The 109,465-nt window shown below is 69.8% G+C and carries 117 protein-coding genes and 4 pseudogenes (1 of these 121 cut by a window edge); 68 read left to right on the forward strand and 53 right to left on the reverse strand.

Annotation, left to right across the window (positions count from 1 at the left end; translation table 11 throughout):
- The first annotated feature begins 222 nt into the window (after window positions 1-222).
- Window positions 223-477, forward strand: a complete 255-nt coding sequence (locus tag ACIBKY_RS04760; RefSeq protein ID WP_397094427.1) for a hypothetical protein — start codon at window positions 223-225, stop codon at window positions 475-477.
- A gap of 289 nt (window positions 478-766) precedes the next feature.
- Window positions 767-1,024 (forward strand): hypothetical protein, encoded by a 258-nt coding sequence (locus ACIBKY_RS04765; RefSeq protein ID WP_397094429.1) that lies wholly within the window; start codon window positions 767-769, stop codon window positions 1,022-1,024.
- A 24-nt stretch (window positions 1,025-1,048) separates the two neighbouring features.
- Here ACIBKY_RS04765 and ACIBKY_RS04770 read toward each other — a convergent pair whose 3' ends face one another.
- On the reverse strand, window positions 1,049-1,429 hold the full coding sequence (locus tag ACIBKY_RS04770; RefSeq protein WP_397094431.1) for an STAS domain-containing protein: 381 nt from the start codon (window positions 1,427-1,429) through the stop codon (window positions 1,049-1,051).
- A gap of 158 nt (window positions 1,430-1,587) precedes the next feature.
- Here ACIBKY_RS04770 and ACIBKY_RS04775 point away from each other — a divergent pair, with 158 nt between their 5' ends.
- Complete coding sequence (locus ACIBKY_RS04775) at window positions 1,588-1,971, forward strand: helix-turn-helix transcriptional regulator (RefSeq protein ID WP_397094433.1); 384 nt, start codon at window positions 1,588-1,590, stop codon at window positions 1,969-1,971.
- A 734-nt stretch (window positions 1,972-2,705) separates the two neighbouring features.
- Here ACIBKY_RS04775 and ACIBKY_RS04780 read toward each other — a convergent pair.
- Window positions 2,706-3,185, reverse strand: a complete 480-nt coding sequence (locus ACIBKY_RS04780; protein ID WP_397094434.1) for a hypothetical protein — start codon at window positions 3,183-3,185, stop codon at window positions 2,706-2,708.
- Window positions 3,186-3,275: 90 nt separating this feature from the next.
- Here ACIBKY_RS04780 and ACIBKY_RS04785 point away from each other — a divergent pair, with 90 nt between their 5' ends.
- The 3 genes from ACIBKY_RS04785 (at window position 3,276) to ACIBKY_RS04795 (ending at window position 7,597) form a co-directional block, all read left to right on the forward strand.
- Entirely contained in the window at window positions 3,276-5,978 is a 2,703-nt protein-coding gene (locus ACIBKY_RS04785; protein ID WP_397094436.1) for an ATP-binding protein, read from the forward strand.
- A 129-nt stretch (window positions 5,979-6,107) separates the two neighbouring features.
- Window positions 6,108-6,689 (forward strand): dihydrofolate reductase family protein, encoded by a 582-nt coding sequence (locus tag ACIBKY_RS04790; RefSeq protein WP_397094437.1) that lies wholly within the window; start codon window positions 6,108-6,110, stop codon window positions 6,687-6,689.
- A 113-nt stretch (window positions 6,690-6,802) separates the two neighbouring features.
- On the forward strand, window positions 6,803-7,597 hold the full coding sequence (locus ACIBKY_RS04795) for a class I SAM-dependent methyltransferase (RefSeq protein WP_397094439.1): 795 nt from the start codon (window positions 6,803-6,805) through the stop codon (window positions 7,595-7,597).
- 17 nt (window positions 7,598-7,614) lie between these two features.
- Here ACIBKY_RS04795 and ACIBKY_RS04800 read toward each other — a convergent pair whose 3' ends face one another.
- Complete coding sequence (locus ACIBKY_RS04800; protein ID WP_397094441.1) at window positions 7,615-7,989, reverse strand: ArsR/SmtB family transcription factor; 375 nt, start codon at window positions 7,987-7,989, stop codon at window positions 7,615-7,617.
- 68 nt (window positions 7,990-8,057) lie between these two features.
- Here ACIBKY_RS04800 and ACIBKY_RS04805 point away from each other — a divergent pair, with 68 nt between their 5' ends.
- Complete coding sequence (locus tag ACIBKY_RS04805) at window positions 8,058-8,825, forward strand: SDR family NAD(P)-dependent oxidoreductase (protein ID WP_397094442.1); 768 nt, start codon at window positions 8,058-8,060, stop codon at window positions 8,823-8,825.
- Between the two features lie 1,154 nt (window positions 8,826-9,979).
- Window positions 9,980-11,746 carry an alpha/beta fold hydrolase gene (locus tag ACIBKY_RS04810; protein ID WP_397094444.1) on the forward strand — a complete coding sequence of 589 codons (1,767 nt, stop codon included), beginning with the start codon at window positions 9,980-9,982 and terminating at the stop codon, window positions 11,744-11,746.
- Between the two features lie 31 nt (window positions 11,747-11,777).
- Here the strand turns inward: ACIBKY_RS04810 and ACIBKY_RS04815 are convergent, their stop codons facing one another.
- The 4 genes from ACIBKY_RS04815 to ACIBKY_RS04830 all read right to left on the reverse strand — a co-directional run bounded on the left by ACIBKY_RS04815 (window position 11,778) and on the right by ACIBKY_RS04830 (window position 14,853).
- A complete protein-coding gene (locus ACIBKY_RS04815; protein WP_397094445.1) occupies window positions 11,778-12,077 on the reverse strand; it encodes a hypothetical protein in 300 nt (99 codons plus the stop codon).
- The gene (locus ACIBKY_RS04820) at window positions 12,074-12,421 is read right to left on the reverse strand and encodes a hypothetical protein (RefSeq protein ID WP_397094446.1); all 348 of its coding nucleotides are present in this window, start codon (window positions 12,419-12,421) and stop codon (window positions 12,074-12,076) included. Before ACIBKY_RS04820 ends, ACIBKY_RS04815 begins: the two co-directional genes overlap by 4 nt.
- A gap of 346 nt (window positions 12,422-12,767) precedes the next feature.
- Window positions 12,768-13,271: a DoxX family protein gene (locus ACIBKY_RS04825; RefSeq protein WP_397094448.1), complete on the reverse strand. Its 504-nt coding sequence runs from the start codon at window positions 13,269-13,271 to the stop codon at window positions 12,768-12,770.
- Between the two features lie 382 nt (window positions 13,272-13,653).
- Window positions 13,654-14,853, reverse strand: coding sequence for a hypothetical protein (locus ACIBKY_RS04830; protein ID WP_397094450.1), 1,200 nt, complete (start codon window positions 14,851-14,853; stop codon window positions 13,654-13,656).
- A 302-nt stretch (window positions 14,854-15,155) separates the two neighbouring features.
- Here ACIBKY_RS04830 and ACIBKY_RS04835 point away from each other — a divergent pair, with 302 nt between their 5' ends.
- Window positions 15,156-16,517, forward strand: coding sequence for a hypothetical protein (locus ACIBKY_RS04835; RefSeq protein ID WP_397094451.1), 1,362 nt, complete (start codon window positions 15,156-15,158; stop codon window positions 16,515-16,517).
- Window positions 16,518-16,992: 475 nt separating this feature from the next.
- Here the strand turns inward: ACIBKY_RS04835 and ACIBKY_RS04840 are convergent, their stop codons facing one another.
- Both ACIBKY_RS04840 and ACIBKY_RS04845 read right to left on the reverse strand, forming a co-directional pair.
- Window positions 16,993-17,574 (reverse strand): hypothetical protein, encoded by a 582-nt coding sequence (locus tag ACIBKY_RS04840; protein ID WP_397094452.1) that lies wholly within the window; start codon window positions 17,572-17,574, stop codon window positions 16,993-16,995.
- A 224-nt stretch (window positions 17,575-17,798) separates the two neighbouring features.
- Complete coding sequence (locus ACIBKY_RS04845; protein WP_397094453.1) at window positions 17,799-18,092, reverse strand: hypothetical protein; 294 nt, start codon at window positions 18,090-18,092, stop codon at window positions 17,799-17,801.
- Between the two features lie 197 nt (window positions 18,093-18,289).
- On the opposite strand from ACIBKY_RS04845, the gene ACIBKY_RS04850 reads away from it, so the two are divergent.
- The gene (locus ACIBKY_RS04850; protein ID WP_397094454.1) at window positions 18,290-19,378 is read left to right on the forward strand and encodes an IS630 family transposase; all 1,089 of its coding nucleotides are present in this window, start codon (window positions 18,290-18,292) and stop codon (window positions 19,376-19,378) included.
- 268 nt (window positions 19,379-19,646) lie between these two features.
- Here ACIBKY_RS04850 and ACIBKY_RS04855 read toward each other — a convergent pair whose 3' ends face one another.
- On the reverse strand, window positions 19,647-20,189 hold the full coding sequence (locus ACIBKY_RS04855) for a GNAT family N-acetyltransferase (protein WP_397094455.1): 543 nt from the start codon (window positions 20,187-20,189) through the stop codon (window positions 19,647-19,649).
- A gap of 741 nt (window positions 20,190-20,930) precedes the next feature.
- On the opposite strand from ACIBKY_RS04855, the gene ACIBKY_RS04860 reads away from it, so the two are divergent.
- From ACIBKY_RS04860 to ACIBKY_RS04890, 7 genes and pseudogenes are all read left to right on the forward strand, one after another.
- Window positions 20,931-21,164 (forward strand): hypothetical protein, encoded by a 234-nt coding sequence (locus tag ACIBKY_RS04860; protein WP_397094456.1) that lies wholly within the window; start codon window positions 20,931-20,933, stop codon window positions 21,162-21,164.
- Window positions 21,161-21,964 (forward strand): hypothetical protein, encoded by an 804-nt coding sequence (locus ACIBKY_RS04865; protein ID WP_397094457.1) that lies wholly within the window; start codon window positions 21,161-21,163, stop codon window positions 21,962-21,964. The genes ACIBKY_RS04860 and ACIBKY_RS04865 overlap by 4 nt, the downstream gene beginning before the upstream one ends.
- Before the next feature lie 662 nt (window positions 21,965-22,626).
- A pseudogene (locus ACIBKY_RS04870) lies at window positions 22,627-23,187 on the forward strand (transposase); the annotation flags it as partial.
- A gap of 45 nt (window positions 23,188-23,232) precedes the next feature.
- Complete coding sequence (locus tag ACIBKY_RS04875; protein ID WP_397095448.1) at window positions 23,233-23,625, forward strand: NUDIX domain-containing protein; 393 nt, start codon at window positions 23,233-23,235, stop codon at window positions 23,623-23,625.
- A 456-nt stretch (window positions 23,626-24,081) separates the two neighbouring features.
- On the forward strand, window positions 24,082-24,372 hold the full coding sequence (locus ACIBKY_RS04880; protein WP_397094459.1) for a hypothetical protein: 291 nt from the start codon (window positions 24,082-24,084) through the stop codon (window positions 24,370-24,372).
- A 576-nt stretch (window positions 24,373-24,948) separates the two neighbouring features.
- Entirely contained in the window at window positions 24,949-25,431 is a 483-nt protein-coding gene (locus tag ACIBKY_RS04885) for a hypothetical protein (protein ID WP_397094461.1), read from the forward strand.
- Between the two features lie 382 nt (window positions 25,432-25,813).
- The gene (locus tag ACIBKY_RS04890) at window positions 25,814-26,959 is read left to right on the forward strand and encodes a hypothetical protein (protein ID WP_397094462.1); all 1,146 of its coding nucleotides are present in this window, start codon (window positions 25,814-25,816) and stop codon (window positions 26,957-26,959) included.
- Between the two features lie 1,331 nt (window positions 26,960-28,290).
- Here ACIBKY_RS04890 and ACIBKY_RS04895 read toward each other — a convergent pair.
- Complete coding sequence (locus tag ACIBKY_RS04895; protein ID WP_397094464.1) at window positions 28,291-28,599, reverse strand: integrase core domain-containing protein; 309 nt, start codon at window positions 28,597-28,599, stop codon at window positions 28,291-28,293.
- 929 nt (window positions 28,600-29,528) lie between these two features.
- Between ACIBKY_RS04895 and ACIBKY_RS04900 the strand changes: the two genes are divergently transcribed.
- From ACIBKY_RS04900 to ACIBKY_RS04950, 11 genes and pseudogenes are all read left to right on the forward strand, one after another.
- A complete protein-coding gene (locus ACIBKY_RS04900) occupies window positions 29,529-30,176 on the forward strand; it encodes a TetR/AcrR family transcriptional regulator (RefSeq protein WP_397094465.1) in 648 nt (215 codons plus the stop codon).
- Window positions 30,173-31,600 carry a serine hydrolase domain-containing protein gene (locus ACIBKY_RS04905; RefSeq protein WP_397094467.1) on the forward strand — a complete coding sequence of 476 codons (1,428 nt, stop codon included), beginning with the start codon at window positions 30,173-30,175 and terminating at the stop codon, window positions 31,598-31,600. The genes ACIBKY_RS04900 and ACIBKY_RS04905 overlap by 4 nt, the downstream gene beginning before the upstream one ends.
- Window positions 31,597-33,618, forward strand: a complete 2,022-nt coding sequence (locus ACIBKY_RS04910; protein ID WP_397094468.1) for a prolyl oligopeptidase family serine peptidase — start codon at window positions 31,597-31,599, stop codon at window positions 33,616-33,618. Before ACIBKY_RS04905 ends, ACIBKY_RS04910 begins: the two co-directional genes overlap by 4 nt.
- Window positions 33,615-34,055, forward strand: a complete 441-nt coding sequence (locus ACIBKY_RS04915) for a serine hydrolase domain-containing protein (RefSeq protein ID WP_397094469.1) — start codon at window positions 33,615-33,617, stop codon at window positions 34,053-34,055. Before ACIBKY_RS04910 ends, ACIBKY_RS04915 begins: the two co-directional genes overlap by 4 nt.
- Window positions 34,039-35,028 (forward strand): serine hydrolase domain-containing protein, encoded by a 990-nt coding sequence (locus ACIBKY_RS04920; protein ID WP_397094470.1) that lies wholly within the window; start codon window positions 34,039-34,041, stop codon window positions 35,026-35,028. The genes ACIBKY_RS04915 and ACIBKY_RS04920 overlap by 17 nt, the downstream gene beginning before the upstream one ends.
- Window positions 35,029-35,687: 659 nt before the next feature.
- Window positions 35,688-36,278, forward strand: a complete 591-nt coding sequence (locus tag ACIBKY_RS04925; protein ID WP_397094472.1) for an RNA polymerase sigma factor — start codon at window positions 35,688-35,690, stop codon at window positions 36,276-36,278.
- Window positions 36,271-37,269, forward strand: coding sequence for a CU044_5270 family protein (locus ACIBKY_RS04930; RefSeq protein ID WP_397094473.1), 999 nt, complete (start codon window positions 36,271-36,273; stop codon window positions 37,267-37,269). Before ACIBKY_RS04925 ends, ACIBKY_RS04930 begins: the two co-directional genes overlap by 8 nt.
- Before the next feature lie 172 nt (window positions 37,270-37,441).
- Window positions 37,442-37,663: pseudogene (locus ACIBKY_RS04935) on the forward strand (hypothetical protein); the annotation flags it as partial.
- A gap of 52 nt (window positions 37,664-37,715) precedes the next feature.
- Entirely contained in the window at window positions 37,716-38,480 is a 765-nt protein-coding gene (locus ACIBKY_RS04940; protein WP_397094475.1) for a hypothetical protein, read from the forward strand.
- Entirely contained in the window at window positions 38,477-38,902 is a 426-nt protein-coding gene (locus ACIBKY_RS04945; RefSeq protein ID WP_397094477.1) for an ATP-binding protein, read from the forward strand. The genes ACIBKY_RS04940 and ACIBKY_RS04945 overlap by 4 nt, the downstream gene beginning before the upstream one ends.
- A 23-nt stretch (window positions 38,903-38,925) precedes the next feature.
- Window positions 38,926-39,111 carry an ATP-binding protein gene (locus ACIBKY_RS04950; RefSeq protein ID WP_397094478.1) on the forward strand — a complete coding sequence of 62 codons (186 nt, stop codon included), beginning with the start codon at window positions 38,926-38,928 and terminating at the stop codon, window positions 39,109-39,111.
- Between the two features lie 366 nt (window positions 39,112-39,477).
- On the opposite strand, the gene ACIBKY_RS04955 is transcribed toward ACIBKY_RS04950, so the two are convergent.
- Entirely contained in the window at window positions 39,478-40,203 is a 726-nt protein-coding gene (locus ACIBKY_RS04955; protein WP_397094479.1) for a DinB family protein, read from the reverse strand.
- 247 nt (window positions 40,204-40,450) lie between these two features.
- Here ACIBKY_RS04955 and ACIBKY_RS04960 point away from each other — a divergent pair, with 247 nt between their 5' ends.
- The 6 genes from ACIBKY_RS04960 to ACIBKY_RS04985 all read left to right on the forward strand — a co-directional run bounded on the left by ACIBKY_RS04960 (window position 40,451) and on the right by ACIBKY_RS04985 (window position 44,313).
- Complete coding sequence (locus ACIBKY_RS04960) at window positions 40,451-40,882, forward strand: MmcQ/YjbR family DNA-binding protein (RefSeq protein ID WP_397094481.1); 432 nt, start codon at window positions 40,451-40,453, stop codon at window positions 40,880-40,882.
- 602 nt (window positions 40,883-41,484) lie between these two features.
- Window positions 41,485-41,679, forward strand: a complete 195-nt coding sequence (locus tag ACIBKY_RS04965; protein WP_397094483.1) for an integrase core domain-containing protein — start codon at window positions 41,485-41,487, stop codon at window positions 41,677-41,679.
- Window positions 41,680-41,818: 139 nt separating this feature from the next.
- The gene (locus ACIBKY_RS04970; RefSeq protein ID WP_397094485.1) at window positions 41,819-42,349 is read left to right on the forward strand and encodes a hypothetical protein; all 531 of its coding nucleotides are present in this window, start codon (window positions 41,819-41,821) and stop codon (window positions 42,347-42,349) included.
- 120 nt (window positions 42,350-42,469) lie between these two features.
- Window positions 42,470-42,661 (forward strand): hypothetical protein, encoded by a 192-nt coding sequence (locus tag ACIBKY_RS04975; RefSeq protein ID WP_397094486.1) that lies wholly within the window; start codon window positions 42,470-42,472, stop codon window positions 42,659-42,661.
- Window positions 42,662-42,952: 291 nt separating this feature from the next.
- Complete coding sequence (locus tag ACIBKY_RS04980; RefSeq protein ID WP_397094487.1) at window positions 42,953-43,489, forward strand: RNA polymerase sigma factor; 537 nt, start codon at window positions 42,953-42,955, stop codon at window positions 43,487-43,489.
- Window positions 43,486-44,313, forward strand: a complete 828-nt coding sequence (locus tag ACIBKY_RS04985) for a hypothetical protein (protein WP_397094488.1) — start codon at window positions 43,486-43,488, stop codon at window positions 44,311-44,313. The genes ACIBKY_RS04980 and ACIBKY_RS04985 overlap by 4 nt, the downstream gene beginning before the upstream one ends.
- A 65-nt stretch (window positions 44,314-44,378) precedes the next feature.
- Here the strand turns inward: ACIBKY_RS04985 and ACIBKY_RS04990 are convergent, their stop codons facing one another.
- Window positions 44,379-44,510, reverse strand: a complete 132-nt coding sequence (locus ACIBKY_RS04990; protein WP_397094489.1) for a hypothetical protein — start codon at window positions 44,508-44,510, stop codon at window positions 44,379-44,381.
- A gap of 197 nt (window positions 44,511-44,707) precedes the next feature.
- Window positions 44,708-45,094, reverse strand: coding sequence for a DUF1761 domain-containing protein (locus ACIBKY_RS04995; protein ID WP_397094490.1), 387 nt, complete (start codon window positions 45,092-45,094; stop codon window positions 44,708-44,710).
- Window positions 45,095-45,167: 73 nt separating this feature from the next.
- On the opposite strand from ACIBKY_RS04995, the gene ACIBKY_RS05000 reads away from it, so the two are divergent.
- From ACIBKY_RS05000 to ACIBKY_RS05015, 4 genes are all read left to right on the forward strand, one after another.
- Entirely contained in the window at window positions 45,168-45,824 is a 657-nt protein-coding gene (locus ACIBKY_RS05000; protein ID WP_397094492.1) for a TetR/AcrR family transcriptional regulator, read from the forward strand.
- 485 nt (window positions 45,825-46,309) lie between these two features.
- Window positions 46,310-46,852, forward strand: coding sequence for a hypothetical protein (locus ACIBKY_RS05005; protein ID WP_397094494.1), 543 nt, complete (start codon window positions 46,310-46,312; stop codon window positions 46,850-46,852).
- 343 nt (window positions 46,853-47,195) lie between these two features.
- Window positions 47,196-47,336, forward strand: a complete 141-nt coding sequence (locus ACIBKY_RS05010; protein ID WP_397094496.1) for a hypothetical protein — start codon at window positions 47,196-47,198, stop codon at window positions 47,334-47,336.
- A 5-nt stretch (window positions 47,337-47,341) separates the two neighbouring features.
- Entirely contained in the window at window positions 47,342-47,521 is a 180-nt protein-coding gene (locus ACIBKY_RS05015; protein ID WP_397094498.1) for a hypothetical protein, read from the forward strand.
- A gap of 163 nt (window positions 47,522-47,684) precedes the next feature.
- On the opposite strand, the gene ACIBKY_RS05020 is transcribed toward ACIBKY_RS05015, so the two are convergent.
- Window positions 47,685-48,584, reverse strand: coding sequence for a hypothetical protein (locus ACIBKY_RS05020; protein WP_397094499.1), 900 nt, complete (start codon window positions 48,582-48,584; stop codon window positions 47,685-47,687).
- Window positions 48,585-48,965: 381 nt separating this feature from the next.
- Entirely contained in the window at window positions 48,966-50,039 is a 1,074-nt protein-coding gene (locus ACIBKY_RS05025; RefSeq protein WP_397094500.1) for a hypothetical protein, read from the reverse strand.
- A 136-nt stretch (window positions 50,040-50,175) separates the two neighbouring features.
- On the opposite strand from ACIBKY_RS05025, the gene ACIBKY_RS05030 reads away from it, so the two are divergent.
- Window positions 50,176-50,571, forward strand: coding sequence for a hypothetical protein (locus ACIBKY_RS05030; protein WP_397094501.1), 396 nt, complete (start codon window positions 50,176-50,178; stop codon window positions 50,569-50,571).
- A 175-nt stretch (window positions 50,572-50,746) separates the two neighbouring features.
- Window positions 50,747-50,983, forward strand: a complete 237-nt coding sequence (locus ACIBKY_RS05035) for a hypothetical protein (protein WP_397094503.1) — start codon at window positions 50,747-50,749, stop codon at window positions 50,981-50,983.
- A 124-nt stretch (window positions 50,984-51,107) separates the two neighbouring features.
- On the opposite strand, the gene ACIBKY_RS05040 is transcribed toward ACIBKY_RS05035, so the two are convergent.
- Complete coding sequence (locus ACIBKY_RS05040; protein ID WP_397094504.1) at window positions 51,108-52,037, reverse strand: hypothetical protein; 930 nt, start codon at window positions 52,035-52,037, stop codon at window positions 51,108-51,110.
- Between the two features lie 186 nt (window positions 52,038-52,223).
- Here ACIBKY_RS05040 and ACIBKY_RS05045 point away from each other — a divergent pair, with 186 nt between their 5' ends.
- Window positions 52,224-53,648, forward strand: coding sequence for an aldehyde dehydrogenase (locus tag ACIBKY_RS05045; protein ID WP_397094505.1), 1,425 nt, complete (start codon window positions 52,224-52,226; stop codon window positions 53,646-53,648).
- A 79-nt stretch (window positions 53,649-53,727) separates the two neighbouring features.
- Window positions 53,728-56,040: a sensor histidine kinase gene (locus tag ACIBKY_RS05050; protein WP_397094507.1), complete on the forward strand. Its 2,313-nt coding sequence runs from the start codon at window positions 53,728-53,730 to the stop codon at window positions 56,038-56,040.
- On the opposite strand, the gene ACIBKY_RS05055 is transcribed toward ACIBKY_RS05050, so the two are convergent.
- The 3 genes from ACIBKY_RS05055 to ACIBKY_RS05065 form a co-directional block, all read right to left on the reverse strand.
- Window positions 55,989-57,050: a hypothetical protein gene (locus ACIBKY_RS05055; protein ID WP_397094509.1), complete on the reverse strand. Its 1,062-nt coding sequence runs from the start codon at window positions 57,048-57,050 to the stop codon at window positions 55,989-55,991. The two genes, ACIBKY_RS05050 and ACIBKY_RS05055, sit on opposite strands and share 52 nt — an antisense overlap.
- A gap of 13 nt (window positions 57,051-57,063) precedes the next feature.
- A complete protein-coding gene (locus tag ACIBKY_RS05060) occupies window positions 57,064-57,507 on the reverse strand; it encodes a hypothetical protein (protein WP_397094510.1) in 444 nt (147 codons plus the stop codon).
- Between the two features lie 77 nt (window positions 57,508-57,584).
- A complete protein-coding gene (locus ACIBKY_RS05065; RefSeq protein ID WP_397094512.1) occupies window positions 57,585-57,836 on the reverse strand; it encodes a hypothetical protein in 252 nt (83 codons plus the stop codon).
- 329 nt (window positions 57,837-58,165) lie between these two features.
- On the opposite strand from ACIBKY_RS05065, the gene ACIBKY_RS05070 reads away from it, so the two are divergent.
- Window positions 58,166-59,494 carry a carotenoid oxygenase family protein gene (locus ACIBKY_RS05070; RefSeq protein ID WP_397094513.1) on the forward strand — a complete coding sequence of 443 codons (1,329 nt, stop codon included), beginning with the start codon at window positions 58,166-58,168 and terminating at the stop codon, window positions 59,492-59,494.
- A gap of 47 nt (window positions 59,495-59,541) precedes the next feature.
- Here the strand turns inward: ACIBKY_RS05070 and ACIBKY_RS05075 are convergent, their stop codons facing one another.
- From ACIBKY_RS05075 to ACIBKY_RS05085, 3 genes are all read right to left on the reverse strand, one after another.
- Window positions 59,542-60,246, reverse strand: a complete 705-nt coding sequence (locus ACIBKY_RS05075; RefSeq protein ID WP_397094515.1) for an RDD family protein — start codon at window positions 60,244-60,246, stop codon at window positions 59,542-59,544.
- The gene (locus ACIBKY_RS05080) at window positions 60,243-60,629 is read right to left on the reverse strand and encodes a PadR family transcriptional regulator (RefSeq protein ID WP_397094517.1); all 387 of its coding nucleotides are present in this window, start codon (window positions 60,627-60,629) and stop codon (window positions 60,243-60,245) included. The genes ACIBKY_RS05075 and ACIBKY_RS05080 overlap by 4 nt, the downstream gene beginning before the upstream one ends.
- 62 nt (window positions 60,630-60,691) lie before the next feature.
- Window positions 60,692-61,138 carry a MarR family winged helix-turn-helix transcriptional regulator gene (locus tag ACIBKY_RS05085; protein ID WP_397094518.1) on the reverse strand — a complete coding sequence of 149 codons (447 nt, stop codon included), beginning with the start codon at window positions 61,136-61,138 and terminating at the stop codon, window positions 60,692-60,694.
- A 43-nt stretch (window positions 61,139-61,181) separates the two neighbouring features.
- Between ACIBKY_RS05085 and ACIBKY_RS05090 the strand changes: the two genes are divergently transcribed.
- Together ACIBKY_RS05090 and ACIBKY_RS05095 are read left to right on the forward strand one after the other, a co-directional pair.
- Window positions 61,182-61,604: a MarR family transcriptional regulator gene (locus ACIBKY_RS05090; protein ID WP_397094519.1), complete on the forward strand. Its 423-nt coding sequence runs from the start codon at window positions 61,182-61,184 to the stop codon at window positions 61,602-61,604.
- A gap of 51 nt (window positions 61,605-61,655) precedes the next feature.
- Window positions 61,656-62,069 carry a hypothetical protein gene (locus tag ACIBKY_RS05095; protein ID WP_397094520.1) on the forward strand — a complete coding sequence of 138 codons (414 nt, stop codon included), beginning with the start codon at window positions 61,656-61,658 and terminating at the stop codon, window positions 62,067-62,069.
- 182 nt (window positions 62,070-62,251) lie between these two features.
- Here ACIBKY_RS05095 and ACIBKY_RS05100 read toward each other — a convergent pair whose 3' ends face one another.
- The 3 genes from ACIBKY_RS05100 to ACIBKY_RS05110 are packed head-to-tail and all read right to left on the reverse strand — an operon-like array spanning window position 62,252 to window position 66,815.
- Window positions 62,252-63,442, reverse strand: a complete 1,191-nt coding sequence (locus ACIBKY_RS05100) for a winged helix DNA-binding domain-containing protein (RefSeq protein WP_397094521.1) — start codon at window positions 63,440-63,442, stop codon at window positions 62,252-62,254.
- 44 nt (window positions 63,443-63,486) lie between these two features.
- Entirely contained in the window at window positions 63,487-64,614 is a 1,128-nt protein-coding gene (locus tag ACIBKY_RS05105; RefSeq protein WP_397094523.1) for a serine hydrolase domain-containing protein, read from the reverse strand.
- Complete coding sequence (locus ACIBKY_RS05110; protein ID WP_397094524.1) at window positions 64,611-66,815, reverse strand: MMPL family transporter; 2,205 nt, start codon at window positions 66,813-66,815, stop codon at window positions 64,611-64,613. Before ACIBKY_RS05110 ends, ACIBKY_RS05105 begins: the two co-directional genes overlap by 4 nt.
- Window positions 66,816-67,024: 209 nt before the next feature.
- Between ACIBKY_RS05110 and ACIBKY_RS05115 the strand changes: the two genes are divergently transcribed.
- The 3 genes from ACIBKY_RS05115 (at window position 67,025) to ACIBKY_RS05125 (ending at window position 69,937) form a co-directional block, all read left to right on the forward strand.
- Entirely contained in the window at window positions 67,025-68,209 is a 1,185-nt protein-coding gene (locus ACIBKY_RS05115; RefSeq protein ID WP_397094526.1) for a sensor histidine kinase, read from the forward strand.
- 8 nt (window positions 68,210-68,217) lie between these two features.
- A complete protein-coding gene (locus ACIBKY_RS05120; protein ID WP_397094527.1) occupies window positions 68,218-68,874 on the forward strand; it encodes a response regulator in 657 nt (218 codons plus the stop codon).
- A 106-nt stretch (window positions 68,875-68,980) separates the two neighbouring features.
- Window positions 68,981-69,937 carry a cupin-like domain-containing protein gene (locus ACIBKY_RS05125; RefSeq protein ID WP_397094528.1) on the forward strand — a complete coding sequence of 319 codons (957 nt, stop codon included), beginning with the start codon at window positions 68,981-68,983 and terminating at the stop codon, window positions 69,935-69,937.
- 15 nt (window positions 69,938-69,952) lie between these two features.
- Here the strand turns inward: ACIBKY_RS05125 and ACIBKY_RS05130 are convergent, their stop codons facing one another.
- Window positions 69,953-70,645, reverse strand: a complete 693-nt coding sequence (locus tag ACIBKY_RS05130) for a helix-turn-helix domain-containing protein (protein WP_397094530.1) — start codon at window positions 70,643-70,645, stop codon at window positions 69,953-69,955.
- 195 nt (window positions 70,646-70,840) lie between these two features.
- On the opposite strand from ACIBKY_RS05130, the gene ACIBKY_RS05135 reads away from it, so the two are divergent.
- Entirely contained in the window at window positions 70,841-72,046 is a 1,206-nt protein-coding gene (locus ACIBKY_RS05135) for a cytochrome P450 (RefSeq protein ID WP_397094531.1), read from the forward strand.
- Window positions 72,047-72,115: 69 nt separating this feature from the next.
- Window positions 72,116-72,364 (forward strand): annotated as a pseudogene (locus tag ACIBKY_RS05140) (RNA polymerase sigma factor); the annotation flags it as partial.
- 23 nt (window positions 72,365-72,387) lie between these two features.
- On the opposite strand, the gene ACIBKY_RS05145 reads toward ACIBKY_RS05140, so the two are convergent.
- On the reverse strand, window positions 72,388-73,314 hold the full coding sequence (locus tag ACIBKY_RS05145) for a LysR family transcriptional regulator (protein WP_397094532.1): 927 nt from the start codon (window positions 73,312-73,314) through the stop codon (window positions 72,388-72,390).
- A 68-nt stretch (window positions 73,315-73,382) separates the two neighbouring features.
- Between ACIBKY_RS05145 and ACIBKY_RS05150 the strand changes: the two genes are divergently transcribed.
- Genes ACIBKY_RS05150 through ACIBKY_RS05160 form a run of 3 tightly spaced genes read left to right on the forward strand, consistent with a single transcriptional unit; the run spans window position 73,383 to window position 76,713 of the window.
- Window positions 73,383-74,948: an APC family permease gene (locus tag ACIBKY_RS05150; RefSeq protein ID WP_397094534.1), complete on the forward strand. Its 1,566-nt coding sequence runs from the start codon at window positions 73,383-73,385 to the stop codon at window positions 74,946-74,948.
- Window positions 74,945-76,072 carry a MalY/PatB family protein gene (locus tag ACIBKY_RS05155; protein WP_397094535.1) on the forward strand — a complete coding sequence of 376 codons (1,128 nt, stop codon included), beginning with the start codon at window positions 74,945-74,947 and terminating at the stop codon, window positions 76,070-76,072. The genes ACIBKY_RS05150 and ACIBKY_RS05155 overlap by 4 nt, the downstream gene beginning before the upstream one ends.
- Before the next feature lie 53 nt (window positions 76,073-76,125).
- The gene (locus ACIBKY_RS05160; RefSeq protein WP_397094537.1) at window positions 76,126-76,713 is read left to right on the forward strand and encodes a histidine phosphatase family protein; all 588 of its coding nucleotides are present in this window, start codon (window positions 76,126-76,128) and stop codon (window positions 76,711-76,713) included.
- Window positions 76,714-76,716: 3 nt separating this feature from the next.
- Here ACIBKY_RS05160 and ACIBKY_RS05165 read toward each other — a convergent pair whose 3' ends face one another.
- The 3 genes from ACIBKY_RS05165 to ACIBKY_RS05175 are packed head-to-tail and all read right to left on the reverse strand — an operon-like array spanning window position 76,717 to window position 79,879.
- Window positions 76,717-78,210 (reverse strand): pyruvate, phosphate dikinase, encoded by a 1,494-nt coding sequence (locus ACIBKY_RS05165; protein WP_397094539.1) that lies wholly within the window; start codon window positions 78,208-78,210, stop codon window positions 76,717-76,719.
- Window positions 78,207-78,806, reverse strand: a complete 600-nt coding sequence (locus ACIBKY_RS05170) for a transcriptional regulator (RefSeq protein WP_397094540.1) — start codon at window positions 78,804-78,806, stop codon at window positions 78,207-78,209. The genes ACIBKY_RS05165 and ACIBKY_RS05170 overlap by 4 nt, the downstream gene beginning before the upstream one ends.
- A complete protein-coding gene (locus ACIBKY_RS05175; RefSeq protein WP_397094541.1) occupies window positions 78,803-79,879 on the reverse strand; it encodes a TetR/AcrR family transcriptional regulator in 1,077 nt (358 codons plus the stop codon). The genes ACIBKY_RS05170 and ACIBKY_RS05175 overlap by 4 nt, the downstream gene beginning before the upstream one ends.
- A gap of 89 nt (window positions 79,880-79,968) precedes the next feature.
- Between ACIBKY_RS05175 and ACIBKY_RS05180 the strand changes: the two genes are divergently transcribed.
- Entirely contained in the window at window positions 79,969-80,514 is a 546-nt protein-coding gene (locus ACIBKY_RS05180) for a YciI family protein (protein WP_397094542.1), read from the forward strand.
- A 3-nt stretch (window positions 80,515-80,517) separates the two neighbouring features.
- Here ACIBKY_RS05180 and ACIBKY_RS05185 read toward each other — a convergent pair whose 3' ends face one another.
- On the reverse strand, window positions 80,518-81,840 hold the full coding sequence (locus tag ACIBKY_RS05185) for an FAD-binding oxidoreductase (protein WP_397094543.1): 1,323 nt from the start codon (window positions 81,838-81,840) through the stop codon (window positions 80,518-80,520).
- A 107-nt stretch (window positions 81,841-81,947) separates the two neighbouring features.
- On the reverse strand, window positions 81,948-82,826 hold the full coding sequence (locus ACIBKY_RS05190) for an RNA polymerase sigma-70 factor (RefSeq protein ID WP_397094544.1): 879 nt from the start codon (window positions 82,824-82,826) through the stop codon (window positions 81,948-81,950).
- A gap of 164 nt (window positions 82,827-82,990) precedes the next feature.
- On the opposite strand from ACIBKY_RS05190, the gene ACIBKY_RS05195 reads away from it, so the two are divergent.
- Window positions 82,991-83,740, forward strand: coding sequence for a glycosyltransferase family 2 protein (locus ACIBKY_RS05195; RefSeq protein ID WP_397094545.1), 750 nt, complete (start codon window positions 82,991-82,993; stop codon window positions 83,738-83,740).
- A gap of 83 nt (window positions 83,741-83,823) precedes the next feature.
- Here ACIBKY_RS05195 and ACIBKY_RS05200 read toward each other — a convergent pair whose 3' ends face one another.
- From ACIBKY_RS05200 to ACIBKY_RS05250, 11 genes are all read right to left on the reverse strand, one after another.
- The gene (locus tag ACIBKY_RS05200; RefSeq protein WP_397094546.1) at window positions 83,824-85,137 is read right to left on the reverse strand and encodes a Dyp-type peroxidase; all 1,314 of its coding nucleotides are present in this window, start codon (window positions 85,135-85,137) and stop codon (window positions 83,824-83,826) included.
- Window positions 85,134-85,673, reverse strand: coding sequence for a hypothetical protein (locus ACIBKY_RS05205; protein WP_397094547.1), 540 nt, complete (start codon window positions 85,671-85,673; stop codon window positions 85,134-85,136). Before ACIBKY_RS05205 ends, ACIBKY_RS05200 begins: the two co-directional genes overlap by 4 nt.
- A 17-nt stretch (window positions 85,674-85,690) precedes the next feature.
- Window positions 85,691-86,824, reverse strand: coding sequence for a catalase family protein (locus ACIBKY_RS05210; RefSeq protein ID WP_397094548.1), 1,134 nt, complete (start codon window positions 86,822-86,824; stop codon window positions 85,691-85,693).
- A gap of 62 nt (window positions 86,825-86,886) precedes the next feature.
- The gene (locus ACIBKY_RS05215; protein ID WP_397094549.1) at window positions 86,887-87,369 is read right to left on the reverse strand and encodes a MerR family transcriptional regulator; all 483 of its coding nucleotides are present in this window, start codon (window positions 87,367-87,369) and stop codon (window positions 86,887-86,889) included.
- A gap of 10 nt (window positions 87,370-87,379) precedes the next feature.
- On the reverse strand, window positions 87,380-88,240 hold the full coding sequence (locus ACIBKY_RS05220) for an SDR family NAD(P)-dependent oxidoreductase (protein WP_397094550.1): 861 nt from the start codon (window positions 88,238-88,240) through the stop codon (window positions 87,380-87,382).
- A 53-nt stretch (window positions 88,241-88,293) separates the two neighbouring features.
- Window positions 88,294-88,623, reverse strand: a complete 330-nt coding sequence (locus tag ACIBKY_RS05225; protein ID WP_397094551.1) for a DMT family transporter — start codon at window positions 88,621-88,623, stop codon at window positions 88,294-88,296.
- Complete coding sequence (locus ACIBKY_RS05230) at window positions 88,620-88,970, reverse strand: DMT family transporter (protein WP_397095450.1); 351 nt, start codon at window positions 88,968-88,970, stop codon at window positions 88,620-88,622. Before ACIBKY_RS05230 ends, ACIBKY_RS05225 begins: the two co-directional genes overlap by 4 nt.
- 11 nt (window positions 88,971-88,981) lie before the next feature.
- Window positions 88,982-89,533 (reverse strand): TetR/AcrR family transcriptional regulator, encoded by a 552-nt coding sequence (locus tag ACIBKY_RS05235; RefSeq protein WP_397094552.1) that lies wholly within the window; start codon window positions 89,531-89,533, stop codon window positions 88,982-88,984.
- A 40-nt stretch (window positions 89,534-89,573) separates the two neighbouring features.
- On the reverse strand, window positions 89,574-89,747 hold the full coding sequence (locus ACIBKY_RS05240) for a hypothetical protein (RefSeq protein WP_397094553.1): 174 nt from the start codon (window positions 89,745-89,747) through the stop codon (window positions 89,574-89,576).
- A 112-nt stretch (window positions 89,748-89,859) separates the two neighbouring features.
- Window positions 89,860-90,342: a cation:proton antiporter regulatory subunit gene (locus ACIBKY_RS05245; RefSeq protein WP_397094554.1), complete on the reverse strand. Its 483-nt coding sequence runs from the start codon at window positions 90,340-90,342 to the stop codon at window positions 89,860-89,862.
- Window positions 90,343-90,456: 114 nt separating this feature from the next.
- Window positions 90,457-91,398 carry an AraC family transcriptional regulator gene (locus ACIBKY_RS05250; RefSeq protein WP_397094555.1) on the reverse strand — a complete coding sequence of 314 codons (942 nt, stop codon included), beginning with the start codon at window positions 91,396-91,398 and terminating at the stop codon, window positions 90,457-90,459.
- Window positions 91,399-91,528: 130 nt separating this feature from the next.
- Between ACIBKY_RS05250 and ACIBKY_RS05255 the strand changes: the two genes are divergently transcribed.
- Both ACIBKY_RS05255 and ACIBKY_RS05260 read left to right on the forward strand, forming a co-directional pair.
- Window positions 91,529-92,365, forward strand: coding sequence for an NAD(P)H-binding protein (locus tag ACIBKY_RS05255; protein WP_397094556.1), 837 nt, complete (start codon window positions 91,529-91,531; stop codon window positions 92,363-92,365).
- A gap of 18 nt (window positions 92,366-92,383) precedes the next feature.
- Window positions 92,384-93,304 (forward strand): SDR family NAD(P)-dependent oxidoreductase, encoded by a 921-nt coding sequence (locus ACIBKY_RS05260; protein ID WP_397095452.1) that lies wholly within the window; start codon window positions 92,384-92,386, stop codon window positions 93,302-93,304.
- A 3-nt stretch (window positions 93,305-93,307) separates the two neighbouring features.
- Here ACIBKY_RS05260 and ACIBKY_RS05265 read toward each other — a convergent pair whose 3' ends face one another.
- The gene (locus ACIBKY_RS05265) at window positions 93,308-94,432 is read right to left on the reverse strand and encodes an SRPBCC family protein (protein WP_397094557.1); all 1,125 of its coding nucleotides are present in this window, start codon (window positions 94,430-94,432) and stop codon (window positions 93,308-93,310) included.
- A 126-nt stretch (window positions 94,433-94,558) separates the two neighbouring features.
- Between ACIBKY_RS05265 and ACIBKY_RS05270 the strand changes: the two genes are divergently transcribed.
- The 4 genes from ACIBKY_RS05270 to ACIBKY_RS05285 all read left to right on the forward strand — a co-directional run bounded on the left by ACIBKY_RS05270 (window position 94,559) and on the right by ACIBKY_RS05285 (window position 99,047).
- Window positions 94,559-95,977, forward strand: coding sequence for a hypothetical protein (locus ACIBKY_RS05270; RefSeq protein ID WP_397094559.1), 1,419 nt, complete (start codon window positions 94,559-94,561; stop codon window positions 95,975-95,977).
- A 64-nt stretch (window positions 95,978-96,041) separates the two neighbouring features.
- A complete protein-coding gene (locus ACIBKY_RS05275) occupies window positions 96,042-97,301 on the forward strand; it encodes a carotenoid oxygenase family protein (RefSeq protein ID WP_397094561.1) in 1,260 nt (419 codons plus the stop codon).
- 19 nt (window positions 97,302-97,320) lie between these two features.
- On the forward strand, window positions 97,321-98,193 hold the full coding sequence (locus ACIBKY_RS05280; RefSeq protein ID WP_397094563.1) for a GntR family transcriptional regulator: 873 nt from the start codon (window positions 97,321-97,323) through the stop codon (window positions 98,191-98,193).
- 26 nt (window positions 98,194-98,219) lie between these two features.
- Window positions 98,220-99,047, forward strand: coding sequence for a DUF4429 domain-containing protein (locus ACIBKY_RS05285; RefSeq protein ID WP_397094565.1), 828 nt, complete (start codon window positions 98,220-98,222; stop codon window positions 99,045-99,047).
- Window position 99,048: 1 nt separating this feature from the next.
- Here ACIBKY_RS05285 and ACIBKY_RS05290 read toward each other — a convergent pair whose 3' ends face one another.
- The 4 genes and pseudogenes from ACIBKY_RS05290 to ACIBKY_RS05305 all read right to left on the reverse strand — a co-directional run bounded on the left by ACIBKY_RS05290 (window position 99,049) and on the right by ACIBKY_RS05305 (window position 101,257).
- The gene (locus ACIBKY_RS05290; RefSeq protein ID WP_397094566.1) at window positions 99,049-99,654 is read right to left on the reverse strand and encodes a hypothetical protein; all 606 of its coding nucleotides are present in this window, start codon (window positions 99,652-99,654) and stop codon (window positions 99,049-99,051) included.
- Window positions 99,651-99,788: a hypothetical protein gene (locus tag ACIBKY_RS05295; RefSeq protein WP_397094568.1), complete on the reverse strand. Its 138-nt coding sequence runs from the start codon at window positions 99,786-99,788 to the stop codon at window positions 99,651-99,653. The genes ACIBKY_RS05290 and ACIBKY_RS05295 overlap by 4 nt, the downstream gene beginning before the upstream one ends.
- A gap of 57 nt (window positions 99,789-99,845) precedes the next feature.
- Entirely contained in the window at window positions 99,846-100,394 is a 549-nt protein-coding gene (locus ACIBKY_RS05300) for a hypothetical protein (RefSeq protein WP_397094570.1), read from the reverse strand.
- 124 nt (window positions 100,395-100,518) lie between these two features.
- Window positions 100,519-101,257: pseudogene (locus tag ACIBKY_RS05305) on the reverse strand (enoyl-CoA hydratase/isomerase family protein).
- Between the two features lie 138 nt (window positions 101,258-101,395).
- On the opposite strand from ACIBKY_RS05305, the gene ACIBKY_RS05310 reads away from it, so the two are divergent.
- The 4 genes from ACIBKY_RS05310 (at window position 101,396) to ACIBKY_RS05325 (ending at window position 104,416) form a co-directional block, all read left to right on the forward strand.
- Window positions 101,396-102,673: a glucose-1-phosphate adenylyltransferase gene (locus ACIBKY_RS05310; protein WP_397094572.1), complete on the forward strand. Its 1,278-nt coding sequence runs from the start codon at window positions 101,396-101,398 to the stop codon at window positions 102,671-102,673.
- Between the two features lie 167 nt (window positions 102,674-102,840).
- On the forward strand, window positions 102,841-103,143 hold the full coding sequence (locus ACIBKY_RS05315; RefSeq protein ID WP_397094574.1) for an isoamylase early set domain-containing protein: 303 nt from the start codon (window positions 102,841-102,843) through the stop codon (window positions 103,141-103,143).
- 135 nt (window positions 103,144-103,278) lie between these two features.
- A complete protein-coding gene (locus ACIBKY_RS05320; RefSeq protein ID WP_397094576.1) occupies window positions 103,279-103,719 on the forward strand; it encodes a hypothetical protein in 441 nt (146 codons plus the stop codon).
- A 166-nt stretch (window positions 103,720-103,885) separates the two neighbouring features.
- Complete coding sequence (locus tag ACIBKY_RS05325) at window positions 103,886-104,416, forward strand: phospholipase (protein WP_397094577.1); 531 nt, start codon at window positions 103,886-103,888, stop codon at window positions 104,414-104,416.
- 39 nt (window positions 104,417-104,455) lie between these two features.
- On the opposite strand, the gene ACIBKY_RS05330 is transcribed toward ACIBKY_RS05325, so the two are convergent.
- Both ACIBKY_RS05330 and ACIBKY_RS05335 read right to left on the reverse strand, forming a co-directional pair.
- On the reverse strand, window positions 104,456-105,214 hold the full coding sequence (locus tag ACIBKY_RS05330) for an ABC transporter permease (RefSeq protein WP_397094579.1): 759 nt from the start codon (window positions 105,212-105,214) through the stop codon (window positions 104,456-104,458).
- Window positions 105,215-105,219: 5 nt separating this feature from the next.
- Window positions 105,220-106,119: an ABC transporter substrate-binding protein gene (locus ACIBKY_RS05335; RefSeq protein ID WP_397094581.1), complete on the reverse strand. Its 900-nt coding sequence runs from the start codon at window positions 106,117-106,119 to the stop codon at window positions 105,220-105,222.
- A 146-nt stretch (window positions 106,120-106,265) separates the two neighbouring features.
- On the opposite strand from ACIBKY_RS05335, the gene ACIBKY_RS05340 reads away from it, so the two are divergent.
- Both ACIBKY_RS05340 and ACIBKY_RS05345 read left to right on the forward strand, forming a co-directional pair.
- Window positions 106,266-107,018 carry an ABC transporter ATP-binding protein gene (locus tag ACIBKY_RS05340; RefSeq protein ID WP_397094582.1) on the forward strand — a complete coding sequence of 251 codons (753 nt, stop codon included), beginning with the start codon at window positions 106,266-106,268 and terminating at the stop codon, window positions 107,016-107,018.
- Window positions 107,015-107,899 (forward strand): LLM class flavin-dependent oxidoreductase, encoded by an 885-nt coding sequence (locus ACIBKY_RS05345; RefSeq protein WP_397094584.1) that lies wholly within the window; start codon window positions 107,015-107,017, stop codon window positions 107,897-107,899. The genes ACIBKY_RS05340 and ACIBKY_RS05345 overlap by 4 nt, the downstream gene beginning before the upstream one ends.
- Here ACIBKY_RS05345 and ACIBKY_RS05350 read toward each other — a convergent pair.
- Both ACIBKY_RS05350 and ACIBKY_RS05355 read right to left on the reverse strand, forming a co-directional pair.
- Window positions 107,894-108,934 (reverse strand): C45 family autoproteolytic acyltransferase/hydolase, encoded by a 1,041-nt coding sequence (locus ACIBKY_RS05350; RefSeq protein ID WP_397094586.1) that lies wholly within the window; start codon window positions 108,932-108,934, stop codon window positions 107,894-107,896. The genes ACIBKY_RS05345 and ACIBKY_RS05350 overlap by 6 nt on opposite strands.
- A gap of 14 nt (window positions 108,935-108,948) precedes the next feature.
- Window positions 108,949-109,371, reverse strand: coding sequence for a hypothetical protein (locus tag ACIBKY_RS05355; RefSeq protein ID WP_397094587.1), 423 nt, complete (start codon window positions 109,369-109,371; stop codon window positions 108,949-108,951).
- A gap of 47 nt (window positions 109,372-109,418) precedes the next feature.
- On the opposite strand from ACIBKY_RS05355, the gene ACIBKY_RS05360 reads away from it, so the two are divergent.
- Window positions 109,419-109,465 carry the start of a saccharopine dehydrogenase family protein gene (locus ACIBKY_RS05360; RefSeq protein WP_397094589.1) on the forward strand. It continues 1,129 nt past the right edge of the window, so the window shows 47 of its 1,176 coding nt (coding positions 1-47); the start codon lies at window positions 109,419-109,421; its stop codon lies beyond the right edge, outside the window.

A 109,465-nucleotide genomic window follows, 5' to 3' on the forward strand; every position in this document is an offset into this window, starting at 1 on the left:
CCCCGCGGGGGGGGGGGGCGCGGCCCGGGGGGGGGGGCGGGGGGGGCCCCCCGGGGGGCGGGGGGGGGGGCCCCCCCCCCCCCGGGGGGGGCCCCCCCCCCCCCCGGCCGAGCCTACGGCCCGCCACAAACCGGCGCCGCAGACTCCGACCTGTAGCGCAACGCCCCATGTCAACGCTCCGGAGTGGCGTTACACGGCAGATGAGACGGGCAGGGTGGGTCTATGCCTGAAAGTGAAGATTGGGAACAGCGCTCCCCGTCCGGCAAGCCGATGGTGCCGGCCACCCCGCGAGATGTCGCTCATGTGCGCGTGGGGTCGTTCATCCTGGTGTTCCTGGCAGCCTTCGGCGCGCTCGGCCTCATCGCCGGCATACCTGCCATCACGGGCGTGGCCGTCGTGCTGGCCATCGTCACGGCTGTCGACATGGCACTGGCCGTACGCAGGCAACGCCGAGGCAAGTCGGAGGAGGCGGGCTGACAGCGGGCGGCGGGCCTATCAGCCGCTCGCAACAGCCCCCGGCCGCCCACCAAAGACGGCCAGTGCAGGCACAGGTCGTCGGCGCGGGTCCGGAGGTCTCCCTTAAAGTGGCAGATGAGCCACTCCTATGGGCACAGGTGTTGAGAAATCGTTTCGACTCCCGACAAGAACCCGCGGAGCCCTCTTCTGTCCATGAACCACTGCCCATGAACAGCGTGAGGCGACTCCTTCACCGTCGCGCGCACGAACCTTGATCGTGGCGGCATCGGGGGTTGTCTACCCTTGGGCGATGACATTGCAGTTCGACAGTGAGTGGATCACCAGCGACAGCTGCAAGCAGATGGCCAAGGCCGAACCCCGCGGCGGCTGGGTCCTGTCCTGGCGTCCCGGCACCTACAGCCGGGACCAGGCGATCGCCGCGATGACCCGCGCCGAGAACGGCGACCTGGCCACCGACCCCGAACAACCGCTCCCGCACCCCGACGGGCCCACCTCATCCCCAAGCTCCACCAAGGAGCGGCAAGAGCCGCAAGCGGGCCCGCAGTAGCCACGAACGGCGTCCTGGGCAGGTTCAGGTCCCGTTGTGGAGCACCGCGTGCGGATCGATCAGGTCGGCGGCCACCACCGCCTGACCCAGCGTGGCATAGGCGTGCAGCAGCCTGCAGACGCCGGTGATCTCCAGAATGCGGGTGACGCGTTCGTGTGGCGCCGCCAGGTGCAGGCCGGCTCCGTGCGCGGTGTGGCGGTGATGCTGTGCGATGAGCAGGTGCAGGCCGGAGCTGTCCATGAAGGTCAGCTCGGACAACTCCAGCACCAGCGGCAGTTCGGGCCGCGGATGCTCAGCTTCGATGTAGGCGGCCAGGTGGTCGGTGTTGGTGGCGTCCAGTTCGCCGGCCACCGCGATGAGGGTGCCACCGATCAGAGCCCTGCTGTTCAGGTGCAACGGTGTCACGTCGGCCTCGTCTCCGGCCAGGTCCTCGTCATGGACGCCTGCCGCGCGCCCGGTTCTTGACGGCGGCCCTGCGTCGGTGGGTGCTGCGGAGGGTTCCTGGCTTCCTCGACCGTAACCCCTAAAGGCTCTTACATGAAAGACATTTCAGGATAAACTTGGTGATAGTCACCATCTCGACACCGCCCGTCACCGCGAGGGCCGATCGTGGGAGCACCATGCAGCCCGGCAGCCAGATCCCCGCCTGGACCTTCCTGACCCACCACGCCCGCGTGCTGCTGGAAATCGCCCGCAACCCCGAAGTACGCCTGCGCGAGATCGCCGTCGAGATCGGCATCACCGAACGCACCGTGCAAACGATCGTCAACGACCTGCACGAAGCCGGCTACCTCACCCGCCAGCGCGTCGGACGCCACAACCGCTACACCCTCAACACCGACCAGCATCTGCGCTACCCCACCGAAGCCGACCTGCCCGTACGCCGCCTGATCGACATGTTCTCCGAACGCGACCTGCCCACCGGCCCGCCACCCCACCAGCCCTGAGGCCAAGATCCCGGCCACATGAACGGCACAACGGGACGAAGCCGCCAGCCGGCGCACGGCCTCTTCCACCGCATATGGTGCCGCGGCCGGTGAACCGGCCGGCCGCCGCCGACGTCTCACCACCGTGCGGGCCGTCTCATGGCGTGCGGCGTCCCGACAGCAAGGGGCTCACCCGCCGATTACCGACGGGCGGGTGAGCCCTCCGGACGCCCGGGCCATAAGCCTTGGCCTCGCTTGGGCAATGAACCGGGTCAAGGCCAATTGCTTTCGCTCCCGTGCCGCTCGGTCAGCAGGGCCACCTGCAAGGCCGGCCCGCCACCACATGCATCCCAGCCGAAACGGCGGACGCCAACTGACAAGTGCGACTATCCACCACCTGGACATCGGCGAGCGGAGCGAAGGTGAAGCCAGCGGCTTCGCCGGGCGAGTGGTCAGGGCTGTCCAGCTCGGTACCCGACGTGCCGGCCGCGAGCCTGGGGGGGGTTGCGTCCACGGGCGGGGGAGTGGGACTCGGTCGGCCCCCACGGCCTGACCCTCGCCGCGGGGGGTCGCCGGTGCCGGGGGTGGGTAAGCAGCCGCCAAGGGTGCGCCTGCCCGATGGGAGAGGTGCGCCCGCGGCGTCCGCTGGGCCGGTTCGACGATTGCGCGACCTGGTGTTCGCCGCCGGGAGGGGGCCTTATGCGCTGGGCCACGCGGCCCTCTCCTGCTGTACAGCCGAGCGCGAGCGGTGGTCGTTATCCGGTGCGGTGTAGTTGTGTGTGCAGCCAGGGGATCCATTGGCCGGGGCCGGCTGGTAGGTCGGTGTGTTGGGTGATGGTGCCGTCGGGGTGAGGACGACTTGTGGTGCGGACCGGTCCGATGAGGACCAGTTCAGGGCCGTCGAAGTGGCCGAGGTATTGGTTGCCGGTCTCGTCGTAGCCGCCGAGGTTGGTGAAGAAGTGTGCGCGATAGGTGTCGGTCTCGGGGATGTAGTCGTAGAACTCGTAGCCGGTGTCTTGCACGAGGGGGCCGTCGAGGTGGAAGGTGCGTGACCAGTGGTGCACGAGAAAGAACCCGCCGGGGAGCCAGTGGAAGGTCGCGGTGCCGTGCAGCTCGCCGCCGGTCTCACCGGTTGAGTCGAACTGGCCGGTGAGCGACCAGGTGCCGACCAGGAAGTCGAGTCGGCGTAGCGCTGGGTCTGGTGTGGGTGGGGTGAACTCATCGTGGGCGTGCACGATCTCAGCGTGGGCCCGCGGGTGTGTGGCTGGTATCCGTGGCGACCACGTGCCCGTCACGCGGTCGCCACCTACTACCGGGGTGGTGGCATGATCGGTGAGGATGTGGCGGTGAAGGTGTCTGTGCCGGTGTCAGCGCGTGAGAGTGAGGTGCTCGCGGCGCTTGGTGCGGGCTTGTCCAATGCTCAGATCGCCCGCCGCATGCGAATCTCGGTGCGCACGGTCGAGGGCCATGTGTCGTCGTTGCTGCGTAAGTACGGGGTCGCCGACCGGCAAGCGCTCGCCGCGCGGGCCGGCGGTGTGGGTGCGGTGACCTTGCCCGGCGACATACCCGGGTTGCCGCGCTCGCGGACCAGCTTCGTCGGGCGTCGGGGCGAGGTCGAGGCGGTGCGGGCGGCGCTGGCGCGGGGTCGGTTGGTGACGCTGGTCGGGCCGGGTGGGGTCGGCAAGACCCGGCTCGCGGAGGTGGTCACGACCGCGGTGGCGGCCGAGTACCGGTACGGCGCGGCGTTCGTGGATCTGGTGCCGGTGCGCGACGGCCGGCTCGGGCATGCGGTGGCGGCGGTGTTGGAGGTGGCCGAGCACGCGGACGGGCAGGAGGCGGTCCTGGCTCGGTTGCGTCGTGGCCCGTCGGTGCTGGTGCTGGACAACTGTGAGCACCTGCCCGACGCGGTCGCCGAGTTCGTCGAGCGCATCCTGGCCGCGACCCCGGCGACGATCCTCGCGACCAGCCGGGAGCGGATCGGGCTGTCCGGTGAGGTGGTTCTCCCGGTCGCGCCGCTGCCGTTGGGCTCGGACGCCGAGGAGTTGTTCCGCGACCGCGCGGAGCTGGCGCACCAGGCCGGCACGTGCGACGCCGCGACCGTTGCCGACCTGTGTGCGCGGCTGGACGGCCTGCCGCTCGCGATCGAGTTGGCCGCGGCGCGCAGCGCGTCGCTCGGAGCTACCGGGCTGTTGACCGGGCTGGGTGACTATCTGCGGCTCTTGGCTGGTGGGCGCGGTTCGGTGGTGCGGCACCGGTCGCTGCGCGGGGTGATCGGGTGGAGCCATGACCTGCTCACCGAGGACGAACGGGCGGTGTTTCGTCGGCTGTCGGTGTTCGTCGGCGACTTCGACCTGCCGGCGGTGGCCGCGGTCATCGGGGTGGGCGCGGCCGAGGCCGCCGACGTGCTGGGGCGGCTGATCGACAAGAGCCTGGTCCAGCACCGGGACGGCAGCTGGCGACTGCTGGACACGATCCGGGCGTTCGCCGCCGAGCGACTCGCGGACGAGCCCGAGCACACCGAGGTGCGGCGGCGCTACCTGCGCTGGGCAGCCGATCTGGCCACTGACCTGGCCGTCGCTCTCGCGGGGCGGGCCGGTACGGCCTGGCATGGCGCGTTCGACGCGGTGGCGGGCGATCTTCGGGCCGCGCTGACCGGCCACGAGCAGCCCGACGCCGAAGCCCACCGGCTCGCGCGTACCCTCGGCCGGCTCACGTTCGCGCGCGGTTACCTGTGGCAGGCGCCCGGCTGGTACGCCCACGCCGCCCGGTGCGCGCCGGATGCGAGCGAGGCAGCTCGGGATCTGGCCAGCGCGGCGGACTGCGCGCAGGTCGGTAACGACGCCGACCGAGCGTTCGAGCTGCGGCTGGCCGCCGCCGACCGGGCGCGGGACGCGGGCGCGGGCAACGCGCGCGCCATCGCGCTGGCGCAGGCCGTCGAGCTGACTGGCCGGTTCCCGATGGCCTTCCGCGACGAGATCCCGTTCGAGCGGCGCCGCGCGCTGCTCGCCGAGGCGACCGCGGCCGGATGTCCGGACGATCCGGTCGTCGCGGCCCGGCTCGCCTGTGCCGCGGTGTGGACCGCCCACCCGGACACCCTGCGGCCCGAGGCCGGACTGACCGCGGCTGCCGTCGCGGCCGCGCACGCGACCGGTGACCCGGTGTTGATCAGCGCCAGCCTGGACGCGCTGCGCGTGGCCGCGATCAACGACGGTCGCGTCGCGCAGTGGCACCGGATCGCCGCCGAGCGGCTCGCGCTGCTCGCCCCGCTCGACGCGCACCACCCGGAACATGCGGTCGAGATCAGCGACGCGCGCGGGCTGTCCTCGCTGACCACGGTGGCCGCCGCCGACCTGCCGGCCGCCAGGTCGACCGCACGGCTGATCTCTGACGCCGAGCTGTCCGGCGACAGCGTGTACCTGGCGGCCGGCAAGACCGTTCCCGTGCTCGTCCTGTCCGGCGACCTCGACGACGCGGTGCAGCTCGCCGAGGACATGTGGGCGGGCTGGCAACGCGCCGGCCGACCCCGGGCGTACTTTGTCTGGCTCACGATGCCGTTCGCCGTGCTGGCGCATGGCCTGCGCGGTGACCGCGAGCGCGTCGCGCAGTGGCGGGCCCGGTCCGCGGCGATGGGTGACCCGGTGAGAATGGGCTGGCCGGAGCTGGACCCGCTGATCACCTTGGTGGACGCCCGGCTCGCGCTGCGGCTCGGTGACCTCGACCAGGCCACCGAGCTGGCCCAGCGCGCCCGGCGACTGCCGGCCAGCTCCTGGTACCGGGTACTCGCCCTCGCCGCCACCGTCGAGCTCGCGGTGGTCGCCGGCGTGCCGTCGGCCGAGGCCGATCTCGCCACGGCACAGGCCGACAGCGCGGGCAACGACTGGGCCACCGCCACCCTGCTGCGGGCCGCCGGCCGGCTCCGTGGCGACGCCGACGCACTCGCCAGATCAGCCGAACTGTGGCAACGGATGGGCGCCCGGTTCGAGCACGAGGTCACGGTAGAGCTGCTCGCTGGTCCGAAGCTGCCATAGGTGGTGCTCGCGTGCCAGGCACGTGGTCACCACGCATGTGGCGATCGCCCCACGACTGCGACGCTGTGCTGCATGGCCGACCAAGCCACCATGCCTGGTCGGGTTCTCGATAGCGAAGGAGACAACGCGATGGGCAAGGTCACCACAGGCGCCACGATGTCGCTCGACGGCTACATCGCCGGACCCGGAGAAAGCGGGTTCGACCTGCTGTTCCAGTGGTACGGCAACGGCGAGGTCGAGATTCCGCCGCGGCTGCGCATCTCCGCGGCCAGCGCCGCGCTGGTCAAGCCCGAATGGGACGACACCGGCGCGCTGATCGTCGGCCGGCACCTCTTCGACATGACCAACGCCTGGGGCGGGCGCCACCCGATGGACGTGACCACAGTGGTGCTCACCCACCAGCGCCCCGACGACCGTCCGGACGACGACGACAACTTCGTCTTCGTCACCGACGGCATCGAGGCGGCGGTGGCCAAGGCCAAGGAATTGGCCGGGGACAAGAACGTCGCCGTCAACGGTGGACAAATGGCCCGTCAGTGCCTGGAGGCCGGTCTGCTCGACGAGGTCGGCATCGAGCTGGTACCGGTCGTGCTGGGCGGCGGCAAGACGCTGTTCGGCGAGCTCGGCACCGCACCGGTGCAGTTCGACGGGCCCATCGCGGTCGTCGAAGGCACCGGCGTCACCCACCTGCGTTACCGGGTCAAGAAATAGGGACCCCGACAGGGCAGCGGCCTCGCACGCACCGCTGCGTATAGGTGTGTTGCGCACCAGTGCCCGTCTGGAGGCCTGTCCGGGCCGGGCACCGAGTGGATTGGAGATGCGCGGTGACCGAGCAGACTGAACGGCTCGCCCGGTTGGCCCGGGCCTGGGACGAGGCCGCCGACGGGTACGAGGCATACTACGTTCCCCGCTTCGCCCCCTGGGTGGCCACCGCGGTGCGGGCGCTCACCCACGGGCCACTGTCCGAAGGGCCGGTCCTGGTCCCGTGCTGTGGGACATTCCCGGAGCTGGACGCGCTAAGCGAGCACCTGCCCGAGCGCGAGATTGTCGGCATCGACCTGTCCGCCGGCATGATCCGCCGGGCTCGCGAGCGCGCCGCACGCCATCGGCAGGCGGCTGTCGTCCAGGGCGACGCCTCGACCCTCGACCCGCGGTGGTCGGGCACGTGCGCGGCCGTGGTGTCGGTGTTCGGGCTTCAGCAGTTGCCCGAACCCGACCTCGCCATACGGTCGTGGGCCGCTGCGCTGCGCCCTGGCGGACGCCTGTCTGTCGTCTTCTGGCCCGACATCACCGAGGACGACGGGCCGTTCGCGCTCCTGGCCAACGTCGTGCGAGCGCGTGTGCCCGCCGGGGACAGCTCCTGGGAACGCCGGCTCCTGCCAGCTTTGACAGCGCATGGCCTCGTGATCGAGCGAGACGAGCATCTGTCCTACCCCATGTCCCACCCGGACGCGGCGACGTTCTTCGACGCCCACACCCGCTCAGGGCCGCTCCGGGCGCTCGCTGCGGCCCGCGGCGATGCCTTCGTCAACCAACTGCGCGAGGAATTCCTCCGTCGCGCCCCGGCCGGTGAATGGCACCACCAACCGCGCGCCCGCCACATCGTCGCCCGCCGCTGATCGACCCCTGTCGGAAATCACCTATTCCCGACACCCCTCGAAGACGAGCCGACCGATATATCAGCTGCCTGGCGGTAGGGCTCGTTCGAGAGCGGAGGATCGTGATGGGGGCCGGAGTCGGTGTTGGCGAGCAGGGTCAGGCTGGCGACGAGGCCGGCGACTTCGGGGGAGGCGAGCCGGTAGCGGACGACGCGTCCGAAACGGTGGGAGGTCACCAGTCCGGCCGAACGCAGTACCGCCAGATGGTTCGACATGTTCGGCTGGGTGACGCCCATGCGGCCGGTCAGCTCGCCCACGGACGCGTCTGCCTCGGCGAGCGACTGCAAAACGGCGAGTCGGACCGTGCAGCTCAACGCGCGCCCGATCGCGGCGAGCCGGTCGTTGCTATCCATCAGTGTCTGATGATACCTTCCGCCACATATCAGCGTTCAGTGATGTATTCGCGCGGGGAAGGCAGATCATGGTCAGGAACGCCGTCGTCACCGGTGCCAGCAAGGGCATCGGGCTGGCCATCGTCACCGCGCTACGCGACGAGGGATACCGGGTCGTGGCGGGAGCACGGACGATCAGCTCCGAACTCAGACAGCTCACCCCCTTAGCCGTCCCTGTGGACCTCCGCGCTCCCGGCGGCCCCCCTCACCTCATCGACACGGCCATGACCGAACTCGGCGGCATCGACCTGCTGGTCAACAACGTCGCCGGCACCACCGGCCCGCACCCGGGCGGGTTTCTGTCCATCTCCGACGACGACTGGCGGCACGCCCTCGACCTGACCCTGTTCAGTGCCGTACGAGCCAGCAGGGCCGCGCTCCCCAGCATCGTCGAGCGCAAGGGCCACATCATCAACATCGGTTCGCTCAACGCCCGCCGCCCGGCGGCCCATCTGATGGACGTCTCCGCTGCCAAAGCGGCCCTGGCCAGCCTGGGTAAGGCCCTCGCCGAGGAGTTCGGCCCCCAAGGCGTCAGAGTCAACACCATCTCGCCCGGACCCGTACGTACCGCCGTGTGGACCGAACCAGGCAGCACCGGGGACGCGCTCGCGAAGAAGGCCGGCGTCTCTCGCGAAGAACTGCTGGACTCCCTGCCCGCCGCCCTCGGGATGTCCACCGGGCACATGACCGAACCGGCGGAGATCGCTGCCCTGGTCGTGTTCCTGGCCTCCGGAAAGGCGCCCAACATCAACGGCTCCGACCTCATCATCGACGGTGGCCTGCGTAAAGAGTGGTAGGAGTAAGGACAGCAGGCCTCGTTCGAGCGTCGGTCATCATCCGCCAACGGGCTGGTCCACTGCGTGACGCGACTTCGTGGACAGCGGCAGGAGCGGCCTGGTGACAGCTTCCTCAGCTGCTGGCCGACGCCGTCGCCGAACTCCCGGTCGCCGCCGAGCAGCGCACCGGCTACCAGCGCTCGCACCGGCGGCACTGGATCGACGCCGACGGCGACGGTTGCTCGACTCGCGCCGAAATCCTCCTCGCAGAGGCCATCACCCCGCCGCACGTCGACGCCGACTGCAAGCTGACCGGCGACTCCTGGCGCTCCTACTACGATGATCAGATGGTCGCCGGCCCGGCCACGCTGGACGGCGATCACGTCGTGCCGCTGGCCGAGGCCCATGACTCCGGCGGCCACAGCTGGCCTGCCCTCAAACCTGACCGCCCCGTGGCACCTGGTCGCCGTCTCCGCCCGCAGCAACCGGCAGAAGGCGGATCAAGATCCCGCCACGTGGATGCCGCCCCATCAGCCCGCCCGCTGCAGGTAAGCCGCCGAATGGGCCGCGATCAAACGCCGCTGGCAGCTGACGATCGACCTTGCCGAGCAGCAGGCCCTGACCGCGCTCGGCACCAAATGCCCCACCTAGCGCCTACCCGAACTCGACAGCGACCCCCGCTAAGCCCCTGCCAGACCCTCCATCACGATGACGTGTGGCGCGGGCCTTCGGCCACCCACGCCTGGGGGCCTTGCGCCACATCGGAGAGTCCATCCCGCACCGCCCCACGTTCCGCAGCTTGGCGATGCCCGCACCGAATCGCCAGCATCGCCGATACCGCGCGCCAAGGGCGGTGTAGCAGCAACCTGCGATCGCGTTTCGTGGGTGCGGTTCAGCGGCCCTTGTCGCTGAACCGACCTCTGAAACGGGTCAACGCCTGGACGCTCGCCCGCGTGGATGCGTGCCGCAACGGCGACCGTTCTTGAAACACTCGTCCAGGCGCCGCCCTGTTCGCCCCGCTGGCCGAGCCGGCCGGCTTCCGGAGCTTGAGGCGCTGCTCGTGTGACAGCGAACGGGCAGGGCTTCCGGTCTACGAGCTCCTGGGAGCAGGCTCCTACCGGGAAATCCTCCCGATGGCGGAGGAAGCCGCAGTCGCCAGGAACGACGCTAGAAGAATGATCATCCATGCCATAGGGCTCCTGCCGGCGGCGGGCATGGTGCCCGGCACACCACCCGTGTCGTCGCCGGAGGGCCTGCACGAGTGCGCTACCGCGACCTCACGCTGCGATGGCACCCTCCAGGTCCCCCTCGACTGGGGCGACCCCGCCTCTGGACGCATTACCGTGGCCTTCGCCTTCCTGCCGGCCGCCCGCGCCGACGGGACGGTGTTCGCCAACCTTGGCGGCCCTGCCGAGTCCCTGCCGGACGTTCCCCTGGTGCAGCAGGCGCTCGGCCCCGTACTGGAGCGGAAGAACCTCCTGCTCATGGACCCGCGCGGACTCGGTAAATCCTCTCCGCTCACGTGCCCGGGAGCCGCTCTGGCCAAGCCGGAAACCATCGCCCCCTGCGCCAGGAGCGTGGGCCCGCGCGGCGCGTACTTCACCGCTGACCAGGCCTCACACGACCTCGACGCCGTCCGGAAGGCGCTCGGCCTCGGCACGATGAGCTACTACGGCAACTCCTACGGCACCGTGTACGCCCAGGCCTACGCCGCCCGCTACCCGGCAGTCCTGAACGCGATCTTCCTCGACAGCACCATGATCGTGGGCCGCGACGGATTCGTGGGCTGGAGCAACTTCGCCATCAGGGTGAGACAGCTCGACATCGTCTGCGCACGGTCGAAGGCCTGCGCCAGACTACCCGGCACGGCGTCCGGAACCTGGACCCGGCTGGTGAACCGGCTCCGCCAGCACCCCGATCCGCACGTTTCGGTGTTCCAGACCTTCGCGGTCGGCCGGGCGGCCGAGCCGGTGTTCGGCCGGGAGGCTACCGCGGCCGCGCACGCCTACCTGCACGGCGACCCCGCCCCGCTGCGCCGCCTGGCCAGGCTCATTCCTGCCACCCGACCGCCAGTCGAAGAGCCGGACTTCGGCGGATACCTGGCTTATCGCTGCGGCGACGGAACCTTCCCCTTCGACCGGCAGGCCACCGCCGCCGACCGTCGGACCCAGGCCGAACGATATTACGACCGGGTGAGGCCACTTGCTCCTTACAAGATCACCGACGTCTTCGCCGGGATCGGTGGCGTGGAGCCGTGCATCGACTGGCCGACTCCGCGGCACAGCCCGCCGCGCCCGCCCGCGACGGCGCTGACGGCCGTGCCCGTCCTGGCGATGACCGGAGAACTCGACATCAACAGTCCCGGCGAGGTGGCACACTCCCTGCGGGCCTTCCCGAACGCGACCGTCGTCGGGGTGCCGTTCGGGCCACACGCTCTGGCTCGATTCCCTTCGCCCATGGGCGATTGCGTCCGTGACATGCTGCGCACCTTCCTGACCACCAAGCAGGTCACCGACCGCGAGTGCACCGCCGAGAACTACCGCGCCCTCGGCGTCTTCCCCGAGACCGTCGCCGACCTGGCGCCGCACCCAGCCCGCAAGCTCACCTCCACCCAGCGGCGGGTGCTGGCCGCCGCCTTCGCCACCGCAGCCGACGCCGCCGCCCGCCGCAACCCGGGCAGCTTCGTCTACCCGAGCGTCAAGAACGAGCCAGGGCTGCGCGGCGGCCGGGTCGCCTTCGGCGACGTCATCGCCCTCGACGACGTGCGCTACGTCCGCGACCTGCCGGTGAACGGCACGGTCACGCTCTCACCGGACGGCCGCGCCACAGCCACCCTCACGGCCGAGGCCAGCGGCCACACCCACGACATACGCATGACCTGGACGGCCTTCTCCACAACCCCGACCCTGACCGGCACTTTCGACGACATCCCCATCAACTGACCCGGCCGCTGCCCGAGCCGCTTCCGCCCGGTCACCGGAGCGGCCCCGGGTCGACCCGCCCGCCCGTCGCCATCGCTGGCCAGGGTGGCGAGGTCGGTGTAGACGTGGGCCAGGTCGGTGGTGAGGGCGGACAGCAGAGCGACGTCGTCGGCCAGGCGCTGCCGTACCCGGTCAGACGCTGGGCGGTCTGGGCGAGGCGGCGGCGGGCGCGGTAGGCGGCCTGGCGGCAGCGCATGGTGCAGAAGCGGGCCGGGCGGCCGGTGGCGGCAGGCTGCAGCGGCGTGTCGCACACCGGGCACCGCACGGCGGCCGGGCTGGTGGTGGGGGTCACGGGTTCTCCTGCTCGCGGGCGCGCTCGGCGAGCAGTTGGACCAGCCGGGCGCGTTCGGCGGCGATCACGGCCGGGTCCTCCGCGGTGTCGCCGGGCTGCGGGCCGCGCGTGAGCGCCTGGCCGTCGCCGCGGCGGCGTGGGCGTAGCCGTCCGCCGTCCGGTTCGGGGGCGCGGCGGCCGGTGCGTGCGTAGGTGACGCGGGCCAGCCAGCGCCGGTCCATTGCCGGCGTCGGCGCGTCCTCCCGGCCACGACCGTCGCGCTCGTCGGGAGTGACGTGTCGGGCGAGTACGTCGCGGTGGAAGACCTCCGCGGGGTCCGGCCCACATAAGCCCAAAACCCACATTCGATCTTGCTGTGCTGTCGATGTACCGGATAACGAACCCGAGACGCGCAGCAGCCGTTCGGGCGAAACCGCAGGTCGGCTCTCTGAGACCAAGGCCGATGTACCGAATAAGGGTCTGCTATCGCGTACATCGACAGACCTCGTATCGTGCCCTCCGACGGAAGCTCTGACCTGCGGGAACGCGGCCACGATGTGGGTTTTGGGCTTATGTGGGCCGGACCCCTGATTGCGCCAGGAACTGACTTCGACGGGCCGGAGCAGTGGCCCTCGTAGCGCTACGGCCGACATCCGTTCCGGACACGACCAGTATGAGACGGCCCGCGAGGCCAGGCGCATCGCCGGCGATCTAGGCCGCCACGCGCTCGCGGATCTCGTGGACCGGCGCCAGGCGCTCGTACGCCGGAATCAGGCGGGCACCCAACGCCCGGGCGCCGATCACCATGGCGGCGGCGGCCAGGACGATGTCCTTGAAGATGTACTGCGCCTCCAGCGTCGGCGCGCCGGGGAACAGATCCGTGAAGAACAGGGCGTACGGTGCGAAGAACCCAGCCATCGCACCGGTCATCACGACCAGCCCGGTCTTCAGCAGCTTGCCGGTGACCAGCGTGAGACCGATGAAGACCTCCATGCTGGCGATCACGAACTGTGCCGCGTAGCCCGACACCATTCCCAGGGACAGCTTCTCCAGTGTGGCCACCGACAAGGCCTCCGCCGGACTGACTCCTGGAAAGTACTTGAGCGTCCCGAAGGCCACGAAGACCAAGCCGAGGCTGACGCGCAGCACGTCAATGCTGTGGCGAGACAGCCAGCCGGTCAGTTTGACGATCATGTTCTCGATGGTTCCGGTCATTACGCACTCCCCAGTGGATGCCGTTTTCGTCTGGGTTCAGACTCGCGAAAACGTCGCCGGATAGCGTCAGGCCGGCGGACGCACTTGGGCTACGCCGTCGCGCGTACGATGAGCCCGCCAGTACCAGCCCTTCGGCGTAAGGGGTTCTCCCAGGGGAGGCCGTCGGCCACGTCGGAGCGCACGAGACCCGTACTCCGCAGAGAGTAGTTCGCCCGAATCCGGCTGCGCTCATCTCATAGCGAAAACAGCGCAGACGTGGTCGAAGTCCTTCTGCCGGACGGGCACGACCGAAGCGCTGACCTGCGGCAGAGGACTACACCTTGGCTCAGATGGGCATTTCGGCCCCACTCGACTCCGGGATGTGATCGTCAGCCCGACCAGCTCAGGGCAGCAGGGCTTGGCCGACGTGCTCGATCGCCTGCTGCAGGGCACTGAGGCGGGCGAGCTCGGCGCGGTGCACCTCCAGCACCTGGGTGATCGCCTCGGGCGGGATCTGATCGCGCAGGGCGACGGCGGCGCCGCGGTAGCTCTCCTGTACGGCATCACGCGCCCGGACGGTGTGCCCGTGCGCGGAGCGGGCCAGCTGCAGCGGGTGGGTGGCGAGCACGGCGCGGTGGGCGCGGTAGCCCGGCGGCATCGCCTCCAGCAGCCAGCCGGTCGCCTTGTCCGGCCAGCCGTCGGCGCCGGGCACCGGCACGTCGGGCGGCCAGCCGTCCGGCAGCCCGCGGCCATCGTCGGCGACCGCCGACACCGCGGCGTCGACGGTGGTGGCCGGTTCGTCCCAGGGCAGGCGGGTGCAGTCGACGCCGTCGATCGGGGCCAGGCCCAGCAGCGGCATCCACTCCTGCCGCTCCACCAGCCCACCGGCGAACCCCTCGCGGACGTCCTCGATCCAGCTGACCAGCCCTTCGCGCTCGCCTTCTGCGTCCAGGCGCAGCCGGTGCAGGCGGCCCGCATCGTCCGGTGGGATCTTCACCGGTTGCGGGTCAGGGTCGGGCGACTGCTCAGGTACAGGCCCGATCGTAGCCCGGACTCGAAAACACCCGGGGGCGGGTCGGCCCGCCCCCTGCACGTCTGCGGTGTCGGCTGGCCAGAGCGGCGGGCCACGCCCAGGGACAGGGGTGAGGGCGATCACCTCGGCCTGCAGTTCGTGGTGCGGGTCGTAGTCCATCTCGCGGTAGCTGGCCCGGCGCAGGCATTCCAGCACGGCGGGCAGGTCGTCGGCGGTCAGGGCCTGGCGCAGCCGGCCGGGCCAGTCCGCGCGGCTGGGCAGCTCGTTGTAGCGGTGCAGGCGCAGGTCGACCGCGCGGTGGATGGCGGCCGCCGCGGCGTCCGCGCGCTGCTGCAGGTCGCCGAGGTCGGCCAGGCGGCGGCCGACGTCGCGGAGCCGGTTGGCGTGCTCGGCGATGAACGCCTGCCCGGCACGCTGGGCGGCGCGGTGGTCGCGGGTGGTGCCGGCGTGCCCGCTCGGGTCGCCGCGCAGCGACAGGTAGCGGCGTTCGGCCGACTGGCGCGAGCGCACCTCCAGCGCGGGGGCGAGCTGGGCCCAGGTGATGCCTTGGGCGCGCAGCGACTCGATCACATACCCTTTGCTGGGCTCTTGGAGTTCAACCTGACGCGTCGAGTTGATCAAGCCTGGCCGTCATCCCGGCCATGTAGGGGTGCCGTTAACCAACATGGCACCAGCCGCCATAGAGGGCCCTGACCTGGTATCTCAGCTCCCCGCTTCCGACCGGGTGTCGTGGGCTTTATTGCAGTTCACCGTTCGTGAGGTTCTGTGGCTTGACGTTGTCAGACGGTCCTCGACCTGGATTACGCAAGATCAGGCAAGAGCCCCTTCGCGGCACGGGGAACTCGCACATGGAAGATCGCGTCAAAGCCTGCATGAGATCCTTTCGCGTGTTCCTGGCGGCTGCTCTCACCATCCTGGGCGCCGGATGTGGCGGCGACGTGGCGGCCTCTGCGGCGCTGCTTCTGCCTGAGCAGCCAGGAGACCTCCATCTGGAGCAGATCGTCACATCGGAGGCCGGGCAGAATCCGATCACGGCGTACGCGGAGGGTGACGCACCCGGTGACAGGACGCTGGCCGTCGTGGTGACAGAGTCGGAGGACTGGGAGCAGCCGTACGACTGGGAGCCGCCGCGCAGGGGAAAGCCCATCAAGCTCGACAAGCACGAGGCGACCATGGGCGGATCGGGGCGGCACCGCTGGATCAGCTGGCCGGCCAAGACGAGCCAGGACTTCGAGTCGTTCGCGGTGCTGGGCCACGGGTTGTCGGAGGCCGAGCTGATCAAGGCGGCCAACGGAGTGGCAGAGGATCTGCGGCGGCCCCGGATCGATGCCGCGCATCTGCCTCAGGGGCTGGACCTTGTCAAGACCGGTTCGCTGCCGATGGGCAGCTGGCAGGCGGAACTCGGCGGAACGGAGCAGGTCTGGACCAACCGGCAGGCGCGCGCCAGAGTCTCCGTCAGCCATTTGCCCGGCGACGCCGGCATGGCGGTTCTCGCCGGTGCCACGGTCAGGGGAGAGCCCCGGGAGATCCGCGGCACCACCGGCCTGGCGGGTGGCGACCTGCTGTCCAGCGGATCGCTCAGCCTGGACTGGGTGCACGAGGATTTGGCCCTCATGATGCCCAAGGTCCGGCTCTGGCGTGAGAACGGCGTGATCGTCAAGGTGTCCGCGCTGGGGCTGGCCGACGAGGTGGTGGACGCGTTCGTACGAGGTCTGCGCCCGGCCGGTCCCGAAGCCGTCGAGCGGGCGCGCAGTCAGATCCTGGAGTACCCTCCCGACCTGCTGTTCCCGCCCGTCGACGATGAGAACCGTCCATTGCGCGTCGTCACGCACGGCAGGAACGCCGAACGGGCCTGGGCCATGAGCGCCGGACTGCAGGACGGAACCTTCACCTCCGAGTTCCGTGTGCTCTCCCGCCGAGCCAAGATCGTGGATGGCGGCGGCGGGACCTTCGAATGGAAGCCGGAGTACGGCCGGGTGCCGCTGACGATCACGCATGACGTGCTGGAGCTCGACCTGCCCAGCGACAACGTGCTCATCGGCTTCGCGGGGACCGGAGTACGTAAGGTGCGCATCAGCTACTCGGACGGTACCTCGGCAGAGCTTCCGCTCGGCCCGGCGCGCGATCCAGGCGGCGTCCGCTGGTTCTCTACCGAGGTAAAGTCCCGCTCGTTCGAGCTCTCCGCCGAGATGAAGGACGGCAAGGTCACCGACACCGTACGGCGCATCCCCTGAGCGGCCTGATCACAGGTATCGGTCAGGGAGTGCCTCTCCGGTATTCGCGGGGGAACATCGTCGCGGTCAAATGGGCGTAGACATGTTCATCCTGGCGCCGCCGCCAGGGTTGTGATTGGGCCGGGGCTCAACCGGTTCTTAGATAATTAACGTTATCTGGCAAGATAGCGATCGTCGGCGTAGCGCGAGCTGGCGTCCTCCTCCCGAACGTGGCCCCTGCCCCAAAGTGGAAGGTTGCCGCAGGTTACGGACGTGCTTGCCGGACAGCACAGCGCCTGGTTTCGGCATCGAACAGGCGGGCCGACGATGCAGCCGAATCTCCGCAGAACGCGCCGCCGTGGCGCTGACCTGCGGCTGAGCAATCTCGGACATCAGACAGAATCGAAGTTCTGAGTGGTCACGGGCTACCTGGCGGCTGGGGCCACGTACGGGAGGAGAACGCCTGAGGGAGCGATACCCGCCGGCTACGCGATGTTCATTCCTGGATCCTTCTGCAGACGCCTCGCGCTCGGTCCGCGGCACTGGTGCCGGCCGCATCGGTCACGGCGATCTGGACATCGAAGGGGCGGCCCACCACGCAGCCAACCCGCAGGGTGGATGAGTTCTTGAAGTAGGTCTGCTCTACTCCGTTCATCGTCCACGTGGTGCTGAACGGTGGCGTCCCGTCGATCTGCGCCGTGCAGACGACCAGAGCGGCGCCGGAGTCGCAGTTGAGGTACCGGATGCTGGCAGTTCTGCGGTCCGGGCACGTGATTCGCGTGTCCCCCATAGTCTCCTCGACGCCAAGCGAGTAGATGATCGTGAGCTCGATCTCGAGCGTCTCGCCGGGTTCGCAACTCACCAGGATGTTCCGGATGTTGTTGAACCTGAGAAGGGGGTCGCCATTGCTCGTCCATCCGATGAAGTCGGTGCTCCTGCCGTCGGCCTTGACCGGGACGATGCAGACGATGTCGGGTGTGTTGGTCAAGGCCGGTCTGCACACGGGGTCGTCGGGCGCCTGGGCGTGGGCGGCGCCTGCTCCCGTCAGCAAACCTCCGAGCACTGCGGTCAGCAGCACGAAGATGGCGACTAGTCGTGGTCGCATCCGATCTCCTCATCAGGTAGACGCTGATCGATGAGTGGCCCGCGCGGACTACTCAGCTACTTCGCGCGCGAAAGGGCCACGGATCACCAGCTCCAGCGTCTGGCTGGCGCAGCGTGGTCAGGACACGCTCGCCTGCACAGTCCAGGCTGCGCCCGAGCCGCCAGGCCACAAGCAAGATCAGCTAGTGGTCGCGCCCGTTAGTTCGTCGGGGGTCGCGGGTGGTGCCAGGCTGTTGTGTCGCCGAGGTAGAGGCCGCAAGCGCAGTCGAGGGCTTCCTGTGGGGTGCCGGTCGGGTAGCCGCTGGGCAGGACAGATTTCTCGTAGTCGTCGTGGCTGGCGCGGTAGATGGCGAACCCCCAGCTGGTGGCGGATCCGGCGTAACGCAGCCGCATGAGGGGGAGGGTGGTGCCGTCAGGAAGCTGGCCGGCGATGTAGGCGAACTCGCCGTGCCAGCGGGACGGTAATGCCAGTGAGCTGGGACCAGCGCTCACGTGCCCGGGCGGTTAGTCGCCGGCTCAGGGACGTCCGGGTGGAGTCGGGGTGCCTGGCCATATGGCCATCATGCCCTGCTCTGGAGAGTGCACCATGAAGTTACATGCCCTGCAGTCCCTATGTCGTAGGCCTCTGCGAGGCCAGCCGCGCTGAGCTGGAGTCGGTGTCCCGGCGCGCTTCAGCACCCTTTCGCCTGGTGCTCCGATCACGGATCGTGCTGCTGGCCGCGGCCGGCACGGCGAACCGGGTGATCGCCGAGCGGCTCGGCATCTGCGAAGACACGGCCCGCAAGTGGCGGCGCCGGTACTGCGAACAGGGCATGGAGGGATTAGCCGATGCCCCGCGACCGGGCAGACCCCGCCTGTTCCCGGCCACGGTGGTCGCCGAGGTGAAAGCCCTGGCGTGCGAGCTGCCCTCCGCGAGCCAAACGCCCCTGGCCCGATGGACCTGCCCCGAACTGGCCCGCCATGCGGCAGCCAGCGGCATCGTTCCAGCACCCTCGTCATCCACCGTGCGCCGCTGGCTCGCCGCCGACGTGCTGAAGCCCTGGCAACACCGGTCGTGGATCTTCCCCCGCGACCCGCACTTCGCCCTCAAGGCATCCCGCGTCCTGGACCTCTACCAGCGGGAATGGGAAGGGGCACCGCTGGGTGAGGATGAGTACGTGCTCAGCGCCGATGAGAAACCTGGTGTTCAGGCCCGGATGCGCATCCACCTCCCGCTCCCGCCGGGGCCGGGGCGGGGGATGCGGATCGAAAGCGAGTACCACCGGCTCGGCACCCTGGCCTACCTAGCCGCCTACGACATCCACCGCGCCCACGTCATGGGCCGGTGCGAGCCGACCACCGGCATCAAACCGTTCACCGCACTCGTGGACCAGGTCATGCAGAGCGAGCCGTACGCCTCCGCCAGACGAGTCTTCTGGGTCGTGGACAACGGCGCCTCCCACCGCAACTGGGCGGCAGCAGCCCGGCTCAACAACGCCTACCCCAACGCCCAGATGGTCCATCTGCCCATCCACGCATCCTGGCTCAACCAGGTCGAGGTCTACTTCTCTGTCATCCAGCGCAAGCTTCTCACCCCTGACGACTTCGAGGACCTCGACGAACTCGCCACCCAGATCCTCGCCTTCGAAAAGCACTACAACGCCGCAGCCAGACCCTACGACTGGAAGTTCACCCGCACCGACCTCAACCTCCTCCTGACGCGCATCAGGAAGCACGACCGACACGCACCACACCCACAAGCCGCACGACCCCGACGAATTAACGGGCGCGACCACTAGGCGCTCGATCCCGCGGCTCCCGGCCCTGGCCGCTGCGCGGCCGGGGGGATGGCGAAGGCCCCGGCGTCTGGCGACGCCGGGGCCTTGTCACGTGTGCGTACCCGGTGTGCGTTTCGCCTCTCGGTGAAAGGCTCAACGCGGCTCCAGCCGAACGGTCGTCCGCGAAGGCGAGAGGTGAGGCCCGGGGACACTGGGCACACCGGCCACGGGACGTGGAACCACCAGCCGCCCGCCGATGTTCCCGCCTCCGGCCGGGGGGCGGGCCGGCTCAGGTTCCGGTCACGACGCTGCGACGCTCGATGAGCAGCCCGTCCCGCCACAGGTCGTGATGACGGCCGACGCGCTCGCGGGTACCCACGACGCGGAAGCCGAGCGCCTGGTGCAGCGACAGGCTCGCGGCGTTGCCGGGGAAGACGCCCGACTGGATCGTCCACACCCCGGCGTCCTCGGCCGCGGCGATGAACGCGGTCAGCAGCGCGCGGCCGATGCCGTGGGCCTGGCAGCCCGGGTGCACGTACACGCTGTGCTCGACCACCCCCGCATACACCGGCCTGCTCGACACCGCGCAGGCCGCGACCCAGCCGACGACCTCGCCCGTCTCGGTGTCGACGGCGACCAAGCGCAGGTGCGGCAGCTTGCCCGCCTCGAAGCCCTCCCACGAGGGAGCCACCGTCTCGAAGCTGGTCTGGCCGGTGTCGAGGCCGGCCTGGTAGATGGCCAGCACCTGCGCCGCGTCGCCGGCGCGCATCGGCCGGATTCCCAAGCCGGGCCCGATGGCGGGCTTGACAGCCTGGACGATGGCCGAGTGCACACCGTCACCGTGGCCGGCCGTGAGGGCGCGACCGGCGCGAGGTCACCGTACAACGGACCGAGGTCGAGCGCCGGGACGTAGAACCCTCCCCAGATGATGGCCAGGACGTCGGCGAGCGTCAGGTGGGTGTCGGCGAGCATGCGTCTGGCGGCACTGTACGAAGATCGTGAAGGGTCCAGTTCGCGCCGAGGACGTCGTTGGCCCACTTGCGAAAGGACCCTTAGCGTTACCGTGAGCGCCTGATCGGTTTAGCGGTCCAGGCCGGTGCCTCTTGTGACAAAGGGGGCCCGCTGCGGCAACAGCGGACCCCAGGAGTCTTTGAGTCTCTGCCTACTCCAGTCAGTGACCTCAAAGCTGCCATCGCCGAGCGATGGCAGCGCGGACAACGACCAAACACAACGTGTGGTCATTCCGCCTCGCTGACATTGTGTGCGCCCACACCCGGTGATTCTGGCTTTCGGGCCTGGATCCGAGCACTTCCGAACGCATCCGAACGCCTACGAACGCGGTTGAACGCTAGCGACCACGGGAGAACAATATGGGCGAGAAGCATGGGGGGATGCCCACGAAATAGCCGCATAGGGGCGTTTTGTCCGGTTTGTAGTTTGGCCCGACTGTGGTCCTTTCCATGAGGCATCATGACTTTCACACGCGAACCCTTGTGGGCGGCAACCCTCATTCGCGCTATCCCATCCTCCTGCCTACTCCAGGCAATCGACCCAGAAATGGGGGCGGTGCGCCATGCATGCCCAGGCTCATCTCGACCCAGCACACCACAGAACCCGTCCGAACTGGCGGACAATCCTCCTCATCATCATCCTGCTGATCTTTGCGATCACTGCGCAGAGCAAGGGCATGGCCACCGAGGTGATCGTCTTGGTGATCACCACAGTCACGACCGCGGTCTCGCACCTGTTCGGCTTCCCCGCCAGCAAGGAGATCCTCTCGCTCGCTACGCCTCAGCGGTCGGCATGACGACCCCGACGCAGCACACCACGACACTGCCCCTGGTCAACGACCCCGCCTCGTCGGCCAATGAACGCGATCTGGCAATCTTCGTGCAGGCCAGAGCCGACTTCCAGTCCGCGGTCAGTTCTCTTGTAGATCTCCAGAACGCTGAGGACGTCCAAGAGCTATGCCGCCGGGCTCGTCTCTCGCCCGCCAACCTGGCCAGGCTCATCGCTGGAGAAATGGTGCCCTCGACCTTCGTCGACAACCTGTCTCAGTGCCTTGACCTCACCCCCGGGCAGCGTCACGACCTCAAGGGGATGTGGTCGCGAATGGCCAAGTTCCGGCGAGCCCTGCCGGGAACCAGCGTCATGGACATCAGCGATCCTTTCGAGGACATCGTGCGCCGGCTCAACCTGGTGAACGGCTCCACCCAGGGGTCCGTCAGTGCGAGTGATGTCTTCCGCCATCGCGAGGATGTCCCGGGCTTCCAGCTCAAGCCCGATCCTCTCGCCGCCCTGAACAAGGAGGAACTACTGCGGATAATGCGAGAATTCCATGTCTGGGCGGGCGAACCGTCCTACCGCGAGATCGCCTTGCGTTCCGGGAAGATGGTGGGAGCCAGCACCCTGTGCGAGGCTCTCAATCCGAGAAAGGCACCGCGCCTGCCCTCTCTGAAGGTCGTGACGGCCTTCATCCACGGTTGCGGTGGCACCGACGACGACCTCACGCTCTGGACTACTGCCTGGCGCCGTGTCCGCATGCAAAAGAACACCAACCGGACCACCGTTCCCCTGTCGGTCATCAGTCGGCGACAGGCGGGGTAGTAGAGCGGCTCGCCCTGGCTCCTGACGCAGACGCCCGCTGCGGGGGGTCTGGTGCTGGCGGCCACCAGGTCCAGCTCTTGGCCAGGTGGGCAAGAGCTGGTCGTTGACCACCTGGCTGCCGAAGGCGGACCCGTCCCAGCGGCTGCCGCCGAGCAATGACCCCATCCCGCGGCGGGGGGCTCAGCGTTCAATGTCAGCCGGGGATCTCAAAACCCTGATTGAGGTCGCCCACGAAGTCCTCCGGGTGTCGTGTCATCGGCGACATGCGGGTGCACCGTATGACACGACATCGCAGCCCGTGGGCGGGACCGCAGATGCAAAGATCGTGCACCGGGGGCGCGGGCCCGCCTCCAGCACGGCGGTGCCCGTAGCCCCTTGCGCGGGGCAGCGTGATGCCGAAAGTCAAGCCGACGGTTCAGGGCAGTAGGGCGCGGCCGACGTGCTCGATCGCCTGCTGCAGCGCGGCCGGGTGGGCGAGCTCGGTGACAACGGCGTGTGGACCTTGACACGGCGGCTTGCGTGCGGAACGCCACCCGTCCATTCCCCGGACGTCAGGCAGCGACCGGCAAGTGCCGGAAACCGCGGATCGACGCCGACGACCGCAGGCATGCATCGCCCGTGCGCCGGAGCCCGGCACGGCGCCGCTGGCGGGGCCGGACACCTCCACCAAGCGGCGCGGGATGCGCGCCCCCGTGCTGGCGGTCGGGGACGGCGCGCTCGGGTTCTGGAGCGCGCTCGCCGAGGTGTTTCCGCAGGCCAAGGCCCAGAGGTGCTGGTTTCACCAGATCGCTAACGTACTCGGGGCGTTGCCGAAGTCGGCGCACCCCGGCGCGAAGAAGCACCTGGCGGAGATCTGGAACGCAGAAGACCTCGACCACGCCCGCCGGGCGGTGAAGGAGTTCAAGAACGCCTACGGCGTCAAGCATCCCAAGGCTGTCGCGAAAGTCATCGATGACCTGGAGGAGCTGCTCGCGTTCTACGACTACCCGGCCGAGCATTGGCAGCATCTGCGGACCACCAACCCCATCGAGTCGACGTTCGCGACCGTCCGGCACCGCACCAAGGTCACCAAGGGGCCCGGCTCCCGGGCGGCCGGCCTGGCGATGGCGTTCAAGCTGATCGAGTCCGCCCAGAGCCGGTGGCGAGCCGTCAACGCACCCCACCTCGTCGCGCTCGTCCGCGCAGGAGCTGTCTTCAAGAACGGCAGACTGCTGGAACGCCCCCCACGAACAGGCAGCCTGAGCACGCCGGACAGGAGAAGAAAGACGATGATCGACAAGATCGCCTGGATCCACCTCGATGAAGGCAAGATCCTCAGCACCCGGTCACGCGGCAAAGGCACCTACTACATCCCCGGCGGCAAACGCGAGCCCGGCGAGACCGACCTCGACACTCTGACCCGCGAGATCGACGAGGAACTCACCGTAACCATCCTCCCCGCGACCGCCACCCACCTGGGCACCTTCCACGCCCAGGCCCACGGCCACCCCGACGGCGTCACCGTCCAGATGACCTGCTACACCGCCGACCACCACGGAACACCAACCCCAGCCAGCGAGATCGAGGAGATCACCTGGCTGACCTACGCCGACCGCCACCGCGTATCCCCCGTCGACCAGATCATCTTCGACCACCTCCACCAGGTCGGCCAACTCCGCTGAAGAACCCGATCCACAGGTCTTGACTATTTCTCCTCGCGACAGGCCGTGCTGTCGAACAGCCAACGGCACGAGCCGAGCTGGAAGCGGGGAGCTGAGTTACCAGGTCAGAGCCTATATGGCGGCTGGTGCCGTGTTGGTTAACGGCAACCCTAACTGGCAGTACCCCAGCAGGTAGCGGGTCTCGCCTACCGTCTGACTCGCGCAACACCGGCTGGCCATCCAACCGGATCAGCTCAACCTCCACGCCACGAGGAGCCCGCCACAACGCCACACATCCACACTACGGAACCCGACGAACCGTCAACTCACGCGCACGCGCAAAGCGGCTCGCGAAAGTCCGGTCAGGCCCCGACGACTGCCGGTTGGAGCCATCGCGACGGTCTTCTTACCTACGCAGAAGTGGACGTAGTCGGCGGCAAGGAAGACGCTTGGCCCACCCGGAAGAAGGGATCGGCCATGAGTGCAGAAACCGCCCAGCAGAGGGCAGCGCGCGAGGCGCTACGTTCGCTGGCCACGCCGGAACGCTTCGGCCCGGCCTTCATCGCCGAAATCCTGCACGTGGCAAGAAACGCGGAGTGGAAGGAGAACGTGGTACGGCTACCGGCGACCATCCAGATCACCTTCCATGGCGAGGGTCAGGTAGCGGACCTCGCGGGGGACATCGGCTGTCTTCCCTTCGAAGTACTCGCCTGCTTCGAGGATGAGGCAACCCAGACCAGCAGGTGCGTGCAAGCGTGGGTCTGCTGAGCGGGACCTTCACAACCTGGCGGCCCACCTCCGCCATCCCGGCTGATCGCTGCCGGGAATAGCGGACCTCACGGCTCTCACGACGAGCTTGCCGTGGCACCCGCGTACGCGGTGAGCCGGTAGCCGTCAGCTTCGTCCATGGGGTGCCTCCCCCAGGGGCGGTGGACGGCTTCGGCGGAGGCGGGCTCCGACGCCGTGATGATGACCGTTCCGGATCCGGCGGCGCGGTGAAGGATTGCCAGACTCTCGTGTATCGACATCGGGGTCCTTGATCGGGTGATCGTACGGCTACGTGGGCGTGGCCCAACAACTGTAGGTGCCTGATTGCGGCCGATAAGAGCGATCGGCTGGATCCGTAGACCTACACAAGTCGATGACGTATTCAATTACGCAGCGTCACGTTCGTGAACCCCAGCGGCCCGAGTGGGCAAGTCCTGACCAGCCCGCAGGCAGCCTCCATCCGCACCAATCCGCGTGGCCTCATAGTCCAGGTGTCGCGGACCACGTAAATCGCTTAGCTAAAGCGCTCGGCAAAGGGTGGGTGACGGCACTATCCGCCCGTGCTGCAGTGGTGAGATGGAAAGCGCGGTTGTGGCCCTCATCGCTGTCGCCGGCACGCTGCTCGGAGCTGCCGTGACACACATCTCTCAGGCCCGGAAGGCAGCCCAAGATCGGCAAGCTGCCCGCAGCGAACGTTTATGGCAGGAGCGTCTCGCCGCCTACAGCGCGTTCGCCGAAGCGCTGACCGACTTCCGGAAGGTCCAGAACGACCGATGGCATCTCGAACAGGAAGACCCTTCAAGCGAGAAGTTCAGTCAGATTCGAGATGGCTCCTACAAGGAGCGTGCGAGGGTAACAGCGGCCTTGTTCCGGCTACGCCTACTGAGCCCTGATGGGCATCTGAACGACCTGGCCGCTGGGGCGCTAGCGGCAGCCGAAGACATCCCCGCAGCAGCCGACGAGGCTGATCGTTCATTGCGAGGCCAAGCGGCGCGCAGGCTTCTCTATGAGTTTGTGGAGGCGGCCTCGGAGCAGGTGGTGCGGTTCGGAAAGAACTGATGCGTCGTAAACGCTCCCGCATACGAGAACACAGCAACTGTAGGCCATCCCCGCCCTCCGCCAATCCACCCGCTCAACTACGCAGCGTTACTTTGAGGCAGGGAAGTCTTCAGGAGGAGGACGCCGTAAGGCGCGCAGTGGCTCATGAGTCGCCGGGGCTGCTCAGATCTCACACCCGCCACGACCGAGCCGGCAGTGGCTCATCGATCACGCGTTGTGCGCCGCGAAGCGCCCGTGACGTCGGCCAACGATGTCCGGTAGTACCCGTGATGCCCGGCGGGATCCCGGCGAGCGGGCACTTTCCGCGGCGCCGATGATCCGCGCACCGGCATGAGGCGAATGGTGGTCATCCCGTCTCCCACGAAGAAAGGGACCGACCCCTATGAAACGTCCACGTCGGCTACGTGCCATCGCGGCGGCCATCCTCGCCTCCGCCGCGGTGACCGCGAGCCTGCTGGGTTCGGCCGCACCCGCCGCTGCGGCGCAGGCGCCTCTTCCCTACGCACCCGACCTGCCCAACCTCGGCACTCCGCAGATCGCCTATGACGTGTCCTTTATGTCCGTGGCGAAGGGTGTCGCCGTCCGTGGCGCCGACGGCTCCCTGCTGTACGGCGTGCGGTCGGGCAACGGTTTCGCACCCTTGCAATCGCTCGGCGGGACGATCGTCGGCGACCCGTCCGTCGTCGTCACGCCCAACGGCACGCAGTTCTTCGTCCGTGGCACCGACGACCAGGTCTACACCACCACGATCACCCCGGCCGGCACCATCACCGGCTTCTCCCACGTGCCCGGTCTCACAGTGACCGGCGACATCGAGTCGATCGTGGCCAGAGGCGAACCCTCCACCAACATCAGGATCTTCGCCCGCGGCACCGACGGCGCGGTGTGGACCAACATCCTGCGCGGAGGCGCCTGGACCGGCTGGAGCAGCCTGGGCGGCTTCGCCACCAGCGAGATCACCACCGGCCGCGTCTTCATCCCCTCCAACCAGATCAGGGTCTACGTCCGGGGCGCCGACCATCGCGTCTACCTCAACCTGGTGACGCCCACCGGCGCCAGCGGCTTCCAGCCGCTCGGCGACCTGCGCGTCACCAGCAACATCGCGCTCGCCGACGACATGTTCTTCAACGGAACGGAGATCTTCGCCCGCGGTGAGGACAACGGGCTGTGGACCCTCCTGACGACCAACGGCGGCTGGCGGTCACTGGGCGGCTTCCTCACCAGCGACCCCGCGGTCAGCTCCCAAGCCAACCTCACCGCCGTCTACACCCGTGGCAGTGACAACGCCCTTTCCATCAACAAGCGCATCAGCTCCGCCGGCTTCCTCGGCTTCACCAGGATCGATGGTCAGGTGAGCAGTAACCCCACGGCTCTCAGCGCTGGCGGCTTCGAGGGCCAGCAGGCCCAGATCCTGCTGGCCCGCGAGCCCGGGGGCGCCCTCGCCAGGAACTTCGCGGGCCCAGGTGCCAATGGGCTGCTCGGCTCCTTCACCGGCTACGTCCCGGTCCCGGGACCGGCCATCGACTGACAACCGGCACCCGGACGTCGGCTGACACCAGCTGCGAACGCCCCCTGTGCCCGCGGGGGCGTTCGCGAGGGCACCGCGTGCAAGAGTGCCCGATGACCTCGGAGTCGATGCTGGTGAGCTCGCGTAATCGTTCGGCGCGGCGAGCTGCCAGCCATCATCTACATCCACGGCGCCGGCTGGGTGTTCGGCAACGCCCACAGCCACGACCGTCTCGTGCGTGAACTCACCCCGCAGCCCGCTCGGATTGCCGATCGGTATACCCAGCACCAAGCACCAGGCGTGAGCCTCCCGGCGGGGCGCACGTGCGCCCTGTCGAAGACGAGCCCCTCCCGAGGGGGCGCTCGGCGGGCCTGTCCCTGGCCGTCTCTGCGTTGGCCGGGGCCAGGCCGGCGCTGCACGTCTGCCGGAGAGCCGGCTGGAGTTGCTGGTCCCGGTCAGCGGCTGGTCGAGCGCGGCCGCGGCGTCGTGTCGGCCTTGATACCTGGATGCGCACGGGACGGAGGCCCGCCATGTCATCACTGACCGTGATGCTCCACGGTTTGTGCACGTTGCCTGACTCTTGCACCGGTGTAGACCCTATGCATACAGGCGCGCGCGAGGCGCCGAGACCAGGAGCCAATGAGACGATCACCGACCGTGACCGTACGGCGGTGGAGAGCGGCAGGTGTCATCCGGCAAATTTGGGCCGATGTGGCCGAACCGGCTGCGGGGATCGGGTCGGCGGTGCGACGGTGGAAGGGCAGGAGCGGCGGGCCTCTGCGCAGCCACCCGGCCCGCTGCCACTCCCACTCCCTTGGCGAAACGGGCGCGATCTTCGGGTGGTCTTCTGACCGCCGACCCGGGGCCGTACAGTGTCCGTTCAACATTCGTGTGCCGCCGGCGCGCCGCAGAGATTCGGTGTCTCTTCGCGCGGGCAGGGTGAACGGCACGCGACGACCCAGGTCGAAACGGCGGTCTTGGTGACAGATGACCTCCGGTCTTGATAAACCGGGCGGACATCCGGCGCTAGAACCATGTTCCAACCTGGGCCGGAGCACGTGCGGGGCCCGGTCAAGCGCCTACTTGACCACGGCCTTCACCTTTCTCTATCAGGAAGGCGACGCACAGGCGGATGGTCCGGGGGGAGCCTGCAACAACTGCATCCCGGACCATCCGGGTCTTCTTCCCCGTCCTCGGGCTTGCGGGGCCGGCGTGGTCGGGGACCGATCTCCATCGCCACCGGCGGCCGCTGCGCGGGGTGGGGCTGACCGGGGGGCGCCAGGAGGGTGAACCTCCCTTGTAGGGCGTCAAAACCTGCGCGTGCGGTTTGAGCTGGAGTTTCTCCAACCGAGCTAAGCGGCTCGGCGGTACTCGTTGATCGCCCCTCCCAGTATCTCGTGGCGCTCAATCCGACCTTCCAGCGGCACCACCACATGCTCATCGTGATCAGGTGGGCGCTGCCCACGAGCCTGATGTGGCCGATGCGCGTTGTAGTGATCGAGATACTCGTTCAAGGCCGAGCGAAGGTGACGCTCGCCGTAGATCAGCATGCGATCGGTGCACTCGGCGCGCACCGTACGGATCCAGCGCTCGGCATAGCAGTTCGCCCTTGGGGTCCGCGGCGGAGTTTTCAGCACCGTGATGCCCACGGCGGCGAACACCTCATCGAAGAAGGCGGTGAACTTGGCGCCCCGATCGCGGATAAGGAAACGAAACGACCCTGTCCGTTCGCCGAGGTCGATCAGGAGATTGCGGGCCTGCTAAATAGTCCATGCGCCGGTCGGATGGCTGGTCACGCCAAGGACGTGCACATGTCGCGTGCGGACCTCCATCACGAACAACACGTACAAGCGCTTGAGAGAGATCGTGTCGATACGGAAGAAGTCGCAGGCTAGGAGCCCTTTGGCCGGTGACCGTAAGAAGACTCGCCAGGAGGTGTTGAGGTCTCGGGGCGCCGGTCGGAAACGGTAGGAGCGCATAACCCGCCGCACGGTCGCCGCGCTGACCTGGAGGCCAAGCCGCACCACCTCGCCGTGTACCCGTCGATGGCCCCACGCCGGGTTCTCCCGCGCCAGGCGGATAATCAGCTCTCGAATCTCTGGAGTCGTTCCTGGACGCCCGGACCGCTGCGAGTAGGTCCAGGCCCGTCGCAACAAGCGACGCTGCCATGCCAGCAACGTTGCCGGAGTGACCAGTCGATGACCGCGCAGCACCGCCGGCAACCACCGGGCCAGCGCCGCGAGAACGGCCCCATCGGCCCAGCCCGGCTTCGGGCGTCGACCTGCCGCCGCAGCACCGCCACCTCATGGCGCAACACCATGAATTCTGCGTCCTTCGACGCCTGGCCGCGGCCCAGCAACATCAGCCAGCCGAACACCCGAAGCATGATCAGATAGAGCAGGCGAATAGGCACAAGACGCGATCTTTCCTACGGGTACGAACCACGTCAAACCACAGGTAAGAGCCGTCGTGGTTGCGTTTTGACGCGGTACACGCCCCGCCCCGATGTTCAGGCCCTCTTGACATCCAACCGGCGTTGGTAACAAGGTGTTATCGGATAATGGAGCGTTATCAAACTGGGAGGGGAGAGATGGAATCCCGTCGTCGCGCCGAGACTCAGCACAAGCTGTTCCGGGCAACACTGGAGGTCGCGGTCGAGCGCGGTCTGGCAGGCGTGTCCACTCACCGGGTGGCCGCGGCCGCAGGGCTGACCACGGGTGCCATCTACCGCAACTTCGAGGGACGCGATCACCTGATCCGCGAGGCCATGTCCTACTACCAGCGGCATGTCTCCGACCTCGACGTCGCAGACGCCACGTCGCTCGGCGAATGGGCGCACGGATATCTCGACGCCTACCTCGACATGATTGTGTCCCGAGATGAGCAGTTGCAGCTCATTCTCAGCCTGCAGCGGCAACTGCTGATGTTGCGGGAGACCGACAGCGCTGTACGCGACGTCGTCGACCACTGGCAGGAATCCCGTTTGACGTCCCTGGAGCAGCGGATCGATGAGTTGGCGAGCCTCAGCGGTGAGCGGCTGACGGTCTCACCCCGGCTCCTGGGACAACAGATGATGATCCTTTCTGTCGGGTTCAGCTTGATGGCGGAGCAGTTCGAGGATGTCATTCCACGCGAAGTGGCGCACGCGGCGGTCGATGCGCTGCTCGCCACCTCATCCGTGCCCGTTGGACAAGTCGACGTACAAGATGATGGCCGGCCGCAGGGCAGGGCCGAGTGAGGAGCCGTACGGGACTCTGGCGCGATGTCGAGACGCTACTGCGCGACTCGATCGCTCGGCACGGCACGGCCGGCTGCGGGCTCGCGATCACGGTCGACGGAGAGCAGCGCGAGTTCGCCGCGGGCGTGGCCGACGTCCGGACCGCGGAGCCCTTCCGGCAGGACGCCTTGTGCCTGGTCGGCTCCACGGCCAAGGTCTACACCGCGACGATGATCATGAAACTGGCCGACGAATGCGGCCTTGATCTCGATGAGCCGATCCGCAGGCACCTGCCCGGCCTTCGCCTGGCCGACGAGGACGCCGCCTCCGCCCTGACGACGCGACACCTTCTCGCACACACCTCGGGTCTCGGGATCGGCCCCTACGCCGATCACGGCCAGGCCGACGACGCGGTCGAACGCTACGTCGACGCCCTGGCCACGCGACCATCCGTCCACGGACCGGGCGAGCGCTGGGGCTACAGCAACGCCGGGTTCGTCATCGCCGGGCGGCTGGTCGAGGTGCTGAGCGGGCGGTGCTGGGACGAGGCCCTGCGCGAACTGCTGCTGGCACCAGCGGGACTCGACGACACGCTGACCATGCCGGAGCAGATCCTCCTGCGGCCGATCGCCCGCCCGCACCTGCGCGAGACGGACGGGACGCTGCGGCCGGCTCCGGGGTGGGGGCTTGTCGGCCGGTCGATGGGGCCGACCGGTTCGACCTTGGCGGCCACCGCCGGAGACCTCGCCCGGTTCGCGCGACTCCACCTCGACGACGGCAGGTCTGGCAACGGCACCCGGATCCTTTCCGCCGACGCGGTCCAGGCCATGCGACAGCGGCAGGCCGAGGTCCCGGCCGGCTGGCCGTACGGGGACGGCTGGTGCCTCGGGTGGTATGCCGCGACGTGGGACGGTCATCAAGTGGTGGCGCACGCCGGTCACAACCTCGGCACAGGTTCACACCTGTGTCTCCTGCCAGGTCTCGGCACGGCGATGGCCATGGTGTTCAACTCGACGCCGGGCGACGCGGCCCTGAACCACGAGGTGTTCGGCCATCTCGCCCGGGAGCTGTTCGGGATCACCAAGCCGGACCCGTGGCTCGCGCTGCCCACCGGCCCGATCCCCGACCTGAGCCCCTACACGGGACGCTATGACAACGACCTCGTGCGCATCGTGGTCGACCTCGACGGCGACGAACTCGTCGTTCGTCGCGAAGCGCAGGACGGGGCGAGCGTCGAGCCGGCGCGGCGGCGTCTGCGGTTCCTCACCAGGACCGCCTTCGGTGCCGGCGACGGGGCCCTGCACGGCGCGAGGGCACCCGGCGGGTATGCGACGCCGGAAGCGTTCTTCAGCGGCTTCGGCGCGACCGGAAGGCCGGAGTTCCTGCACGACTCGGTGTTCGTGCTGCGCCGACACCACGACCAGGCAGAAGGAGCCGGTAGATGAACACGACCACGGTGACCGTCGGAACAGTGACCTTCGACGACGCGTACACGTGGCTGGAGCACGACTCCGAGCGGACCAGTGACTGGCAGCGGCAGCAGAATGAACGCACCGATGGCGTGCTGCGCGGCCTGCCGGGCTTCGCCGCGATCCTGGACGGGGTAGAGGCGGCCGACACCGGGCGCGGGCATCATGACGAGTCTGTCGGCGCCGTGCCGACGGGCGGCCGGAGTTTCCTCATCCGGCATCTCGACGGCGCTCAGGTCGCCTCCCTCTGGGTACAGGAGCGCGACGCTTCCGAGCCGCGGCTGGTGATCGACCCCGCCGTGCGCGGCCGGCACTTCGCGCTCGCCACCGTCAGCCCCTCGCCTACCGGGCGATACGTCGCCTACACCTTCGCCGAAGAGGGCAACACGCGCGGCGCGACGATCCGCGTGCTAGACGTCGACACCGGCCAGGACATCGCGCCGGACGTACCTCTGGCCGCGCACACCGACATCGCCTGGCTGCCCGACGAGAGCGGCCTCTACTGTACGGCGGCGCCAAGCGCCGACGTCGTCGACAGCGTCAAGCGCATCCTGTTCTGGCGGCCGGGCGCGGCCGAGGCCGTCGCCCAGGAGCTCGGAGCCGACCTGACGGTTCACGTGCTGCTGCAGGTGTCCTCCGACGGCCGGTTCGTCGGCGCGCTGGAGATGATCGACGTCGCCCACCGGCGCATGCGGTGGATCCTCGATCGAGCCGAGCCAGACCGAGGGTGGCGGGAGTTCCTGCCCGCGGGTGACGGGGCCTGCAGCGGAGCGTTCGTCGCCGACACCTATGTCGCCGTCGTGACCGGTGGCACCGACCGCGGCCGGATCGTGGCCATCCCGGTGACGACCAGTGGCGACGAGTCGACCTGGGCGGAGCTGCGGTCGGAGTCCGGCTTGACGCTGTCCGATCTATCCCGGGCCGGTGACTGGCTGGTGCTGCAGGCCTACGAACGGGGCGCGTCGGTCGTCGAGATCTTGCGGCTGGACGGTCGTGTGCACGCACGGGTGCCGCTGCCCACCGGTTCGGTGGTGTGGCCCGGCGCGCTGCGCGCCATGGCGCTGTCCGACGAGGTGACGATGACACCGGTCAACGTCCGGTTCGACGGCGGCATCTGGCGCTATTCGATCGGCGAGGGCCGGCTCACGCGACTACGCCCGCCGGCGGCTCAGCTCGATGACGCGGTCGTCACCGAGGTCGTGGCCACCAGCGCGGACGGCACGCAGGTGCACTGTCACCTGCTCGCGCTGAAGAAGTTCGGCGGCGAAGGGCCGCGGCCGATCGTCATCAACGGTTACGGCGGGTTCGGCGCGCCACCGCTGCTGAGGTACGCCGGCTGGTGGCGGCCGTTTCTCGAAGCCGGCGGCATGCTCGCGTGGGCACATCTCCGCGGTGACGGCGCGTTCGGCCGCGACTGGCGAGAACAAGGCCGCTACCTGGCGAAACAGAACACTTACCACGATCTCTACGCGATCGCCGAGGAGCTCATCGCACGGGAGCTCACGACGCCGGACCGGCTCGGCTTCACCGGGCTCAGCAACGGGGGACTCACCGCCGCCGTCGCCATCGTGCAGCGACCGGACCTGTTCCGTGCCGTGGTGCCCGAGGTCCCGATCACGGACCTCATGCGCGGTGTGAACGACCCCTACGCCGAATTCGCCATGTCGATCGAGTACGGCGACCCGCGCAACCCGCGCTTCAGCGACTATCTCTACGCCTATTCACCCGTCCACAACCTCGTCGACGGCACCGCCTACCCCGCGGTTCTCATCATCAGCGGCGACCGCGACGCCAACACCCCGGCCTGGCACGGCCGCAAGTTCGCGGCACGCTTGCAGGAGGCGACAACGTCGCCGCACCCCGTCCTCCTGCGGGTCTGGGAGCACACCGGGCACGGAGCCGGTGAGCGCGACATCCGCCGGCAGTACCGCGCCGAGATCGTCGCCTTCTTCATGGAGCACCTCACAGGACCTCGACGAGAAAGACGATCATGATGGACGCGATCCGGCTCCACCTCGACCAGGCGCTCCAGGACGGACTCGCCGACGGCGGCGTCGCCGGCGGGGTCATCGGCGTGGCGGTGGGCGACGACCAGTTCACCCTCGCCGCAGGCACCGCGAACCTCACCACCGAGCAGCCGTTCACCGAGGACACCGGCTGGCTGCTGGGCTCGGTCACCAAGGTCCTGACCACAACGCTGCTGATGAGGCTGGCCGGACGCGAGAGTCTCGATCTCGACGCGCCGGTGCGGCGCTACGTCCCCGGCTTCACCCTGCGCGACCCGGCAGCGGCAGAGCGGATCACCGTACGGATGCTGGTCAACCACACCAACGGCATCGACGCCGACTCGCTTCTCCCCAGCGCGGGCGCGTGGCAGGGACGCTCACAAGTCCTATCTGGAACATCTGCGGACTATGGACGTCCTCTTTGAACCGGGTACCTGCGTCCACTACTCGAATCCGGGGTTTGTGATCGCCGGGCGCATCATCGAGGAAGTGACCGGGCTGCCGTTCGAACGGGCGATCCAGCGGGAGCTCTTCGAGCCGAGCGGGATGCGAGACGCCACCGCCGTACAGACCCAGGCGTTCCTGCGCCGCACGGCCGTAGGCGCGGTCTTCGACCCCGGCGCCCAGAGGCTGCGCACGCCGGCGGTCTTCACCGTTCCAGAATCCATCGGAGCCGCCGGCGGGACGCCGATCGTGACCGTCGCGGACATGCTCGCCTTCGGCCGCATGCACCTGAACGGCGGCGTCGCACCGAGCGGCCGTCGCGTGATCGAGACGGACGCCGCGAAGGCGATGACGACTCCGACCTTCGACCTCGGAATCCCGCAGGCGCCGCCGATCGGGCTGGGCTGGTGGCTGGTGCCCATCGCCGGAACCACCGTCGCCTTCCACGGCGGCAGCTCGCCGGGCGGACACGCGCTCCTCACGGTCATGCCGGAGCACGACACGGTCATCACCAGTTTCGGCACGGGGCCGGGCAGCCTCCCGCTTCAGGACCGCCTCCACCAGGCGGTGATCGAAGAAGTGACCGGACGCACTGCCACCCCGCCTTTCGATCTCACCGCCGAAGCATCCACGGCCCCGATCGCCGGGGAATACGGCTCGTTTCAGAGCCGGGTCGTGGTCGAGGACAACGACGGCGCGCCGCGCGTCAGCAGTAATTTCGAGCCCTACGACGACGACCACCGCGCCACGTGCAAGGCGCTTGGAATGACGGAAGAAGCCGCCCCGCCGGTTGCCTACCGCAGGCTCGCACCGGGACTGTACGGCCCAGAAAGCTCGGACCCCTCAGCCTTCTCCGGCCTCTTAGGTCGCGCGACCCTGCTGAGTGCACTCCCCGCATGCAGCGGTCGGCCTGCCGGCCTGCACACCCTCCTGCGCTTCACCCCCAGACTGTAAGTTCTGCTGCTAAATGGGTCTGGCGCACTTTCCGGAGAGTGCAGTCCTGGGGGTGGTAGCCCAGCGCTGCATCTCCCTCCCTCCGCCCTCCCGCCACGCCGCGGAGTCATGCCCACGTGCCCGGGGGGTGGCGATCGTGATCTTGGGTCGTTGAGCGTTCTGGCCGGGCAGGCACTTGACGAGTGGTCAGCCATCGCCCCACTTCTCGGCGTTCTCCTGCGCCCAGCCCAGCGGGTCAGCGCCCGCGCTCGTGGCCGCGCTCGCGCTCGGCGTGCCGGGCGCGGTGCCAGCCGCTCCACCGCGCGGAGCTCTGGGGGAAGGTCGGCGCGGCGCTCGGATTCCTCGCGGGTGAAAGCCTGTACCCGGGTACCGGATGCACCCCTCTTCAGACCGCCCATTTCACCGCGAGGTGCGCACTCGCAGGGACACGAAGGCCGAAGACGACGATCAGCTCTGATCACGATGGGGCTTCCTACCCCTCCGCCAGGCTGGCGTCCAGCGCCCTCCACGCAGGCCAGTCGCTGGGCCAGCCGTTCAGTGGTCGTCTTTCGTCGTCGCGGGTTTCGTTCTTGTCCGTGGGTGCGGACCTGATGGTGGGAACCGGTCGGCCGTGGGCGGGCAAGTATGGGTGTCCCATCTGTGAGCCGAGAGGCCAGAGCATGTCAGAAGCGAGCCCCGCCGATTCCGCCATCATCGCGCGGTCCCGGCAGGAGCCCGAGGTGTTCGCGGAGATCTTCCGCAGACACGCGCCCGAAATCAAGAGATTCGTCATCCGCCGCCTCGGACTCGACATCGCCGAGGATGTGGTGGCGGAGACCTTTCTGGCCGCCTTCCGCCAGCGCGGCCGCTACGACCTGGCCAGGCACGACGCTCTGCCCTGGCTGTACGGCATCGCCACCAATCTCATCGGCCGCCACCAACGCACCGAGGCCAGGCAGCTGAACCTGCTGGCCCGTACCGGTGTGGACCCGGTCACCGAACCCTTCACCGCGCGCAGCGACGAGCGTCTGAGCGCCCAGGCCGTACAGCGGAGCCTGGCCGCCGCGCTGGCCGCGTTGCCCGCCGGGCACCGCGACGTGCTGCTCCTGGTGACTTGGGGCCGCCTCAGTTACACCGAGGCTGCCGAGGCGCTCGGCATCCGCGTCGGAACGGTCCGATCGCGCGTAAGCCGGGCCCGCGCCAAGATCCGCGAGGAACTGGGCGGGACCGATCCCACAGCTCTCGACGTCGAAGAGGTTCGCCATGGATGAGCTGGCTCAGCTCAACAACTTCCGCTCCGAGGTGCCCCCGCAGGAGGACCTGCGCGGCGAGGCGGAGCGTCTGATGGCCGTCATGTCGGCCCCGGCCCGCCCCGACTTTCGCCGCATCGGACTGCGCGCCGCCCTGGCGGGGGGTCTGGCGGCCGTGGCAGGGGTGGCGGTGTTCCTTGTCCAGAGCCGGCCCGCTCCGGTGCCGCCCCCGCCGATGATCCGCACGGTCGCGGCCGTGGAGGTGCTGTCGCGAGCGGCCGCGCACGCCGGCAGCCGTCCGGAGCTGCATCCCAGACCGGGCCAGTTCCTCGTCTACGAGTCGCAGAGCATGGACTCGGCCGAGTCGGACGGGCAGATCTGGCTGTCGCGTTCCAAGCGCAAGATCTGGCTGCCGGTCGAGGGCAGTTCGGTCAACGGCGTCCTGCAGGAGGAGGTCCTGACGCCTCTGCCGTACCCGGGGCGCGCACTCCCGCTGCGGGCGCAGGGGGAGCAGGCGCGGGCGGGCAAGCCCGGCCGTCCGCAGCGGGCGGCCGACTTCGACCACGGCGCCGAGTTCCTGCGCGACGACTACGCCTACGTCAGCAGGCTGCCGACCGACACCGAGGGCATGCGCAGGCACCTCTACACGCAGGTGCCCAACGACGGGTTGAAGGACTACGAGGCGTGGAACCGGGTCGGCGGACTGCTCACGGAGTCCTATCTGCCCGCCGCGCAGCGGGCGGCGCTCTTCCGCGCGGCGGCCACGATTCCCGGGGTGGTGACGGTGAAGGAGTCGCAGGACGCCGCGGGACGCGAGGGCATAGCTGCGGCGATGGTCTCGCCCACCGGGGTCAGGGAGGAGCACATCTTCGACCGAAAGACCTACGACTATCTCGGCCGCCGAGGGGTGGTCGTAGACGCGAAGCTGGCCGAGGCTCCGGTCGGGAGCGTGGTGTCGTCGAGCGCGCAGTTGAAGGTGAGCGTCGCCGACAGCGCACCCCTCGTGGAGTAGACGGCGCGACGGGGCTTCGGGGGAGACGGCATGGCAGGACCATCTGCACCGGCGGACCCGAACCTTCGCCCCTTTCGCTTCATGCGACGGTCTCGCGCAGGATGAGCTGCCGCAATACCCGCAATCGTGAGGATTTTCAGCGCCGAGGCCGTAACCGACATCATTCGCCGCCACCGCCCAGGCCGCCGGGTTGACCGGCGCCTGGACCAGCCACTCGCTGCGCCGCGGCTTCGCCACCGCCGCCCGCGGTGCCGGCGCCGACCTCGAACGCATCGGCCGCCACGGCGGCTGGGCCGACAACTCCACCGCCCTGCTCGGCTACATCGAAGACGGCGCGGGCTGCGGCGCAGGATGCGACCGAGGACGCCACATTCGGGCCAGGCGAGCGCGGTGAGGAGACGCCGCGGCGGTTGCAAGGGCGGCGTGATCGGGAGGAGCGGATCAAATTGGCGCTGGCCGAGGTGGTCGCGGAAGAGACCGAGCGAGGCTTGGACGCCGAGTCCGCGGCCGCCAAGGAGCGCGCGTTTCTCGAGGCGACTCGGGCGGGCCGTCATGATGTGGGGTCGCGTCCGGTTGGCGCTGATCCCGTGGCGATCGCCGAAGCTCGGCTGCAAGCGGCCCAGGATCGGCTGGCCGAGCAGGTCGCGGCCAAACGCGAACAGATTGCGGTGATGCGCGAGCGGCTGATCGCCAAATGCGGGTCCCGGCTCGAGCTCGACCACTACCTGGAGGCGCTCGTGCACAAGCCCGGCGCGCTAGCCGGGGCCACCGCGCTGGAACAGGCCCGGCAAGCCGGCACCTTCACCCCTACGCACGAAGCCTGGTGGGCCGCGGCACGCAAAGCCCACGGCGAGGCCGCCGGCACCCGCGAGCTGATCGAGGTTCTGTTGCTGCACCGGCACATGGCCCATCACCACGTGGTCGCGGGCATCGCCGCCGCGCTTACGGTGGGCGCCCTCAGCGCGGACGTCGTCGCGCTGGAGGCCCGCAAGATCGCCCAAGCCGACGAGCCTCCCGCCTCGGACCCGCCCGAGCCGCGCCCCGAGCACCTGGCCTGGCTGGATGAGCCCGCGGTGGTCTCACTGACCAGCAAACGGCTGGCTCAGCTGCCTCCCGACACCCGGCCACTGCCATCAGCGGCCGTCTATGACCAGCTGCTGCGCCGCCGCTCAAGCGGTGCGCAGCCCGCATCCGAGGGAGAACCGCCATGACCACCTTCCACCGCCGCGGGATCACCGAGGAAGCAGCTGAGGCCTCCATCTACCAGGCCTGCCAGAAGCTACGCCTGCCGACCATTCGCGGCCAGTTCGCCGACCTGGCCGCCGCCGCACCACGCGACCAGATGAGCTACCTCGGCTTCCTGGCCGAGCTATTGATGGCCGAGTGCGACTACCGTGCGCGCAAGGCCTCCGAGCGGCGCATCAAAATGGCCGGGTTCCCGCGGCAGAAGTCACTGCGCGAATTCGATTTCGATGCCAACACCAACATCGATCCTGCCGTCATTAATACCCTGGCCACTAGCGACTGGGTGCGCAAGCACCTGCCGTTGTGGCTGATCGGCGACTCCGGGACGGGCAAGTCCCACCTGCTCATACCGCTGGCCACGGAGCCGAACTCCTGTTCTAGGTTCTGACCGAAAGAGAGGAGAGCAACAGTGTGGCGATCGCATCAAACGAGGCGTTTTCGGGATGGACTAAGACATTTACTGAGCCTCGGCTCTGCGCGGCCATTGTCGATCGCCTGACCTACGGCGGAAACATCATCGAGACGGGTACGCACTCCTACCGGTGGGCCAAAACGCAAGCCCAAGCCGCAACCGCCCAGAAAGCCACAGCAGGCTAACCCCCCCATCCCTCCCGCCTCCTTGGACAAGTGCTCACCGGCCGGCCGGAGGATCGGGTCAAGATGGAGCGCCCGCAGGCGAAGCCGAGGACGAACGATCTTTACCTGAGACTACGGTCGGCCATCATCGCGGGGCGCCGAGGAGACTAGCCACGCACCAGGGCCGCAGCGTGCTGGTGGTGCCACGGGGTTGCTGTAGGTGCTGCCTGACGTTCTCGGATACATGACAATCCAGCAAAACGTTTCAGGTTCCTCCGCGATACGCACGAGTCACCGCATGGGTGATCAGCCGGGACACGACGCAGAGGTGCGCTTCCTCACGTCTGTGTTCGGGACTGTGGAGACCGTCGGCTCTCGTAGCCGGTCCTACCCAGCGTCCTGTGCCTCGATCAGGTCGAGATCGCGGACGCAGAAGCCGTGGTGCTCGAAGGTCTCGTTGAGCACCGTGCCGAGGCACTGCCGCACCGAGCGGCCACGGGCGTACGGCGGCCAGACATCGTCGTCGGGCACCGGCGCTCGCCCGGCGAGCTGCTCAGCGGTGACCTTGTCGAGCCAGGCCTCGAGCTCGGCGGCCTGTGCGTCACGCACGCTCACGATCTCGTCGAGGGACGGATCGAGCGAGAGGTCAAGCCCGTGCGCTCCACGGTAGGGCTCGACGGTCGTCCCGATGCCCATCGGCGTGAACAGCTCCGTCGAGCCCAGGCAGCAGCGGCGGAACCACGAGTCGTGGACGAAGACCAGGTGGCGCATCGTCTGCACGGCCGACCACTCGTCGTTCACGCTGCGGCGCTCGATGCCGGGCGTACGACGGATTCGCTCGATCGTGGCGGCCCAGCCGGCATGGAGCTGACGCGCTGCCTCGCGCAGATCGGCAGGGTCCTCGGAACGGATCAGCAGCCGCACCGGATTACGCCGGTCGAGCTCTGCCTCGACGTACTCGGTGACCTCGACCCCGTTCACCACGAGGTTGGTGATAAGCCCGTCGATCACGGCGTCCTGCATGACGACGCCGATCAGGCGTGCCCCGGTCAGATCGCACTCGCGGAACTCTGCACCGTGCAGGTCCTCGTCGACATACCGCTTCATGTTCATGCTCCGCATGCTAGGGCCGAGTACTGACAAACTGGCCTCCCTGACCCCGCGACCTCCATCCCATGATGCGGTCGGCTCTCCCGAACATTGATCATGGTTCCAGCCCTCAAATGCGGTCACTTCTCACGAACGAAACCATCCGCGCTTGACCAATGGTTAGGGCAGGGGTTGCGGTGCCGATGTCGACGTGGTTCAGGCTCTTGGCGGGCATCATGCACGAGAGCACCGACAAATTTGGGAGACGCCGATGCCGGACAGCCCCGACGTGCCGTACGACGTCCTCGACCGCCTCCGCGCGCTGTGCCTCGCACTCCCCGGCGTCTACGAGGAACAGGCCTGGGTCGGCACCCGCTGGCTGGTCCGCAAGAAGACCTTCGCCCACGTCCTCGGCATCAGCGACGAGTACCCGCCCGCCTACACCCGCGACGCGCCGTTCGTCGGGGATGCCACCGTCCTGACCTTCCGCTCCTACGGTGCCGAGCTCGCCGCGCTCGTCGGCACCGGCCACCCGTTCTACAAACCGAGGTGGCACCCGCAGGTCGTGGGCATGGTGATCGAACCGGACGCGGACTGGGACGAGATCGCCGAGCTGCTCATCGAGAGCTACTGCCTGCGGGCGCCGAAGAAGCTGGCGGCACAGGTTCCCCGGCCAGGTCCCGCAGCCGGCGGACCGGGCTGAACCACAGGCGTCAGCGAGCTCGTTGTGAGGGACGTGTCGACGTACTTCCTCGAATGCGTGCTGGGTACGGCAAGACGCACAACTCTTTCCGCGCTACCCCGAAGTCGGTGGATCAGGGTGTCAACACGGGCGCGCCTGCGTAGGCAGCGGCGACTATGCGATCCACACCGACGGGTCGACATCAGTGGCTGGACTTCTGCACCCAGCACCGAGCCCCGTCACGGAGCCGACACAGGCAGACCTGGCCCTCAGCGCTGCTACTTCTCACCGACATTTCTCGACAGCATCGGCCCTCAGCGCTGTCCAAACTGACCCGCAAACGCTGTTGCTAGTCACCGACGAAATCATCAACGACAGCAGCCGCCTAGCAAAGCACTCCTGACGGTCCTGGAGGAAGAGGTTGAACATGGGCCTTTCCCCTTGAACGTCGACACCTTGGAGACTGGATCTTGAGGTCCAGGGGAAGAGATGTCCCTGATGGTGATGAAGAACTATCCGCCCGAGTTCAAGGCCGACGCGGTGGCGTTGGTGCTGTCGAGGCCGGACCGGACGATCACGTCGATCGCGCGGGATCTGGGGGGGTCAGCCGCGAGACGCTGCGGGTGTGGGTACGCGCCGCGCAGGCTCGGGGTGAGAGCGGGCGGCGAGCGGCCGGCTGGTCCGACGCCCACACCGCCCGCCTGGCGGTGTTCTGCTGGATCACCCGCTACAACACGGTCCGACGGCACTCCCGCATCGGCCAGCTCAGCCCGATCGACTACGAGAAGACGGCAGATAACCTGAAGCCCGCCGCCTGAAATCGGTGTTCACGTTCATGGGGGAAGCCCCCCCTTCAATAACGGCGACGGCTGGCGACGCTTCAAGCCCACCAAAGGCGTCATCGGATTCGGCGATGGCAAGGTCGTGGCGACTGACCTGGTGAACCAGCCTCGGAGCGTGCGCGACATCTGCATCGGTAAACATCTGTGGGTGCACGACCCGTCACAGAAGCGGCCCAAGAGCAAGAAGTGGGTGACCCTCTCGGAGATCACCCCGTGGATGTGCAAGCTGCACCTGGAGGCGGGAAGTCTGCAGTTGGACAAGCCGGACGTGCTCGCGGCCGTGCTGGCGACCACGGCTTCAGAGCAGCCTTCCGCGACTTACGACGGCGTATCCACCACCCTCCACCAGGGCGTGATGTCGTTTCGTCAGCTGTGGGCTGTCCGGCCGGAACTACATCCGGAGCCGCGTGATGGCGAGTATGGCGAGTGGCCGATCGAGTGGCGGTTGTGGATCGGCACGGATGGCCTGGTCCGCTGGGTCTGGGTCAAGTGGCGCCAGCCTGAAGGCCGGTTCAAGGGAGGCACTGGCGGTCAAGGATGGTTTGGCTTCATCGACGACGTCCGCTACTCGGACTGGGGCACGAAGCTCACGATCAAACCTCCGCCGCCCTCTCAGACGACGGTCCTCAAACTTCCGAAGGCTTAGGTGCCCGATTCCTGGCCTTGGGAGTGATCGTCGGCCGGGGCTGTGGCCCGTGCGGACATGGTGATCTACGGCAGTCTCAGGCTTTGGTTGAGGCGTGGGCGGTGAGCCGAATCTGCGGGCGTGGGCCGAGTCCTGCTCCGGCATGCGGAGTCGACCTTGTTCGCGCATCATGCAGCCATCCGGCTGGAGAGCTTCGCCGGCAACACCGCGGCCAACTCCTTCTCCGAGGCATGCGGCTGGTCACCTGGCCGACGGCTGGAGGCGGAGGGACCGGCCAAGGTCGAGTACACCAAGCACCGCAGGATGGACTGAGCGGAACCGCGTGCGCTGACGTTGCCCCCGGAAAGTGGCGGTGGTGTCCGCGCGGCACGGCAGGACGAGTTCCCGGCGGGCGAGTCCGTCACCTAACAGGCGTCGCCGGCTGCTCGGTGAAGCGGACCGCCAGGTATGTCCCACGGCGGGCCGGAGTTCGCGGTTGGGTGGGCGGCCTGCTCTGGCCGGTGGATGGCGTACCGGTGAAGGGTCTGGAGGGGTGAAACAGTCGCCACCGGGGCCGGACATGTACTCCTATGTCTGGCACCTTCGGCTTGAGGAGACCCATCCGTGACCCGTCCACTGGGGGCGCGGGATCGTTTCGAGACGATCTACCATGCGTATTACCCGGCCATCCATCAGTACGTCGCCCGCCGTACCGACTCACCTGACGACACCGCGGACGCCATCTCCGAGACGTTCCTCACCGCGTGGCGGCGCATCGGCGATGTGCCCGAGGGCGATGAGGCGCGCCTGTGGCTGTACGGCGTGGCCCGCCGCGTGCTGTCCAACCAGCGCCGCGGCGCCTCCCGCCGGGCCGTACTGGCCGAGCGGCTTCGTGAGGAACTGACAGCCGAGCGCCGCGCGGCCCCCGCGGACCTCGACCACGTGAGGGACGTGTTCGACCGCCTGTCCGCGCGTGACCGTGAAGTGCTCGCGCTGACCTGCTGGGAAGGGCTGACCGGGCAGCAGATCGGCAAGGTCCTCGGCTGTACGGCGACAGCCGTCCGCATCCGCCTGCACCGGGCACGCAAACGGCTGGCCAGAGAGCTGGGCGTGGCCGAAGAGGGAAACCCGACCGCGGAACTGAGGGGAGAGAACCTGTGAGCAAGGTCGACCGCATGCTGAGGACCATCGATCCCGCTCCCATCGCGCCGCAGGAGGGGCGGGGCGCGCGGGAGCTCATGGAGGAGATCGTGGCGACGCCCGCCGAGGTACGCGGGCGGTGGAGCTGGCCCGTCCTGCTGCCCCTGGCCGCGGTCATCGCGTTGGCCGCTGTCGTCGGGGTGGCGTTCCTGCCGAAGAAGGCGCCGATCGCCCCCAGTGCCGCGCTGGCGTTCCAGCGGTCGGGCGACGATTGGATCGTCACCGTCAGCGACCTTTACGTCGATCCTGAACGGTATCGGGAGGAGTTCCGCGTACGAGGATTGGACATCGAGCTGTCTTTTACCCCTGGCTCGCCCAGCGTGGTCGGGTCAGTCGTCTACCTGTCGACCACGGAAATCGTCTCCCTGACGAATGCGTGCGCGACAGACCCGACAGGCTGCACGATCTCGCTGCGCATCCCCGCGAAGCTGTCGGAAAAGGCGGCCATCGTATTGGCGCGGCCTGCCAAGCCGGGCGAGAAGTACGACACGATGGGCTTCGTGAACGCTCCCGGCGAGCTGCTGCACTGTGTCGCCTTCGAGAACGTCACGGTCGGCGAACTGCGGAAGGTGCTGGCCAAGCGCGACGGCTCGATCACCGACTTCAGGATCATGGTCGGCGGGGAGTCCCGGAAGGTCACGGCTATGCAGGTGCCGGACAACTGGTTCGTCCAGGACGTCACGCCGCATGCCGTTGGCGAGGTGCGGATCTGGGCGGGCCCGGAGCCGGCGAAGCGCCCAGGCCGGCGGGAGCCCGCGGAAAGTGAGGCCTGCCGCTCGTCGTGAAACCCCGCAGCGCAGCCGCACCATCCGAAGAGAGCCACGAAGGGTCATGCCGCGACCGGGGACCATCAGGCCATCGCGGCCAGTTCGGCCTTCAGCCGTGCCGCCAGCCCGGTGTGCTCGACCTCTTCCAGAACGCCGTTACGCACGCGGCGGCGCGCCCATCTCGGCCAGCGCTGGCGCACCTCGACCGGCGCCATGTCGGTGGCCTCGGACAGGCGGCCAGCAGGTTCTCGGGGTACGGCATGAGCAGCGGTGCGCAGACCGTGATCAGTGACGCGGACCGGCGGCAGCTCACGGTGGTGGACATATCGCAGCCGCCGCAGGGCGGCTGGCTCCGATCATCGGTCAGAGCCATCCGCTGGCGGCGGACACCACCGCGCATGCCGACATCGAGTCAGTGCAGGAAGCCGAGCACGGCCCCGATGAGCAGCAGTTTCAGGAGCCAGTCTCCGGCGTGCAGGACGGCGGTGACCACCGGCACGCGCTCCCACAGCACCGAGCCGGTGAGCAGGATGAGCGGGAAGCCCAGCCACGCGACGAAGGCCAGCAGCATGGCTGAGGGCCAGTCCAGCAGGTTCGCCTGGGTCGCGATCCAGGCGAACACGCCGGCGAGAACTGCGGTCCGCAGCATCTCCACGGCCGCCTTCCATGGTGCCGGCCGTCCCCGGTCGAGCGCCGCGGCGCCCAACCGGCGTTGCTCGAACGGTGTGGCCACTGCGTAGTAGAGGGAACTGGCGATGAAGGCCGCGACCGCGGCGAGGGCGATTCCCAGTGCGAGCATCTTGTTCTCCTTTAAGTACTGAGAAGTACTATATTTATCAAGTTATAGTACCGTCAAGTACTAAGGGGGACGGATGTCGACAGAGGCGAAAGGGCGGCGACCACGCGGGCGCCCAGGAGGCAGCGCCGGTGCGGACCTGCTGACGATCGCCCGCGACGTGTTCCTCGCCCAGGGGTATCCCGGCGCGACGATGGACCAGGTGGCCGCCCGGGCCCGGATCTCGAAACAGACGCTCTATCGCGAATACCCCTCCAAGGAGCGGCTGTACGCGGCGGTCGTCCGAGACTGGGTCGATCGCGGCTACGACGCCATGCGACCACACACGCAAGCGCTGGCGCAGTCCACGGACATCCGAGCCGGCCTGCTGCGGCTCGCGCACGTCCTGCACATAGGTGTGCTGAGCGAACCGGTTCTGCGCATGCGATCGCTGGTCGCCACCGAGTCCACCCAGTTCCCGGACGTCGCCGCCGACTACGTCGCGCGCAGCTGGACCCGCAATACGCACCTGCTCGCCGACGCGCTGACCACCCTGGCGACGCGGGGCCTGATCAAGGCCGGAGACGCGCTCGTGGCGGCGCAGCAGTTCACCTGGCTGGTTCTCGGCGACCCGCTCAACCGCCTCACGCTCGCGGCGCGCTCCGAACCGGCCGACGTCGGCGAGCTTGCCCAGCTGCGCGAGGAAGCGGTCGCGACGTTCCTCAGCCGCTACGGCCTGCCGGCCGCACACTGAGAGAGAGCGTCGCTTTGCTCAGAAATCCCCGGCATGGCCTGCATGCCCTCGGGCGGCCGGTGTCGCCGCCCAGACGGCGGCAGGGCGGCGCCGGCCCGGCACGGGCGGCCCGGGATAGCCGGGCGCGGTGGGGCCCGGGTCAGCTGTGGGTGGCTACCGCTTCGGGGTCGACTAGGTCGGCGGCCGTCACCGCCTGGTAGAGGGCGAGCGAGCTCATGGCCGCGTGGGAGGACACGGTTCATCCACTTGCCCGGCGCTCGGGGAGTGAGGTCAGGAGCGCCGCCAGGAGGAAGCGGTCTTCGGGGGCGAACCTCACCCGTACGTCGGTGCCGAGTTACCGTTCCAAGACCGTGAGCTGATGACGCAGAGCAAGAATCTCAGCGTCCCTATCACGATCGCTCATCGGTAGCCCGTGTGTTGCGGATAGCGGAACGTCCGTTCTCCGGCGTGGGGTGGAGCGGAGCGCGTCTGCCATAGTTGGCCAGGTGAATCACCGCTCCTGCTCCTGGATCCGGCTACGGCTTCGCCGGTTGGCGTGGCTCGAGCTGCTCAACATCCCGCTGCAAGCGGTGATCTGGTTCGGCGTGGTCGGGTTGCCGGTGAGCGCGGCGAACAGCCTGGGGTTTGCGCTGTTCACGCTCGTTCTGCTGGAGGGGGCGGGTTACTGGTTCGCCAAGCTCCGTCAGCTGGGCACGCGCAGCGGTTCCCTGCCCGGAATCGGTGTCTTCGCGGTCGCCCGCAGGGCCAACGTGGCAGTCCTGATGATCGGATTGCTGTTCATCGTCTGGACCGCGGTGACCGATCCGGGAGCGGGCAGCTGGCCAGGTCTGGCATTTGGGTTGTTCGCCGTGCTGGAGCATGTGAATTACTTCCACGTCCAGCTCATGTACGACACCGCCGAGGATCTGCGGCACCTGCGCGCACACGGGCTGCGTCGTGCCCACCTGGCCCGCGATCTCGCCCTACATACGAGGTCGCGGCAGGGTTACCCGGCCCCAGGCCTGCCGGCGGGATCGCGGCCGGAGTGAAGGGTTCTGGAAGCGGTCAAGGCCCGAACGCCTGAGGAGCGGTCTGGAGGTCTCTGGAGTGTGGGGCGTTGCCGAGCGCGACGACGGCGTCCAGGAGGGCGCTGTACCTGTGGCTAGTGCTGAGCGCCGAGGTCGTCCTCGTGAAGCCCGTGGGTTGCCGGAGCCTATCAGCCGCTGGCGACCTCTGCGTCTGTGACGGAACTCCCTAGTCGCTACGACTGACGGTGGCAAGGTTCACCACGTTGACCTCGCTGGCCAGGGTGTAACCAAAGGGTGTCAGCAGGTCCTATAGACCACGAGAAATGCCTCCTCATGGTCGGCCGACGCGGTCCGGTTGCGCCCGGTGTGGATCATCGTCGGTGCGGCGCTGGGCGCGCTGGCGGTGAACCTGCTGATCTGGCTGATCGGCCGGGGCCTGCGCGGACCGTTCGTCTACCTGGAGACCGTTGGCCGTCCGCACACGACCACGGCGCGGCAGGGGTGATCACCATGACCGTGCTTCCGATGACGGCTGGGCTGGTGGGCGCCGTGCTGCTGGGCTCGCGCTGGCCGGTCATGGTGCGCGTGGCCCAGGTGGTGGGCCCCTGTGCTGGCGCCGGCCACGGTGGCCATGACGTTGACCTGTATCGCTTCATAACTCGTCGCGTGGTGCTTGATCTGCGGATTTGACCAGCGAAGGCGGCAAGATCGGGTTTTGTGCCGATTCGTCTGCTGTATTTGACCTTGATTCGGGTGTTCGGCTGGGTCGTGGTCAGGCGTTCAAAGACGTCGAGATCATGATGCCCTGGCATGAGGTGGCGTGGACAACTGTGGGCCGGCACGTCTCGAACTATTACCTCTTCAGGTGCCGGAATGCCTCGTGTGCCGAGCTGACGCTGTCGCGCAGGGCCTGCTCCAGGCGGCCGGCGTCGTTGGCGAGTTCGGTCAGCTCGGGTACCGCCTGGCTGTCGGCGCCGGATTCGGTCAGCAGTTCCTCGTAGCGGGGCAGCTTGGCGGTCAGCCGTTCGATCTGGCTGTGGGCGCGGTAGGCGCGTTCGGCGTCGCGCACGTGCCCGGCGTAGCGTTCCAGCGCCTTGACGCGTTCGGTCACCGCCCGCTCGCTGTCTTCCAGCACTCTGGCCAGCGGCTCGGAGACCGCCAGCACCTCCGGGGTGACGCCCTCGGACATGATCTCGCGGTGCTCGGCACGCAGGCCCGACAGTTTGGCCAGCAGGCGGGCGATCTCCCACTCCTGCGCGGGCAGCATGATCGCGTTACGCGCGCCGTCCAGCAGCCCCTCGGCGTTGACCCGTGACTCGGTGACGGCGTCGATCGCGCAGTGCGTGCGCAGCATGAGCGCCCTGGCGGCCTCGTCGAGGTCCTCGCGCAACACGAACCGGCCCTGGTACTGCCGCGCGCACTCGTAGACGCCGAGCTCGGCGTCGAGCTGCTTTTCCGCCTCGGGGTCTCGTTCTGGCTTGACCAGGCAGACCAGCAGGAAAGACAGGACGCCGACCCAGAGGAAGGCGAAGGCGCCGTAGGCGTAGGCCCGGAAGAGGGCCAGTGCGGCCACGGCCAACGATGACCACGCCACGACCTTGATGATGACTTTGTACGTGCGGTTCGCTCTTCTGCGCGGGGGCGCCCAGCCGCCGCGCACGCGGAGGAGAAGCTTGCGGTGCTGCCGTAACAGTTCCGCCGCCTGGTCGGGAACGGCTGGATCGACAACCACTTTCGCCTGAAGCCCGGACACGCAACCGATCCTACGTAGCACATCCGGATATGTCTGCGCATAGACCACGCGCCGATCGTTTGTTGATCAAGCACGGGCCGCAGCAACCCAGCCCTCGGCCACGGGCGGGCCACCCCTACGTGAGGTCGACGTAGAACAGCGGATGATCGGTCCATTCCCTGTGAGGCTCTGAGGTGTCAGGCCAGGGTTCGGCCTGCGGGACTCCGAATGCTTTGCCGCTGATGGTGTGCTTCGCTCCCGAGCAACGAAGGGCGGTTCGATGTCTGCGACACAGACGAAATAGTGCGGGGAGCGGAGTACCTCGCATATCAGAGGATCACTATCAGCGACAGGTGCGGTGCCCGGCACCCACGGCACGCTGATCGCCCGGCACGACCTCACTCATGGGCGTGGGCGAGGCGTGTACGGAGGCAGAGCCGTCACATCCACGTCGGCATCCGGCCACCTTCGCCGCAACGCCGCGCTCACTCGCCACCACCACGACGCCAACGCCGGCAAGAAGTCCTGGGCCGCGCCGGCCGCGGCCTCCGTCACCGCGACCAGCTGCACGCGGCTGCCGTCCCCGGCCGCACGGCGATCCAGCTCACCCAGCCGCTGTGATCGCACCGCCGCGAACGCCACACACGCCGCCGCCAGCCCTGCCCCGAACAGCTGATCGTCCTCGGCCGCCGGCACCCCGAGAGCCAACGCCCGCCGGAACTCCGCCACCAGCCCGAACCGGTCAGCGACCGACAACCATCCCGGACCCGGCACCACCAAGCACACCGCGTCATGTAAGGCGTGCCTGAACCCGGCGAACTCGAAGTCGATCAACCGCGCATCAGGATCGCCGCCGGGCGCGACCAGGCAGTTGTTGGCCTCCGCGTCCCCGTTGCTCAATGTCAGAAACGGCCCCGGGTCAGCCAGCGCCTCAAGTGCCGAGCGCCACTCGGCCAGAGCGCGTCCCGCCATCGGCGCCTCCAGGAGGTCGGCCGCCGCCGCCAGACCCGCGTCCCGTAACCCGGCCAACTGGCCCGCCACGTCGACCGTCCGATCCACCTGGCCCCGCCGCGCGTAGAACGCCTCCAGACGTCCTGCGCTCACCGCGCCCAGCGCACCCCTGGCCTGCGCGAAAGCCACCAGCCGCTCCCGATGGGCCGCGGAGCCATCACGCCGCACCAACCCGTCGACCGCGACCCGCGGCGACAGGTCCTCCATCACCACCAGCCCGCCACCGGCCGCAAGCATCCGGGGGGCCATCAGTACGCCGGCGTCCTCGGCCAGGAACCGCAACGCCGCCGCCTCGGCCGCCAGCCGCGTCTCCGCCGGCACCGTCAGGTGAAACCCGCGATCCCACTTCGCGACCACCCACCGGCCGTCGCCCAGCCTCACCCTGGCCACGGCCCACGGCTCCACCGGCACCCACTCGGCGACGGCGACTCCCAGCAACGACGACAGCAGGGCAGGAGAGGACATCCGCCCACCCTAGGTGGTCATCCCCTACCGAAACCCGCGACCGCCGACAGATCCGGCGGGCTTGGACGCTCAAGGAGGCGGGACCCTGAAACCTTAGAGGTGGCTCCGCTCGGGGTCGCGGGGTGGACTGTCAGGCATGAACCTGCACTGGAAGTCCATCCTCGGCGCCGCGGCCGTGGTCGCGGCCGCGGTGACCATTCCCGCGACAGGAGCCCAGGCCGCCGGCTGTGGCGTCAACGGCAAGGGCGTGCTGTGGTGCGGCAACGAGGGCAACGCCCCGCTGTACGACAAGCCATCCACCACCACGCCCGTCGGCTACCTCATCGACAACCTGTGGACCACGAACAGCTGGTTCACCTGCTGGTCGGAAGGCCAGTACCACAAGGGCGGGAACACCACCTGGTACAAGACCCAGGGCGACAGGAAGGGCAAGTGGGGCTGGGTGCCCGCGGGCTACGTGTTCACCTCCGACGGCTTCGACGCCAACCCCAGCAGGCACGGCCTGCCCAAGTGCCAATACGACTGGGACTAGAGGAGACGGCGCCGGCTTGGGATCGCGTATCGCCGTGGGCGTGCGGGCGCCGCCATACAGGGCGTTGAGCGGCGCACCGGGCTCGTCTTTCAAGCTGGTGTGAAAGTTGTGGAGCCCTCCGGGTGACCGTTCTTAGCGTGGATCTGTCACGAGCCTCTCTATGGCAGGAGCAACCATGCGTTCAGTCAAGCTCGTCGCAGGCGCCATGCTGGCAGTGACCGCCCTCCTGGGGTCGGTGACCGTGCCGGCCCAGGCCACCACGGCGACGACCGGGTTCACCTACCACTCGTCCTGGTGGGACCAGGAGACCTGCGAGCGAGCAGGGCAGATCGGGCAGGACGCCAGTGCCTGGTGGGACTACTTCTGTGTGGAGATTCCGCTCACGGAGTGGCAACTGTGGGTGGGCCCCTGACCGTTCAGACCGATGGTCCCCGCCGCGAGGGGATCACCGGTGTACGCACTCCGGGCCACACCGGTGCCCGTGCAACTCCAGCCGCCCCGGCCGGGCCGTACCGGAATCCGCTGCGCGGCGGCTCTCAAAAGGTTTCCCAGGGATCCGGGGGCTCGTACATCTGCTGTCTGCGTTCGTCGGCGCGCCGGGCCAGGCGGTGTTGCGGTAGATGGTCCTGAACCTGCCACCACTCCAACCGGAAAAGGCAATGATCCTCGCCGATGACGATCAGCGGCCCCTCTTCATGGGCGTGAAAGTAGATGTAGAACTCGTTTCTGCGGGCGAGTACGGTCTCCGGCGGCAGTTCGGCTTCGGCGCCTTGCACGTCGGCGGCGGTGAGGTCGCGGTCCGGGGTGAGGATCAGCGGCCAGTGATCGGGGTTGTCCGAGTCGTCGACGTCACCCGGCATGGGGGCGGGGCCGTCTGCCAGGGCTTGTAGCGTCCACGTGTCCACGAAGGTCGCCCGGCGGATCTCCTCAAGCGGTAGCCCGGCGCGGAGGGCGGCCAGGGCGAGGTTCTCTGTTTCGCTGCGTGTACCGCGATCGCGCTGCGTCGACTGGGCGGCCGCGCCCGCGAGCCTGAGCCAATGGAGGGGGTCTCCCGGTGCCGGATCCCGCAGGTGATCCGGGCATCGGCTGCCGGGGCCCGCAGGAGCGATGTTCGGGCAGAACGCGTGCCCGCACATTTCGACGACGCGCTGTGTGCCCAGGTCGGGAACGAACACCGTGCACGCGCGGAAGGGGCGCCGGAGGTCGTCACCAACGGCGGTAAAGTAGCGGATCCGGTCGCCGCGGTCGCCTCGCTCGACCTGGAAGGTTCTCACCTCCCACGCGGACAGGACATGGGACGCCATGGCGATCGCCAGCGCGGGAAAGGGCAGGAACGGCCGCGAGGTCGCCTCGTCCAGGGTGGGGATGGATGCGATGGGGCGCCTGGAGTCGAAGTCGTCCAGATGCCGGAGAGCCGTCGCGAGCAGTTCGGCGGCGTTGACGATCGTGTCGGCGGGGTTGGTCATGGTTCTCCGTGGGACGCGTCACCGGAAATCTCCATCCGGTCTTTGATAGCAGCAACGGATAAGGCCCTGTGATCTGCCCGACCGTGCACGTGTCCTATCCAATTCACGCACCTCTCCTCCGGTCATTCCGGCATGCCGATATCTGTTTCGTTGAGAGCCACACGCACCCACGAAACGAGATATGACATGACGTTCTACGGCGAGCTCTTCATCGGCGGTCACTGGACCGCACCCGCCCGGTCGGAGATCATCGAGGTCCGCTCACCTCACGACGGGTCGCTGGTGGGCTGGACCCCGCACGCCTGCCCTGCGGACGTGGACGCCGCGGTGGCCGCGGCCCGGGACGCGTTCGATCACGGGCCATGGCCACGAACCGATCCCGGGGAGCGCCAGAAGACGGTGGCGCGCTTCCAGGAGCTCTACGCGGCCCGCGCGGAGGAGATGGCCGCGCTGATCACCTCGGAGAACGGCACGCCGATCGCGATGACCACCGGACTCAACGTCTACGGCCTGCCGGAGCAGACCGGCGCCTATCTGCGGGCCGCGGAGAATCTGCGGTGGGAGGAGGAACTGCCCTCAGGCTCGCTGTTGCGCAGGGAAGCGGTGGGTGTCGTGGCCGCCGTCATCCCGTGGAACGCCCCGCACCAGGCGGCCCTGGTCAAGATGGTGCCCGCCTTGCTCGCCGGCTGCGCCGTCATCCTCAAGGCCGCTCCGGAGACCGCGATCGACTCCCTGGCCCTCGCGGAGATCTTCGCCCAGGCCGGTTTCCCCGACGGTGTGGTCTCGGTCCTGCCCGCCGGCCGCGAGACCAGTGAATACCTGGTCGCCCATCCCGGCGTCGACAAGATCGCCTTCACCGGATCGACCGCCGCCGGCCGGCGCATCGCCTCGATCGCGGGTGAGCGGTTGAAGCGGGTCAGCCTGGAGCTGGGCGGCAAGTCCGCCGTGGTCATCCTGGAAGACGCCGACCTCGACGCCGTCGTAGAGGGCCTGAAGTTCCACTCGCTGAGCAACAACGCCGAGAACTGCCACGCCCACACCCGCATCCTCGCTCCGAGGAGCCGGTACGACGAGGTCGTCGAGGCGACCAGGGCCATGGTGGAGTCGCTGGCCGTCGGTGACCCGTCCGATCCGGCCACGTTCGTCGGCCCCATGGTCCACGCCGACCAGCGGCAGCGGGTGCGCTCGTACATCGAGCTCGGTGTCGCGGAAGGCGCCCGCCTGGCCACCGGTGGCCTCGAGGTCCCGGAAGGGCTGGAGGGTGGCCACTACGTCACGCCCACCCTGTTCGCGGACGTCGACAACTCCATGCGCATCGCCCGCGAGGAGATCTTCGGTCCCGTCCTGGTCGTGATCCCCTTCGACGACGAGGACGACGCCGTCCGCATCGCCAACGACTCCGATTACGGTCTCGGTGGCGGCGTCTGGTCCGCCGACCCCGGCCGCGCCCTCGACGTCGCCCGCCGCATCCGTACCGGTCTCGTGCTTGTCAACGGCGCCATGCCCGCCTGGGATGGGTCCTTCGGGGGTTTCAAGGCCAGCGGCATCGGCCGCGAGTTCGGGATCGCCGGCCTGAACCAGTACATCGAGTACAAGACCATCAGCCGCTGAAAGGGGGATATTTCCGGGCGGCGGCGGAGACGTTAGGCTGCGGGGCGGCAAGGGCGTGGGTGATGCGAAAGGCGGGCGGTTGGCAGGGGAGGCCGCGGCGCTGCTCGTGCGGTTCGGCCGCAGGTACGCCGCCGCCGTGCGGCTGGCGACGCTCGTGCCGATCTGCGCCATCGCCCCTTTCCGGGCCTCGCCTGAACACCTGGTGAGCACCCTGGTCGTGGTCGGTATCGCGGCGGCCTGGACCTGCGGGTTCGCGTGGTGGCTGCGGGCGGGGCGGGGCAACGCGCTGGTCGCCGTCGACGTGGCGGTCCTGCTGGGACTGTTCGGCAGCGTCTTCTGGACCGACGCCGTGGCGGACAAGAACACGGGGTGGTTACGACTGCTGGTCACCTTCGCCTGCGCGACCTACCAGTGGCACACCTCGCCGGTGGCGGGCGGGGCGGCCGCGATCGTCAGCGGAGGCGGGGCGGTGGGGCTGCTCGTGGCAGGCGGGGCGCTGGAGGTGGACGCGAGCCTGGCAACGGGGACATTGTGGGCGCTGTCGGCCGCCGTGCAAGCCAGAGCGGCCTGGATCTTCGTCACGCGTGCGGCTAAACGGGCCGATCTGATGGCGGCCGAGGCCCTGCGAGCGCGCGGGGAGGCGCTGCTGGCCGCGGCCGTGCGCGCCGAGGAACGCGAACAGGCCAATTCGCTGCACGACACCGCGGCGACGACCCTTCTGATGGTGGGCTTGGGGCAGGTGCGCTCGGACGCCGCCTGGCTGGGCCCGCAGGCGCGGCGCGACCTGGGCAGGCTGCGCTCGGTCGGGGGGCGGGCGCCCGAGGAAGCCGACCTTGTCGACCTGCTGCGTACCGATCTCGCCGCCACACAGCTGACGGTGGACTTCGACGGCCCCGGGCGGCTCCGCCTGCCGTTCCACGTCGCCAGGGCGATCACCGACGCGGCGGGCGAGGCTCTCACCAACGTGCGCCGTCACTCGGGCACCACCCACGTGACCGTCCGGCTCAGCGGTGACGCGCGGGCGTTGCACCTCGACGTCGTCGACCGGGGGAAGGGGTTCTCGGCGGACGACGTGCCCGGAACCCGCCGCGGCGTGCGCGAGTCCATTCGCGGCAGGATGGAGCGTGTCGGCGGCACGGCCACGATCACCTCCGCCGCCGGCGAGGGGACTCGGGTCCGGCTCGAATGGCGGGACGCCGGCGCCGCGGACGCGGCCCCCATAGGAGACACCGTCGCGAACGACGCCGTCGAGGAGTCGGCGCGGGCGCGGCTGGGGCGCGGCCTGCGTGTCGCGACGCTGGTCGTCTCCATGACGGCGGTGTTCGGGATCGCGCTTCCCACCCTCGTGGGCCACCTCGGCACGTATGACACGCCGCTCGCGCAGATCGGCGCCTTCGCGGTGCTCGGTGTCGTGCTGATCGCGGAGGCCGTGCTGGTCGTCCGCGGGCGGTCGTGGGACCGGTTTCGGGGGCCGGCCATCGCGGCCGTGCTCGCCGCGTCCATGCTGTCGTACGTGAGCCTGCCGGACGGCCGCACGTCGACCGGCGAGGACTGGATGTTCGCCGCGGCCACCTGGGCGGGCCTCGTCGTGGTGCTGGAGCGCCCCCTTCGTGCCGCGGCGCTGTTCCTGCTGGGCCACGAGCTCACCGCGCTGCTCCACCTGCTCCTTTTCGAGGGTGTCACGTCTGAATCGCTGGCCAGGTTCGTGACCGGGTCGGTCACGGTGATCGGCTTCCCGCTGTGCGTGGCGGTGGTGGCGACCGTACTGCGCAGCCTCGGCACGGCGGCGGTGGCCGCGCGCGGAGAGCTCGAGCAGGTACGCGTGGCGGAAGCCGTCGCCGCCGAGATACACAACCGCAGGCAGGAGCGCTTCGCGGAACTCTCGGCGAGCACGGTGCCGCTGCTGGAGGGGCTCGCCGACGGTTCGCTCCGCCCCGAGAGCCCGCCGGTCCAGCGCAGCTGCGCCATCGAGGCGGCCCGCATGCGCAGGTTGTTCGCCGAGTCCGACGACGCGGCCAACCCGCTGCTGCACGAGTTGCGCCACTGCGCCGACGTGGCCGACCGCAAGGGCGTCGTGGTGGAGCTGGACTCACGCGGCCAGTGGCCGACGCCGCCCGTGGCGGTCAGGCGGGACCTCACCGAAGCGGTCCTCGTCGTTCTCGCCACCGCGGCCACCCGGGCACGCGTCACGGTGGTGGGCAGCGCCGCGTTGGTGTCGGTCAGCGTGGTCGCCGACTGCGGTGAGGCCGACGTTCCGGCCCCGGCCACGCCGGGCGTGAGCATCGAGGCGCTGACCAGCGACGACACGGTCTGGATGGAAGCCCGATGGCAGCCTGCCGATCAGGGCGCGGACCAGCTCACCTCGTTCTTGGCGTTGACGGTGACGAGCTGACCGGTCTCGGTGAACCTCGCCGCCGTGACGTCGTCGCGTCGCCCGCTGACCGTCCCGTTCCGGTCGAGAAGTTCCAGACGGCCGTCGTTCACCACCGCGATCGCCGCGCCGGTGGGGTCGGCGGTGACGCCCGCCTCGGCTTGAAGGTCACGGGACCAGATCTGCCGCCCGAGCGCGTCGACCCCCCGGATCGAGGTGTGCGGTTTCCCCCGGCCGTCCATCCAGCGGGAGATCAGGGCACCGCCGTCCTTCCCGGCCACACACTCACCCACCTGAGGAAGATCGGTACGCAAGGGGACCGGCCCCAGCACGCTCAGCATGCCCCCCGTGCCTCCGGTCAGGAACGCCGGGCCGCCCCGTACCCCCACACAACCGCCCCAGTAGCCGTTGGCGGGCCACCCGTCGCCCGCCGCCCGCCAGCCTCCGGGGTCCCGGGTGAAGCGGAGCATGGTCGCGCCCGCCAGTTCGGGATCGGCGAAAAGCAGCAGCGCCACCGACCGGTCAGGGCTTTCCACCCAGACCGCGTCATCGGCGCCGGCGATCGCGTGCTTCTTCACGGAGCCGTCGGTACGGTGAACGACCAGCCGGTCACCCTTGCCTGAGGCTTCCACGACCACCGCGTCGGCATCCGAACGCAGGCTGACGACCCGTTGACGGTCCGCCGGCGAGACCGCGACCTTCTCCACCTTCGCGCCGGCGCGTGACCATGGCGGCACCTGGCTGCCACGGGCGCCGGAGAAGACGGCGTCCGGGCACTGGACGGCACAGCGGACATCGGCACCGGTACGCGACTCCGTCCACACGCGGCGGCCGTCACGCGCGTACCCGGAATAGACCTCGGTGTTCGGGTCGTAGAGGAGTGCCCCCGTGCCGGAGGCGGCGAGAACGACCGGAGGAAGCCGCGAGGTGTCCGCGGCGGTCGACTCCGTCCCGTTCGCCGAGCAGGCGGTGGCCATGATCATGACCATGGCCACCACCGGCCGGCGCGACAGCTGTACTGCGCGATTCAACGATTCCGCCCGCCTAGACCCGGCTGGTCTGCCCGTCGCAGTAGGGGTCGACGGCGTTCGCCTTGTGGAACTGCATGCCGAAGCCGAGGTACATCTTGTTGCTGAGGGATGTACGACCGCTCACGGACTTCTCCCCGAACCCCTTCTTCACGGTGAGGTTGTAGCCGTTGGTGATGTCCGGGTCCGGCGCGTTGTTCTTGTCGACGTACACGCGGAACGCGAGGTAGTTCGTGTTCCCCGCGTTCCCGCCCACGTGCCACGAGACCTTGGTGACGACATGTTGCGTCGAGTCGTTGTAGTAGTGCACGCCGATGCCGAGCCGATAGCCGTCGTCCGAGCAGCTGCTGCTGAGGTACTTGGGGGCGGCCGCCACAGCCGGGTGCGCGGCGACCATGATCCCGGCGGCGGCCACGGGGATCACGGCCATGGCGGCGAACCGCCTATAGGTGCTTCGCATCTGCGGGTGTTCCCTCTCTCACGGTGAGTAGATCGGGAAGGACTCTAGGGATGCTCGGTATGTTCGGGGTATGGCGCTCAGAACCGGTAATGGAGGATTGGTGCGCCCCGCCGGGACAGGCCGTCGCTCAGGGCGGTCAGCCGGGATCGCGCCCGGCCCGGTGTACATGCCGAGCACGTCGTAGGGCAGCGCTTGGGCTCGCCTGCCTTGGCGTACGCGCTCTGCGCCTCCTCCAGCGCGTGGTACGGGTCGTGGCCGCCGTTCGCGATCATCAGGAGCGGGGTGGGGGAGCGCCAGCCGTTCCGGATGCTGGGGCTCTGCACCACCACGGCGCCGACGCGACCCGAGCGCCTCCTTGACCATGACGCCGCTGTGCCCCAGCACGAGGGCGGGCGCCGGTACGGATCGCCGGCGCAACGGGTGCCGAGGCTGTTGAAGGTCACGTGTTCCGGCTGGAGAGCCATCAGTTCGCCCTCCTTGTTGCTAGCTGTTTCAGTTGAACCTGAAATTGCTATACACCGCAAGCCGATAACTTTCGCCCGTCCTGACATGGGAGTTCTTCGAGCGGCTGACGGCGACGGCAAGAACAAGGCTGTTTCTGCCCGGATGTTCCCGGCATGCTGACCCGGCCGGATCGGACGAAGGGAAGGCCCAGCCGATGACCACGCCCACGCACCTTTCGGGAAACAACGCACCCGTCGCCGAGGAGGTGACCCTGGAGCCGGCCGAGGTGGCCGGGGCCGTTCCCGAGGAGCTCGACGGCGTGTACCTGCGCAACGGCCCGAACCCGCGCACGGGGTGGTCGCCGCATTACTTCGCGGGTGACGGGATGGTTCACGCGGTGGCGCTGTCCGGCGGTCGGGCGCGCTGGTACCGCAACCGGTACGTGCGGACCCCGCTGTTCGAGCACCCGGGTGAGTCCCGTTTCGCCCTGGCCTTCGATCCCGCGAGCGGGCGGGTCGACTACCGGGTCACCAGCGCCAACACCCACGTGGTCGGGTACGCGGGCCGGTTGCTGGCCCTGGAGGAGGGCGGCTTCCCCTACGAGCTCACGCCGGAGCTGGAGACGGTCGGGCCGTTCACCTTCGCCGGCGCGTTGCGTACGCCCATGACCGCCCATCCCAAGGTCTGCCCGGTGACCGGTGAGCTGGTGTTCTTCGGCTCCCGGCTGCGGCCGCCGTACCTGACCTACTATCGCGCGGCGCCGAGCGGGGAGCTGCTTCAGTCGCAGGTGGTCGAGGTCCCGCGGGCGAGCATGATGCACGACTTCGCGATCACCCGCGACCACGTGATCTTCATGGATCTGCCCGTCGTGTTCGATCCGGCGATGGCCGCCGGAGGGCTGCCGTGGCGGTGGGACGACGGGCATGGCGCCCGGTTCGGGGTGATGCGCCGGGGCGGAGGACCGGTGCGGTGGTTCGAGGTCGAGCCGTGTTACGTGTGGCACACCATGAACGCCTCCGAGGCCGACGGCGTGATCACGGTCATCGGCTGCCGGGTGCCGACGCTGTGGCGCGACGGCCCCGAGGACGTCGGCGGTGGCGTGCCGGCCCTGTACCGCTGGCGGCTCGACCTGGCCGCGGGCAAGGTCACCGAGCAGCCTCTGGACGACGTGCCGATCGAGTACCCGCGGGTCGCCGACGCCGAGGTCGGGCAGAGCTACCGGTACGGGTACGTCACCAGCTTCTCGCTGGAGAGCGAGCCGGAGCGCTCGGAGATCTACCGCTACGACCTCGCCGGCGGCACGAGCCGCGAGGTCCACCGGCTGCCTCCGGGCCACACCTGCGGCGAGGCGGTCTTCGTCCCACGCAGCGGGGCGGCGGGGGACGGCTTCCTGATGACCTTCGTCCACGACCGCTCACGGGGCACCGGCTATCTGGCGATCCTGGACGCCGCCGATCTGCGGGCCGAGCCCGTGGCGCGGGTGTACCTGCCGGTACGTGTTCCGTCGGGCTTTCACGGGACCTGGCTTCCAGGCCCCGTCTGACAGGGTTGGATATGGCACCTGGCCGATCACGGCAAGGACGGCGGGTGTCACCGCGGCGCCCGTACGACCTTGGTGCCGGTCAGGTGGTCGAGCAACCGGCGCCGGTCCCCCCACGCGACGGGCAGCCAGTCCAGCCAGGCGGCCGGCCCCAGCACCAGGCTGAGGCGCCGTGCGACGCTTCTGCCCGGGTGGACGCGCAGCCCGGTCTCGGTGACGACGCGCAGTTTCAGCAGGCGCTTGCCGGGAGTGGCGCCGGTCCAGGCCTCCACCAGGCCCAGGCCGGCGATCGACCAGAGCAGGGCGAGCGGGACGCCCAGGGTGTAGAGGAGCCCGGCGTAGCCGTAGGGGTCGGCGTCGCAGAGTACGGGGCCCACGGCCACGCACCCGTCACCGATCTTGAAGTACAGGAGCGGCGGGAACGCCAGCGCGAAGCCGTTGCCCAGTTCGCCGAACCGGATGATCCCCTTCACCAGCAGCGCGAGCGTGACGCCGACGAGGGGCAGGTTGTCGATCAGGATCGCGGCCAGCCGCGCGTTCAGGGGAGCGGGCGCCGCGGACCGTAAGTCGGCGAAGGTGGCCGCCGCCTCTCTCGGGGTGCCGAGCCGCTTCAGGGCATGGTCCAGCTCTCCCGCCTCGGCCGCGTCGGACAGGTGCGCGCCGAGCTCCGCCTTGGCCTTGTCCCGGGCCGGTCCCGTCAGATGGCGTCCGACCCGTTGCGCGTAATCGTCGATGATTTCCTGGTCGTTGCTCATTCCCGCACCTCACCAAGCGTGTCGAGGAGTTGTCGCATCCCGCCGACCAGGCCGCTCCACTCGGCGCGCAGCATGGCGAGGTACGTGCGACCCTCCGGAGTGATGACGTAGTACTTGCGCGGCCTGGCCCGCCCCTCGGCTTCCCAGGTCGCCAGAATGTGGCCGGAATCCTCCAGCCGGTGCAACAGCGGATAAAGCGTGCCCTCCTTGACCTCCAGGACTCCCTCGGCCGTTTCCCGCAGCACTTTCAGCAGCTCGTAGCCGTATCGGCGGCGAACGCCGAGGACGGACAGCACGGCCAGCTCGGTCGTGCCGCGGGCGAGCTCGCGACGCAGACGAGCGATGGCGGCCGATCCCGGAGGCGCCTCGGTGTCCTCAGCCATGAGACGACGGTACGACCCGATACCTTACGTGGCAAGGTATCGGGTCGAACTGAGCCTGCCGTTCAGGGGCGGTCGGCGTCCGCCTCGTCGAGGGCGTCGATGAAGCGGGTGAGCAGCCGGGCGAAGGTCCGCCGGTCGTCGGCCGGCCAGTCGCGCATGGCGTCGGCGAAGCGCGCGCCACGATGATCGCGTACGGCTCGCAGCACCGCCAGCCCCTCCTCGGTGAGGACCAGCGGCGAGCGCCGGCCGTCCCGCTGGTCGGCGGAGCGCGTCAGCAGGTCCGCCGCGACGGCCTCGGCCACCAGCTTGCTGGCTCGGGGCTGGTCGACGCCGAGCCGGTGGGCGAGCGTGCCCACGGTCGTTCCGTGGGGATGGTCGGGTTCGACGGCGTCGAGGACCCCGATGAGACGGTCGGGAAGGGCGCCGGGGGAGAGCGCCCGCCGGGTCTGCCGCCGGCGGACCCGGACCATGGCCCGCTCCACCTGGTGTGCCTCGTCGTTGACCGTCATGCGTCCATGGTACATGCTCAGAGACATGAATATGTCAATGGACATGCATCGGCCGATCGGTTACTGGGCCAAGCGGCTCGATGCGGCGATCGACGAGGCGTTCGACCGCGCTCTCGCCCGGCTGGGTGCCGACCGCCGACAGTGGCAGATCCTCACCACCTTGCTCGACGGCGCCGCCGTACCGGCTGAACTGTCCGGGGCTCTTTCGCCCTTTGACGGAGTGCGTGACGCTCTGGCGGTGCTGGCCGCCCGGGGGCTGGTCGCCGAGGAAGGGGGACGGGTCGGGCTCACGGCCGGCGGACGCCGGGTTCAGGCCAAGCTGGCCGAGGCGGTGGCGGGAGTGAGGGGCGTCGTCGGGCGCGGTGTCTCGGAGGAGGAGTACGCGGCGACGGTGGGTGTACTGGCGCGCATGGTGAACAACCTCGACGTCCTGACGTGCGATGACGTCGGCCCGAAATCCGGATGAAGACGGCGCGCGGTTCGCTTGCGGCTCCAGCAACCGGCAGAAGGAGCCAGCATGCGAAGGCTGTTCAAGCTCGCGACCGTGGCCATCGGCGTCGGGGTCCTCGCGCTCACCGGGACCTCGGCGGCCGCCGAGGTCCCGGCACGGGAGAAGCTCGCCTGCGGGGGCAACGTGTTCCTCGACGGCATCCGGGCCCTCACGATCAGCGAGAACGGCCACGACGAGGTATATCTCACGAGCAATGGCGGGAAGATCTGGCCGTCCGGCCGCTATGTGTCGATGGCCGCGGGTCAGCGGGTCGAGGTCGACAAGTGCGTCCCCTTCAACGCGGTGATCCGCCTCATCGAGGTGGACGACACCGACCCCAACGACCAGCTCGGCCAGGTGACCCTGCAGGGGGACGTGACCAGGGACTACCGGCTCTGCTGTGGTGGAGGCGCCGAGTACCGGCTGGGGGCCGTCAAGTAGTCCGCCGCCCAGGAACGAAGCAGCCCCGCCGTCCCGGAGGACGGCGGGGCGCCGCGTTCAGGAGGGCGGCGGGGCGCCGCGTTCAGGAGGACGGCCGCCCACACCGGCGTCCCCACGGTCACCCAAGCCTCGGCCGCCGATCCGGCCGCTGCCGGGTTCGGCTCGCTGGTGGCGGCCGGCCGTCAGCAGGTTCCGAACTCGACGTTCACCGACGACGCGCCCCGCAACGACGCGACCCGCTCTGCCTCGTCCTGGATCGCCTTCCTGTCCCGCGCCCGCGGCGGGCCGAACGTCCTGACGGTGACGGTCAGCCTCCTGCCGCTCTTGCGTGGCCGCCAGATGCCGGTGATCCGTCCGTCGGCGAGGACCGTGCCGGGTTCGCCGACCGTCTTCCACACCTCCCGGTGGTACTTCCTGTCGACGATCGTCTCGCGGTCACGCATCTGGGTGTACGGGTCGCGTGGCGGGAGCAGGCGTACCCCCTGAGGCGTAGGCGCGGACCGCAGCGCGTCGAGATCCTCGGCGAGCAGCCACGACCTGCCGTTGAACTCGACCGGGGTCAGCTCGTCCGCGACCAGGCTCCACCAGGGGTCGGTGTCACCGACCTTGATCCCCACCCACGCGGCGAAGTCCCCGCGTGTCGACGGTCCGTGGCAGCGCAGGTAGCGGCGGAGCAGTTCGGCCCGCGCGACCTCCGGGTCGACGTCGGGGATCGTACGGCCAAGCCACTCCTCGACCAGGACGAACGGTGCCTTGTTCCCGGCGCGCGGCGCGAAGCAGACCAGGCGCCGCAACGTCAGGATGCGGATGCAGAAATGCACGACACCTTCACCGAGCGGCTGGTCCGGCGCGTAAGGGCCCTTCCCTTCCCAGATGCCGCGTTGCCTCTTCGGCAGTCTGGGGGCGATCCGGGTGGCGAGTTCCGCGCCCAGCTCGTTGATGGCGAGCGGGCGGCCGGACAGCACGGCGTCGATCTCGGCGCCGGTCAGCTCGACCGCCTCGGTCAGGCTCATGCCGAGTTCGTCCAGCGCCTGCTCGACGCCGGGAATGAGATGCAGCCGCCCCTCCTCGGCCGGCGGCAGCACGCCGGTGGTGAACACCGGGGCGTCCGCGGTCGGGAAGTAGAACGGCGAGCCGCGCATGCACCAGCTCTGCAGCAGGCTCTTCTCCTCGGCGACCGCCCGCGCCACCCGTTCCCGCGTGAGGTTCTCCACCCTGGCGTGCAGGGCGAGCAGCGCCGACCCGGGCGGGCTGTTCTGGATCGCGCACCGGCCGGCCGCGTCGAGCAGCCCGGCTTCGCCCAGCCGTGCGGTGAGGTGGTGGGCGTTGAGGCGAAACGCGATGACGTCGCCTTTCGAGACCTTGTCAGCCACTGCCGCACACTATCGCGGCGGCCGGAGGAGGCCGGGCCGCGAACTCAGCTCTTACAGAGCGCGTTGTCGATCAGGCGCGCGGTGGCCTTGCCCTGCTCCGGTGTGCCCGGGTAGCTGGTGCGGGAGACGACCACACTGGTGCGGCCATCTTCGGTGACGGCGTTGTCGGTGATGAACCCGGGCGTGCCGCCGGGGTGTGACCAGACCGTGATCCCGCAGCTGAGCTTCTGCTTGGCCATGCCCAGACCGAACTCCCTGCCCGGCGCGCCGACCGGGACCGTGGTGGTCATCTTCTTCAGCTGCCGCGGCGGCAGCAGCCGGCCGCCCAGCAGCCCGCGCCAGAACCTGCTCAGGTCACCGGTGGTGGTGACGGCCTCGCCCGCCGGGCCGGCCCAGCCGAGGCTGAGCCGGGTGGCGCGGAACGGGCGGGCGGTCTCGGCGTCGTCGGTGTAGCTCTCCGCGTGCGGCTTGGGCAGGCGCGGGGAGTCGCCGGGCAGGATGGTGTTCCGCAGCCCCAGCGGTGTGATGATCCGGCGCTTCACCTCCTCGCGCCAGGAGTTCCCTGTGGCCCGCTCGATGATCATCCCGGCGAGCAGGTAGTTGATGTTGGAGTAGCTCCAGCGGGCGCCGGGGGCGAAGAGCGGGCGGTGGCCGACGCTGAGCGCCACCAGCTTGCGCGGGCTCATGCGCAGGAACCGGTACTCGCGGTAGCCCCGCTCGGTGCGCATCTTCATCTCGATGTCGCCCACCGAGTCATGCAGGCCGCTGGTGTGCTGGAGCAGGTGCCTGACGGTGATCGCGCGCCCGTCGTTGCCGTTGCCGCGCACCAGCCCGGGAAGCCATCGTTCGACGTTGTCGCCGAGGGACAGGCGGCCCTCCGCCTCCAGTTGCAGGATCACGGTGGCGACGAAGGTCTTGGTGTTGCTGCCCATCCGGAAGTGCCCGTCCACGGGGACCGGCACGTTACGGCCGCGCACCGCCGTACCGCCGGCCGCGGCCAGGTCGCCGCGGGGTGAGACCACCCGGGCCTGCACTCCCAGCGTGCCGGCGGCGCGGATCGAGTCCAGATCCGCCCGCAAGGCCGTCCGGTCGTATCCGGGGGCCGCGTCGGCCTGACCCGCCGCCGAAACGGCCAAGGCGGCCAACGCCACGATCGCACTTTTCATCATCATCGGTTGCCTCCCGGCAGTGGGTTTCGGGCTGACCGGTTGTCGGCCCAGGATTCGGTGGGTCGTGGGCGGAGCGGCCACCAGACGGCCCGGCCGAGGAGCGCGGCCAGGGCGGGGACCAGCACCATCGACACGACGAGCGCGGAGAGCATGATGCCGAGCGTCATCGCGAACGCGATCTGCTCGTTGCCCGGTGACGTGACGAGACTGGCGAAGGAGGCGGCCAGGACCAGGCCGGCCGTCGCGATGGCCGGTGCGGTGTGTCGTACGGCGCGGGCCACGGCGGCGCGAGCCGTACCGGATCGCCGCATCTCCTCGCGGATCCGGTCGGCGATCAGGATGTTGTAGTCCGTCCCCAGGGCCACGACGAACAGGAACAGCACCAGCGGCAGCGTGAAGCTGACGCCCGGCTCGCCCAGGACGTGCTGGAACAGCAGGGCCGCGGCGCCGAGGGTGGCGGCGAAGCCGAGCCCGACGGAGAGCATCAGGATCAACGGCGCGAGCAGGCTGCGCAGGAGCAGCAGGAGGATCAGCGCGATCAGCGCGGCCGCGACCGGGAACACGATCGTGAGGTCGTGGCCGACGGCGGCCGAGATGTCGGCGACGATGGCCGGGGTTCCGCCCACGTGCGCCGTCGTCCCGGCGGGCGTGTGCTCGGCGACCGTGGCCCGGATCGGTCCCGAGGCCAGGTCGCGGGCCTGCCTGCTCTGCGGGTCGGCGGTCGGGTAGAGGTCGATCCTGGCGGCGCTGCGGTCTTTGTTCAGGACGGCAGGTGCGGCCTGGCCCACGCCCTTGACCTCGGTGAGCGCTCGGGCGAGGCCGTCGAGCCGATCGGTGGTGAGGGCGCGGCCGTCCTTGGCGGCGACGTAGACGGTGGTCGGGTTGGACACGCCGGCGGGCAGCGTACGGGAGATCTCGGCGGCGGTGGCCGCGGCGGGGGTCTGGGCGGGGGAGCCGCCCTGGCCGTAGTCCATGTGGATGCCGATCAGCCCGGCGGCCAGCGCGGCGAGCAGGGCGACGGAGGCGGTCAGCATCGTCAGAGGCCGTCGCGTGACCAGCGCGCCGAGCCGGGCGGCCCGTCCCTCGCCCGGTTCGTGGCGCAGGGCCGTACGGGAGGGCCAGAACATCTTGCGCCCGGCGGCGGCGAGCAGGGCCGGCAGCAGGGTGAGGCTGCCGATCATCATCACCAGGACCGCGACGGCGATCGCGGGGCCCATTGAGCGGAACTGCCCGAAGGTCGCCAGGCCCAGCGTGGCGAACGCGGCCACGATGGTCAGCGCCGCCGAGGTGATCGCGGCGCCCACCCGGGCGGAGACCTGCGCGGCCACCTCGCGGGCGGACTGCTCCGGCCTGGCCCGCAGGTGCTCGCGGAAGCGGAACAACAGGAACAGCAGATAGTCGATGCCGATGCCGAGCAGGACCACGTTGATCAGGCCCGGGGTGCTCGCGTCGAGCTTGAGCCCGGTGAGCATCGCGGCCCCGGCGACGGCCCCGGCGGCCACGAAGCCGATCAGGGCGACCGCGAGCAGCGGCAGCAGGGCCGCGAGCACGCTGCGGAACACCAGCACGTTGAGCAGGATGATCAGCCCCATGATGATGCCGCTGCCGACCGTGGTGACGATCTCGCGGGAGTCGACGGTGTCGACGGTGTCGGCGAGCGGCCCGGTGAACCCGGTACGCATGCCCGCCTCGGCGAACTGCGTCCTGGCGGCGTCGCGGAAGGTCCGGTAGACGCCCTGGACACCCTTGTCCGAGCGGTTGCCGACCAGCTCGACGGAGAGCAGCTGGAAGCTCCGGCCGGGCGCCGTCATCGCCGGGGCGATCCTCGGGGTCTGGGAGCGGTCGGGGATCAGGAACTGCTGAGGGCCGTCGTCCTCCCTGGGCATGATCACCCGGCGCTTGGCCAGCTTGGCCGCCTCGGCCTCGACCCGCTGCCGGTCGGCGTCGGTGAGGGCCTTGCCGTCGGATCGGGCGACCAGCACCGTCACCGTGGTGGCGTCGGGGTTCACCCCGAACCGCTCCTTGGCGATCCGCAGCGCGGCGGCCGAGTCGTAACCGCGGGGCAGGAAGTCTCCGGCCTGGTTCTGCGTGACGCGGTCGAACAGCGTCGGAGTCAGGGCGCTCAGGGCGACACCCAGCACCGCCCAGAGGGCGATGACCTTCCATGGGTGTGTGGTGGAGTACCCGGTCAGGGCGCGGATCACGATGTCCTCCGGCGGACGGAATGCGGATGTCTACCGGGGGTTCCCGGCCTGCTTCCAGACCATCAGCCGGAGGGGCGCCGAACCTCGTGGCAGCGGATGATCCTGATCGGGGCCCTGGGTCCTTCCCTCTGCCCATGACCAGGAGCGTGGTCCTGGTCATGGCCGTCGCTGTGTAACCCTGGTCCAGGGACGGACACAGGGGGAAACACATGCTCAGGAGCCGGCAGGCAGACGACGCCGAGCCGCCGTGGACGCGTAACGACGCGCTCGTGGCCGGCGGCGCCTGCGTCATGAACCTGCTCAGCTACGCGTTCTTCAACGCCCCCGACGGCCGGCACGCCGTGAGCGTGGCCGGGTTCCTCTTCGTCGCCCTGGCCGCCCTGCCGCTGCTCGCCCGGCGCCGCCACCCGGTGGCGGCGCTCACCGCCATCCTGGTACTCGACTCGGCGGCCACCCTGATCGTGCCGCTGCCCAGGCACTTCGGCGCCGTCCTGGTGGTCGCCCTGTACTCGGTCGCCAGGGCCCGCCCCGGCCGGGTGACGGCGGTCGCGGCCGTCGCGACGGTGGCGCTGACGCTGGTCAGCCAGAGCGTCGGCCACGTTCCGTCCTGGCAGGACGCCGTCATCCCACCCCTCACCACCTTGATCGTCGTCGGCACCGCGATGGCGGTCAACCGCTGGCAGGCGGAGGTGGCGGCCAATCGCAGGCTCCTCGCCGACCGCGCGGTGGCCGACGAACGCCGCCGCATCGCGCGGGAGCTGCACGACATCGTGGCCCACCACATCACCACGATGCAGCTGATGTCCGGCGGAGCCCGCGCCAACCTCGCCGAACCGGAGGTGGTCCGGGACGCGCTGGTCACCCTGGAGGCCTCGGGACGGCTGGCACTGCGCGAGATGCGCCAGCTCCTCGCGGTGCTGCGGGACGGCGACGAACCGGAGGCCACGCCGGCGCGGCCCCAGCCGGACGCCGGTGACCTCGGCCGCCTGGTGGAGGAGTCGTGCCTGGCCGGACTGCCGACCGAGTTCAGCGTCCACGGGCCGCCGCGCCCGTTGCCGCCGACGGTCGGACTCACGGTGTTCAGGATCACCCAGGAGGCCCTCACCAACGCCCGCAAGCACGCGGGGCCCGCCCGCGCGTCCGTCCGGCTGACCTATGACCGGGACCGGGTCACCGTCGAGGTGCGGGACGACGGCGGGGGAGCACCGCCCCACGAGGGCCCGCCGGCAGGGGGTTACGGCCTGATCGGCATGCGTGAGCGCGTCGCCCTGCACGGCGGCACCCTCAGCGCGGGCCCGCAGGCGGACGGCGGGTTCGCCGTGGTGGCCTGCCTGCCGCTGACCACGGACGAGTCCGACGAGGCGGCCGTCCAGCACGAGGGGGCACGCCGATGATCAGGGTCATGATCGTGGACGATCAGTTGCTGGTACGGCGCGGCCTGTCACTCATCCTCTCCCCGGACCCGTCGTTCGACGTGGTGGGCGAGGCCGAGGACGGCGCGCAGGCCGTCACCCTCGCCCGGCGGCTGCGCCCCGACGTCGTGGTGATGGACATCCGGATGCCCGTCCTGGACGGGGTGGCCGCGACCAAGGAACTCGCCGCCACCGTGCCCGGCAGCCGGGTCCTGGCCCTCAGCACCTTCGACATGGACGAGTACCTCGTGGGCGCCCTGCGCGCCGGAGCCTACGGGTTCCTGCCCAAGGACAGTTCCCCGGAGGAGCTGAGCGCCGCGATCCGCACCGTCCACGCCGGCGAGGCCGCCGTCGCGCCCCGCCTGCTCACCCGGCTGATCGCCACCTACGTACGGGCCCCCCACGGTACGCGGCCGGTCACCAAGGGCCTGGGTGAACTCACGCCCCGCGAGGTCGAGGTGTGGCGCCTGATGGCCACCGGCCTCGACAACACCGAGATCTCCCGGGTCCTCGACATCAGCCTGTCGACCGTCAAGAACTACATCACGAGCATCTTCGGGAAGCTCTCCGTCCGCGACCGCGCGCAGGCGGTCATCGTGGCCTATGAATCGGGCTTGGTGACCGCGGGCGAGGAACACAAGGCATAAAAGACCCTATTTATCAATACAAGCGCCACTTGACCCTAAATTACCGGCTCCGCAGACTAGGGGCCGAACTGTCCATCTCACCGTGCGACAGAAAAGGTGTAAAAGAATGGCGCAGCTGAGGACGAGGCCGATTCCGGCCGTCAACGACACGCGGCCGGACACCCTGCACGCGGCGATAAAGGCACGACAACCGATCAAGGTCAACGGCCTCATCGACGGCTGGACGGCCGCCGGCTGGACGTTCGACAGCCTGCGGGCTCTCGGGGGTGACACCCCTGTCACCGTCCTGGACGAGCTGCCCAAGTCAGGAGGTCTGCTCCCCGGCGGACAGGAGTCGTACGAGCGCGAGATGCCCTTCTCCGACTTCCTCGACCACGCCGAGCGTCCCGACCTGAAGGCGGCCTGCTACCTGGGCTACTGCCGCCCCGATGAGCTGATCCCCGGATACGGCTCGGCCTTCGACTTCACCCCGCTCACCCCGCCGAGCACCCACTCCACCGACACGAGACTGTGGGTCGGCTCGGGCGGCACCTGCTCAGGGCTGCACAGCGACGCCAACGACAACGTCTTCACCCAGATCCGCGGCCACAAGCGGGTCGTCCTCGTGTCGGTACGGCAGACGCACCTCGTCCACCCCTTCGTCGACAACATCGTCAACAGCCCGGTGGACCCCGAGAACTACGACCCGCAGCGATATCCCCGCCTCGCCCGCGCCAGGGTCTACACCACCACGGTCGGTCCCGGCGACCTGCTCTACATCCCCCGGGGCTGGTGGCATTACCTGCGCTCGGAGTCGCCCTCGATCTCCATCAACCACTGGTTCGGCCCGATGATGTCGGCGCGCGCGTTTTTCGGCATTCTGCTGCGCCTGGGCCCCCGCTACGTCGCGCGGACCGTCGTCGACATGGTCCGTTACGGCGTGCTCGGCAAACACTATCAAAAGAACTTCTTCTTCACTCCGCCCTCCACGGGTGAATGCCTCTACAACCTGATTCGATACGGCCGTTTCGAGCCGGAGGATTACCACAAGTCGGGGCCGAAAAAGCGGTCCGGCGAAGAGTGACCGATCGGGCCGAGGTCACCGGCCGGACCGGGTCTGTTCCCGGTCGTCAGGTTCCAGGAGCCCACGCCAGCGGTTGGCCGACTCGATCGTGTCCTTGCTGACCTGTTCCAGGAACGCCCCCGTCTTGGCCAGCCGCCGTCCCACGGTGCTGTCCAGCCCGTACGTCTCGGCCAGGGCCATCGTGGCGCGCATGGTCTCGAGTGTCTGCCGCCCGCTGGTCACGACCGCGTGGTACCAGGCGTCGTCGTCGAGGACGTAGATGTCGCGCCGGCGCTGCGGATCGCGCTCACGCCGGACGAACCCGCTGTCGACCAGGGAGTTCACGGCCACGGAGACCGAGGCCGGGCTGATCCGCAGCCTGCGGGTCAGCTCGGCCGCGGTGCGCCTGCCGTCCTCGGACAGCGCCAGGTCGAGGTGCACGCGCGCGGTCATCCGCGGCAGGCCCGTCCTGACCGCCATCTCGATGATCTCCCATTCGATAGCGCCGACCGGAGTTCCGGTCGCGCGCGGGGGCGCCGGGGTGCCGCGCCTGGCCCGCTGAACCGACGCCTGGTGCGCCTGCTGGGCCCGGTAGCCGCGAGGGCCGCCGTTGCGTGCGACCTCCCGGCTGATCGTCGAGGTCGGGCGGTCGAGCCGCCTGGCGATCTGGGCGTAGGAGAGCCCGTCGGCGAGTCCGGTCGCGATGCGGTCGCGGTCCTGCTGGGTCAACCGTCCTCCTGGCATGCCGCCAGTATTGCTTTCGCCTCCATCCATTGCAACGTCCATTGCATTCGCGCAGCGTCATTGCTCTGAAATATCGGTATTTGTCAGGGCTAATGCTCGCTCGCAGATTGACAGGTCGTCCGAATGCAACGTAGCTTTCAAAGGAGGACAAACACGTACTATCGCGAACGGGGACGAGTCATGAGTGAATCTGTCCACACCCTTCCGGCGATGCCGGCGGCGCGTCAGCCGGGCTGTCCGTTCGATCCGCCCAAGGAGCTGGTCGAGGCGCGCGAGCATGGTCCGATCAGCCGGTTCGTCTTCCCCGACGGGCACGAGGGCTGGCTGGTCACCGGCTACGACCTGCTCCGATCCGTCCTCGCCGACTCGCGGTTCAGCTCGCGCAAGGAGCTGATGCGTCATCATCCGCTGATCGACTTCGGTGACATCGAGGTGCCGCCGGCGCCGCCGGGTGAGTTTCTGCTGATGGACGATCCGCAGCACAGCCGGTATCGCAAGCCGCTGGCGGGCAAGTTCACGGTGCGGCGGATGCGGCTGCTCACCGAGCGGATCGAGCAGGTCACGGCCGAGCACCTGGACGCCATGGAGAAGGCCGGGCCGCCCACGGACCTGGTGACCGCCTTCGCCAAGCCGATTCCGGCCATCATGATCTGCGAGCTGCTCGGCGTGCCGTACGCGGACCGGGGCTCCTTTCAGGGGAACGTCGAGAAGTTCATGGACGGGGAGACCCCCGACGAGGAGCTGATCGCGGCCTACACCGCGGTGCAGACGTATCTGGCCGAGCTGGTCGCGGCCAAGCGCGCCAACCCGACCGACGACGTGCTCAGCGACCTCATCGAAGGTGATCTGACCGATGAGGAACTGCGGGGAGTCAGCCTGATCCTGCTGGCGGCGGGGCTGGACACCACCGCGAACATGCTCGCGCTCGGTACCTTCGCGCTGCTGCGGAATCCGGCACAGCTGGCGGAGCTGCGGGCCGATCCTTCGCTCACCGAGCCGGCCGTGGAGGAACTGCTGCGGTACCTGACCGTGGGCAAGACGTTCATGCGGACGGCACTGGAGGACGTCGAGCTGGGCGGGCACAGGATCGCGGCGGGTTCGGCGGTGATCCTGTCGTACAACACCGCCAATCGCGACCCGGGGCGGTTCTCCGATCCGCACGTTCTGGATCTGCGCCGGCAGGATGGCGGGCATCTGGCCTTCGGGCACGGCATTCATCAGTGCCTGGGGCAGCAGCTGGCCAGGATCGAGATGCGGGTGGCCTTCGCCGCGCTGGTCAGACGCTTCCCGACGCTGCGGCTGGCCGTACCGGCCGAAGAGGTCGTCCTGCGCCCGGAGACCGCCGACGTCTTCGGCGTCAAGAGCCTCCCGGTCGCCTGGGACTAGCGAGGTGTGAACAAGAAACGGGGGTACGGCGAAGTAGGCGTGTCCACGGAGCTTCTCCGAAAGGCAGGCATGCCACCACCCCTTCCGTCGTCGGCTCCGCCCACCACCGAGACCGACGCACAGCTCATCGAGGCGTCGCTGAGCCGCCCCGAGCGGTTCGGCGCGCTGTTCGATCGCTATCACCGGGCCATCCACCGCTACGTGTGGTTCCGCCTCGGCGAATCGGCGGCGGACGACCTCGCCGCCGAGACGTTCCTGCGGGCCTTCCACGGGCGCACGCGCTATGACCTCTCCCACCCCGACGCACGAGCCTGGCTGTACGGCACTGCTGACGTCCGAGGTCAGTCCTGGTCGAACGTGGCCCGGATGGCGGGCAGGTGGTCCAGCAGGGTACGCACGCCCAGCCGGTCGGCCGTGGCCGAGGCGTACACGAACTGCACGTCGACCCGCCACCCACCGAACCCCAGCGGCAGGAGCACCGTGTCACCGTCGCGCACCGATCGCGCCGCGACGAACCGGGGCACCACCGCGACGAACCCCGCGTCGAGCGCCATCCGGAGCGCGGCCGACGGCAGCCCGGTCGTGTGGATGGGGGCGTCGAGGCCACGTTCCGGATGTTCGAGGGAGGCGGCGAGTTCCTGGGCGTCGCGGCCCCAGCGGTAGACGATGACGCCGGTCCTGGCGAGGTCGTCGATCCGCAGGCGCCGGCGACCGGCGAGGGGATGGCCGGGCCGGCACACCGCGACCAGCGGTGAGCGGCAGATCGGCTCGGACCGCAACGCGCGCAGCGGCACCTTCGGCATCACGAATCCGGCGTGCACGCTGCCGTCGGCCAGGCGGCCGACGACCTCGCCGCTGTGCGCGATCCGGCAGTGCACGGTGATTGGCTTGCCGGCGACCGCCCCGAGCGCGGCGGGGAAGACGACGTCGCCGAGGCTCGCGGGCGCGGCGAGCACGAGCCGCTGGGTCTCGTGTGCCGTCACCGCGATGGCGGCCTCGTCGAGGAGGTCGAGGCAGCGCTGGGCGTAGCCGTTCAGGCGCTCGCCGGCCGGGGTGGTCGTGCTTCCACGGGCGCTGCGCACGAGCAGCGGGGCGCCGAGTTTGCGTTCCAGGGCGGCGATCCGGACGCTGACCGACGGCATCGACAGCCGGAGTTCGGTGGCGGCGGCGCCGAGGCTTCCGGTGCGGACCACCGTGGTGAACACGACGAGATCCATCGTCTCGACCTTGTGTCCTGTGCCGTCGAAGCCGGGGAGGGACATAGGCATAGACTAACCCTGGACCTCGACATTTCCGGTCTACCTTGGCAATTGGGTCATCGTCGATAGTTCAGGACATGTCTGAGACGCTGTCGGCCGTTTCGCCGGACGAGGATCTGCGCCTGCGGCGCGGCCTCGGAACCACGTCCCTTGCCCTGATCACCTTCTCCAGTGTCATCGGCTCCGGCTGGCTGCTCGCGCCGTACACGGCGGCCAAGGCGGCCGGTCCCGCGGCCTTCCTGTCCTGGACGATCGCCTCGGTCGCCACCGCGCTGGTGTCGCTGGCCTTCATCGACCTCGCCTTCCGCCATCCGATGTCCGGCGGCAACGTCCGGTGGCCGCAACTGGCCTCGGGCCCGCTGGTCGGCGCCGTGGTCGGCTGGGCGGTGTTCCTGCAGGCCGTCAGCGCCGGGCCGAGCGAGTCGACGGCGGTCGTGCAGTACGCGGCCAAGTGGCTGCCGTGGGTGATGTCCGGCGAGTCGCTGAGCTGGCCGGGACGGCTGATCGCCGCCGGACTGCTCGTGTTCTTCTGCGCGCTCAACCTGTTCGGGATCAAACTGCTCGCCCGGGTCAACAACGTCGTCGCCACCATCAAAGTGGTGATCCCCGCGCTGACCGTGATCCTCTTACTGGCCAGCGGCTTCGACACGACCAACGTGGCGACCGGCGGCGGGGTCGCGCCCTACGGCGTCTCCGCGGCGCTCACCGCCGTGGTCGGCGGTGGCCTGGTCTACTCCTTCACCGGCATCAACGCCGCCGCCGTCATGTCCGGCGAGGCGAAGGACCCGCGCCGCACCGTGCCGAGGGCCACGCTGATCGTGCTGGCCGGGACGATCGTGCTCTACATGGGCCTGCAGGCCGTAATGATCTTCTCGCTGCCCAACGGCCTGCTCGGCAGCGGCTGGCACGGGATCAACCTCAACTCACCGCTCGCCTCGCTCGCGACCTTGCTCGGCCTGTCGTGGTTCGCCACCGTACTGCTCGCCGACGCGATCTTCTCGCCCTCGGGCAGCCTGCTGATCGGCATCGGCGTCAAGGGCCGCTACACCTACGGCGCCGCGCAGAACGGGCTGCTGCCCGCCGCGCTGGCCAAGGTGGACGCGCGGTTCGGCATCCCCCGGCGCGCGCTGCTGCTCAACGTCGGCATCGGCTCGGTCATCGTGCTCACGTTCGGGAACTGGAAGTCCATCGCCAGCTCGCTCAGCTTCTACTACGGGCTCAGCTACGCGGCCGTCTCGGTCGCGGTGACCGTGCTGGCCGCGTCGACTCCGATGGAGAAGGGCTGGCTGCGCAGGTGGGCGATCCCGGTGGGCTTCGCCTCGTTCGTGCTGTCCGGGCTCATCCTCTACTGGTCGACCTGGGAGAAGATCCGGGTGGCCGTGCCGTTGCTGCTGATCGGGTTCCTCATCTACCTGGTGCGGACCGCCAAGCTGCGGGCCGTGGGCGGCTGGCTGGTGGGCTTCCTGGTCATGCTCGGCCTCCTGTCCGCGCTCGGCTCCTTCGGCGGGGCCGGCGTCATCGCGGCGCCGTACGACTCGGTGCTCGTGGGTGTGCTCAGCGCGGGAATCTGGTGGCTCGCGCACCGATCGGGCCTGCGCCACCAGAGATCCCTGACCCCGCGAGAGATTGGGAGCATGGTTTGACCGACCTCGACTGGGACCTTGAGCGATCCCGTGCGCGACGCAACAAGCGCTGGTCGCAGTACGACCGGGACATCATCGATCTCACCGTCGCGGAGATGGACCTGCCGGTGGCCGCGCCCATCCTCGCCGCCGTCCAGGACGACGTGCGGCGGCAGGCCTTCGGCTACCCGCTCGCCGACGAGCTGAGCGAGGTCCCCCAGGCGGCCAGTGAGTGGCTCGCCGAGGAGCACGGGCTCACCGTCGCTCCCGATCGGGTACGGCTGCTGCCGGAGCTGATGCGCGGCATCACTATGTCGATCACGCATCTGACCAGGGCGGATTCTCCGGTGGTCGTGCCGACGCCGGTCTACGGCCGGTTCTTCGACGCCATCCGGGTCGCCGGGCGCGAGGCCGTACAGGTGCCGATGCGGGTCGGAGAGCGAGGCTACGAGCTCGACCTCGACGGCATCGAGCGGGCACTGCGCGCGGGCGCGGGCAGCGTGCTGCTCTGCCACCCCGGCAACCCGACCGGCCGCGTCCTGGACGGCGGGTCGTTGCGCGCGCTGGCCGCGCTCGCCGCGCGGCACGGCGCGAAGGTGATCAGCGATGAGATCCACGCGCCGTTGCGGTACCAGCCCGGTTTCACCCCGTACGGCTCGCTCGACGAGAGCGCCATCACCCTGATCAGCGCCACCAAGGCGTGGAACTTCCCCGGCCTGCGCTGCGGACTGATCGTTTTCGGCGATCCGGGCGACGCGCGCGTCTGGGCCGGGCTGCCGAGGGCGGCGGTCGGCGGCATGAGCCCGCTCGGCATGACGGCCACGGTAGCCGCGTTCCGCGAAGGACGGCCGTGGCTGCGCGAGGCCGTCCGGTTCCTGGACGGCAACCGCAAGCTCGTCACCGACGCGCTCGCCGGTCTCGACATCGGATACGTTGAGCCGCAGGCGGGCTACCTCGCCTGGATCGACCTGCGCCGGTTCGGCCTCCCCGACCCCGCCGCCCACCTGCTGCGGCGGACCGGCGTCGCCACCGCCTCCGGCGCCGACCACGGATCGGCGGGGAACGGCTTCGTCCGCCTCAACTTCGCCACCCCGCCCGACGTGCTCACCGACGCCCTCGACCGCGTCATCGCCTGCCTGCCGTAGTTTAGGATGCTCACGACATCGGGATTCTATGACCATCCGAGAAGGGATCCGAGATGGCGACACGGCACATCTACGCGGTACGGCACGGCGCGGCCGACCCCTTCGGCACACTGACCGAGGTCGGCAGGCGGCAGGCGGAACTGCTGGCCGACCGGCTGGCCCGCCTGCCCGTCGATGCCGTCTGGCATTCACCCCTGCCCAGGGCGGTGAGTTCGGCGGAGATCATCGGCGCGCGCCTGCCGGGGGTTCCGGTGGGGGTGGCGGAGGAACTGGTGGACCACGTCCCCCACGTCCCGGCCGAGATGCCGCCCGCGTGGAGGGGGTTCTTCGACGGATACGACGCCAAGGAGGCGGCCGAGGGCGCGCGGCTCGCCGATGCCCTGACCGGGCGGTTCGCCCACCCCACGGCGGCCGAGACCCACGAGGTCCTGGTCACCCACGCCTACCAGGTGGCCTGGCTGGTGCGGGACGCCCTCGGCGCGCCGCCCGTGCGGTGGCTGGGCCTGCCGTGCGGGAACACGGCGCTCACCGCGATCGAGTATCGCGACGGCGTGGGCCCGTCGGTGCTGTTGTACAACGACATGGGCCACCTCCCGGACGACCTGCGCTGGACGGGCTTCGGACCCGGCACCCGGCCCTGAGATCTAGGAGTCACGGAGGGCGGTGTGGGCGGCGATGAGGCGCCGGGCCTCATCGCGCTCGGAGCGCTCGCCCGAGACGTCATCCGCCCACGCCAGCAGCCGGCGCAGGTGGGCGTCGGCCGTGTCCGTGGCGATGGGCGGGCTGCCGAGGGCGACCTCGCCGCTGGTCCCGTCGATGGTGACCAGCGTGCCTTCGCCGACGGCGCGCCCGCCGGCGTTCAGTGAGCGGTCGTCGACGACCAGGTCCGCGATGCCGACGACGGCGGGCTTGCCCATCGCCCGTGCGACGACCGCGGCATGGCTGGCCGGACCGCCGCGCGCGGTGACGATGCCCGCGGCGGCGGCCAGGCCGCGCATGTCGTTCGGGGAGGTTTCCGGACGGACCAGGATGACCGGGCCGTCGGCGGCCATGCGCACCGCCGCGTCGGTCGTGGTCGCCACCCTGCCGGCCGCGACTCCGGGGCAGGCACCCACTCCGCGGGCCAGGATGTCGGCCTGCGCCGGTGCGGCTATGCGGGGGGTGCGTACGTGCCGGAGGTGCTGGGGCGAGACCCGCAGCAGCGCCTCGCGGCGCGTGATCAGGCGCTCGTCGGCCAGCTCCGTCGCGACGCGAACGGCGGCGCCGCCCACGAACCGGCCCGGCCGGACCTGCAACAACCAGAGCTCACCGGCCTGGAAGGTGAACTCGACGTAGCACGCGTCGCGGTAGTGCCCCTCCACCCGGTGCAGAGCCTCGGCCAGCGCCGCCCAGACGGCCGGTTCGCGCTCGGCGAGTTCGCGCAGGGGCCGGGTCAGCGACCGGCCCGAGACGACGTCCTCGCCCTGGTGCCCGAACAGAACATCGCCGAACGGGACGTTCTCCCCGGTGTTGGGGTCGCGGCTGAAGGCGACTCCGGTGCCGCTGCGGGCGTCGCGGTTTCCGTACACCATCGCCTGGACGATCACGGCTGTCCCGAGATCATGGGGGATGTCGTGTAGTTCGCGGTACGTGCGTGCGCGCGGGGTTTCCCACGAGGAGAAGACGGTCTCGACCGCCAGCTCCAGTTGCCGCGCCGCGTCGTCGGGGACCTCCCGCGCGGCGGTGAAGCCGGACAGGAACCGCTGCCGTGAGTCCTGGGCGAACCGGGCGTCGCCGGTCTCGGCCGCGAGTCCCGCCGTGGCCTCGGTCGTGAGGCCGAGGTTCAGGATCGTGGTCATCATGCCGGGCATCGACACGCTCGCCCCGGAGCGTACCGACACGGCCAGCGGCGCCCGCGCACCGCCGAACCGCCGCCCCGTCGCGGCCTCCAGCCCGGTCATGGCCAGCGCGAGCTCCGCGGCCAGCCCGTCGGGAAGACGGCCTTCGCGAAGGTACGCCCGGCAGGCCCCGGTGGTGACGACGAACCCGGCGGGCACCGGCAGGCCCAGGCGGTGCAGCACCACGAGACCGCTCGCCTTGGCCCCGACGATCCGCGCGCTCTCCTCGGACCGCGCGGAAAGCGGCCTGACCCACCTCACCACCGGGTGATCCCGAGCGTCGCGAGCAAGTCTTCGTGCAGCTCGGCCCAGACGGTGTGGTACGACGTGGTGTGGTCGGCGAGGTACTCCAGCTCGCCCGCCCTGGCGCGGCCGAGGGTCTCCCTGAGGCGCACGCGGTAGCGGCCGAAGCGCGGCAGCGCCGCCGACAGCTCGGCGCAGACGGCCGCGGCGCGCTGGTCCAGATCGGAGAACCGGTCGAGTACGCGGTCGTCGTACGACCGGTCGCGGTGGTCGTTGACGGTCAGGACGCCGTCGACGGGGCGCATCTGCCAGGCCGTACAGAGGTCGAGCAGTTCCGGATTGAGCACCAGAAAGCGCTCGAAGGCCGCGGTGATCGCGGGCCGGGCGCCGCCGGACTCCAGTTCCTCGGTGATCCACTCGGCGTCGGTGGCTCGCCCGGACTCCGTCAGGCCCCACGCGCCCATCTGGTGCGTGACGAGACCGGCGACCGCGAGGTCGATCAGCTCGGACTCGACCGCGGACTCGTCCAGGCCGGTGGCCGCGGACACCCGGGCGAGACCGGAATGTCCGCCGCAGCGCAGGGTGTGAAGCACCAGCAGGTCGGTGCGGGTCATGTCGTGGCCTTTCGCGACTTGGGGTGGTCCGCGGCCGCGTGGGCGGCGCCCCGCCCACGCGCCCTGGCGACGATCATGCCGTTCCGGACGCGGACGGCGGCTTCGGTCTCATGGCCGGCCTCGGTCAGGCCGGCGGCGGCCGCGACGGTTCCGTCGTCGACGACCACCCGCAGGCGCGCCCAGGCAGCGGGCGGGAAGACGCGCCGCAGGCAACCGGCGAGGTCGCTGATCCTGAGCCGGACGAGAGCGCCGGTCTCGGCGAGGTCGCCGGGGACGACGACCACCGTGACCCGCTCGCCCGGCCCCGCCGCCCGGACGGCCTCCTCCGCCGCGGACACACGGTGCGCCCCCAGTACCGCCACCACGCCGTCGGCGCCGAGGTCGACGGGGGCACCGGTGATCAGATCCGGCAACTCCCCGGGCGGGGTCCAGGCGTCCTGATACGGTACGGCCGGCGCCACGAAGGCCAGATGCGGAGGCGCCCAGGTGTCGGCCAGGTCGAGCCCGGCCAGATGCTCACAGGCCCGCGCCCGGTCGAAGGGGTCGCCGAAGCCCGGGGCCGTCTCGGCCAGGAAGCCGGCGCCGCCCAGCAACGTCAGCACGAGCTCGGCCAGCCGTACCTGCCGGTGAGATGAGCAGGTCTCCAGCCCCATGGCCAGCAGCAACGCCTCCAGCTGGGCGACCTGCGCCAGGACGGTACGGCTCTGCTCGTCCTCGACGATGCCCGCCAGCGAGCGCAGTTGCAGCCGTCCGCCCGACGCGGTGTCGTCGACCAGCGGCAGCCGTTCCAGCCAGGTCCTGGCGAACGTGCCCAGCGCCTCGGCCGGCGACCCCGGTGGCCCGGCGGGTTCCGCTGTTTCGGCCGTCTCCACCATCTCGACGAGCACGGCCAGATACAGGGCGCGCTTGCTGGGGAAGTTCGAGTACACCGCGCCCCGGGTCAGCTCCGCCCGCTCGGCGATCCGGTCGACGTTGGCCAGGACGTAGCCCTGCTCGATGAACTCCCGCCTGGCCGCCGCCAGCACCGAAGCCCGCGTACGCGCCTGCTGCTGGACCCGCGTCAGCCGCACCATCACCGCTCCTTCTTTCGTGATGCGGCCAGGATACTCACAAAATCCGGATGTTGTCGTCATCTGAATTTGATGTGATAAGTACTGTCGGCATGGAGTTCTTCTGTTATCACCGGGATCGGCCGGACTCTGACGCGCTGCGCGACGAACTGCTGGAAGCGCACTGGTCCTACATGGACGGGTACGCGAAGGAACTCATCGCCCGTGGCCCGACCTTCGTCCGCGGCACCGAGACGGCCAGCGGCAGTGTCCACATCGTCGACCTGCCGGACACCGCGGCCGCGCGGGCGTTCGCCTTCGACGAGCCCAACTACCAGGCCGGGGTGTACCGGGACGTGATGGTGCGCCGATGGCGCAACGTGCTGGGGCGCACCATGTGGGACTTCCCCGGCGGCAGGGAAGGCGGCAACCGGTACCTGGTGGTGGGTCTCGGCTCCGGGCAGCCCGCCGACCTGGACCCCTCAGACCGGGACGAGCTGATCGCGTACGGGCCGCTGCTGTCCGACGACGGCGGCACCTGGGTGGGTACGGCGCTGCTGATCCGGGCACCGGACCCGGACGCGGCACGCGCCGTACTGACCCGGGACCGGTACGCCGACATCGAGGTCCACGACTGGGAGTTCGGCGGCCGGCGGTAGCGGCTACGGGCGCACGTTGTGGTTGCCCGCGAACAGGTTGCCCGGGTCGTGCTCCCGCTTGACCGCCGCCAGCCGCTCGTACGTCTCCTTCGGATAGATCGCGGCGACGTCCTCCTCGGTGGCGGAGGAGAGGAAGTTGGCGTACGCGCCGCTGACGTGCGGTGCGAGCCGCTCCCAGATCGCGTCCCAGGCGGGCCGGCCGGCCTCCAGGACCGGCTTGGGGCCGCCGGTGAGCGTCACGACCATCAGCTCCGCCCGGCGGTGCGCGTACGCGGTGGCGTCGTCGGCCACGCGCGCCACCGCGCCGCCGACGCCGCGCACGACGATGAGCGGCGAGCCCGGCGACGTCCCGACCTCGGCGAGGATCCGCAGGGCCGCGGGCACCGACTCCTTCTCGACGAACGCGCCGCGGGTGACGAGCTGGATGCCGGGCGGAGGGCTCCCGCCGTCCACCAGGACGTCCGCGTAGGGCATCAGCGCGACGGTGTCGCCGATCACCGTGCCGAGCCGCCGGATCGGGTCGATCGCCGCCGCGGCGAGGTCCGGGTCGTCGCCGTCGAAGGCGACGGCGATCTCGACCGGCGCCTCGTGGCCCCCGGCGCCCGGATTGGCGAAGCTGACGAGGGAGGTGAGTTCCTCGGGCGCGTCACGGACATGGTCCGCCCAGCCCTGGAGCACGGCGGCGGTCTGCGCGGCGGGGAAGGTGATCGCGCCGAAGAACACCTCGGTCGTCCGGTGCGCCCTGAACTCGAAGGCGGTCACGATCCCGAAGTTGCCGCCGCCACCGCGCAGCGCCCAGAACAGCTCGGGGTTCTCCCGCTCACTGGCCCGTACGATCTCGCCTCCGGCCGTGACCAGCTCGGCGGCGACCAGGTTGTCCAGGGCCAGGCCGTACTTCCTGACCTTCCAGCCGATGCCGCCGGTCAGCGTCAGCCCGCCGACGCCGACGCTCTTGGTGTCGCCCGAGGAGATCGCCAGGTGGTGCGGGGCCAGCGCGGCCGCGGCCTGGCCCCAGGTGGCGCCGCCACCGATCCGCACGAGGTGGCGGACGGGGTCGATGATCTCCACGTTGGCCAGCATGCCGAGGTCGATCACCACACCGTCGTCGTTGGTGCCGAAGCCCGCGAAGCTGTGGCCGCCGCCGCGTACGGACAGGGTCAGGCCCTCCGCGGCGGCGAACCTCACACCCGCCTGCACGTCCGCGACGCTCTTGGGCCGCAGCACGTAGGCCGGACTGCCCGCGGCCAGCAGTGAGCGACCGGCCGATTCGTACTCCGGTGCGCCCGGCTCGATGATGTCGCCGCCGAAATCCAGCACTGAGCTCATGACTTTCTCCAGGGTTTGGGTGGGTTAAGCACTGTATGACCAAAAGATGCCGCTGATTCGGATTCTGTGACGGCATGGCCGTGTGACATACGCCGCTTTATCGGCCTTTATCGGCGCAGGCTGGTCTCCTGCTCCAGGTGGGAGAGCTTTTCCGGGTTGCGCACGGCGTACAGGCCGGTGATGAGACCGTCGTCGATGCGGAGCGCGAGGACGGTGTCGATCACGCCGTTGAGCCGGAAGATGAGCGCCGGGTGGCCGTTGACCTGCGACGGCCGCAACGCCGCGACATCGCCGAACCTGCCGGCCCCGGCGAGCAGGGAAGCCACGTTCCCGGCGCCCACGACCGGTTCCAGCACGGCCTGGACGACTCCGCCGCCGTCGCCCAGCAGCACGACGTCCGGCGCGAGGATGTCCAGCAGGCGTTGCAGATCGCCGGTCGCGACCGCCCGCTGGAACGCCTTGAGCGCGTCCTGGGTCTCGGCCGGGGAAACCCGTCCCCGAGGCCGGCGGGCCGCCACGTGGGCCCGTGCCCGGTGGGCGATCTGGCGGACCGCCACCTGGGTCTTGTCGACGGCCTCGGCGATCTCTTCGTACTCCAGGTCGAACACCTCGCGCAGCACGAACACCGCGCGCTCGGTCGGCGTGAGCGTCTCCAGCACCAGCAGCATCGCCATCGAGACGCTGTCGGCCAGTTCGACGTCCTCGGCCACGTCGGGCGTGGTCAGCAGTGGCTCCGGCAGCCACTGCCCGACGTAGGACTCCCTGCGCCGGCCGAGCGCGCGCAGCCGGGTGAGCGCCTGGCGCGTGGTGATCCGCACCAGGTACGCCCGCCGGTCCCGGACCTCGTCAAGGTCGACCCCGGCCCACTTGAGCCAGGTCTCCTGCAGCACGTCCTCGGCGTCGGCGGCGGAGCCGAGCATCTCGTAGGCGACGGTGAACAGCAGATTGCGGTGTGTCACGAACGCCTCGGTCGCCGCTTCGTTCATCGCTGCCCCCACCTGTTCCCTCCGGCCATGCGTACGTGCACAAGACGCCGGTAGCCGCCGCCTTGTGACGTGGCGTACGTCACATCGCACGGGCTACCACCGGCGTCTCCTGAGCGACATGTAGCCCGGCATGTTCGCCGGCCCGGCCCATTAGGGTCGGCCACGTGCCCCTCATCTCGATCGTCACGCCGAGTTACCAACCGGTACCGGACCATCTCCTCGCGGCCTACGAGTCCGTCCGCTCGCAACGCCTGCCGGACGGCTGGGAGGTCGAGTGGGTCATCCAGGAGGACGGCGCCACCGGCGCGGCCATGGAGATCCTTCCGCGCGACCCCCTCGTCACGTTCGCGATGGGGCGCCGGGGCGGGGTCGCGTTGACACGGAATCTCGCGCTCGCGCGGTCCAGGGGCGAGCTGATCAAGAATCTCGACCATGACGACGTGCTCATGCCGGACGTGCTGATGAGGGACATCGGCGTGCTGGCGGCGGATCCGCTCGTGCGCTGGACGACGTCCCGGGTCCTCGACCTGCTGCCCGACGGTTCCACGGTCGCGTTCGACAGCGATCCGCCCGGCGGGCGGCTGGAACCCGGGTTCGTCTACGACCACTGGCGCAGGAACAACCACCGGCTCCCCGTGCACCCGACGACCATATGCGTCCGGCGCGAACTGGCGGTCGCCCTGGGCGGGTGGATGGGCATCCCCGGCTCCGACGACACCGGCCTGCTGGTGCCGGCCAGCGTGATCAGCCACGGCTGGTTCCACAGCGAGGTCGGCCTGCTCTACCGCAAGTGGCCGGGGCAGGAGACCGCGCGGACGGAACACTACGCGGAGCTCGAATGGGACCTGCGCATGCGGCTGGTCGAGGAGCGAGCCGAGGCGGTGCGGGCCATGTGGCCCCAGCTCACCACCTGAACGCGGTGCATGAAGAGATACTCGCCACCCCGACCGAACACCGGCCACCGGGGTACGTGGTGGCGCAACGCGGACAGTGGGGATCATCCCGCCGGAGTCTGGGTGGCGATCCAGTCCAGAGCCCTGAGGCCGGGCATGAAGAGGTACTCGCCACCCCGTACCGTGACGAAGCGCGGCAAGCCAGTCAGGCGGCGGCGCAGGGGGTGGGCGGGGATGGTGTGGATGCCGGTCCCGTCGCTGGCTCCGACCAGCGGGTCCCTTTCCGGGCCCAGGCCGGTGAAGTCGCCGTTGTTGATCCATACCTGCTGGATGAACTCGAACTGACGCGTCAGGCTGGCACCCATGAAGATGAAGATCAGGCCGCGTTCGACGCCGTCGTCGTCGGTCCGGCCCTCGGGCAGGGGCGGGCCGTAGAGGGCGCCGCGCCGTACCATGCGGTGGATGTGGGTGTCGACGATCGTGCCGGTCAGAGAGTCGCGGGGGTTCACGCGGCGGATGTGGGCGCCGCGGGGCACGCGCAGGCCGTCGGGGTCGGTGCCGTTGTAGGTGAAGTCGTTGTTACGGTGAGGGTCGGCGCCCAGGCCGGGGTCGTCGCGGTCGGGGCTCAGGGCGAGGGGGGCGCCGCTGCGCCAGCGGCCGACGATCTTGGCGGCCAGCAACTCCTCGTCCTCCGGTGAGCGGGCGTGCTCCTTCAGATAGCGGCGGAACTCCGCCACGTGCGTGGCGCACTGGCGGAAGGCGACGAAGGTGCCGTTGCGGGTGAGGATCTCCGGCTCGGGCAGTGGGGCCACCTGGCCGGATTCGTCCTGGTAACCGAGGATGAACTCGCCGGGCATCACATGGTCCTGGCCGGGCATGGCGTCGATGCCGCTGCCGACGATGTACGGCCCGCCGATCCCCTCCCGGAACCCGAAATGCTCCTTGCCGCCGGGCGGCACGTGGACGTCGCACCGGTACACCTGGGACACGCCCTTGAAGTCGCCCGCCAGCGCGAGCGGCCGTTCGAGGTCCGCCTCGTCCGCGGCGATGATCACGATGCCGATGTGCACGTCACCGGTCCCCAGCGGAGGTTCCCAGCGCGCGGGGTCGCTGTCGCCCACGTCGCCCAGGACGTCCTTGCGTGCGGCCATGCCGTCCCGGAACTCCCGGGGGAAGGACTCCTGGGGCACGCCCAGCGTCTCCAGCCCGGTGTGGGTGAAGGCGATGTTGAAGGTGAAGGGGCGCGGCCGGTCCATGTGGGCGGCCGAGGTCACGGAGCCGAGGACATCGCGCAGCGCCGCCTTGGCCGCCGCCGCGTCGTCGATCCTGAACAGCAGGAACGCCCCCCGGTACGCCGCCGGACCTGGCCTCAGCACCGTTCCCTGAATGTCGCCGAGGTCGAGCCGGATCTCGCTCATGCCTGCGTGGCGTCGAGGAGTTCGTTGAGCGAGGTGAGCGCCTTCTGCCCGCGGGCGATGTCACGCACGGTGGCCTGCTCATTCGAGGCGTACCAGACGCTCGCCTCGACCTGGTGTTTCGCGATGTACGCCAGCGCGTCGGGCGACCCGAGCCCCGGATAGCCCTCGGCCACGTCGACGAACATGTGGTCGATCCACGGCGTGGCGAAGTTGATGACGTCGACCACGTACGGCTTGAACTCGTCGCTGTAGCTCGCGGCGAACAGGATCTGCGTGCCGTCGTTGATCAGGGCGACCCGCAGGTCGTGGACGGTGCCGAGCCTGCCCTCCCAATAGGCCGCCTCGACCTGGGCCTTCTTGACCCGCTCGCGGAAGATCTCCGCGCCGCCCGGCTTCACCGGCGCCACCAGCGTGAACTCGGCCTTGTTGCCGACCCGCAGGCCCACGCCGTCGGTCTGCCGCCGCGTGGGCTGGGTCCACTTGCCGATCTCCTCGGCGGTGACGTCGCGAGAGATCGGGACGTAGTCCTGCTGCATGATCGGGTTCCTTTCCCTCAGAGTGTCGGTGGGAGGACGTCGGCGACGCTGCCCGGTTCTGCCCGGATCTGGTCGTTGAGGCGGTGCCGTTCGATGGACGAGAGCCGGTAGACCTCCCGGCGCAGGCGCTGCAGGCTCCCGACGGGGACGTGCTCGGCGCCGCAGCGCCACGGCGTGAACGAGACGACGTCCGCGGCGGCCAGGTTGTCCGCGCCGCCGATGTCCTGGCGCGGGAAGCTCATCCGGGCGACCGTGACGAACGGTGAGAGGCGTTCCGGCCACTCCACGGTCAGGTCGTCGATGGGCATCTCCTCCAGCGACGCGCACAACTGCACCTGGAAGTCGAACTCGGCGCCGTGCCTGGACAGCTCGTCCACGAGCGCGGGCCGGAACACCTCGTCGTGCGCCGCCGGGTCGAGGTCGCGGTTCGTGACCGCCCCCGTGGAGACGGGTGTCGGCGTGATGCGGAGTTTCGCGACGTGGTCGCCGTGCCGTACCGCGCCCATCGTCCAGAAGGTCGACAGCAGCAGGTTCTGCCAGCGGGCCTGCGAACCGAGCCGGATGAAGGCGCCGAGTTCGTCCCAGGCCCACTCGTCCGGCCGCAGCGTGCCGTAGCCGGTGACCCAGTCGTGGAACATCTGGTGCGTGCCCTCTTTCCCACCGGCGTGGTACTTCGGGATGTCGATGAAGAGCTTGGCGAGAAAGCGGTAGTGCCGGGCGGTGTTGCAGAAGAAGACCGGACCGTTGATCATGTTGAAGTCCATGGTCGTGGTGTGCCGCTCGTCCTCCAGCATGGTCTCCGCCTCGATGCCGAACACCTTGGTCGCCATCCCGACCACGTTGCCCAGTGCCCGGTCGATCCCCAGGTGAGCCAGGCCGTTGGAGTAGCGGACCAGGCAGTCGTGGACGCCCGGGTGGGCGTAGACGCCCTGGGCGTACTCGGCAGGGAGGCCGTCCAGGATCTCGAAGGTGCCCTGGACCAGGCCGTACGCCTTGGCGTGCGCGAAACGGACGGCCCGGTCGACGCCTTCGCCTGCCACCGAGTTCCGCTCGAACTCGGTGATGATGTCGATGGCCTTCTGGAGGCTCTCGTCGAAGCCCGGCTCCGGGGGCTCGATCTCGGCCGAATACCTGATGGGACGCAATGTCATCTCCCCTGCCGACGCGGGGGGTGATCTGCCCTGCTTCGTGGCTCGTTAGCCTGAGGCGTCGTTCAAACCTTGGTGTGGACGTCGGGCCCGGTCTCGCCCCCATAGGTGGCGATCTTGTATTCGACGGCCGTGAGCGAAAGGGTCAGCTCCCGGATCCGGCGGCGGATGGTGTCGCGGTGTTCGAGCAGCATGTCGAGCCGTTCGGGCACCGTCTCGGCCCCGTCGTCGACGAGCGCGACGTAGTGCTGAAGGTCGCGCATCGGCATTCCGGACAGCCGCATCCGGGTGAGGAACACCAGCCGCCGCACCGCCCTCTCGTCGTACACCCGGTGGCCGTTGCCGTCACGGGCCACCTCGACCAGCCCGGCGCGCTCGTAGTAGCGCAGTGTGTGCGGCGAGATGTCGAGCAGGTCGGCGACCTCCACGATCGTCATCGACGTGGGCACGCCGGCCAGGTCGGCGAGGCGGTGGATCGCCTCGACCGACGGCGGGCCGTCGTCCCCGAGCATCTCGAGTGCCCTGGTCATCAGGTCGTCGGTGGCCATGACGACCAGCCTAAATCGGCCGGACCGATGCCGGGACGTCCTCGAAGTCGGCGCTGCACGCGGTCTCCGCCCACCGCTCGACCTCCGCCAGCCCGCGCCGGTGGACGCCGGAGATGCGCTCGACCGCCTCGCGTCCGAGCGGCAGCCGTAGCGGCACCTCGTCACCGTGCGCGAGGGAGACGATGATCTCGGCCGCGCGCGCGGGGTCGCCCTCCTGGCGGCCGTCGGTCCCGGCCATGTCCGCGCGCACCCCGGCGAGCACATCACGGTACGTCGGCGACGTCTCGGCGAACTCCAGCACGTCGGCGGCGTTGAAGTCGGTCCTGAACCGGCTCGGCTCGACGATCATCACTCGGATCCCGAACGGCGCGACCTCCCCGGCCAGCGCCTCCGACCAGCCTTCGAGGGCGAACTTCGACGCCGAGTACGTGGACACCCCGGGGAACGACATCCGCCCGCCCTGGCTGCTCATCTGCACGATGGTCCCGGCACCCCGCGCGCGCATCGCCGGCAGCGCCGCCCGGACCAGCGCGGCGGGGCCGAACAGATGCAGGTCCATGAGTTCACGCAACTGCGCGTCGGCCACCTCCTCGACCGCGCCGACCACGGCCCTGCCCGCGTTGTTCACGAGCACGTCGATCCGGCCGAAGCGGTCGAGGGTGGCGCGCACCAGGCCCGCGGCCGCGTTCACGTCGCGGACATCGAACTCGGCCACCAGGAAGTCGTCCGGGTGGGCGGCCGCGAGATCGGCGACGCTCTCGGGCCGCCGTACCGCCGCCACCACGTGGTCGCCTCCGGCGAGCGCCGACTCCGCCAGCGCGCGGCCGAAACCGCGGGAGGCGCCGGTGATGATCCAGGTCTGTGTCGTCATGCCGGGGACGCTATGCGTTCGAGCGCGCTCGAACGCAAGTGGCCGACCGGCGCTCAGTGCGCCGACTGCGCGCCCAGCTCGACCACCAGCACCCCGCCGACGATGAGCGCGATCCCGGCCGCCATGAGCCAGGTGAGCGGGTCGCGGAAGATCACGCGCCCCAGGACCGCGGTCAGCGCGACGCCGGACGCGGCCCAGATCCCGTAGGCGACACCGACGGACATGCCCTGCGCGAGCACGGCGCCGAGCAGCGTGAACGCGATGAGGTAGCCGATCACGACCGGCGCGATCCAGACCTTCTTCGTGAAACCCTCCGACGCCTTCATCGACAGCGTCGCCACGGTCTCGGTCGCGATGGCGCCGATGAGCAGCAGCCACGTCATGGTCGTTCGCCTCCCTCGGCGGCAGCCGTACGGTGGGCGCGTTGCGAGCCGAGCTCGACCAGCAGCACCCCGCCGATGATCAGAACGATGCCCAGCCCGATCAGCCAGGTCAGCGCGTCACCGAAGACGAACGCGCCGATGACGGCGGTGAGCGCCACGCCGCTGGCGGCCCAGATCCCGTAGGCGACGCCGACCGGCATGCCGATCTTGAGCACCTGCGCGACCAGGATGAACGCCCCCAGATAGCCGAGAACCACCACCGCCACCCATCCGGGGTTCTCCAGCCCGTTCATCGCCCGCAGCGAAAGCGTCGCGACGACCTCGAAGGCGATCGCGGCCGAGAGCATCACCCACCTGTTCACGAGTCGCCCTCCGCTCCTTCGGCCAGCCGGTCGATCCTGGCGGTGATCGCGGCGCGCATCTCCGTGCCGTAGCCCCCGCTGGCGCTCGCGTCGGCCAGCCACAGCCCGTCCGCGGCGAGCCGGGCGACCGCCCTGTCAACCGCCCCGGGATCCGGTACGGCCGGCGGCGTCCCCAGCCACCGCTCCAGCAGTGCCCGCCACGGCCGCAGCAGGGCGTCGTCGTGCACGGAGTCGACGAAGATCGCCAGGTCGGCGCTGCCCGTGGTCGCCCCCGTGATCACGCGGCTGTAGGCCCGCACCCGCTCGGCCACGCTCGCCTCGTCGAACGGCCCGCCGAGCTCGGCCACCATCGCCTGATCCCAGCCCGCGATCACATGCTCGACCACGGCGAGCATCAGTTGTTCCTTGTTCGCGAAGTGGTAGATCAGGCCGCCCTTGCTCACGCCCGCCTCCTGTGCGGCGGCGTCAAGGGTGAGACTGCCGATCCCGCGCTGCCCGGCCACGCGGAGCGCGGCCTCCAGGATCATGGTTCTGGAACTTGGTCGCATACTCGTAACTGTACCGACTGGTTGGTACAGTTACAACACGTCAGGCCTCGTTCTTCTTGGGCGCGAGCGCGTACGACAGGGCCACTCCGAAGCACAGTGAGAGCGCGACTCCCAGGACGATGTCGTTCAGGGCCGCGGCGAGGCCCATGCCGATGGCGAGTCCGGAGGAGAGGCCGAGCGTCCAGTTGGGAGGGGAAGTGTCCTTGTTCGTCATGGTTCGATCATCGGCCACGGGGGTGCGGCCGGCGTAGAGGCCGCTGTCACCAGCCGCTGGTGACAGGAGTCATCTCGCTTCGGGCCGGAAGGTCACGGCCGGTCCGGCGCGGCTATCCGGTGGCGAGGATCTCGGCGACCGCCGCCGTGGACTCGGCCGTGCCGACGACGACGATGACGTCGCCGGCCAGCAGGGCGAGGCCGGGGGCGGGGCTGGTGATGACCCGGCCGGCGCGGACGACGGCCACGATGGAGGCGCCGGTGCGGGTGCGTACGCGGGCGGCACCCATCTGCCGGTCGCTGTACGGGCTGGTCCCGGTGATCGGCAGCTGGACGCTGACCAGGCCTTCGACCTGCTTGTGCAGCTGGTTGAGCCGTTGGACGATGCGGGGCGCGCCGAGGAGTTCGGCCAGGGCGTCGGCCTCGTCGTCGTTCAGGACGATGTCCTCGCGGGCGCAGTCGGGATCGTCGGGGTCGTAGAGGATCAGATCGCGGCGGCCGGTGCGATGGGAGACCACCCCGATCCTGCGGCCCGCGCGGGAGGTGAACTCGTGTTTGAGCCCGATGCCCGGCAACGCCGTCTGCTCGATCTCCATGGGGTCTCCGGTTCTTGATCGTTAGCAGGTTTCAGGGGCGCACCCTACCCGACCTCGCCGCCCGGGGTCAGGGCTCGGCCAGACAGCCCTGGCCTGGGTCCACGTCTGGCCGCGCTACTTCGTCTGGGAACCGGTGCGGTGGCGGCTCGGCGACAGGCCGCGTACCCGCTTGAAGGCCACGCTCAGCGCGAACGCGTTGGCGTAGCCGACGTGCCTGGCGACGGAGTCGATGGTGATGTCGGAGGAACGCAGCAGGTCGGCGGCGAGCGCGAGCCGCCAGCCGGTGACGTAGGCCATCGGCGGCTCGCCCACGAGGCTGGCGAAGCGGCGGGCGAACGCCGCCCGTGACGCGCCGACCTTCTCGGCCAGGAGCGCCACCGTCCACGGCCGGGCCGGATCGCCGTGGATCAGCTTCAGCGCCGGGCCGATCAGCGGGTCGCTCTGCGCCTGGTACCAGCCGGGCGCCTGGGCCTCGGGACGGGCGAACCAGGCGCGCAGGGTCGCGATCAGCGCCAGGTCGAGGAGCCGGTCGAGGACGACCTGCTGGCCGGGGCCTTCGCCGTTGACCTCCAGGGCCAGCAGTTCCATGACGGGGGAGGGCGTGCTCGCCCGCGGCACGAGCACGACCGCGGGCAGGGCGTTGAGCAGCCGGTCGCCCACCTCGCCGCTGACCTGGTAGGTGCCGCTGGCCACGATCGCCGAGCCGTCGGGGGTGAGTCCGCTGGTGCGGGGGCCGAGCCGTAGTTCGTCGGTGATGTCGACGCCGTCCATGGTGGTCAGGCGGTTGCCCGGGTGGACGATCGTGTCGGGGGCGGTGGCCGGGTCGTCGCCGATCGTGTACGGCGCGGGCCCCTTGACGATCGCCACGTCACCGGTGCGCATCAGCACGGGTTCGCCCCCGTCGGGCACGATCCAGGCGTGTCCGCGCAGTGCGGTGGCCAGGGCGAGCATGGCGCCGTCGGCGATCCGCAGCGACCACGGTGGTTCCAGGATCGCCTGGCAGAACGCCGCGCTGCGGGCACGGACTCCGTCGAGAAGGTCGGCGAGGGGGTCCACACCTTCAGCTTAGACGGACAGAAATGGAAGCGAGCGTGCCGAATATGGATCGTCTTACCCGGGGCGACTTCACTGGGAGTAACTCATTCGACGACCCTGGAGAGGCGGTCCGATGTACGCGATCACGGGTGTGACAGGCCATGTCGGCGGTGCGGCGGCCCGGGAGCTTCTGGCCAATGGAGAGGCGGTTCGGGCCGTGGTCCGCGATCCGGCGAAGGGCCGCGACTGGAGCCGGGCGGCTGTCGCCGATCTCGGCGACAGGGCGGCGCTGGCGGAGGCGTTGCGCGGCTGCCGCGGCGTGTTCGTCATGCTGCCGACCGATCCGGCGGCGGACGACCCCGACGCCTATCACCGCGGGCTGGCCGCTTCGATCGCCGGAGCGGTCGGCGACAGCGGCGTTCCGCACGTGGTGATGCTGTCCTCGGTCGGCGCGGAACTGGCCGAGGGCACGGGCCCCATCCGCTGGCTGCACCACCTGGAGAACCTGCTGCGCGAGACCGGCGCGGTCCTGACCGCGATCCGCTCGCCGCACTTCCAGGAGAAGGTCGAGACCGTGCTCGACGCCGCCACGGGGGCCGGCGTCTACCCGGTCTTCGGCGAGTCGGCCGACGTGCCCACGCCGATGGTCGCCACGGGCGACATCGGCAAGGTGGTCGCGCGGGCGCTGACGGAGCCGCCCGCGAGCAGCGAGGTCGTCGACCTGGACGCCCCCGGCTACACCGAGCGGGAGGTCGCGGAGGAACTGGCGGCGGTGCTCGGCACGTCGCTGCAGGTGGTCACCATTCCGCGGGCCGGCTGGGTCGGCACGATGGTCGAGGCGGGCCTCCCGGAGCCCCTCGCGCGGGAGCTCGCCGGCCTGTACGAGGCCGAGCAGCGCGGCCTGCTCGAACCCCGGGGCGACCGGACGATCGCCTGCCGGACCGAGCTGGGCGAGACCCTCCGTCACGTGGTGAAGACCATCCCCTAGGAGGGCACCGTGTCCACGATGGTGATGACCGGCGGCACGTCGGGCTTCGGCACGACCGCCGCGGCACGGCTGACGCGCGGCGGGGCCCGCCTGATCCTGGGCGCCCGCCGGCCGGTGCCCGGCAGCGAGTCGATCCCGCTCGACCTGACCGATCTCGCGTCGGTACGCGCCTTCGCGACCTCGGTACGCGAACGACTAGCCGAACCCCCCGGCACCCCCGGCACCCCAGACACCCCAGACACCCCCGGCACCCGTGTGGACGCCCTGGTGCTTAACGCCGGTCTGATCCGCCCCGACGTCGCCGGCCGGAGCGCGGACGGTTTCGAGACGACGTTCGCCGTCAACCATCTCGCCCACTACCTGCTCATCCGCCTGCTCCTGCCCACCTTGGCCGACGGCGCGATCGTCGTCCTGACCACGAGCGGCACGCACGACCCCGCCACCGGCGCCGGGCTGACACCGCCGCGGCACGCGGACGCGGACCTGCTGGCTCACCCGGATCGCGACCCCGGCCGCGATCCCCGGCCGCGCAAGGCGGGCGAGCACGCGTACACCGCGTCCAAGCTGTGCGCCGTGCTGACCGCGCGCGAGTTGTCCGGGCGCGGCGTCACGGCCGTCGCCTACGACCCGGGTCAGGTGTTCGGCACGGGCCTGGCCAAGGATCTGGCGTTTCCCCTGCGGGTGGCGTGGTCGCTGCTGGGCACGCCGGTGCCGCGCTGGGCGGTGAGCCGGTTCAACCCGTATCTCAACAGCCGCGCCGCCGCCGGGAACGCCCTGGCCGACCTGGCCCTCGGCCTGGCGAGGCCACCGGGCGGACGCTCGTACGCCGCGCTGCGCCGGGGCGGGCTCACCTGGCCGGACCCGTCGGAACCGGCCCGCGACGGCAGGCTCGCCCAGGCGCTCTGGGACGACAGCGCCAAGCTCGCCGGCCTGGACTGAGCGTCACTTCAAAGCGTCGCGGTAGGCGTCGAGGACGAGGCCGTGGAAGTGGTGGAGCGCGTGCTCCGACAGGCCGGATCCCGCGGGGTCGTACACGATCTTGCCCTGGGTGAAGGCGGGCGTGCGCATCCCGCGCTGGACGCTCTCCACCAGGGAGATGTCCTCGACCTGGAGCACCTCGTCGATGTAGCGGATGCTGCCGAGCTCCGCCTCGTCGGGCTCGGTGGTCTCCAGGTAGAAGTCCCAGGTCTCCAGGGTCCGTTCCGGGCCGGCGGGGATGATCTGCAGGACCATGAAGTTGCCCCGGCCGGGGTAGCGCAGCAGGCAGGTGCTGGGCCACAGCCACCAGACCGCGTGCTCGGTCACGGTCGCGCCCGACACGTCGTAGGCGGAGTTCTCCGCCGTGCCCGCATGCGCCATGTGGCTGGACCAGATGCCGTGGGTCGTCACCTTGTACGTGCTCATGTCGACCAGCGACACGAAGTCCTTGTGCGCCACGTGGCAGTGATAGCACTCCAGGAAGTTGTCGACGACGTTCTTCCAGTTGGAGGCGATGTCGTAGGTGAGGCGGCGGGCGAGGGTCAGCTTGGCCACGTCCGGCGCCCGCGTCTCGATCTCCGCCGCGAGGTCCCCGGCCAGCTCGATGAGCGGGGCGGCGCCGGGGTCGAGGTTGACGTAGACCATGCCGGCGAACTCGGTGACCTGGACGGGGTCAAGGCGTACCGTCCCGGGGTCGAAGGCCGGCAGGTCGCCGGTGTTGCGGGCGCGCCGTAACCGGCCGGTCAGGTCGAAGTTCCAGGCGTGGTACGGGCAGACGATGCTGCGCCGGACACCGCACCCGGACAGCAGTTCGTGCGCCCGGTGCTTGCACACGTTGTAGAACGCGCGCAGCGTGCCCGACTCGTCCCGGACGGCGACGACGGGCATGCCGGCCACCGTGGCGCTGACGTAGCTTCCCGGCTCGCGCAGCTTCTCCACGTGGCACAACCACTGCCACGTCCGCGCGAAGATCGCCCGCTGGTCGACGTCGAACCAGGCCGGATCGGTGTAGGCGTCGGCGTGCAGCGACATCGACAGCGCGGGGTCGGGGTGGTATCCGGCGGAGATGTGGTCGAAGGTGAAGGTCATCCTGCCTCCTGCAGATTTCTGCCGCGTCCATCGCGTGGGGGATCCGGTGTCCCTGGCGCCAGGGACGGGAAAGATCGCTCCCCTGCGTGACGCCCGCGCGGGGTCGCGCTGCCTAACCTGCCCGCCATGGAATCCGAATGGACCAGGTTCGGCAAGACCCGCCGCTGGGTGATCGGGATGGTGGCCGCGGCGCTGATCCCGGTGGTGGCCGGGCTCACGCTCGTCGCCTCCTCCCGCGCCACGTGCGGCAACCAGACCACCGAGGAGCCCTGCCCCGCGCCCATCCTGGGGCCGGCCGGGCAGGCGGTGGAGGACAAGTTCTTCTTCGTCCACCAGCCGCTGCGTGGCGACGGCAGCATCACCGCCCGGGTGAACGGCATGACGGGACGGATCAAGGAGCCGCCGCCGCCCGGGACCGGTGGCGGACCACCGCCCGTCCCCGGGCTGGTGCCGTGGGCCAAGGCGGGGGTCATGGTCAAGGACGGCCTCCGGCGGGGGTCGCGGTACGCGGCGATCATGGTCACCGCCGAGCACGGGGTGCGCATGCAGCACAACTTCACGGAAGACGTCGCGGGCTCGGCCGGTGGGCATCCGCGCTGGCTGCGGCTGACGCGTACCGGCGACACGCTCACCGGGTACGAGTCGGCCGACGGCCGGCAGTGGACCGAGGTGGGCAGGGCCGATCTCGGCGGGCTGCCCGGCACGGTGGAGATCGGGCTGTTCGCCGCCTCGCCCGGTGCGCTGACGATGGCCGGCGGCGGGCCCGAGTCCAGGTTCTCCGAAGCCACCGCCGTCTTCGACCAGGTCAGCCCGCAGGAGGGCGCGTGGAAGGCCGACGACATCGGCGTCCAGATGGAGCCCGACGGCGTGACGCCGCACCACGGGGGCGGGTTCTCGCGCTCGGGCGGCACCTTCACCGTCACGGGAACCGGCGACATCGCGCCCAGCACCGACTGGCAGCCCATCGAGCGCACGCTGATCGGCGCGTTCCTGGGCCTGATCGCGGTGATCGTCGTGGCGGTCTCCTTCGGGACGGCCGGCCGCCGGCGCCTCGTCCCCAAGGCGGTGGTGATCGGCACGGCCGCCTTCGTCAGCGGGGTGGTACCCGCCGCCGTCATGGTGCCGATCGCCCTGCGGATGCTCCCCGCCAACGGCGTCCACCCGCTCCCGGTCGGCCTGCCTGCGTACGTGCAGGTGATCGCCGGCACCGGCCTGCTGTTCGCCGCCGTCGCGGTGCTGTCCCTGGGCATCGGCGCGCTGCTCGGGCGGGCCGCCGCGGGGATCGTCGCGGCCGTCGCCGCGGTCTTCCTCCCGTACGCGCTGGCGCTGGCGGGCGTGGGGGACTGGCTGCTGGCGGTCACTCCGGCGGCGGGATTCGCGATCCAGCAGAGCGTCCGCGAGTACGCGCACGTCGAGGGCTTCTACAGCGCGCTCACCGGCTACTTCCCGCTGGCTCCTTGGGCGGGGTTCGCGGTGCTGTGCGCCTACGCCGCGCTCGGCCTCGGGCTGGCGGTCGTCACGGAGCGCAGGCGAACGCTGCACTAGTGCACGGCGAGGCATTCTCCCATACTGAGAGGGGATTGCGCCCGTGCGTGCGTACGGTGTCAACATGAAGTACCTGGAAGGGCCGTTCGCGCCCGTCACCGAAGAGGTCACCGCCTACGACCTGCCCGTCACCGGGCGGATACCGGCCGAGCTCAACGGCCGCTACCTGCGCAACGGGCCCAACCCGCTGGGCGTGGAGGACCCGGTCGTCCACATCTGGGGCATGGGCCAGGGCATGGTGCACGGGGTACGGCTGCGCGACGGCCGTGCCGAGTGGTACCGCAACCGGTTCGTCCGCACGCCGGGCATCGCGCCCATGGTGCACGTGATCGAGCACGCCAGGCGCACGTTCGCCATGCTGGAAGGCGGCATGCCGCCCACCGAACTGGACGACGAGCTGAACACCGTGGGCACGTGCGCGCTGGGCGGGACCGAGGAGGGGTTCACGGCGGGGGCCCACTCCAAGCACGACCCGCTCACCGGCGAACTGCACTCGCTGTCGTACATGATGGGCCGCGACGTCGTCCAGTACATCGTGACCGGCGTCGGGGGCGGCGTCGTCCGGGCCACCTCGATCCCCATGACGCGCACGCCGTTCCTGCACGACTTCGCGCTCACCGAGAACCACGTGGTGCTGTGGGACACGCCGCTGGGCTTCGACGGCTTCGAGTGCCGGTGGCTGCCGGAGCATCCGACGCGGGTGGGCGTCATGCCGCGTACCGGCGGGGAGGTGCGCTGGCTGGACATCGACCCGGTCCACGTCAGCCACACGCTCAACGCCTACGACGACGGCGACTCGGTCGTGGTCGACCTGGTCACGGCCGAGGGGCCGTTCCACCCCGCCGATCCCGGGGCGATCCGCCCCATGCTGGACCGGTGGACGATCACCGCGGACGCCGTCCATCAGCGCCGGGTCGACGACCGGCCGCAGGACTTCCCCCGGGTGAACGAGACGCGCGCCACCCGGCCCCACCGGTACGGCTACTCGGCGGCGACGGCCCTCTACGGAATTCCGTTCGTGCCCGAGGGGATGCCGTCCGACGACGCGTTCACCAACGCCCTGGTCAAGCATGACCTGGAGCGGGGGACGGCCGAGGTGCACGGGTTCGGCGCGGACGAGGCCGTGGGGGAGGCCGTGTTCGCCGCCGCGGGGCCGGGGGAGGACGAGGGCTATCTGCTGACGTACGTCCACAATCCGCTCAGGAACGCCAGTGACCTGGTGATCCTGAGCGCCCACGACTTCACCGGCGCGCCCGTCGCGCGGGTCCACCTTCCGGTCAGGGTGCCGCTCGGGCTGCACGGCAACTGGTTGCCCGATCGCTGAGGCGTGGCAGCATGGCGTCGTGAACGATCCGCGACCGCCGTACCTCCGGATCGTCGCCGACATCGAGCGGCGCATCGCCGACGGAGAGCTACGGCCGGGCGATCGCGTCCCCACCACCAGGGCGATCATGGCCGAATGGGGCGTGGCCATGGCGACGGCCACCAAGGCGCTGGCCGCGCTCAAGCAGGCGGGCGCCATCGAGTCCGCGGCCCGGGTCGGCGCCGTCGTCGCCGCTCGACGGCTGCCCGCGCGCTCGGCCGGAAACCTCGAACGCGAGCGGGTCGTCCGCGTGGCCATGGAGATCGCCGACGAGAGCGGCCTGGCGGCGCTGTCGATGCGGGCGGTGGCGGCCAAGCTCGGCGTCGCCACCATGACCCTCTACCGGCACCTCGACGCCAAGGCCGAGCTCACCCAGCTGATCGCCGACGCCGCGTTCGCCGAGATCGAGTACCCGGAGCCGCCGCCGGGATGGCGCTCCCACCTGCGCGTGGCCGCCCAGCTCCAGTGGGCCGCCTACCAGCGCCATCCCTGGCTGCCTCGCCTGGTGTCGATCACCCGGCCGGTGCCGCTGCCGGGGATGCTGGCGTACGGGCTGTGGACGCTGCGCGCGCTCGACGGCCTCGGTCTTGACCCCGGCACCCGCCTGCACGTGTACGGCACGCTCGTCAACTACGTGCGCGGGACGGCGGTGAACATCGAGAGCGAGGCCGGCGCCGAACTCGACACCGGCATGACCAGCACGCAGTGGGTCACGGCCAGGCTGTCCGTCGACGGGCCGCTGATCGCCCAGGTCACCGAGCCGGGGACGGAGCTCGACCTGGAGTCGCTGTTCGCCTTCGGCCTCGAACGCCTCCTGGACGGCCTGGGAACCGTGCTCGCACCCCGCCGGTGAGCACGATGATGGCCTAGCCTGAGGACGTGGAGGATGTTCTGGCGGGCTCCGAAAGCGTGTGGAGCTTCGAGAGCGACGCGCTGCGCGTCCGGCCGGGGCCGAAGGCGAACAAACTCCTCGCCGAACTCGGCGAACGCGTCGTTCCCCACAGCGCCATCGCCGACGTGTCGCTCGCGCGGGGCAGGCGGGGCACGGTGGTGCTCCGGGTGACGCCCAGGCGTGGGGCGGATCCGGTGGTCAGCGCCGCCGCCGGGCAACTGGCCGAGGTGCTGGACCCGTACCGGCTGGTGCTGCCCGCCGGCAAGGAGACGCTGGCCGACTACTACGCCGACGAGCTCCGGTCCGCGATCACGAGCCGGGAGCCCGCCGAGCGTTTCCTGGTCGCCGCCCCGCCCGTGCCGCGGGGTTTCAAGGCATGGGACGGCGCGGCCACGTTCGACGGCGAGCACGTGACCTTCACCTGGTTCTGGTCGGGTGCTTCGACGGCCAAGTACAGCGCCGGTGACCAGCGGTTCCGCGTCGCCGACCTGGAAGGCGTGGAGTGGCACGCGCCGGTGAGGGCCAGCGGCTCGCTCAGGCTGAAGGTACGCGACCGGGTGGCCCCGTCCGACCCGAACGACGACCCGGCCTCGGTGGTGTTCGGCCTGGGCTGGGGCGTCACTCACAAGTCGCTCCCGTTCGCCGCCGCCATCCTGGCCGCGATCCCCGCCGGAGCGCCGAAACCGCTCGCCCCACGCCACACCGCCGCCGAGATCACCGAACTGATCGCCAAGCTGGGCGAACTGCGCGACGCCGGACTGCTGTCCCCCGAGGAGTTCCAGGCCAAGAAGGCCGAACTGCTGTCCCGGATGTGAGCTACTCGGCCGTGTTGTGGCGGGCGTACCAGGAAAGGGTGGTCGCCGTGACGACCGCGACGGCGGCGACCCAGCGCCAGGAGACGGCGGGTTGCGGCGTGCCGGTCAGGCCGGGTCGCACGGGGGTGCCCAGGGCGGTGATCAGCTCGGTGGTCACGGGACCGCCGATGGTCTCGTGGGTGGTCTCCCGTTCGTCGCCGGCCTTGAGCGGGCCCGTGCCCGGACGGATCGGGATGTTCCCCGAGCACAGCGACGTGGACAGGCTCACGCCCGGCACCCTCTCCGCCGGGCTGGCGAAAACGAGGTAGCGCGTGTCCTGGTCGAACACGTACCCGCACGCGGGGCTGTCGGTGTCGGCGCCGATCTGGAACTCGGCGGCGGGCGCGCCCTTGTAGACGTTGTCGGTGCGGAAGGTGTACACCTTCTGGGCGTTCGGCGGCCCCTTGACCGTGCGGATCGCCACCACGGTGCCGGTGAAGACCGCCGTCGCGTTCTGTACGGCCTGCGCCGGCTTGAACTCCACACAACTGCAGGCGCAGGCGGCGGTGGTCGTGCCCACCAGCATGGCGGCCGCCAGGGCGGTGACCACGAGCAATCGCAGCATCATGACCTCACGACGTACGGCGGACCCCGAACGGTTCGCCACACCACCTCGTATACCAGCTCGTAGACCGCCTGGCCGTCGCTCAGCTCGGCGTTCTTGCGCCCGCCGCCGACCCGGATGACGATCTCGTCGCCCACGCTCAGGCCGCAGCCGGAGGGCGTACGGCAGACCGGGGAAAGCAGCCGGAGCAGCGGCTACTCGGCCTCTCCGCCGGGCCAGTAGGGGAGCGAGCGCCCGGCGGCCGACGCGATGGCGGCTCCGTCCACCTCGGCGAAGGTGAGCTCGATGCCGCCGGCGGGCCACTCCACGGCGAGCTCGAACGGCTCCGCCGGCGGCGAGGGCCACAACCACAACCCGGCGACGATGACGCTCGAGTCTTCGGGACCGCTGCGCATCGACATGCCGGGCAGCAGCCAGGAGATCTGCGGTTCCTCCGGCGGCGGCGCCGACGGGGGATACCGCTTGCTGACGCGCTGCCCGATGGTGGTGGCCTTGGAGCCGTCGGCGAAGCGCACGCCGAAGCGCAGCAGATCGTCAGGCAGCGGGCCGCCCGCCTTCACGCCGGTGACCATGTGCTGGTAGATGGCGCGCGTGAGGGTGGAGTCGCCGGCCGAGGCCGGAGAGTGCGGCCGCGTGACGACGTCCACGTTGATCAGGCAGCCGGTGCTGAAGGCCTGGATCGTCTGCACGATCATGGCGATGTCCCGGGTACGGGCCAGCATCAGCTCGCTGACCAGCACCACGCCTCTCTCCTGAGCCGGAGGCGCCTGCCAGGGGGACAGACCCGGTCGGGGCGGTTCGGATGTTTCGTCCTGGACCGTTGGGGGCTCGAAGAACATATTTCCCACCGTATGCGCGCAAAGCGCCTCACGGGTGGCGGCGGGAAGCGACCGTGCGGGCCATGAAGGACTCGATCCGCCCGTCGGCCGCGGCCGTCCGCCACAGGCGCAGCGTCTCCCGCTCATCGGCCGCCTCGCCGCGCAGTTGCCCCTTGGTGTGCCGGAAGGTGTCGGCGGGGATCGCGGCCAGCCGGTCGGCGACCGACAACGCCCGGTCGAGGAGTTCCCCCGGTTCGGCCACCTCGTCCACGAACCCGTGGGCCAGCGCTTGCGCGGCCGGATGATTGCGGCCGTCGAGGATCGCCCGCCGCGCGCCGACCGGCCCCAGCGCGTACCGCATGATCTCCAGGGCCACCTCCGGGGAACGGCACCCCCACCAGCAGTTCGGGGACGCCGATCGTGCCAGGTCCGGTGGTCATGACGCGGTGGTCGCAGGCGACGGCCAGCACGCAGCCGCCGGCGATCGCGTGGCCGTTGATCGCGGCCACGGCGGGCTTGCCCAGGTCGAAGACGGCCCGGAACGCGCCGTTCAGCGCCGGCAGGAACGTGGCCACGTAGCCGGCGCCGCCGTCGACGATGCGCTCCAGGTCGACCCCGGCCGAGAAGGCCCGTCCGGAGCCGGTGAGCACGACGGCTCTCACCCCGCCGGTGTCCAGGTCGCGCAGCGTCGCCTCGATCGCCTGGCACAGCTCCAGGTCGAGGGCGTTGACCTTGCCGTGGGCCAGCCGTACGACGCCGATCCCGTCGATGATCTCGACCTCGATCACAGCGGATCCCTTCCGTGCGCGCGCCTGTCATGGTGGCGAACAGCCCGGTCTTTGCTCATGCGCGGCATAACGATTCTTTGGGGGTATGACGAACCTTCTTGCAATGGAGCTGTGAAAGGCGAAGATAGCGTCATTCTCATGACCTCGTGCAGAGTTATGGCCGTGGTGCTGGCCGGCGGACAGGGAAAACGACTACTGCCGCTGACGATGGGCAGGGCCAAACCGAACGTCCCGTTCGGCGGGATGTTCCGGCTGATCGACTTCGTGCTCTCCAATCTGACCAACGCCGGCTATCTCAAGATCGTGGTGCTGACCCAGTACCAGAGCAACAGTCTCGACCGCTACATCGCGCGCGGCTGGCAGCTCTCCTCTCAGGTGGGCCACTACATCGCCCCGGTTCCGGCACAGCAGCAGTTCGGGCCGCAGTGGTTCTCCGGCTCGGCCGACGCGCTGTTCCAGAACCTGCACCTGATGCGGGACGATCCACCGGAGCACGTGCTGGTGTTCGGGGCCGACCACGTCTACCGGATGGATCCCGCGCAGATGCTCGCCCAGCACCTCGAGTCCGGGGCGGACGTCACGGTCGCGGCGATTCGGCAGCCCCGCGCGCTGGCGCACCAGTTCGGGGTGATCGAGTGCGCGCCGGGCGGCCGGCGGATCGCTCGGTTCGTGGAGAAGCCCGGTGACCCGGCCGGCCTGCCCGACTCGCCGGAGGAGATCCGCGCGTCCATGGGCAACTACGTGTTCAGGACGCAGGCGCTGATCGACGCGGTGGAGGAGGACGCGATGGACGTGTCCAGCCGCCACGACATCGGCGCCGACATCATTCCCATGCTCGTCCGCGAGGGCCGGGCCGACGTCTACGACTTCGCGCGCAACCACGTGCACGGCGTCAGCCCCCGCGAGCGCGGCTACTGGCGTGACGTCGGCACCCTGGACGCCTACTACGAAGCCCACATGGACCTCATCGGACCCGACCCGGCCTTCACGCTGCACAACGCGCACTGGCCGATCCGCACCTTCCACGACCTGCTCGCGCCGGTGACCTTCGGCAGGGAACGGCCGGGCCGCGCCGTCGACTCGCTGCTCTCGCCGGGCGTCGCCGTCGCCGCCGAGGCGGACATCGAGCGCTCGGTCCTGTCCCCGCAGGTCACGTTGGGGGCGCGCGCGCAGGTCGCCGACTCCATCCTGATGGAGAACGTACGGGTGGGCAGGGACGCGATCGTCCGGCGGGCGATCGTGGACCGCGACGCCGTCATCCCGGACGGCGCGAGGATCGGCTTCGACCCCGAACTGGATCGCGAGCTCTACACGGTCACCGAGAACGGGATCGTGGTCGTCGGCAGCGAGGGCGCCCGGCGGTGCGAGACCCGGGTCGAGACGGCCGGCGGCCTGCCGACCGGATCGCTTCACTAGCCCATGAGGAAATTCCCGGAGCGGAATCCTCTCGCAAACACTAAAAACTGCGAAGATCGCCCGTTTCCCACCCTCGGCCGGGGTATGGCTGAACGCGCAATCGTCTGAATCATCTTATTCGGGGGAGAAAGATGTTCACTCACAGCAAACCCAACAGGAGGGGGCAGGTGGAGGTTCTCTTCACCCTTCCCGGTGAGGTCGGGCCGGTGTCCGTCGTCGGCGACTTCAACGGCTGGGACCCGCTCGCGCACCCGATGCAGCTCGGCGACGACGGTCGCTACAGGGTGGCGGTAGCCGTACCGCAGGGCCAGGCGTTCGCCTTCCGGTACCTGGGCGATGGCGGCCGCTGGTTCGACGACGAGGGCGCCGAGGAGTACGACCACCGTGGCGCCGTCTTCCGCGTCCCGACGCCCAAGCGCCGTGCCGTTCCCGCCAAGCCGCGCGTCGCCGCGGGCAAGACCGCACGCTGACCCTCACGCGGGCCCGCCGGCCGGATCTGGGAAGTCATGCCCGGCCGGCGGGTGCCGCTCCCCACGGCAGCCGAGAAGTTCCGGCTGTCTGAAGGGGCTGGACGCGAACCTCGCGCGCACCCCACATTGGTAGGCATGTCGATCAGAGCAGGTGGCCTCGCGGCCGCCGCCGCGGGTTGCGTCCTGGCCACCCCTGTCGCCGTGTGGTGGCTGGTCGGGGATCTGAGTGTGGACGTGCCGCAGGGGACCGGTCTCGACTACGCGATCCGCCCGCCGGACGTCGATCCGGTGGTGGCGCGGGTGGCCGGACTGGGCGCTGTCGTCGTGATCGTGCTCACGCTCGGCCTGCTGATCTGGGCCGCCCGGGGGCGTAGGTTCGACGGCCGGTGGTGGGCGGCGCTCGTACCGGCGCTGGTGGCGGGGGCGATCGCCGGGGCGGGGGCGCGCGTCGTGACCGCCGGCACGATCGGCGCGAACATCGGGGCCGGACTGGTTCTGGTCGGCGGGGGCGTGGTCGTCGGCCTGCTCCTGCTGTGGTCGGCCGGGTGGTCGGCGCGGCTGCTGCTGGCCCGCTGACTTCGGAATTCGACTGACCGTAAAGGGCGACTCTCCGCAAACCCTGCCGGAAAAATTGGACAAGATCTGCTTTTAGTTTTCCCCGGCTTCGCTTCATTGTTAGGTCGTCGGGCGAACCTTGCCACCGCATTCCTCCGCACCCCCCGTGCAGTGAAAGCAGGTTCTCATGGTCAGACGGTCCCTCCTGCTCTCGTTATCCGCCCTCCTGTCCGTGGCCGCCTTCTTCGGATTCGCGCTTCCGGCCCACGCGGTCACGCCGGAACAGAAACTCGCCGCGCTCTCCACCTTCTCCCAGCCGAACTCCGGCAGCGCCTCCGCCTGGCGGGCCGCCTGGCAGAACCAGGCCGCGTGGGCCGACTACAACTTCGACTGGTCGACCGACCTGTGCTCCAGCAGCCCCGACCAGCCGCTCGGCTTCGACTTCAGGATGTCCTGCCGGCGCCACGACTTCGGCTACCGCAACTACAAGGCCATGAACGCCTTCCCGGCCAACAAGCCGCGTATCGACGACGCCTTCTACTTCGACATGCGCCAGGTGTGCGCCGGATATTCCGGGCTCTCCCGCTCCACCTGCAACGGCCTGGCCTGGACCTATTACCAGGCGGTCAAGGAATTCGGCGACCTGCGCGTCACCGATGAGCAGATTCAGCAGGTCAAGCAGCAGGCCGAACGGAACCACCAGAACGCCGCGGCCTGAACCGTCATCGGTGGCGGGGATGCCGGACCGGCGTCCCCGTCACCGGCTCGACGTGGTCTCGCGGACCCAGGGCAGCGCCAGCCGTTCCACGACCAGCAGCCCGAAGTACAGGACGATGCTCATCGCCGCCACCAGGATGATCGCCGCCCAGGCGGTGGCGACGTCGGCGATGCCGCTGTACTGGACGATCTGGTAGCCGAGGCCGCCCTCTCCCGCCTGGAACTCGCCGATCACCGCTCCGATCGCGGCCAGCGGCATGGCCACCTTCAGCCCGACGAAGATCTGGGGCAGCGCGGCCGGCAGGCGTACCTTGCGGAAGGCCTGCCATCGCGAGGCGTCGAGTGAGCGGGCCAGTTCGGCGAGGTCGGCGGGGGTGGTGGTCAGGCCCGTGGCGGTCGAGAGCACGATCGGGAAGAAGCAGAGCAGGAACACCATCGCCAGGATCGGCCGCTGACCCCAGCCCAGGGAGACCACCAGCAGCGGCCCCAGCGCGATCTTCGGCACCGCGTTGACCGCAACCAGCAGCGGCGAGAACATGCGCTCCACCACCCGCGAGGCGGCCAGCGCCAGCCCGAGCAGGACCCCGGCGGCCACGGAGATCGCGAACCCGGCGACCGTCTCGACGGTGGTCGCCAGGAGTCCGGCGAGCAGTTCGCCCGGCCTGGCGGAGAAGGCGGCGAGCACCTCGCCGGGCGGCGGCAGCACCGCCGGATGGACCAGCGGGAACGCCGCCGTCACCAGCCACCACGCGGCCAGCGCGACCAGCAGCCCGAGTGCCGGCCAGGTCGCCGCGCGCACGGTGGTCAGGACCCCTTCGCCAGGTTCGTGTCGACGACCTGCTCGGGGGTCAGGCCCGCCGGGATCGCGCCGGCGTCGCTCAGCGTGCCGATGCAGCGGGTGAGCCTGGCGGTGTCGATCGCGCCGACGCCGGCGCCGGCCGGTCTGACGAAGCCGGCCATCAGTTTGATCTCCGCGGCGGCGGGGGCGGCCGCCGCGGACGGGACGTTCTTCCGGAGGATCTGACCGGCCTCGTCGGGGTGGTCGATGGCGTAGACCAGACCCTTGGTCAGCGCCCGGCTGAAGCGGCGGACCGTGTCCGGGTCGTCCTTGGCGAGCTTGGTTGAGGTGACGAGCACGTTGCCGTACAGGTCGCTGATCACGTCGCTGTACGGCAGGACCACCGCCCTGCGACCCTTGGCCGCCGACTCCACGGTCGGCCTGCCCACCACGAACTGGCCGATGCCCGCCACCGTCCCACTGGCCAGCAGGCCGATGAGGTTGGCCGGCGCGCCGTTGACCCAGGTGACCTTCGAGGCGTCGATGCCGGCGAGCTTGGCGTAGGTGGGGAACAGGTTGCGCACCACGGAGCCGGGGGTGTCGGCCAGCGTCTTGCCCTCAAGGTCGCGGGGCGCCGAGATATTGCTGCCCTCCAGGGCGATGATCGCCGCCATCGTGCGCTGCTGGATGGCGGCGACGGCGACGATGCCGCGGGCGCCGCCCTTGCCGCGGGCCAGCAGAAGCCCCGTCATGTCGACCGGCGCGAACATCGCGGTGCCCGCCTCGATCTTCGCGATGCTGTCGCCGCTGCCGCCGCCCGGCTTGATGTCCACCTCCAGACCGGCCTCACGGAAATAGCCTTTGTCCTTGGCGACCCACGCGTACGCGTCCCTGCCGAAGTTTCCGAAGGACGTTAAGTAGGTCACCTTCCTGGACCCATCGGCATCAGCGCATGCGGTCAAGGAAAGCGCCAGGACGAGAACGGCGAGAACTCTCATCTGGATCACCGCCTTTTGACCTAGGAAACACGAGAGTAACGTCGAGGACAACACCGAGTCCGGGAGTCTGTTCGATGATCCGACTGGCCGGCGTCAGCCGTACCTTCACCGGACGGTCGGGCACCGTCGAGGCGCTGCGCGAGATCGACCTGGAGGTGGCCGAGGGGGAGTTCGTCGCGGTCATCGGCCGTTCCGGCTGCGGGAAGTCGACGTTGCTCAGGATCGTCGCCGGGCTGCTGCCCGTCACGGAAGGCGAGGTCACGGTGGCGGGCGAACGCGTGACCAAGGCCAGGCGCGACATCGCGATGCTCTTCCAGCGCCCCGCGCTGCTGCCCTGGCGGACGGTGCTCGACAACGTCCTGCTGCCCGTGGAGATCTTCGGCTGGCGGAAGGCCGGGCACCGCGATCGCGCGCGGAAACTCCTCGACATGACCGGGCTGGCCGGTTCGGAAAAACGCCTGCCGCACGAACTGTCGGGCGGCATGCGGCAACGGGTGGCGTTGTGCCGTTCGCTCATCGGCAATCCGCGCGTGATGCTGATGGACGAGCCGTTCTCCGCGCTCGACGCGCTCACCCGCGCGGAATTATCGGCCGAACTCCAGCGCCTGCACATGGAGAACTCCGCCACTGTCATTTTCGTCACCCATTCCATCGACGAGGCGGTGCTGCTTGCCGACCGGGTCGCCGTCCTGACGCCACGGCCGGGCCGGGTCCGCGAGGTGGTCAAGGTCGGCATCCCGCGGCCGCGCTCGCCGGGCCGTAACGCGCACCTGGCCGACGTCGCCCGGTGCAGCGCCGACCTGCACGAACTGCTGGTACGCCGGTGAACACGCGGGTCAGCCTCTTCGCCGAGCCGCATCGCGGCGCGACCTACGACGACCAGTTGCGCATGGTCAGGCTGGCCGAGCGGTGCGGATTCGAGGGCTGGCTGCGCGCCGACCACTACCAGACCACCGACGTCGGCTCCCGCGGCGAGCCGGGCCCGACGGACGCGTGGGTGACGCTGGCGGGCCTGGCCAGGGAGACCTCGCGGATCAGGCTCGGCACGCTGGTCTCCTGCGCGACGTTCCGCCCGGCCGGGGCGCTGGCGATGCTCGCCGCCCAGGTGGACCGGATGAGCGGCGGCCGGATCGACCTGGGCATCGGCGCCGGCTGGTACGAGCGCGAGCACCTCGCGTACGGCATCCCGTTCCCGCCCAGAGGCGCCCGCTTCGACATGCTGGAACACCAGCTCGCGACCATCACCCGGACCTGGCCCGCGTCCACCCGTCCCCCGATCATCGTCGGCGGCCGCGGCCCGAGGCGTACGCCGGAGCTGGCCGCCCGCTACGCCGACGAGTTCAACATGCCGTTCGCGACCGTGAAGCAGACCGCGCACGCCTTCGCACGGGTGGAAGGGGCGCGCGGCGAACTGCCCCCGCTGGTGCTCTCCGCCGGGGTCGTGGTCGCCATCGGGCGTGACGCCGCGCAGATCCGCCGCAGGTCGGCGCCGCTGCACGTGCCGAGCGCGCTGCCGCCGGAGGACCCGGTGATCGGCCCGCCCGGCGTGCTCGTGCAGCGGATCGGCGAACTCGCCGAGGTCGGCGCCACCCGCGTGTACCTCCGGCTGAGCGACCTGACCGACCTCGACCACCTGGAGCTGATCGCCACGGAGGTCCTTCCCCAGCTGTTCTCACAGGGATCGCCACGGAAGGACGGCCCATCATGACGCCGGGCCGACCGGCCGCACGCCGCACGGGCCGCCGTCGTGGACGGTGAGGTCACCGCGGTCCACGTGCAGCTCGATCGTCGCCAGCGTGCGCTGCTCCCACTCCGGAAGTACGGCCCCGGCCGGCATGTGACAGCAGATGCTCTTACTCCCCGAGGAGTGGTCGGCCATGGCCTCCGTCAGCGGCCCGCCGGAGCGCAGGCGCCGTCGCAACGTCTGGTGGCGCAGCAACGTGTCCGGGTACTCCCGCGGCACCTGGTCGCCCGCGGCGGCGACCGGGTCGAGGAAGTGGTTGGTGTGGACCAGCACGCCGTCGTCGTCGGGCAGCACCCACGCGGGACCGCCCGGATGGAGTTCCGCGGTGATCGCGGAGTCCGGGGTGACCACGGTGACCGAGGTCGAGGCGGAGACCTCGGGCGAGACCAGCAGGCCGGTGGCCGAGGACAGGTCGCGGGCCTCGTCGAGCACCCGCCGGGCCACCACGTGAACGGGCACGCCCATCGCCTCTCCGTCGCGCGCGTGCGACAGGAACGTGAACAGCACGCCGACGTTCTCCGAGTTGACGCCGATCTTGCCGACGATGCCGTACTCGGTCATGGTGCGCACGACGTGCCCGGACGGGTGGGGGATGGTCCAGACGAGCCAGCTCCCCGCCATCGCCTCGGCCCAGTCCCAGGTCTGCCCGGCCCTGGTGGGCCGGCCCAGCACGACGGCCGCCGAGCACTCGCCGCGCGGCGGCGCGGGCAGGGTGGCGAGGATCTCGGTCCGCGCGTTGATCGCGGCCAGGTCCTCGACCGGCAGCCCGGCTCCCGCCGCCATGCCCTCGATCTCCCGGGCGAGGTCGGGCGCCCACTTCTCGATCGCGGTGAACGCCCGCGCGCCCGGTTCGGCGATGCGGACCGTTGCCCCCGCCAGGCCGTCGAACATCATCCGGTACCCGGTCACGGTGCGGGCGATGTCGCGCGCGTGAGCCGTACCGAACTCAAGACCACGCTCGTACGGCCCGGCGGCCCGCGAGGTGAAGCTTCTGACCACGACTACCTCCAGTGTCAACGGCGGTGCAGCATGACGATCATGCGGACGGCGGAGACCGCGCTCGCGGCCGCACTGATCACGGTGACCCATAACCAGAAGGCCGTCCAGGTGGCGGGGATCGGCAGGAGCACGGCGAGCAGGACCGGGTAGCCGAGCACCAGGACGCGCAGCCGCCGCTCGTCACGGAGCTGGAGCGGGCGTGCCGGGTTCGGGTGCAGGCCGCCGGCCAGGACCAGGCGCCAGGTGTGCAGCGCGGTGAGGTAGAGCGTGACGATGATCGCCAGTCCGAGCAACTGGGCCCATTCCGGTGCGGTGTCGTCCCCGGCCAGGAGGTAGGGCAGCACCATCACGGCCAGCGGCAGCGTGCTGGCCGCCTCTACCGCGATCATCCGGCTGGCCGGCCTCTCGCGGAACAGCGAAACCGCTGATATGTTCATAATTCGTTCTATCGTATGAAAAACGATAGGTGAAGACATGAGAGGTAATGATGAGAATTCTCGCCCTCGGCGGCCCCGGAGCGATGGGCAGGGT

Origin of the sequence: Nonomuraea sp. NPDC050394 (genome assembly GCF_044459065.1) — a bacterium.
Lineage (GTDB): Bacteria > Actinomycetota > Actinomycetes > Streptosporangiales > Streptosporangiaceae > Nonomuraea.

What these genes read in the sequence shown, in the direction of transcription:
- ACIBKY_RS05180 (WP_397094542.1), top strand. Translation starts at nt 79,969, where the DNA reads ATGGAGTTCTTCTGTTATCACCGGGATCGGCCGGACTCTGACGCGCTG.
- ACIBKY_RS04875 (WP_397095448.1), top strand. Translation starts at nt 23,233, where the DNA reads ATGATCGACAAGATCGCCTGGATCCACCTCGATGAAGGCAAGATCCTC.
- ACIBKY_RS04945 (WP_397094477.1), top strand. Translation starts at nt 38,477, where the DNA reads ATGACCACCTTCCACCGCCGCGGGATCACCGAGGAAGCAGCTGAGGCC.
- ACIBKY_RS05090 (WP_397094519.1), top strand. Translation starts at nt 61,182, where the DNA reads ATGCATCGGCCGATCGGTTACTGGGCCAAGCGGCTCGATGCGGCGATC.
- ACIBKY_RS05220 (WP_397094550.1), bottom strand. Translation starts at nt 88,240, where the DNA reads ATGACGACACAGACCTGGATCATCACCGGCGCCTCCCGCGGTTTCGGC.
- ACIBKY_RS05095 (WP_397094520.1), top strand. Translation starts at nt 61,656, where the DNA reads ATGCGAAGGCTGTTCAAGCTCGCGACCGTGGCCATCGGCGTCGGGGTC.
- ACIBKY_RS05125 (WP_397094528.1), top strand. Translation starts at nt 68,981, where the DNA reads ATGGCGCAGCTGAGGACGAGGCCGATTCCGGCCGTCAACGACACGCGG.
- ACIBKY_RS05030 (WP_397094501.1), top strand. Translation starts at nt 50,176, where the DNA reads ATGAACCTGCACTGGAAGTCCATCCTCGGCGCCGCGGCCGTGGTCGCG.
- ACIBKY_RS05355 (WP_397094587.1), bottom strand. Translation starts at nt 109,371, where the DNA reads ATGAACATATCAGCGGTTTCGCTGTTCCGCGAGAGGCCGGCCAGCCGG.
- ACIBKY_RS04790 (WP_397094437.1), top strand. Translation starts at nt 6,108, where the DNA reads ATGGGCAAGGTCACCACAGGCGCCACGATGTCGCTCGACGGCTACATC.
- ACIBKY_RS05245 (WP_397094554.1), bottom strand. Translation starts at nt 90,342, where the DNA reads ATGGAGATCGAGCAGACGGCGTTGCCGGGCATCGGGCTCAAACACGAG.
- ACIBKY_RS05170 (WP_397094540.1), bottom strand. Translation starts at nt 78,806, where the DNA reads ATGACCCGCACCGACCTGCTGGTGCTTCACACCCTGCGCTGCGGCGGA.
- ACIBKY_RS05290 (WP_397094566.1), bottom strand. Translation starts at nt 99,654, where the DNA reads ATGATGCTGCGATTGCTCGTGGTCACCGCCCTGGCGGCCGCCATGCTG.
- ACIBKY_RS05070 (WP_397094513.1), top strand. Translation starts at nt 58,166, where the DNA reads ATGACCACGCCCACGCACCTTTCGGGAAACAACGCACCCGTCGCCGAG.
- ACIBKY_RS05015 (WP_397094498.1), top strand. Translation starts at nt 47,342, where the DNA reads ATGACCGTGCTTCCGATGACGGCTGGGCTGGTGGGCGCCGTGCTGCTG.
- ACIBKY_RS04820 (WP_397094446.1), bottom strand. Translation starts at nt 12,421, where the DNA reads ATGTGGGTTTTGGGCTTATGTGGGCCGGACCCCGCGGAGGTCTTCCAC.
- ACIBKY_RS04765 (WP_397094429.1), top strand. Translation starts at nt 767, where the DNA reads ATGACATTGCAGTTCGACAGTGAGTGGATCACCAGCGACAGCTGCAAG.
- ACIBKY_RS04785 (WP_397094436.1), top strand. Translation starts at nt 3,276, where the DNA reads ATGATCGGTGAGGATGTGGCGGTGAAGGTGTCTGTGCCGGTGTCAGCG.
- ACIBKY_RS04960 (WP_397094481.1), top strand. Translation starts at nt 40,451, where the DNA reads ATGCCGGACAGCCCCGACGTGCCGTACGACGTCCTCGACCGCCTCCGC.
- ACIBKY_RS05275 (WP_397094561.1), top strand. Translation starts at nt 96,042, where the DNA reads ATGAAGTACCTGGAAGGGCCGTTCGCGCCCGTCACCGAAGAGGTCACC.
- ACIBKY_RS05235 (WP_397094552.1), bottom strand. Translation starts at nt 89,533, where the DNA reads ATGCGACCAAGTTCCAGAACCATGATCCTGGAGGCCGCGCTCCGCGTG.
- ACIBKY_RS05215 (WP_397094549.1), bottom strand. Translation starts at nt 87,369, where the DNA reads ATGGCCACCGACGACCTGATGACCAGGGCACTCGAGATGCTCGGGGAC.
- ACIBKY_RS05340 (WP_397094582.1), top strand. Translation starts at nt 106,266, where the DNA reads ATGATCCGACTGGCCGGCGTCAGCCGTACCTTCACCGGACGGTCGGGC.
- ACIBKY_RS04910 (WP_397094468.1), top strand. Translation starts at nt 31,597, where the DNA reads ATGAACACGACCACGGTGACCGTCGGAACAGTGACCTTCGACGACGCG.
- ACIBKY_RS05045 (WP_397094505.1), top strand. Translation starts at nt 52,224, where the DNA reads ATGACGTTCTACGGCGAGCTCTTCATCGGCGGTCACTGGACCGCACCC.
- ACIBKY_RS04920 (WP_397094470.1), top strand. Translation starts at nt 34,039, where the DNA reads ATGGACGTCCTCTTTGAACCGGGTACCTGCGTCCACTACTCGAATCCG.
- ACIBKY_RS05200 (WP_397094546.1), bottom strand. Translation starts at nt 85,137, where the DNA reads ATGAGCGAGATCCGGCTCGACCTCGGCGACATTCAGGGAACGGTGCTG.
- ACIBKY_RS05210 (WP_397094548.1), bottom strand. Translation starts at nt 86,824, where the DNA reads ATGACATTGCGTCCCATCAGGTATTCGGCCGAGATCGAGCCCCCGGAG.
- ACIBKY_RS05265 (WP_397094557.1), bottom strand. Translation starts at nt 94,432, where the DNA reads ATGACCTTCACCTTCGACCACATCTCCGCCGGATACCACCCCGACCCC.
- ACIBKY_RS05025 (WP_397094500.1), bottom strand. Translation starts at nt 50,039, where the DNA reads ATGTCCTCTCCTGCCCTGCTGTCGTCGTTGCTGGGAGTCGCCGTCGCC.
- ACIBKY_RS05160 (WP_397094537.1), top strand. Translation starts at nt 76,126, where the DNA reads ATGGCGACACGGCACATCTACGCGGTACGGCACGGCGCGGCCGACCCC.
- ACIBKY_RS04930 (WP_397094473.1), top strand. Translation starts at nt 36,271, where the DNA reads ATGGATGAGCTGGCTCAGCTCAACAACTTCCGCTCCGAGGTGCCCCCG.
- ACIBKY_RS04860 (WP_397094456.1), top strand. Translation starts at nt 20,931, where the DNA reads ATGCATGCCCAGGCTCATCTCGACCCAGCACACCACAGAACCCGTCCG.
- ACIBKY_RS05075 (WP_397094515.1), bottom strand. Translation starts at nt 60,246, where the DNA reads ATGAGCAACGACCAGGAAATCATCGACGATTACGCGCAACGGGTCGGA.
- ACIBKY_RS04880 (WP_397094459.1), top strand. Translation starts at nt 24,082, where the DNA reads ATGAGTGCAGAAACCGCCCAGCAGAGGGCAGCGCGCGAGGCGCTACGT.
- ACIBKY_RS05105 (WP_397094523.1), bottom strand. Translation starts at nt 64,614, where the DNA reads ATGATGATGAAAAGTGCGATCGTGGCGTTGGCCGCCTTGGCCGTTTCG.
- ACIBKY_RS05310 (WP_397094572.1), top strand. Translation starts at nt 101,396, where the DNA reads ATGACCTCGTGCAGAGTTATGGCCGTGGTGCTGGCCGGCGGACAGGGA.
- ACIBKY_RS04890 (WP_397094462.1), top strand. Translation starts at nt 25,814, where the DNA reads ATGAAACGTCCACGTCGGCTACGTGCCATCGCGGCGGCCATCCTCGCC.
- ACIBKY_RS05000 (WP_397094492.1), top strand. Translation starts at nt 45,168, where the DNA reads ATGTCGACAGAGGCGAAAGGGCGGCGACCACGCGGGCGCCCAGGAGGC.
- ACIBKY_RS05230 (WP_397095450.1), bottom strand. Translation starts at nt 88,970, where the DNA reads ATGCTCTCGGCCGCGATCGCCTTCGAGGTCGTCGCGACGCTTTCGCTG.
- ACIBKY_RS05270 (WP_397094559.1), top strand. Translation starts at nt 94,559, where the DNA reads ATGGAATCCGAATGGACCAGGTTCGGCAAGACCCGCCGCTGGGTGATC.
- ACIBKY_RS05190 (WP_397094544.1), bottom strand. Translation starts at nt 82,826, where the DNA reads ATGAACGAAGCGGCGACCGAGGCGTTCGTGACACACCGCAATCTGCTG.
- ACIBKY_RS04800 (WP_397094441.1), bottom strand. Translation starts at nt 7,989, where the DNA reads ATGGATAGCAACGACCGGCTCGCCGCGATCGGGCGCGCGTTGAGCTGC.
- ACIBKY_RS05145 (WP_397094532.1), bottom strand. Translation starts at nt 73,314, where the DNA reads ATGCCTATGTCCCTCCCCGGCTTCGACGGCACAGGACACAAGGTCGAG.
- ACIBKY_RS05325 (WP_397094577.1), top strand. Translation starts at nt 103,886, where the DNA reads ATGGTCAGACGGTCCCTCCTGCTCTCGTTATCCGCCCTCCTGTCCGTG.
- ACIBKY_RS04995 (WP_397094490.1), bottom strand. Translation starts at nt 45,094, where the DNA reads ATGCTCGCACTGGGAATCGCCCTCGCCGCGGTCGCGGCCTTCATCGCC.
- ACIBKY_RS04825 (WP_397094448.1), bottom strand. Translation starts at nt 13,271, where the DNA reads ATGACCGGAACCATCGAGAACATGATCGTCAAACTGACCGGCTGGCTG.
- ACIBKY_RS05040 (WP_397094504.1), bottom strand. Translation starts at nt 52,037, where the DNA reads ATGACCAACCCCGCCGACACGATCGTCAACGCCGCCGAACTGCTCGCG.
- ACIBKY_RS04865 (WP_397094457.1), top strand. Translation starts at nt 21,161, where the DNA reads ATGACGACCCCGACGCAGCACACCACGACACTGCCCCTGGTCAACGAC.
- ACIBKY_RS05080 (WP_397094517.1), bottom strand. Translation starts at nt 60,629, where the DNA reads ATGGCTGAGGACACCGAGGCGCCTCCGGGATCGGCCGCCATCGCTCGT.
- ACIBKY_RS05260 (WP_397095452.1), top strand. Translation starts at nt 92,384, where the DNA reads ATGGTGATGACCGGCGGCACGTCGGGCTTCGGCACGACCGCCGCGGCA.
- ACIBKY_RS05225 (WP_397094551.1), bottom strand. Translation starts at nt 88,623, where the DNA reads ATGACGTGGCTGCTGCTCATCGGCGCCATCGCGACCGAGACCGTGGCG.
- ACIBKY_RS05205 (WP_397094547.1), bottom strand. Translation starts at nt 85,673, where the DNA reads ATGCAGCAGGACTACGTCCCGATCTCTCGCGACGTCACCGCCGAGGAG.
- ACIBKY_RS05035 (WP_397094503.1), top strand. Translation starts at nt 50,747, where the DNA reads ATGCGTTCAGTCAAGCTCGTCGCAGGCGCCATGCTGGCAGTGACCGCC.
- ACIBKY_RS05085 (WP_397094518.1), bottom strand. Translation starts at nt 61,138, where the DNA reads ATGACGGTCAACGACGAGGCACACCAGGTGGAGCGGGCCATGGTCCGG.
- ACIBKY_RS04885 (WP_397094461.1), top strand. Translation starts at nt 24,949, where the DNA reads ATGGAAAGCGCGGTTGTGGCCCTCATCGCTGTCGCCGGCACGCTGCTC.
- ACIBKY_RS04915 (WP_397094469.1), top strand. Translation starts at nt 33,615, where the DNA reads ATGATGGACGCGATCCGGCTCCACCTCGACCAGGCGCTCCAGGACGGA.
- ACIBKY_RS04990 (WP_397094489.1), bottom strand. Translation starts at nt 44,510, where the DNA reads ATGGCGCCGGTCGAGGTGCGCCAGCGCTGGCCGAGATGGGCGCGCCGC.
- ACIBKY_RS04955 (WP_397094479.1), bottom strand. Translation starts at nt 40,203, where the DNA reads ATGAACATGAAGCGGTATGTCGACGAGGACCTGCACGGTGCAGAGTTC.
- ACIBKY_RS05185 (WP_397094543.1), bottom strand. Translation starts at nt 81,840, where the DNA reads ATGAGCTCAGTGCTGGATTTCGGCGGCGACATCATCGAGCCGGGCGCA.
- ACIBKY_RS04925 (WP_397094472.1), top strand. Translation starts at nt 35,688, where the DNA reads ATGTCAGAAGCGAGCCCCGCCGATTCCGCCATCATCGCGCGGTCCCGG.
- ACIBKY_RS04760 (WP_397094427.1), top strand. Translation starts at nt 223, where the DNA reads ATGCCTGAAAGTGAAGATTGGGAACAGCGCTCCCCGTCCGGCAAGCCG.
- ACIBKY_RS05240 (WP_397094553.1), bottom strand. Translation starts at nt 89,747, where the DNA reads ATGACGAACAAGGACACTTCCCCTCCCAACTGGACGCTCGGCCTCTCC.
- ACIBKY_RS05060 (WP_397094510.1), bottom strand. Translation starts at nt 57,507, where the DNA reads ATGCGAAGCACCTATAGGCGGTTCGCCGCCATGGCCGTGATCCCCGTG.
- ACIBKY_RS04900 (WP_397094465.1), top strand. Translation starts at nt 29,529, where the DNA reads ATGGAATCCCGTCGTCGCGCCGAGACTCAGCACAAGCTGTTCCGGGCA.
- ACIBKY_RS04810 (WP_397094444.1), top strand. Translation starts at nt 9,980, where the DNA reads ATGATCATCCATGCCATAGGGCTCCTGCCGGCGGCGGGCATGGTGCCC.
- ACIBKY_RS05135 (WP_397094531.1), top strand. Translation starts at nt 70,841, where the DNA reads ATGAGTGAATCTGTCCACACCCTTCCGGCGATGCCGGCGGCGCGTCAG.
- ACIBKY_RS05320 (WP_397094576.1), top strand. Translation starts at nt 103,279, where the DNA reads ATGTCGATCAGAGCAGGTGGCCTCGCGGCCGCCGCCGCGGGTTGCGTC.
- ACIBKY_RS05120 (WP_397094527.1), top strand. Translation starts at nt 68,218, where the DNA reads ATGATCGTGGACGATCAGTTGCTGGTACGGCGCGGCCTGTCACTCATC.
- ACIBKY_RS04805 (WP_397094442.1), top strand. Translation starts at nt 8,058, where the DNA reads ATGGTCAGGAACGCCGTCGTCACCGGTGCCAGCAAGGGCATCGGGCTG.
- ACIBKY_RS04835 (WP_397094451.1), top strand. Translation starts at nt 15,156, where the DNA reads ATGAGATCCTTTCGCGTGTTCCTGGCGGCTGCTCTCACCATCCTGGGC.
- ACIBKY_RS05115 (WP_397094526.1), top strand. Translation starts at nt 67,025, where the DNA reads ATGCTCAGGAGCCGGCAGGCAGACGACGCCGAGCCGCCGTGGACGCGT.
- ACIBKY_RS05175 (WP_397094541.1), bottom strand. Translation starts at nt 79,879, where the DNA reads ATGGTGCGGCTGACGCGGGTCCAGCAGCAGGCGCGTACGCGGGCTTCG.
- ACIBKY_RS05150 (WP_397094534.1), top strand. Translation starts at nt 73,383, where the DNA reads ATGTCTGAGACGCTGTCGGCCGTTTCGCCGGACGAGGATCTGCGCCTG.